The sequence below is a fragment of the Amycolatopsis albispora genome (assembly GCF_003312875.1).
GTDB lineage: Bacteria > Actinomycetota > Actinomycetes > Mycobacteriales > Pseudonocardiaceae > Amycolatopsis > Amycolatopsis albispora.
The window spans coordinates 6,430,517-6,545,859 of sequence record NZ_CP015163.1 but is presented as its reverse complement, the minus strand read 5'-3'; the positions used below and the strand labels follow the sequence as shown (position 1 = coordinate 6,545,859).

98 protein-coding genes, 2 tRNA genes and 4 pseudogenes (2 of these 104 running past the window's edge) are annotated in these 115,343 nt (G+C 68.7%); 75 read left to right on the top strand and 29 right to left on the bottom strand.

Going from position 1 to position 115,343, the window contains the following annotated elements; translation table 11 throughout:
• Together A4R43_RS44255 and A4R43_RS30955 are read left to right on the top strand one after the other, a co-directional pair.
• Window positions 1–2,446, top strand: partial view of an ADP-ribosylglycohydrolase family protein gene (locus A4R43_RS44255; protein ID WP_236808384.1) — the 3' portion only. The gene continues 1,112 nt to the left of window position 1, outside the view; the window shows 2,446 of its 3,558 coding nt (coding positions 1,113–3,558); its start codon lies beyond the left edge, outside the window; the stop codon is at window positions 2,444–2,446.
• An 84-nt stretch (window positions 2,447–2,530) separates the two neighbouring features.
• Window positions 2,531–4,447, top strand: coding sequence for a TNT domain-containing protein (locus tag A4R43_RS30955; protein ID WP_113695319.1), 1,917 nt, complete (start codon window positions 2,531–2,533; stop codon window positions 4,445–4,447).
• Between the two features lie 3 nt (window positions 4,448–4,450).
• On the opposite strand, the gene A4R43_RS30950 is transcribed toward A4R43_RS30955, so the two are convergent.
• The 3 genes from A4R43_RS30950 to A4R43_RS30940 all read right to left on the bottom strand — a co-directional run bounded on the left by A4R43_RS30950 (window position 4,451) and on the right by A4R43_RS30940 (window position 8,124).
• Window positions 4,451–5,314 (bottom strand): class I SAM-dependent methyltransferase, encoded by an 864-nt coding sequence (locus tag A4R43_RS30950; protein WP_236808382.1) that lies wholly within the window; start codon window positions 5,312–5,314, stop codon window positions 4,451–4,453.
• Window positions 5,308–6,615 carry a sensor histidine kinase gene (locus A4R43_RS30945; protein ID WP_113695318.1) on the bottom strand — a complete coding sequence of 436 codons (1,308 nt, stop codon included), beginning with the start codon at window positions 6,613–6,615 and terminating at the stop codon, window positions 5,308–5,310. Before A4R43_RS30945 ends, A4R43_RS30950 begins: the two co-directional genes overlap by 7 nt.
• An 87-nt stretch (window positions 6,616–6,702) precedes the next feature.
• On the bottom strand, window positions 6,703–8,124 hold the full coding sequence (locus A4R43_RS30940; RefSeq protein ID WP_113697986.1) for a CCA tRNA nucleotidyltransferase: 1,422 nt from the start codon (window positions 8,122–8,124) through the stop codon (window positions 6,703–6,705).
• Window positions 8,125–8,267: 143 nt separating this feature from the next.
• On the opposite strand from A4R43_RS30940, the gene A4R43_RS30935 reads away from it, so the two are divergent.
• The 12 genes from A4R43_RS30935 (at window position 8,268) to A4R43_RS30880 (ending at window position 22,353) form a co-directional block, all read left to right on the top strand.
• On the top strand, window positions 8,268–8,798 hold the full coding sequence (locus A4R43_RS30935; protein ID WP_113695317.1) for an NUDIX hydrolase: 531 nt from the start codon (window positions 8,268–8,270) through the stop codon (window positions 8,796–8,798).
• Window positions 8,795–10,957, top strand: a complete 2,163-nt coding sequence (locus A4R43_RS30930) for a DUF6049 family protein (protein ID WP_113695316.1) — start codon at window positions 8,795–8,797, stop codon at window positions 10,955–10,957. Before A4R43_RS30935 ends, A4R43_RS30930 begins: the two co-directional genes overlap by 4 nt.
• Window positions 10,958–11,066: 109 nt before the next feature.
• Window positions 11,067–11,993 (top strand): glutamate ABC transporter substrate-binding protein, encoded by a 927-nt coding sequence (locus A4R43_RS30925; RefSeq protein ID WP_113697985.1) that lies wholly within the window; start codon window positions 11,067–11,069, stop codon window positions 11,991–11,993.
• A 2-nt stretch (window positions 11,994–11,995) separates the two neighbouring features.
• Entirely contained in the window at window positions 11,996–12,640 is a 645-nt protein-coding gene (locus tag A4R43_RS30920) for an amino acid ABC transporter permease (protein ID WP_113695315.1), read from the top strand.
• The gene (locus tag A4R43_RS30915) at window positions 12,637–13,482 is read left to right on the top strand and encodes an amino acid ABC transporter permease (protein ID WP_113695314.1); all 846 of its coding nucleotides are present in this window, start codon (window positions 12,637–12,639) and stop codon (window positions 13,480–13,482) included. The genes A4R43_RS30920 and A4R43_RS30915 overlap by 4 nt, the downstream gene beginning before the upstream one ends.
• Window positions 13,483–14,510: 1,028 nt before the next feature.
• Complete coding sequence (murJ, locus tag A4R43_RS30910; RefSeq protein WP_472240944.1) at window positions 14,511–16,322, top strand: murein biosynthesis integral membrane protein MurJ; 1,812 nt, start codon at window positions 14,511–14,513, stop codon at window positions 16,320–16,322.
• A gap of 111 nt (window positions 16,323–16,433) precedes the next feature.
• Window positions 16,434–17,987, top strand: coding sequence for a protein kinase family protein (locus A4R43_RS30905; RefSeq protein ID WP_205215110.1), 1,554 nt, complete (start codon window positions 16,434–16,436; stop codon window positions 17,985–17,987).
• A gap of 43 nt (window positions 17,988–18,030) precedes the next feature.
• A complete protein-coding gene (gene sigM, locus A4R43_RS30900; RefSeq protein WP_113695311.1) occupies window positions 18,031–18,681 on the top strand; it encodes an RNA polymerase sigma factor SigM in 651 nt (216 codons plus the stop codon).
• Window positions 18,682–18,758: 77 nt separating this feature from the next.
• Entirely contained in the window at window positions 18,759–19,469 is a 711-nt protein-coding gene (locus A4R43_RS30895; protein WP_335645116.1) for a hypothetical protein, read from the top strand.
• Between the two features lie 134 nt (window positions 19,470–19,603).
• Entirely contained in the window at window positions 19,604–20,596 is a 993-nt protein-coding gene (gene trxB / locus A4R43_RS30890; protein WP_113695309.1) for a thioredoxin-disulfide reductase, read from the top strand.
• Window positions 20,597–20,628: 32 nt separating this feature from the next.
• Complete coding sequence (trxA, locus tag A4R43_RS30885; RefSeq protein WP_113695308.1) at window positions 20,629–20,952, top strand: thioredoxin; 324 nt, start codon at window positions 20,629–20,631, stop codon at window positions 20,950–20,952.
• Between the two features lie 252 nt (window positions 20,953–21,204).
• Window positions 21,205–22,353 (top strand): N-acetylmuramoyl-L-alanine amidase, encoded by a 1,149-nt coding sequence (locus A4R43_RS30880; RefSeq protein WP_113695307.1) that lies wholly within the window; start codon window positions 21,205–21,207, stop codon window positions 22,351–22,353.
• A gap of 131 nt (window positions 22,354–22,484) precedes the next feature.
• Here A4R43_RS30880 and A4R43_RS30875 read toward each other — a convergent pair whose 3' ends face one another.
• A complete protein-coding gene (locus A4R43_RS30875; RefSeq protein ID WP_113695306.1) occupies window positions 22,485–23,120 on the bottom strand; it encodes a GNAT family N-acetyltransferase in 636 nt (211 codons plus the stop codon).
• Window positions 23,121–23,317: 197 nt separating this feature from the next.
• Between A4R43_RS30875 and A4R43_RS30870 the strand changes: the two genes are divergently transcribed.
• Window positions 23,318–24,640 (top strand): aminotransferase-like domain-containing protein, encoded by a 1,323-nt coding sequence (locus A4R43_RS30870; protein ID WP_113695305.1) that lies wholly within the window; start codon window positions 23,318–23,320, stop codon window positions 24,638–24,640.
• A gap of 28 nt (window positions 24,641–24,668) precedes the next feature.
• Window positions 24,669–25,613, top strand: a complete 945-nt coding sequence (locus A4R43_RS30865) for a D-alanine--D-alanine ligase family protein (protein ID WP_113695304.1) — start codon at window positions 24,669–24,671, stop codon at window positions 25,611–25,613.
• A 107-nt stretch (window positions 25,614–25,720) separates the two neighbouring features.
• Here the strand turns inward: A4R43_RS30865 and A4R43_RS30860 are convergent, their stop codons facing one another.
• The 8 genes from A4R43_RS30860 to rpmH form a co-directional block, all read right to left on the bottom strand.
• A complete protein-coding gene (locus A4R43_RS30860; RefSeq protein WP_113695303.1) occupies window positions 25,721–26,701 on the bottom strand; it encodes a ParB/RepB/Spo0J family partition protein in 981 nt (326 codons plus the stop codon).
• Window positions 26,698–27,612: a ParA family protein gene (locus tag A4R43_RS30855; protein ID WP_113695302.1), complete on the bottom strand. Its 915-nt coding sequence runs from the start codon at window positions 27,610–27,612 to the stop codon at window positions 26,698–26,700. Before A4R43_RS30855 ends, A4R43_RS30860 begins: the two co-directional genes overlap by 4 nt.
• A gap of 63 nt (window positions 27,613–27,675) precedes the next feature.
• Window positions 27,676–28,362: a 16S rRNA (guanine(527)-N(7))-methyltransferase RsmG gene (gene rsmG, locus A4R43_RS30850; RefSeq protein WP_113695301.1), complete on the bottom strand. Its 687-nt coding sequence runs from the start codon at window positions 28,360–28,362 to the stop codon at window positions 27,676–27,678.
• Between the two features lie 1,692 nt (window positions 28,363–30,054).
• Window positions 30,055–30,603 carry a Jag family protein gene (locus tag A4R43_RS30845; protein WP_113695300.1) on the bottom strand — a complete coding sequence of 183 codons (549 nt, stop codon included), beginning with the start codon at window positions 30,601–30,603 and terminating at the stop codon, window positions 30,055–30,057.
• Window positions 30,604–30,629: 26 nt separating this feature from the next.
• The gene (gene yidC / locus A4R43_RS30840) at window positions 30,630–31,793 is read right to left on the bottom strand and encodes a membrane protein insertase YidC (RefSeq protein ID WP_113695299.1); all 1,164 of its coding nucleotides are present in this window, start codon (window positions 31,791–31,793) and stop codon (window positions 30,630–30,632) included.
• Between the two features lie 4 nt (window positions 31,794–31,797).
• Window positions 31,798–32,118, bottom strand: a complete 321-nt coding sequence (gene yidD, locus A4R43_RS30835) for a membrane protein insertion efficiency factor YidD (RefSeq protein ID WP_113695298.1) — start codon at window positions 32,116–32,118, stop codon at window positions 31,798–31,800.
• Window positions 32,109–32,513, bottom strand: coding sequence for a ribonuclease P protein component (gene rnpA / locus A4R43_RS30830; protein ID WP_113695297.1), 405 nt, complete (start codon window positions 32,511–32,513; stop codon window positions 32,109–32,111). The genes yidD and rnpA overlap by 10 nt, the downstream gene beginning before the upstream one ends.
• 17 nt (window positions 32,514–32,530) lie before the next feature.
• A complete protein-coding gene (rpmH, locus tag A4R43_RS30825; RefSeq protein ID WP_113695296.1) occupies window positions 32,531–32,674 on the bottom strand; it encodes a 50S ribosomal protein L34 in 144 nt (47 codons plus the stop codon).
• Between the two features lie 529 nt (window positions 32,675–33,203).
• Between rpmH and dnaA the strand changes: the two genes are divergently transcribed.
• Window positions 33,204–34,874 carry a chromosomal replication initiator protein DnaA gene (gene dnaA / locus A4R43_RS30820; protein ID WP_113695295.1) on the top strand — a complete coding sequence of 557 codons (1,671 nt, stop codon included), beginning with the start codon at window positions 33,204–33,206 and terminating at the stop codon, window positions 34,872–34,874.
• A 41-nt stretch (window positions 34,875–34,915) separates the two neighbouring features.
• On the opposite strand, the gene A4R43_RS30815 is transcribed toward dnaA, so the two are convergent.
• A complete protein-coding gene (locus A4R43_RS30815; RefSeq protein ID WP_113695294.1) occupies window positions 34,916–35,521 on the bottom strand; it encodes a CGNR zinc finger domain-containing protein in 606 nt (201 codons plus the stop codon).
• An 846-nt stretch (window positions 35,522–36,367) separates the two neighbouring features.
• Between A4R43_RS30815 and dnaN the strand changes: the two genes are divergently transcribed.
• From dnaN to A4R43_RS30770, 9 genes are all read left to right on the top strand, one after another.
• Window positions 36,368–37,501, top strand: coding sequence for a DNA polymerase III subunit beta (dnaN, locus tag A4R43_RS30810; protein ID WP_113695293.1), 1,134 nt, complete (start codon window positions 36,368–36,370; stop codon window positions 37,499–37,501).
• Between the two features lie 34 nt (window positions 37,502–37,535).
• Window positions 37,536–38,426 carry a phosphogluconate dehydrogenase (NAD(+)-dependent, decarboxylating) gene (gene gnd / locus A4R43_RS30805; protein ID WP_113695292.1) on the top strand — a complete coding sequence of 297 codons (891 nt, stop codon included), beginning with the start codon at window positions 37,536–37,538 and terminating at the stop codon, window positions 38,424–38,426.
• Window positions 38,427–38,436: 10 nt separating this feature from the next.
• Complete coding sequence (gene recF / locus A4R43_RS30800; protein WP_113695291.1) at window positions 38,437–39,600, top strand: DNA replication/repair protein RecF; 1,164 nt, start codon at window positions 38,437–38,439, stop codon at window positions 39,598–39,600.
• 221 nt (window positions 39,601–39,821) lie between these two features.
• Window positions 39,822–40,337: a DciA family protein gene (locus tag A4R43_RS30795; RefSeq protein ID WP_113695290.1), complete on the top strand. Its 516-nt coding sequence runs from the start codon at window positions 39,822–39,824 to the stop codon at window positions 40,335–40,337.
• 199 nt (window positions 40,338–40,536) lie between these two features.
• Complete coding sequence (gene gyrB, locus A4R43_RS30790) at window positions 40,537–42,504, top strand: DNA topoisomerase (ATP-hydrolyzing) subunit B (RefSeq protein WP_113695289.1); 1,968 nt, start codon at window positions 40,537–40,539, stop codon at window positions 42,502–42,504.
• Between the two features lie 38 nt (window positions 42,505–42,542).
• Window positions 42,543–45,053 (top strand): DNA gyrase subunit A, encoded by a 2,511-nt coding sequence (gyrA, locus tag A4R43_RS30785; protein WP_113695288.1) that lies wholly within the window; start codon window positions 42,543–42,545, stop codon window positions 45,051–45,053.
• Window positions 45,054–45,084: 31 nt separating this feature from the next.
• Window positions 45,085–45,882, top strand: a complete 798-nt coding sequence (locus A4R43_RS30780; RefSeq protein WP_113695287.1) for a DUF3566 domain-containing protein — start codon at window positions 45,085–45,087, stop codon at window positions 45,880–45,882.
• Window positions 45,883–45,932: 50 nt separating this feature from the next.
• Window positions 45,933–46,006 (top strand) — tRNA-Ile (locus A4R43_RS30775).
• A gap of 109 nt (window positions 46,007–46,115) precedes the next feature.
• On the top strand, window positions 46,116–46,616 hold the full coding sequence (locus A4R43_RS30770; RefSeq protein WP_113695286.1) for a hemerythrin domain-containing protein: 501 nt from the start codon (window positions 46,116–46,118) through the stop codon (window positions 46,614–46,616).
• 54 nt (window positions 46,617–46,670) lie between these two features.
• On the opposite strand, the gene mbp1 is transcribed toward A4R43_RS30770, so the two are convergent.
• Window positions 46,671–46,904 carry a microaggregate-binding protein 1 gene (gene mbp1, locus A4R43_RS30765; RefSeq protein WP_113695285.1) on the bottom strand — a complete coding sequence of 78 codons (234 nt, stop codon included), beginning with the start codon at window positions 46,902–46,904 and terminating at the stop codon, window positions 46,671–46,673.
• Window positions 46,905–47,040: 136 nt separating this feature from the next.
• On the opposite strand from mbp1, the gene A4R43_RS30760 reads away from it, so the two are divergent.
• Both A4R43_RS30760 and A4R43_RS30755 read left to right on the top strand, forming a co-directional pair.
• Window positions 47,041–47,226 (top strand): DLW-39 family protein, encoded by a 186-nt coding sequence (locus A4R43_RS30760; protein ID WP_113695284.1) that lies wholly within the window; start codon window positions 47,041–47,043, stop codon window positions 47,224–47,226.
• 35 nt (window positions 47,227–47,261) lie between these two features.
• Window positions 47,262–47,334 (top strand) — tRNA-Ala (locus A4R43_RS30755).
• An 883-nt stretch (window positions 47,335–48,217) separates the two neighbouring features.
• Here A4R43_RS30755 and A4R43_RS44250 read toward each other — a convergent pair.
• Window positions 48,218–49,009 (bottom strand): annotated as a pseudogene (locus A4R43_RS44250) (recombinase family protein); the annotation flags it as partial.
• Between the two features lie 317 nt (window positions 49,010–49,326).
• Here A4R43_RS44250 and A4R43_RS30745 point away from each other — a divergent pair.
• Window positions 49,327–50,565, top strand: a complete 1,239-nt coding sequence (locus A4R43_RS30745) for an IS110 family RNA-guided transposase (protein ID WP_110341530.1) — start codon at window positions 49,327–49,329, stop codon at window positions 50,563–50,565.
• Window positions 50,566–50,692: 127 nt separating this feature from the next.
• Here the strand turns inward: A4R43_RS30745 and A4R43_RS30740 are convergent, their stop codons facing one another.
• From A4R43_RS30740 to A4R43_RS30730, 3 genes are all read right to left on the bottom strand, one after another.
• On the bottom strand, window positions 50,693–50,986 hold the full coding sequence (locus A4R43_RS30740; RefSeq protein WP_110341528.1) for a recombinase family protein: 294 nt from the start codon (window positions 50,984–50,986) through the stop codon (window positions 50,693–50,695).
• Window positions 50,987–51,057: 71 nt separating this feature from the next.
• Window positions 51,058–51,564 (bottom strand): recombinase family protein, encoded by a 507-nt coding sequence (locus A4R43_RS30735; RefSeq protein WP_110341526.1) that lies wholly within the window; start codon window positions 51,562–51,564, stop codon window positions 51,058–51,060.
• A 79-nt stretch (window positions 51,565–51,643) separates the two neighbouring features.
• A complete protein-coding gene (locus A4R43_RS30730; RefSeq protein ID WP_110341524.1) occupies window positions 51,644–51,823 on the bottom strand; it encodes a hypothetical protein in 180 nt (59 codons plus the stop codon).
• A gap of 786 nt (window positions 51,824–52,609) precedes the next feature.
• On the opposite strand from A4R43_RS30730, the gene A4R43_RS30725 reads away from it, so the two are divergent.
• The 3 genes from A4R43_RS30725 (at window position 52,610) to A4R43_RS30715 (ending at window position 53,925) form a co-directional block, all read left to right on the top strand.
• The gene (locus tag A4R43_RS30725; protein ID WP_110341522.1) at window positions 52,610–52,888 is read left to right on the top strand and encodes a helix-turn-helix domain-containing protein; all 279 of its coding nucleotides are present in this window, start codon (window positions 52,610–52,612) and stop codon (window positions 52,886–52,888) included.
• Window positions 52,889–53,062: 174 nt separating this feature from the next.
• Complete coding sequence (locus A4R43_RS30720) at window positions 53,063–53,464, top strand: hypothetical protein (protein WP_146240091.1); 402 nt, start codon at window positions 53,063–53,065, stop codon at window positions 53,462–53,464.
• A complete protein-coding gene (locus A4R43_RS30715; RefSeq protein ID WP_110341518.1) occupies window positions 53,431–53,925 on the top strand; it encodes a hypothetical protein in 495 nt (164 codons plus the stop codon). The genes A4R43_RS30720 and A4R43_RS30715 overlap by 34 nt, the downstream gene beginning before the upstream one ends.
• A 29-nt stretch (window positions 53,926–53,954) precedes the next feature.
• Here A4R43_RS30715 and A4R43_RS30710 read toward each other — a convergent pair whose 3' ends face one another.
• Genes A4R43_RS30710 through A4R43_RS30700 form a run of 3 tightly spaced genes read right to left on the bottom strand, consistent with a single transcriptional unit; the run spans window position 53,955 to window position 56,672 of the window.
• Window positions 53,955–54,749: a recombinase family protein gene (locus A4R43_RS30710; protein WP_110341516.1), complete on the bottom strand. Its 795-nt coding sequence runs from the start codon at window positions 54,747–54,749 to the stop codon at window positions 53,955–53,957.
• Window positions 54,746–55,687, bottom strand: a complete 942-nt coding sequence (locus A4R43_RS44515; protein WP_110341514.1) for a DNA methyltransferase — start codon at window positions 55,685–55,687, stop codon at window positions 54,746–54,748. Before A4R43_RS44515 ends, A4R43_RS30710 begins: the two co-directional genes overlap by 4 nt.
• The gene (locus tag A4R43_RS30700; protein WP_110341512.1) at window positions 55,680–56,672 is read right to left on the bottom strand and encodes a hypothetical protein; all 993 of its coding nucleotides are present in this window, start codon (window positions 56,670–56,672) and stop codon (window positions 55,680–55,682) included. Before A4R43_RS30700 ends, A4R43_RS44515 begins: the two co-directional genes overlap by 8 nt.
• A 626-nt stretch (window positions 56,673–57,298) precedes the next feature.
• On the opposite strand from A4R43_RS30700, the gene A4R43_RS30695 reads away from it, so the two are divergent.
• The 9 genes and pseudogenes from A4R43_RS30695 (at window position 57,299) to A4R43_RS30655 (ending at window position 68,898) form a co-directional block, all read left to right on the top strand.
• Window positions 57,299–58,189: a hypothetical protein gene (locus A4R43_RS30695; RefSeq protein ID WP_236808379.1), complete on the top strand. Its 891-nt coding sequence runs from the start codon at window positions 57,299–57,301 to the stop codon at window positions 58,187–58,189.
• Window positions 58,190–58,371: 182 nt separating this feature from the next.
• Window positions 58,372–58,689: a pilin gene (locus A4R43_RS30690; RefSeq protein ID WP_110341604.1), complete on the top strand. Its 318-nt coding sequence runs from the start codon at window positions 58,372–58,374 to the stop codon at window positions 58,687–58,689.
• Window positions 58,690–58,788: 99 nt separating this feature from the next.
• Window positions 58,789–60,795: a TrbL/VirB6 family protein gene (locus A4R43_RS30685; protein ID WP_236808377.1), complete on the top strand. Its 2,007-nt coding sequence runs from the start codon at window positions 58,789–58,791 to the stop codon at window positions 60,793–60,795.
• Window positions 60,792–62,039 (top strand): PrgI family protein, encoded by a 1,248-nt coding sequence (locus A4R43_RS30680; protein WP_110341506.1) that lies wholly within the window; start codon window positions 60,792–60,794, stop codon window positions 62,037–62,039. The genes A4R43_RS30685 and A4R43_RS30680 overlap by 4 nt, the downstream gene beginning before the upstream one ends.
• Entirely contained in the window at window positions 62,036–63,946 is a 1,911-nt protein-coding gene (locus A4R43_RS30675) for a VirB4 family type IV secretion system protein (RefSeq protein ID WP_110341504.1), read from the top strand. Before A4R43_RS30680 ends, A4R43_RS30675 begins: the two co-directional genes overlap by 4 nt.
• Window positions 63,947–64,002: 56 nt before the next feature.
• Window positions 64,003–64,440 (top strand): annotated as a pseudogene (locus tag A4R43_RS30670) (GP88 family protein); the annotation flags it as partial.
• Between the two features lie 176 nt (window positions 64,441–64,616).
• Window positions 64,617–65,732: a tyrosine-type recombinase/integrase gene (locus A4R43_RS30665; protein WP_236808367.1), complete on the top strand. Its 1,116-nt coding sequence runs from the start codon at window positions 64,617–64,619 to the stop codon at window positions 65,730–65,732.
• Entirely contained in the window at window positions 65,729–68,317 is a 2,589-nt protein-coding gene (locus A4R43_RS30660) for a tyrosine-type recombinase/integrase (protein WP_113692912.1), read from the top strand. Before A4R43_RS30665 ends, A4R43_RS30660 begins: the two co-directional genes overlap by 4 nt.
• Window positions 68,314–68,898, top strand: a complete 585-nt coding sequence (locus A4R43_RS30655; protein ID WP_113692913.1) for a DUF6262 family protein — start codon at window positions 68,314–68,316, stop codon at window positions 68,896–68,898. Before A4R43_RS30660 ends, A4R43_RS30655 begins: the two co-directional genes overlap by 4 nt.
• Window positions 68,899–68,946: 48 nt before the next feature.
• Here the strand turns inward: A4R43_RS30655 and A4R43_RS30650 are convergent, their stop codons facing one another.
• Complete coding sequence (locus A4R43_RS30650) at window positions 68,947–69,708, bottom strand: hypothetical protein (protein ID WP_113695283.1); 762 nt, start codon at window positions 69,706–69,708, stop codon at window positions 68,947–68,949.
• Window positions 69,709–69,828: 120 nt separating this feature from the next.
• Between A4R43_RS30650 and A4R43_RS30645 the strand changes: the two are divergent.
• The 5 genes and pseudogenes from A4R43_RS30645 to A4R43_RS30625 form a co-directional block, all read left to right on the top strand.
• A pseudogene (locus A4R43_RS30645) lies at window positions 69,829–70,254 on the top strand (GP88 family protein); the annotation flags it as partial.
• 49 nt (window positions 70,255–70,303) lie between these two features.
• Window positions 70,304–72,847 (top strand): DUF8128 domain-containing protein, encoded by a 2,544-nt coding sequence (locus A4R43_RS30640; RefSeq protein WP_110341500.1) that lies wholly within the window; start codon window positions 70,304–70,306, stop codon window positions 72,845–72,847.
• 126 nt (window positions 72,848–72,973) lie between these two features.
• Window positions 72,974–74,017 (top strand): replication-relaxation family protein, encoded by a 1,044-nt coding sequence (locus A4R43_RS30635; RefSeq protein WP_110341498.1) that lies wholly within the window; start codon window positions 72,974–72,976, stop codon window positions 74,015–74,017.
• Window positions 74,018–74,020: 3 nt separating this feature from the next.
• Window positions 74,021–74,977: a C40 family peptidase gene (locus A4R43_RS30630; RefSeq protein WP_110341496.1), complete on the top strand. Its 957-nt coding sequence runs from the start codon at window positions 74,021–74,023 to the stop codon at window positions 74,975–74,977.
• A gap of 39 nt (window positions 74,978–75,016) precedes the next feature.
• On the top strand, window positions 75,017–75,283 hold the full coding sequence (locus A4R43_RS30625; protein ID WP_110341494.1) for a hypothetical protein: 267 nt from the start codon (window positions 75,017–75,019) through the stop codon (window positions 75,281–75,283).
• Here A4R43_RS30625 and A4R43_RS42965 read toward each other — a convergent pair.
• Both A4R43_RS42965 and A4R43_RS30620 read right to left on the bottom strand, forming a co-directional pair.
• On the bottom strand, window positions 75,278–75,622 hold the full coding sequence (locus A4R43_RS42965; RefSeq protein WP_146240090.1) for a hypothetical protein: 345 nt from the start codon (window positions 75,620–75,622) through the stop codon (window positions 75,278–75,280). The two genes, A4R43_RS30625 and A4R43_RS42965, sit on opposite strands and share 6 nt — an antisense overlap.
• 560 nt (window positions 75,623–76,182) lie before the next feature.
• Entirely contained in the window at window positions 76,183–77,427 is a 1,245-nt protein-coding gene (locus tag A4R43_RS30620) for an IS256 family transposase (RefSeq protein ID WP_110341587.1), read from the bottom strand.
• A gap of 497 nt (window positions 77,428–77,924) precedes the next feature.
• On the opposite strand from A4R43_RS30620, the gene A4R43_RS30615 reads away from it, so the two are divergent.
• Window positions 77,925–78,833, top strand: coding sequence for an IS5 family transposase (locus A4R43_RS30615; RefSeq protein WP_110341492.1), 909 nt, complete (start codon window positions 77,925–77,927; stop codon window positions 78,831–78,833).
• 390 nt (window positions 78,834–79,223) lie between these two features.
• On the opposite strand, the gene A4R43_RS30610 is transcribed toward A4R43_RS30615, so the two are convergent.
• Window positions 79,224–79,505 (bottom strand): hypothetical protein, encoded by a 282-nt coding sequence (locus A4R43_RS30610; protein WP_110341490.1) that lies wholly within the window; start codon window positions 79,503–79,505, stop codon window positions 79,224–79,226.
• 74 nt (window positions 79,506–79,579) lie between these two features.
• Between A4R43_RS30610 and A4R43_RS30605 the strand changes: the two genes are divergently transcribed.
• Window positions 79,580–79,954: an oxidoreductase C-terminal domain-containing protein gene (locus A4R43_RS30605; protein ID WP_369973573.1), complete on the top strand. Its 375-nt coding sequence runs from the start codon at window positions 79,580–79,582 to the stop codon at window positions 79,952–79,954.
• Window positions 79,955–80,072: 118 nt separating this feature from the next.
• Entirely contained in the window at window positions 80,073–80,594 is a 522-nt protein-coding gene (locus tag A4R43_RS30600) for a TetR/AcrR family transcriptional regulator (RefSeq protein WP_233520108.1), read from the top strand.
• A gap of 236 nt (window positions 80,595–80,830) precedes the next feature.
• On the opposite strand, the gene A4R43_RS30595 is transcribed toward A4R43_RS30600, so the two are convergent.
• Genes A4R43_RS30595 through A4R43_RS30585 form a run of 3 tightly spaced genes read right to left on the bottom strand, consistent with a single transcriptional unit; the run spans window position 80,831 to window position 83,195 of the window.
• The gene (locus A4R43_RS30595) at window positions 80,831–81,976 is read right to left on the bottom strand and encodes an acyl-CoA dehydrogenase family protein (RefSeq protein ID WP_110341486.1); all 1,146 of its coding nucleotides are present in this window, start codon (window positions 81,974–81,976) and stop codon (window positions 80,831–80,833) included.
• A gap of 54 nt (window positions 81,977–82,030) precedes the next feature.
• Window positions 82,031–82,516 carry a PaaI family thioesterase gene (locus A4R43_RS30590; protein WP_110341484.1) on the bottom strand — a complete coding sequence of 162 codons (486 nt, stop codon included), beginning with the start codon at window positions 82,514–82,516 and terminating at the stop codon, window positions 82,031–82,033.
• Window positions 82,509–83,195, bottom strand: coding sequence for a TetR/AcrR family transcriptional regulator (locus tag A4R43_RS30585; protein WP_110341482.1), 687 nt, complete (start codon window positions 83,193–83,195; stop codon window positions 82,509–82,511). Before A4R43_RS30585 ends, A4R43_RS30590 begins: the two co-directional genes overlap by 8 nt.
• 167 nt (window positions 83,196–83,362) lie before the next feature.
• Between A4R43_RS30585 and A4R43_RS30580 the strand changes: the two genes are divergently transcribed.
• The 19 genes and pseudogenes from A4R43_RS30580 (at window position 83,363) to A4R43_RS30490 (ending at window position 108,317) form a co-directional block, all read left to right on the top strand.
• On the top strand, window positions 83,363–84,409 hold the full coding sequence (locus tag A4R43_RS30580; RefSeq protein WP_162788649.1) for an LLM class flavin-dependent oxidoreductase: 1,047 nt from the start codon (window positions 83,363–83,365) through the stop codon (window positions 84,407–84,409).
• Between the two features lie 12 nt (window positions 84,410–84,421).
• Window positions 84,422–85,862: pseudogene (locus A4R43_RS30575) on the top strand (cytochrome P450); the annotation flags it as partial.
• A 132-nt stretch (window positions 85,863–85,994) separates the two neighbouring features.
• Window positions 85,995–87,050: an IS256 family transposase gene (locus tag A4R43_RS30570; protein ID WP_168214115.1), complete on the top strand. Its 1,056-nt coding sequence runs from the start codon at window positions 85,995–85,997 to the stop codon at window positions 87,048–87,050.
• A 148-nt stretch (window positions 87,051–87,198) separates the two neighbouring features.
• Window positions 87,199–88,470: a PucR family transcriptional regulator gene (locus A4R43_RS30565; protein WP_233520110.1), complete on the top strand. Its 1,272-nt coding sequence runs from the start codon at window positions 87,199–87,201 to the stop codon at window positions 88,468–88,470.
• Window positions 88,471–88,635: 165 nt separating this feature from the next.
• Window positions 88,636–90,102: a class I adenylate-forming enzyme family protein gene (locus A4R43_RS30560; RefSeq protein ID WP_110341476.1), complete on the top strand. Its 1,467-nt coding sequence runs from the start codon at window positions 88,636–88,638 to the stop codon at window positions 90,100–90,102.
• A gap of 17 nt (window positions 90,103–90,119) precedes the next feature.
• Window positions 90,120–91,910 carry a DUF3556 domain-containing protein gene (locus A4R43_RS30555; RefSeq protein WP_110341474.1) on the top strand — a complete coding sequence of 597 codons (1,791 nt, stop codon included), beginning with the start codon at window positions 90,120–90,122 and terminating at the stop codon, window positions 91,908–91,910.
• Entirely contained in the window at window positions 91,907–93,319 is a 1,413-nt protein-coding gene (locus A4R43_RS30550; RefSeq protein WP_110341472.1) for a phytoene desaturase family protein, read from the top strand. Before A4R43_RS30555 ends, A4R43_RS30550 begins: the two co-directional genes overlap by 4 nt.
• A gap of 334 nt (window positions 93,320–93,653) precedes the next feature.
• Complete coding sequence (locus tag A4R43_RS30545) at window positions 93,654–93,989, top strand: hypothetical protein (RefSeq protein ID WP_233520111.1); 336 nt, start codon at window positions 93,654–93,656, stop codon at window positions 93,987–93,989.
• 141 nt (window positions 93,990–94,130) lie between these two features.
• On the top strand, window positions 94,131–94,994 hold the full coding sequence (locus tag A4R43_RS30540; protein ID WP_009156926.1) for an MlaE family ABC transporter permease: 864 nt from the start codon (window positions 94,131–94,133) through the stop codon (window positions 94,992–94,994).
• 16 nt (window positions 94,995–95,010) lie between these two features.
• A complete protein-coding gene (locus tag A4R43_RS30535) occupies window positions 95,011–95,895 on the top strand; it encodes an ABC transporter permease (protein WP_232285490.1) in 885 nt (294 codons plus the stop codon).
• A 36-nt stretch (window positions 95,896–95,931) separates the two neighbouring features.
• Window positions 95,932–96,792 (top strand): ABC transporter ATP-binding protein, encoded by an 861-nt coding sequence (locus A4R43_RS30530; RefSeq protein WP_009156924.1) that lies wholly within the window; start codon window positions 95,932–95,934, stop codon window positions 96,790–96,792.
• Between the two features lie 4 nt (window positions 96,793–96,796).
• Window positions 96,797–98,026: an MlaD family protein gene (locus A4R43_RS30525; protein ID WP_110341470.1), complete on the top strand. Its 1,230-nt coding sequence runs from the start codon at window positions 96,797–96,799 to the stop codon at window positions 98,024–98,026.
• Window positions 98,023–99,453, top strand: coding sequence for an MlaD family protein (locus A4R43_RS30520; RefSeq protein WP_110341468.1), 1,431 nt, complete (start codon window positions 98,023–98,025; stop codon window positions 99,451–99,453). Before A4R43_RS30525 ends, A4R43_RS30520 begins: the two co-directional genes overlap by 4 nt.
• Window positions 99,450–100,733 (top strand): MlaD family protein, encoded by a 1,284-nt coding sequence (locus A4R43_RS30515; RefSeq protein ID WP_236808371.1) that lies wholly within the window; start codon window positions 99,450–99,452, stop codon window positions 100,731–100,733. Before A4R43_RS30520 ends, A4R43_RS30515 begins: the two co-directional genes overlap by 4 nt.
• A gap of 5 nt (window positions 100,734–100,738) precedes the next feature.
• Window positions 100,739–102,058, top strand: coding sequence for an MlaD family protein (locus A4R43_RS30510; protein WP_009156920.1), 1,320 nt, complete (start codon window positions 100,739–100,741; stop codon window positions 102,056–102,058).
• Window positions 102,055–103,320, top strand: coding sequence for an MlaD family protein (locus A4R43_RS30505; RefSeq protein ID WP_110341464.1), 1,266 nt, complete (start codon window positions 102,055–102,057; stop codon window positions 103,318–103,320). The genes A4R43_RS30510 and A4R43_RS30505 overlap by 4 nt, the downstream gene beginning before the upstream one ends.
• Before the next feature lie 13 nt (window positions 103,321–103,333).
• Window positions 103,334–104,629, top strand: coding sequence for an MlaD family protein (locus A4R43_RS30500; RefSeq protein WP_009156918.1), 1,296 nt, complete (start codon window positions 103,334–103,336; stop codon window positions 104,627–104,629).
• Window positions 104,630–104,748: 119 nt separating this feature from the next.
• On the top strand, window positions 104,749–106,965 hold the full coding sequence (locus tag A4R43_RS30495; RefSeq protein ID WP_233520112.1) for an MMPL family transporter: 2,217 nt from the start codon (window positions 104,749–104,751) through the stop codon (window positions 106,963–106,965).
• The gene (locus A4R43_RS30490; RefSeq protein ID WP_110341460.1) at window positions 106,962–108,317 is read left to right on the top strand and encodes a peptidylprolyl isomerase; all 1,356 of its coding nucleotides are present in this window, start codon (window positions 106,962–106,964) and stop codon (window positions 108,315–108,317) included. Before A4R43_RS30495 ends, A4R43_RS30490 begins: the two co-directional genes overlap by 4 nt.
• 221 nt (window positions 108,318–108,538) lie before the next feature.
• On the opposite strand, the gene A4R43_RS30480 is transcribed toward A4R43_RS30490, so the two are convergent.
• Window positions 108,539–109,207 carry a response regulator transcription factor gene (locus A4R43_RS30480; protein ID WP_110341457.1) on the bottom strand — a complete coding sequence of 223 codons (669 nt, stop codon included), beginning with the start codon at window positions 109,205–109,207 and terminating at the stop codon, window positions 108,539–108,541.
• A 38-nt stretch (window positions 109,208–109,245) separates the two neighbouring features.
• Here A4R43_RS30480 and A4R43_RS30475 point away from each other — a divergent pair, with 38 nt between their 5' ends.
• From A4R43_RS30475 to A4R43_RS30445, 7 genes are all read left to right on the top strand, one after another.
• Window positions 109,246–110,646: a sensor histidine kinase gene (locus A4R43_RS30475; protein WP_199542760.1), complete on the top strand. Its 1,401-nt coding sequence runs from the start codon at window positions 109,246–109,248 to the stop codon at window positions 110,644–110,646.
• Between the two features lie 189 nt (window positions 110,647–110,835).
• The gene (locus A4R43_RS30470) at window positions 110,836–111,942 is read left to right on the top strand and encodes an NDMA-dependent alcohol dehydrogenase (protein WP_009156912.1); all 1,107 of its coding nucleotides are present in this window, start codon (window positions 110,836–110,838) and stop codon (window positions 111,940–111,942) included.
• Window positions 111,943–112,023: 81 nt separating this feature from the next.
• The gene (locus A4R43_RS30465; protein WP_110341455.1) at window positions 112,024–113,007 is read left to right on the top strand and encodes a R2-like ligand-binding oxidase; all 984 of its coding nucleotides are present in this window, start codon (window positions 112,024–112,026) and stop codon (window positions 113,005–113,007) included.
• A gap of 109 nt (window positions 113,008–113,116) precedes the next feature.
• Window positions 113,117–114,190 carry an NAD(P)/FAD-dependent oxidoreductase gene (locus tag A4R43_RS30460; RefSeq protein WP_110341453.1) on the top strand — a complete coding sequence of 358 codons (1,074 nt, stop codon included), beginning with the start codon at window positions 113,117–113,119 and terminating at the stop codon, window positions 114,188–114,190.
• On the top strand, window positions 114,178–114,498 hold the full coding sequence (gene fdxA / locus A4R43_RS30455) for a ferredoxin (RefSeq protein ID WP_110341451.1): 321 nt from the start codon (window positions 114,178–114,180) through the stop codon (window positions 114,496–114,498). Before A4R43_RS30460 ends, fdxA begins: the two co-directional genes overlap by 13 nt.
• 123 nt (window positions 114,499–114,621) lie before the next feature.
• A complete protein-coding gene (locus tag A4R43_RS30450) occupies window positions 114,622–115,221 on the top strand; it encodes a sigma-70 family RNA polymerase sigma factor (protein WP_236808370.1) in 600 nt (199 codons plus the stop codon).
• Window positions 115,222–115,232: 11 nt separating this feature from the next.
• A protein-coding gene (locus A4R43_RS30445; RefSeq protein WP_308191222.1) for an aldehyde dehydrogenase family protein crosses the window boundary here: on the top strand, window positions 115,233–115,343 show its start. It continues 1,380 nt past the right edge of the window; 111 of the gene's 1,491 nt are visible here — the first part of the coding sequence; it begins with the start codon at window positions 115,233–115,235; its stop codon lies off the right edge, out of view.

Sequence of the window (115,343 nt, the reverse complement as noted above, 5' to 3'; positions counted from 1 at the left end):
GAACCTGGTCGGCGCCATCCACGGCCCCGAGCTGCTCCGGTCGAACTGGCTGGACCAGCTGGAACTGCGGGACGTCATCGAGCAGATCGCCGACGACGCGCTCGCCGAGTTCGGCCCCGAGCCACCGGACTGGGGGACGCGCTACCCGCCGTCGATCCCGGCGCGGGAGGAACCCGAAACCGGACCGGCCGAACCGCAGGAACGCCGCGCGCGGAGTTCGCTGCTCGCCGCGCTGGAGACCGAGACGGTTCCGCCACCGGCGTTGACCAGGGCCGACCGGTTCCGCGGTGTCGTGCTCGCCGGAGCCGTCGGTGACGCGCTCGGCGCCGCCCGCGAGTTCGACCCGATGGAGCGCATCCGGCAGCTGCACGGACCGGCCGGGATCACCGACCTGGTGCCCGCGTTCGGCGGCCTCGGCAAGATCACCGACGACACGCAGATGACCCTGTTCACGCTCGAAGGCCTCATCCGGGCGCACGCGCACGAGCGCGCGGGTGGTCGCCGCGGCCGCGAGCACTTCCTGCAGGACGCCTACCAGCGCTGGCTGCACACGCAGGGCGTGCCGTGGGACGCCGCACGCGGCCCGGAGAACACCAGTGCCGCGCCGGACGGCTGGCTGATCACGAACCGCGAGCTGTTCGACCGCCGCGCCCCGGGCGCGACCTGCTACACCGCGCTCAAGGAGTTCGGCACCACCGGCCGGATGGGCACGCTGACGCACCGGCTGAACGACTCGAAGGGCTGCGGTGGCGTGATGCGCGCGGCCCCGGCCGCGTTGTGGCCGGACGTGTTCGAGACCGGTGTGTTCAGCGCGATGCTCACGCACAGCCACCCGGCCGGGTACTGCTCGGCGGGCGCGCTGGCGGTGATCGTGGCCCACCTGCTCGACGGCGGTTCGCTGCCCGACGCGGTGGACCAGGCGATCCAGCGGCTCAAGCAGACCGGCGACCGCGAAACCCTGGCCGCGCTGGACGTGGCGATCAAGCTCTCGCACCAGGGGCCGGTGACGCCCGAGAAGATCGCCGCGATCGAAGGCGGCGGCTGGACCGGGGAAAGCGCGCTGGCCATCGCCGTGTACGTGGCGCTGGCCACCGACAACCTCGACGAAGCCCTGCTCGCCGCGGTCAACCACGACGGCGACAGCGACTCGACCGGCGCGGTCTGCGGCAACATCGTCGGCGCGATGTACGGCCCGAACGCACTTCGGCCGGATTGGCTGGAACACCTGGAGCTGCGGGACGCCATCGAAGCCCTGATCTCCGACGCCCTCGCCGAATTCGGGCCCGAGCCGCCGGACTGGGGACAGCGGTACCCGACCGGCCCGCGTCCCGCCGCGGTCCCGGCGGACAGCACGCCGGAGCTGAGCCGCGACGACCGCTTCCTCGGCAGCATCCTGGCCGGTGCCGTCGGCGACGCGCTCGGCGCGGCCGACGAGTTCGAGCCGATCCACATCATCCGCGAGCTGCGCGGGCCCGCCGGGATCACCGACCTGGTGCCCGCGTTCGGCGGCCTCGGCAAGATCACCGACGACACGCAGATGACCCTGTTCACGCTCGAAGGCCTCATCCGCGGGCACGCGCACCTGCGCCGCGGCGGGCAGACCGGGCTGGAGCACTTCGTGCAGAGTGCCTACCAGCGCTGGCTGCACACGCAGGACTACTCGTGGGAGGACTGCCGCGGTCCGCAGAACACCAGCCTGGAACCGGACGGCTGGCTGATCACCCACCGCGAGCTGTTCAGCCGCCGCGCGCCCGGCAAAACCTGCCTGACCGCGTTGATGTCGTACGGCAACAACGGCCAGATGGGCTCGTTCACCCATCGGCTCAACACCTCGAAGGGCTGCGGCGGCGTGATGCGGACGGCACCCGCCGCGCTCTGGCCGGGTGATCCGGGCACGGTGTTCGGCGTCGGCGCGATGGCCGCGGCGTTGTCCCACAGTCACCCATCCGGGTATCTCTCGGCGGGCGCGCTTTCGGTGATCGTGCGTCACCTGATCGACGGCGGCACGCTGCCGGACGCGGTGGACGAGGCGTTCCGGCAGCTGGCCCGCTGGCAGCACCACGAGGAGACGACCGCCGCGCTGCGAGTCGGTGTGCGCCTGGCCGAACAGGGCCCGCCGACGCCGGAGAAGATCGCCACCATCGACGGCGGCGGCTGGATCGGCGAGAGCGCGCTGGCCATCGCCGTGTACGTGGCGCTGGCCACCGACAACCTCGACGAAGCCCTGCTCGCCGCGGTCAACCACAGCGGGGACAGCGACTCGACCGGCGCCATCTGCGGCAACATCGCGGGCGCGATGTACGGCCCCGGCGCGCTCCGGCCGAGCTGGCTGGAGCACCTCGAGCTGCGGAACACGATCGAGGAACTGGCCGCCGACGCCCTCGCGGAGTTCGGCCCGGAGCCGCCGGCGCATTCGCTCTGGGAGCGGAAGTACCCGAACTCGTGATCATGGTTCCACGTGGAACAGCGGCCGGGCGGCCGACTAGATTTGACTCGGATCTCACCGAGGGGACACAAGGGGGACAGAGGCGTGCGCTACCGAATAGACGCCGCTGAGCGGCCGGACTCGCTCTACGCGGTGTGGAACGGTGGGGTGTTCCGCGCGCAGCGCTCGACCGCGGACGGCACGGTGCTGCTCGTCGCGCAGCCGGGGGAGGAAGCGCCGGAGGATTTCGACACCGAGTGGAACGGCCGTCCGGCGAAGGTGGTGCCGGAGGCCGAAGCCGCGACCACGTTCAGCGTCCAGACGCACTGCCTGTTCGCCGACGAGATCTACCGCGTCGCCCCGCAGGACGGCGAGGCGCTGACCCTGCGCTGGACCGGGCAGGACGAGGCCCGCGCCCGCGAACTCGGCCTGACCGAGTTCACCACCACCGCCGCGCCCGAGGAGGTCGAGGCGCTCTGGCAGGAACGCCACGACTTCGTCGCCGCGAACGGGCCCCGGCCGGAACGCGGCACCGGTGACCCGAACGCCCTGCTCCGCGCGATCGGCCGGACCATGCTCAAGGTGCTGCCGGACGGCTGGGAACGGGTCGGCGCGCAGCTGCGCCAGGTCGGCGGGTACGCCGAGCTGGAGGTCCGCGCGATCGCCGGTGACCTGGTCGTCTCGCTCTCGCCGCCCGCCGAGCTGGGGCAGCTGTTCACCCTGCTGCGCTCGGCGATGTACCAGCCGTCGACCGGCACCTGGTTCGAAGGCACCTTCACGCTGGACTCCAGCTCGAACTTCGACTTCGACTTCGACGTGGACGCCGAACCGCACTGGCGCCTGGCACCCGGCGAAGGCGGCCGCCCGACCGCGCGTGCCTACGAGGCCGAGCTGGAGCTGTACCCGCGCGACCGCAAGCACGTGCCGGACTGGCTGGCCGCGAAGGCCGGGCTGCCGCTGGACGTGGTGTTCCGCCAGGCCAAGGTGGTGGACAGCCACATCGAGGGCGAGAAGCCGGTGGTCAACCGGCCGCCGCTGCCCCCGGACGAGGTGCGGCGGGTGCTCGACTACCTGTACCGGTCGCCGGTGGCCTTCGGCCGCCCGGTGCCGCTGCCCGACCTGTTCTCCCCGCACGGCCGCCCCGACGTGCCGGACGCCTTCCACACCGACGGCACCTGGATCTGGCCCGCCGCCGTGCCGCACTACCTGCGCAAGTACGGCGTGCCGCCGGAGCCGGAGCTGGTCGACCACATCCGGGCCAACCTGCACCGGCCGCCGTACGTGCCGGACAAGCTGCGGCACACCGCCGAGGCCGAGGTGCTGGGCAAGCCGTACCCGCCGCAGTCCGAAGAGGACCTGCCCAAGCCGGACGAGCACGCCCGCGGCGAGCGCGACGGCGACGGCCTGCCGAAGCTGCGGGCCGCCGGCGTGCTCGACGTGCTGCACCGGCGGCTCGCCGAGCTGGGCGTGCCCGCGTCGCGGTACCGGATCGGCGAACCGGCCGACGGTGCCTGGTGCCTGCGCCGGGTCGGTGGCCACTGGGAGGTCGCGCGGTTCGAGGGCGGCGAGCCGGTGGACCCGGTGCCCTTCGACCACGTCCAGGACGCCGCCCGGCACCTGGTCGGCACGATGGTGCTGTACCCGGCACTGGCGCGCGAGCCGGAGGAGGCCGAGTCCGGGCACCCGACCGACTGGCCGATCCTGCCGCTCCGGGGTGAGCCGCCGCTGAACTTCTTCCGCGCCAAGCGGATGGTGGTGCTGCCCGCGGGCACGGTGGTCCAGCGCTTCGGCAACGAGGCAGGCAACCTGGTGCACCCGGAGCACGTCCGGTTCCCGGAGACCTCACTCGCCTTCGAACGCGAGCGCGAGCAGCACACCTACGTGGTGCACCGGCCGCTGCGCGTGCTCACCGGCATCACCGTGCCGTGGGGCGCGCTGCCCGGCGGCGCGGTGGCGTACCTGCTGCCGCGGCCGCTCGGCCAGCACGTGGAAACCAAGGCGATGGAAAAGGTCAGCGCGTAAGCATTACCGGGCCCGGATGAGCACGGCGGGCGACCACCAGTAGTCGGCCAGCGGCGTGACCTCGACCTCGGCGAACCCGGCCGCGGTCAGCTGCCCGCGCCAATCGTCGGCGGGCTGCTCCCAGTTGTTGCGGACCCCGCCCGGCGCCACCAGGCCGAGCAGCATGGGCATCAGGAAGCCCTGGGCGACCAGGTCGCCGTCCTGGCCGTACTCGGCGACCCCGCGCTCGTACCGCTCGACGAGCGAGGCCAGGTGCTCCGGGCTGTGCTCGGTGACGTCCGGCACGTCGAACTCGGCGAGCACCAGCTCGCCGGTGCGCTCGCGCAGCGTGTGGAACACCTCCTGCCGGTCGCCGGGTTCGAGCGACTGGAGGGCGAAGGTCGACTGCACCAGGTCCCACGACAGCTCGGTCTCCGCCAGGAACTCCTGCGCGGTGGTCTGCCGGGCGTTCGCGCCGTCCACGCGCTGGGCCGCGACCTCCAGCAACGCGGCCGACGGCTCCACCAGGTCGATCCGCGACGGCCGGTGCGCCGCCTTCTCCAGCGCGGGCACCAGGGCGAGGCCGTCACCGCAGCCGAGGTCGAGCAGGCTCGCCGGGCGGCGTTCGTTGTACAGCCCGGCCAGGCGCCGGGCGAGCTGTGCGTACAGGTTCACGTTCCCGCCGCCGCGGATGAACGCGGTGAACGCGGCGGGCTGGTCGTAGACGTGGCCGTCGGATGCCGAGCCGAGGTGACGGCTCAGTTCCGCGCCGAGCCGCGCGCCGGACTTGGCGGCCTGGTCCGCGAGCACGGCCGCCTTCGGCCGGTCTTCGTCACGCAGTGCGGTCAGGCAGGCGACCAGTAGCTCTTGGGTGGATTCGGTCAGCACGGCACCCACAATGTCACGCGCGTGCCGTTGCCAGGAGTGGATTCCACCGTCGCCCGGCCGCCGACCTCGGCCAGCCGCGCGGTGATCGACTCGCTGATGCCGAAGCCCGGCGGCCGGGACTCGGCGCTGAACCCGGTGCCGTGGTCGCGGATGATCACCGCGATCCCGCCGTCGCGTTCCTCGACCCGGACCAGCACCTTGTCCGTGCCGGAGTGCTTCATCGTGTTGCGCATGGCCTCGCGCACGGCGTCGCGGATGGCGATCTGGCGGACCTCGGAGAGCGTGTCCTCGTCCAGCTCGGCGATCACCACCTGGGCGCGGAGGCCGTCGCGGGCCATTTCGGCGGCGAGCGAGGCGAGCTTCTCCCCGAGCGGGCGGGCGCCCTCGTTCTCGGCGGCTTCGATGTACTTGCGCACCTCGACGGCCTCCGCGCGGGCCAGCCGGCGCACCTCGTCGAGCTGCTCCTCGGCCGTGCCCTCGCCGGGCAGCGCCATCGACTCCAGCGTCTGGAGCACGGTGTCGTGCATCAGCCGGTGCTGGCGCGCGCGTTCGGCCTGGCGGCCGTTGCGGATGCCGTAGGCCAGCGCGAGCCGGGTGCCCAGGCCGATCAGCACCAGCGCGCCGGACGCGGTGAGCAGCACGCCCGCCATCGTGCCCAGCCCGGCGAACGCGCTTTCGACCTGCACCGTGCCGGTGTTCGCCCAGCCCATCAGCAGGTGCAGCGGGATGCTGCCGAGCAGCAGGCCGATACCGTACGGCAGGCCGAGCGCGAGGGTGAACAACGCGACCGTGCCGAGCAGGTGCTTGCCGGGCACGCCGATCGCCTCGGCGTACACCTCGGTGGGCACCAGCGCGGCCACCGCCAGGTTCGCCAGCGCGGTGAACACCGCGTCCACGGTCAGCAGCACCGCGGCCCGGTCGCTGCGGAACGGCGCCGACCGCAGCATCCACCGCATCCCGTACAGGTTCAGCAGCACCGAAACCACCGCCACGGCGACCACCGGCACCGCGCCGGTGCCGCCGTGCACGCCCAGGTAGGCGGCCAGCGCGCCGGGCACCGCGACCAGCCGGTAGACCATCGGCACAAAGGCGACATACCGCCCCGCCCGCAGCAGCAGCCCGTCGCTGGCGCGCTGGTCCACCGGCGCGGCCATCGCCGAGATCCGGCGCAGGGCTCTGACCGGGGTCGGGTCCGCGACACCGTCCGAGAGTTCGCTGGTGGCGGTCGCGATGGCCGGCGCACCCCGCCGGAGCAGGGTGAGCAGGAAGCTGGCCTGCTGGGGCGGTCCCTGGCGGCGCATGTCTCTCCATCTCACCTGGTGGGGAAGTGAGTATCGGTCATCCGACGGGCATTCGGATCAACAGCTGGAGAAGATCGGCCGAATGTTCTAGTCAGTCCGTTCCGGCTCGTCCGGCGGCGTGATGCCCTGCTCCGCGGCCCAGCGGCGCAGTTCGGCCACCGCCTCGTCGTGCGCCAGCGGACCGCGGTCGAGGCGCAGCTCCTTGAGGAACTTCCACGCCTTGCCGACCAGCGGCCCCGGCGGCAGCCCGAGCAGCTTCATGATCTCGTTGCCGTCGAGGTCGGGCCGCACGCGCGCGAGGTCCTCGGCCTCGGCGATCCGGGCGATCCTGGCCTCCAGGTCGTCGTAGGTGCGCTGCAGCGCGGCGGCCTTGCGCTTGTTGCGCGTGGTGCAGTCGGCGCGGACCAGCTTGTGCAGCCGGGGCAGCAGGGGACCGGCGTCGGTGACGTACCGGCGCACCGCCGAATCGGTCCACTCGCCCTTGCCGTAACCGTGGAAGCGCAGGTGCAGGAACACCAGCTGCGAGACCTGCTCGACGATCTCCTTGCTGTACTTCAGCTCACGCAGGCGCTTGCGCGCCATCTTCGCGCCGACCACCTCGTGGTGGTGGAAGCTGACGCCGCCGCCCTCCTCGAACTTCCTGGTGGCGGGCTTGCCGATGTCGTGCAGCAGCGCGGCCAGCCGCAGCACCAGGTCCGGCTCGGCGTCCGGATCGTCCTTGCGCTCCAGCGCGATCGCCTGGTCCAGCACGGTCAGCGAGTGCTGGTAGACGTCCTTGTGCTGGTGGTGCTCGTCGATGGCCAGCCGCATGCCGGGCACCTCGGGCAGCACGTGGTCGGCCAGCCCGGTGTCCACCAGCAGCTCCAGGCCCAGCCGCGGGTGCGCGCCGGTGATCAGCTTGGACAGCTCGGCCTGCACGCGTTCGGCGGTGATCCGGCGGATCTCGCCCGCCATCGAGGTCATCGCCTCGACCACGCGCGGCGCGGGCTCGAAACCGAGCTGGGAGACGAACCGCGCGGCACGCAGCATGCGCAGCGGGTCGTCGGTGAAGGACTCCTGCGGGGTGGCCGGGGTGTCCAGCACCTTCAGCCGTACCGCGTCCAGTCCGCCGTGCGGGTCGACAAAGCTCTTCGACGGCAGCTCGATGGCCATCGCGTTGCAGGTGAAGTCGCGGCGGAGCAGGTCGCCCTCGATGGTGTCGCCGAAGGTGACCTCGGGATTGCGGCTGACCTGGTCGTAGCTGTCCGCCCGGAAGGTGGTGATCTCCAGCTGCGAGCCGCCCTTGGTCACGCCGACCGTGCCGAAGGCGATGCCGACGTCCCACACCGCGTCGGCCCAGCCCGCCACCACGGCCAGCACCTGGTCCGGCCGGGCGTCGGTGGTGAAGTCGAGGTCGGGCGACAGCCTGCCGAGCAGGGCGTCGCGCACGCTGCCACCCACCAGGTACAGGCGGTGGCCCGCGGCGGCGAACCGGTCCGCGAGCTGATCGGCCACCGGAGAGATCCGCATCAGCTCGATCACCGCGTTCCGCTGGACGACGAGTTCGTTCACTGGGATCCCACCACGAAAACGGTGCACTTACTACACGCACAGATCAACACGGACACGAGAAGCCAGCGTACCGGCGCACGGTGTTGCTCTAGCATCGCAGCATGCCTGGATCGGCCGGTCGCTCCGGTGGCGCCAAACCGGGACGCCGGTCCCGGCGCCGCCGCGGCAGAAGGCTGACCACGGTGGACGAGACCTCGGCCGGCGGGCTGGTGGTCGACGCCGAGCGGGAGAACGCGGTGCTGATCGGCAGGCTCGACCGGCGCGGGAAACTGCTCTGGTCGCTCCCGAAAGGGCATATCGAAGACGGTGAGACCACCGAGCAGACGGCGGTGCGCGAGGTGAAGGAGGAGACCGGCATTTCCGCGCACGTGCTCCAGCCATTGGGCACCATCGACTACTGGTTCGTCGCCGAACGCCGGCGCGTGCACAAGACCGTGCACCACTTCCTGCTCGAGGCGGCGGGCGGTGAGCTGTCCGACGAGGACGTCGAGGTGACCGAGGTGGCCTGGGTCCCGGTGGCCGAACTGGAGGCCAAGCTCGCCTACGCCGACGAGCGCACCCTGGTCCGCAAGGCCCGCGAACTGTTCGCGGAACAAGCTTCCCGCTCCTCCGCAGAGGGAGTCCCCGAGTGAAAAGGCTGGCCTCGGCCACGCTGACCGCGTTTCTACTGGTACTGCAGGCGTTCATCGGTGTTCCGGCGGGTGGCGCACCAGCCCAGCCGGGGCCGGACGCGCCGAGCAGGCTGCGGCTGGACATCGACGAGATGAACCCGCGCCTGCTGGTGTCCACCTCGGCCACGCTGACCGTGGCTGGCAAGGTGACCAACACCGGCGACCGGCGGATCACCGACGTGCAGGTGCGCCTGCAGTTCGGTGAGCGTCAGACCACCTCGCGCCAGCTCGGGGAGGCGCTCGCGGAGGCGCCGCCGACCGATGCCTCGATCACCAAGTACGTCGACGTCGCGCGGGTGATCGAACCGGGCCAGACGGTCCCGCTGCTGATCACCGTGCCACTCGGCGGGGACGCGAAACCGCTGGTCAGCCGCCCTGGTGTGTACCCGCTGCTGGTCAACGTGAACGGCACGCCGGAGTTCGGCGGCCAGGCCAGGCTGGCCGCGTTCAGCATGCTGCTGCCGGTGCTCGGCGTGCCGGGGCAGAGCGCGCCGCCGAGGCCGGAGCGGCCCACCGAGCTGTCCGTGCTGTGGCCGATCGCCGACACGCGCCCGCGGGTGGTGGCCGCGCCGTTCGGCGGCACGCTGGTGCTCTCCGACGACCAGCTGGCCACCGATCTGGCGCCGGGCGGCCGCCTCGACGCGCTGGTCACCGCACCCAAGAACATCAAGGGCGAGCCCCGGCTGTTCGACTCGATGTGCTTCGCCATCGACCCCGACCTGCTGGAAACCGTCGAGAAGATGGCGGGCGGGTACCTCGTCCGCACGCCGGACGGCGGGCAGGCGCCCGGCCGCGGCCACGACACCGCCGCCCGCTGGCTGACCTCCCTGCGCCAGCTGCTCCAGGACTCGTGCACCATCCAGCTGCCCTACGCCGACGCCGACCTCCCCGCGCTGGCCAAGGTCACCGACGGCGACCCGAGGCTGGCCAAGACCGCGGTCGACAACACCTCGCTGTTCGAGCGCCTGCTCGGGGTCAAGCCGCTGCCCGGGGTGCTGTGGCCGAACGGCGGGCTCGACTCGGCCACGCTCGCCGCGCTCGGGGACGCGCGGGTGACCACCGTGCTCGCCGAGTCCGACCAGCTGGTCTCGAACCGCCCGCTGACCGCACCCGCCACCATCGAGGGCACGAACCTGCGCGGCGTGGCGCTCGACCCGCTGCTCAGCCGGTCGATGGCGGCGACCCGCCCGGTCGAGGGCGCGGCCGCGAACCTGACCCCGGCCGACGACCCGGACCTGGCCGCGCAGAACGCGCTCGCCGTACTCGCCTTCCAGACCGGTGCGCAGTCCGACACCGCGGGCGCGCCGCTGCTACTGGCCCCGCCGCGCCGCTGGACCGCGCCGGTCGACGAGCTGACCCTGCTGCTGCGGACCATCGGCGACTACTCGGGCCTCGGCATGGTCACCTCGAAGCCGCTGCTGGAGGAGTTGGCGAAGCCGGTCAAGGGCACCGCGAAGATGGAGTACGGCGCCAAGGACGCGCCCGCCGAGCTGCCGCAGCCGGTGATCAGCTCGCTGAGCCAGACCGAGCGCGAGACCGCCGACTTCGGCAGCTCGCTGACCGGCGACGCGACCACCCAGGTGGAGCCCGAGGACCTGATCAAGCCGATCCGGTCCGGGCTGATGCGGGCTTCTTCGACGGCGTGGCGTGCCGACAGCGCGGGCGCGCTCGCCTCGGCCGAGGACGCGCGCGGGCAGCTCGACGCCCTGCGCGGCCAGGTCACCGTCGAGACCCCGAAGCAGCAGATCTCGCTGGCGTCGGACACCTCACCGCTGCCGGTGACGCTGAAGAACTCGCTGCCGGTCGGCGTGACCGTGCGGATCAACCTGACCAACTTCACCGGCCTGCGACCGGAGCAGATCCCGGACCGGCCGCTGCCCGCCCGCGGGTCGGTGCCGCACCTGATCCAGGCGGAGGCGCTGCGGACCGGGCACTTCAGCGTGGACGTCTCGCTGAGCACACCCGGCGGCACCCCGCTCGGCTCACCGGCCCGGATGGAGCTGAACTCCACGCAGTTCGGCCTGATCACGCTGATCGTCACGATCGTCGCGGGCGCGGCGCTGCTGCTGCTGTCGGGCCGCCGCATCTACCGCCGGATCCGCGGCAAGGACCGTGCGTAATTTACCCACGGTAACTCCTTGACGCCGATGGGTGGACTGGACCATTCTTCGGAACCATTCCCGGTGGAGTCGTGAATCGGTTTCATGAATGGTGAGGGGCTACGCGACCATGGCAGCGTTGAAAACCCGCAGGATGCTCGTGCTCACCTGCGCCATCGCCACCCTGAGCACGGCGGCCGCCTGCTCCGGTGAACCCGGCGCGCTGCCGGGCTCGCCCGGCGCCTCCGGTCAGGGAATCATCGACCGCGCGCCGGTCGCGTCAGCGGAAGCCATCGCCGCCAGCCCGACCGCCACCGCGATCAAGCAACGCGGCCAGCTGCTCATCGGCGGCTCGCTCGACGCGCCGCTGCTGTCCCAGCAGAACCCGGCCACCGGGGAGACCGAAGGCTTCGACGCCACCCTCGGCAAGCTGCTGGCCAAGTACATCATCGGCACGCCCGACGCCAAGATCGTCAACTCCAGCTCCGAGACGCGTGAGGCGCTGCTGCAGAACAGCACGGTCGACGTGGTCTTCCAGACCTACACGATCACCCCGCAGCGCGCGGAGAAGGTGGCCTTCGCCGGCCCGTACCTGATGTCCGGCCAGGCGATCGCGACGATGAAGGACAAGTCGGCGATCAGGAAGCCGTCCGACCTGAACGGCAAGAAGGTCATCGCGGGCGCGAACACACCGGGCGTCGAGGCGATCAAGGCGCAGGCCCCGAACGCCGAGGTGATCACCTTCGCCACCGACCCGGAATGCGTGCAGGCGCTGGAGCAGAACCGCGGTGAGGCCTACGTGCAGGACCTGACCCTGCTCGCCGCGTCGGCCCGGCTCAACGACAAGATCCAGATCGTCGGCGAGCCGTTCACCAGCGATCCGTACGGCATCGGCCTCAAGCACGGCGACGACGCGTTCAAGAAGTTCGTCAACGACTGGCTGGTGCGGTTGCAGCAGGCCGGGATCTGGCAGCAGGTGTGGAAGGACTCGCTGGGCACCGTGGTCACCGGTGAAGCACCCGCGCCGCCCGCCATCGGCTCGGTCCCCGGCTCCTGACCTTGGACGTCCTGCTCGACAACTTCGGCACCTTCGCCGAGGGCGTGCTCACCACCATCGAGCTGACCACGCTGTCGTTCGCCGGCGCGCTCGCCATCGCACTGGTCATCGTGACGTTCCGGGTTTCGCCCGTGCGGCCGCTGCGGTTCTTCGGCACGGCCTACGTGGAGCTCTTCCAGAACGTGCCGCTGCTGCTCTGGATCCTGTTCTTCGTCTTCGGCCTGCCGAAGCTCGGGATCCAGTTCGAGCTGTTCACCACCGCGGTGCTGGCCGTGTCGATGTACTCGGCGGCCTACTACGCCGAAGCGCTGCGGACCGGGATCAACACCGTGTCCACCGGGCAGGCCGAGGCGGCGCGGGCGCTCGGCCTCGGTTTCGGCCAGTCGCTGCGGTGGGTGATCCTGCCGCAGGCGCTGCGCTCGGTGGTGCAGCCGCTCGGGAACCTGACGGTGATGCTGCTGATGAACACCGCGCTGGCGGCCGGGGCCGGGCTGGTCGAGCTGAGCACCGCGGCCAACCGGGTCAACCTGGTCGAGGCCGAGCCGATCCTGATCTTCTCCGGCGCCGCGGTGGTCTACGCGCTGCTCGCGCTGGTGATCACCGGGGTGACCCGGCTGCTGGAGCGCAGGCTGGTGATCCACCGGTGAACGCGTTGTTCGACGAGCCGGGCCCGCGTGCCCGGCGCCGCATCCGGATCGCCACGGTGGTCAGCGCGCTGGCGGGCGCGGTGCTGTTCGCGCTGGCCGTGCGGCAGTTCGCGGTCAACGGTGAGCTGGACTGGAAGAAGTGGGCGCCCTACACGCAGTGGCCGAACTGGCGCTACCTGCTGACCGCGCTCGGGCAGACCCTGCTCGCGGCGGCGCTGTCGGCGGGCATCGGGGGACTGGCCGGGCTGCTGCTGGCCGTCGCCCGGGTGTCACGCAACGTAGTCGTCAGCGGGCTCGCACGGGCATACCTGGAGACGGTCCGGGTGATTCCGGCCGTGCTGCTCATCTACATGGTGTTGTTCGTGCTGCCGAGCCTCGGCCTGGACCTGCCGCTGCTGTGGAAGCTGGTGGTGCCGCTCGCGGTGTCGAGCTCGGCGCAGTTCGGGGAGATCTTCCGCGCGGGCATCCTGTCGCTGGACCGGGGGCAGGGCGAGGCCGCGGCCGCGCTGGGCCTGCGCACCGGCCAGTCGATGCGCCTGGTGATCCTGCCGCAGGCGGTCCGGCGGGTGGTGCCGTCGCTGGTCAGCCAGACCGGCGGCGTGCTCAAGGACACGTCGCTGGGGTTCTTCGTCAGCTACGCCGAACTGCTGTTCAGCGGAAAGGTGCTGATCGGCTACTACCAGAACCAGCTGCTCATCCAGACCTATCTGGTGATCGGTGCGATCTACTTCACCGCCAACTACGCTCTGTCGCGGTTCGCCCGATGGCTTGAGCGGCGCCGTGATGTCCCGGTAATTCGAACGGGACACCCCAGGGCCATTACCCTGGGCAGCGTTGAGTAGGCAGCCGATGGATTGGGCACGTGTTGGACAGAGAGCCGGGCTCGCCACCGGAGCGACCCGGGCGACAGCGGTCTGACCGGCCATCCCAGGCCACGCCGCCTCGACCCGAGCGCTCCGAGCGACAGCAGCCACCGCCCGACCGGATCCCGCCGGTCCGGGCGCAACGGCCCGCACCCGGCGACGGCCGCACCCGGCAGGTCCCGGTGCGCAAGACGCCGCCGCCCACGCGCGCGATGCCGGTGCCGCCGCCGGCGGGCCAGCAACCCAGCCGCCCCCGTGACGGCGGCGCGGGCCGCCCGGCCCCGCCCCCGAACGGCAGGCCCGCCGACCAGCGCGTCCGCCCGGACCAGGCCGCCCGCCCCGGCCCCCCGGACCGCCACACCCCCGACCGCGACGCCCGCGTCCCCGACGGCCGCCCGGACCGCCCGGATCGCGCTGACCGTGATGGCCGCCCAGACCGCTCCGGCCCACCCGACCGCGACGCCCGCCCGCCGCGCCACGGCGGCCCCGACCGCGATGGCCGCGTCCCCGAGCGCGACGGCCGCCCACTCCCGCCGGACCGCCACGGCGCCCCCACCGGACGCCCCACCGACCGCGGCGGCGACCCGGACTGGCCCGCGGACCCAGCCGACCGCCCCCGCGACCCCGGCGGCCGCCACACCCCACCGCCCCCAGGCGCACGCCCCGGCCCCCCGGACTCGGCAGGCCGCCCAGACCTGCCCGGCCGCCCCGGCATCCCAGACCCAGCGGCCCGCCCAGGACCGCCGGACCAAGGTGCCCGCCCCGGCGACCTGCCGCTCCAAAGCGGCCGCCCAGGCCCGCCGGACCAAGGCGCCCGCCCCGGCCTGCCCGAGCCAGGCATCCGTCCTGGTTCCCGGGACTCGGGGGCCCGGCCCATCGCGGATCCCGGCCGCGCGGCGCCGACCAGTCACCTCCCGCAACCGGGTCAGTTGACCCCGCCGCCCGGGCGCGGCCCGATGCGGCCTCCGCCGCCGATTCCGCAGCGGCCGCCGCGGCCCGAGCCGCCCGTGCGCCCGTGGAACCGCGAGCGGCAGGACGGCCCGCCGCCGCCCCGCCCGCGGGTCGAGTACACCCAGCTCATCCCGGTCGACCGCGGCCTGCCGCCCGGCGCGCGCTGGCCCACCGCCGACCCGGACATGCACCGGCCGTACGACGAGTACGCCACCCGGTTCATCCCGCGCATCTCCGACGGGGTCGCGCCGACCGAGGCGCAGCCCAGCGGCGGCGCGAGTGGCCCGTCACTGGCCAAGTCCAGCGGCCGGATGGCGATCGCCACGCTGACCAGCCGGATCACCGGCTTCGCCTGGAAGGTGATGCTCGGCTGGGTGGCCGGGCTCGGCATCATCTACGACTCGTTCACGGTGGCCAACACGCTGCCGTTGATCATCAACGAGCTGCTGCTCGGCGGCGTGCTGACCAGCGTGGTGGTGCCCCTGCTGGTCCGCTCGCAGGACGACGAGGACGGCGGCGAGGCCTACACGCAGCGCCTGCTCACCATGGCGACCACGGTGCTGCTGATCGGCACCGTGCTCTCGGTCGCCTTCGCCCCGCAGGTCACCGGCCTGCTGATGTCCGACGGCGAGGACGCGAACCCGGCGCTGGCCACCTGGTTCGCCTACCTGCTGCTGCCCGGCCTGCTGTTCTACGGGCTGTTCGCGGTGCTCTCGGCCATCCTGAACGCCAAGCAGATCTTCGGCCCGGCCCAATGGGCGCCGGTGATCAACAACCTGGTCATCTTCGTGACCATCGGCCTCTACGCGATCCTGCCCGGCGACCCGACGCTGGTGCCGTCGAAGATGTCCGAGCCGAAGGTGCTGGTGCTCGGCCTCGGCGTGCTGACCGCGATGACCGTGCAGGCGCTGTTCCTGCTGCCCGCGCTCAAGCGGTCCGGCTTCAAGTTCAAGTGGCGCTGGGGCTTGGACTCGCGGCTCAAGGAGTTCAGCGGGCTGGCCATGTGGATCTTCGCCTACGTGGCGATCAGCCAGGTCGGCATGATCATCAACACCAACGTGCTGACCAGCGGGCAGGCCGGTGGCGTCTCGATCTACTCGAACGCCTGGCTGCTGTTCCAGCTGCCCTACGGCGTCATCGGCGTCTCGCTGCTGACCGCGATCATGCCGCGGATGAGCCGCGCGGCCGCCGACGGCGAGACGAAGAAGCTGGTCGCCGACCTGTCGTACGCGTCACGCATCTCGACGGTGATGCTGGTGCCGATCTCCGCGGTGATGACCGTGGCGGGCACCTCGATCGGCGTCGCGCTGTTCGCCATGGGCAAGGGCGAGCTGGCCGACGCCGAGCGGCTGGGCCAGGCGCTGGCCGTGTCGGCCTTCGGCCTGCTGCCGTACGCGCTGGTCATGCTGCAGATGCGGGTGTTCTACGCGATGAAGGACTCCCGCACGCCGACGCTGATCATGGTGGTGATGACCGGGGTCAAGATCCCGCTGCTCTACCTGGCGTCGGCCCTGCTCGCGCCGCAGCACATCGTGCTCGGCGTGATGATGGTGAACTCGCTCGTGTTTGTCATCGGCGCCATCATGGGCCAGGTTTGGCTGTGGGTGCGGCTGGGCAACCTGCGCAGCAAACGGGTGCTGGGGGTGATCCTGTTCACCGTCGTGGCCAGCGCCGCCGGAGTGGGCGCCGCGCTGGTCGTCGGCATGATCGTGCCGGACGCGCTCGGCGCCACCCTGCAGGCCTGGGTGAAGCTGGTGTTGCAGGGCGTGGTCGGCATCGGCGTCTCGTTCGGCGTGCTGATGGCGCTGAAGGTCGAGGAGCTGAAGCCGGCAACCTCGAGAATCACCCGGTTGATCAAGCGTGGGTAACGATTGCGGCGTGGATCGGCATAGTGCTCGTGTCACATTCACGTACCCTCGGTTGGAGAAATGCAGGAGAGTGCGGTGGACACGAGCCGGAAAGAAGGGGGTGCGGGGAAGGTGGGAGCCCGTGCCCGGAGCGGACCGCTGGCGCCCGGGGCCGTGGTCGGCGACGGCCGATACCGCCTGCTCGCCCAGTTCGGCATCGACGAACGGGCCGACGCCCATCTCTGGCGCGCCCGTGACGGCCAGCTCCGCCGCGACGTCGCGCTGACCCTGCTCGTCGGGGACCCGGCCGACGCGGACGCCGCCCGGCTGGCCCGCCGCACCCTGGAACGCGCCGCGCACGCGGCGAAGTTCAGCCATGACGGGGTGGCCCGGGTACTCGATGTGCTGAACCTCGGCAACGGCATCACGTCGAGTGAGGGCCTGCTCGGCATCGTGGTCGCCGAATGGACCAAGGGCAGCGACCTGGTGGACCTGGTGGCGGACAAGCCGGTCGAGCCGGGTGCCGCCGCCCGCATGGTCGGCGCGCTGGCGCAGGCCGTGGAGCAGGCGCACCAGTCCGGCCTGGTGCTCGGCCTCGACCACCCGCAGCGGCTGCGCCTGACCCCGGACGGCGCGCTGCGCCTCGCCTTTCCCGGCCCGCTGCCCGACGCCACCCTGCGAGACGACGTCAAGGCCATCGGCGGCGTGCTGTACCTGCTGCTCACCGGCCGCTGGGCACTGCCGGGCGGCCCGCCCGCCATCCCGACCGCTCCGCACGCGCCGAACGGCCGCATCGTGCCGCCGCGCTCGCTGCAGCCGCGCGTGCCGCAAACGCTTTCGTCCCTGGCCGTGCGCACCATCGAAGACGGTGGCCACGGCGGGATCCGCACCAGCTCGGCGATCCTCGCGGTGCTCGACCAGGCCGCCGAGGAAGAGGAGCGCACCCAGCTGATCCAGCAGGTCGGCACCGCACCCGAGGAGGAGGCCGACGCCGACGGCGCGATCTGGACCACCAAGAAGCCGGTCCGCGACTCGGCGCGGCGGCGGAAGCTGGCGCTGGGCGTGACCGTGCTGGTGGTCACCGCGGTCGGCATCCTGGCCTGGCTCGGCATGCTGGCCATCTCGTTCTTCCAGGAGAGCCCCGACTCGGGCGGCCCGACGGTGAACGTGGCCGAGCCGACGCCCACCGCGGCGCCCGATCCCGGCGGCAACCCGGCCCCGCCGCCCGCCGATCAGCCTTCGGGTGGTCCGCCGGTGAAGCCGCAGACGGTCAACGTCTACAACCCGAGCGGTGAGGGCGACGCCCCGGCGCGGGCGAAGAACGTGCTCGACGGCAAGCGCGAGACCTTCTGGCGCACCGACGAGTACCGCCAGCAGTTCCCGGACCTCAAGCCCGGCGTCGGCCTGCTCAACAGCTTCGAGCAGTCGGTGAGGCTGAGCGCGGTGAAGATCGCCGCGGACAGTCCCGGCACCACGGTCGAGATCCGGACGGCGGACAAGAAGAACCCCAAGTTCTCCGAGACGCGACTGGTCGGCTCCGGCGAGCTGACCGGCCCGGACAACGAGATCAAGCTGTCCGAGCCCGCCGAAGGGCGGTACGTGATCGTGTGGATCACCAAGCTCGGCACGGACGGCGACAAGCACGTCACCCAGATCAACGACTTGGAGTTCATCGCCGCCGCATAGTGTCCCTCGTGTGGGGGAAGCGGTAGTCGATAGGCTCTTGCGAGTGACCGCTGCAACTCCCACGGACGCCGCGCTCATCGCGGCGCACGCCGCGGGCGATCCGCATGCCTTCAGTGAGCTGGTCCGCCGACATCGCGACCGGATGTGGGCCGTCGCCCTGCGCACCCTGCGAGATCCCGAGGAGGCGGCCGACGCGCTGCAGGACGCCTTCATCTCGGCGTTCCGCGCGGCCGGCAACTTCCGGGCCGAGTCGCAGGTGACCACCTGGCTGCACCGCATCGTGGTGAACGCCTGCCTCGACCGGGTCCGCCGCCGCCAGGCGCGCCCCACCGTCCCCCTGCCCGAGACCAGCCACAACGAGCCGGCCACGCCGCGTGACTCGATGTCCGAGCGGGAAACCCGCCTGGTCATCAAGGAAGCGCTAGACCAGCTGCCCGAAGACCAGCGCGCCCCGATCGTGCTGGTCGACGTGGAGGGCTACTCGGTGGCCGAAACCGCGGAGATGCTCGGCATCGCACAGGGCACCGTGAAGAGCCGGTGTGCGCGAGGTCGCGCCAAGCTCGCCAAGGTTCTCGGACATCTGCGGAACCCCGACGCGGAACCCGGCGTCCCAACTAACGAAAGCAAACATGACCGCACCGAGCGGCGTGTGTCGCGTCCGCTCGGGACGCAGGGTCAGAGGGAGGGACGATGACGGACGAGAGTCGGGGGGTTGGCGGGGCCGTTGGCCCGCCTTGGTCTGTCGACGTGCTCGCCGACCTGCATGCGGGAGTGCTCGATGAACGGGAGGCGGCCGAGCTGTGGCCGCTGGTCCGCGCCGACGCCGAGGCTTCGGCGATCATCGAGGCGCTGGAATCCACCACGGCCGATCTCGCCGCGCTCGGCGACGCCGACGTGGAGCCGATGCCGGCGGAGTTCGCGGCCCGGCTGGACGCCGCGCTCGCCGAGGAGATGGCACGGTCGGCGGGAAACGCCGGTCCGGCGGAGCCGACGGCACCGCCGGTGGCCCCCGTGGTCGGCATCGACGTCGCCCGCCGCAGGCGCCGGGCCAGGATCGCCGGCTGGAGCGCGGGCGTGGTGGGCATCGCGGCGGCGGCCATCGCGGCCATCGCCATCGCGGTCCCGGGCGGTAGTGGCAACGACGGCGCCGGGCAGCCGCCCGTGGCCCAGCCGCCGCCCGGTGCCGGGTCGAACGAGCCACCGCTGGCGCTGCAGCAGGACAACATCCCGATCGGGGAGATCCTCGGGTCGACCGGGAAGATGGACTACGGGCCACTGGGCACCCGCGACCGGGTCGACCAGTGCCTGGCGCAGAACGGGTTCGACCCGGCGGTGAAGCCGGCCGGCATCCGCGGCGCCACCATCGACGGGCAGCCCGCCACCCTGGTCATCCTCACCCCGGGCACGATCGGGCAGTTCCAGCTGGTCGGGCTGTCGCCGGACTGCGCGAAGGTGATGGACAAGACGGTCGGCGGCAAATAGGCGTCCGAGCAGGGGCGGCACCCGCGTGGTGCCGCCCCTTTCTCACGTCCTGCGGTGTGCGTCACCCCTCGGGAACACCGCGACCTACGATCGTGTTAGGCCAGGTACACGGCTACTACGAGCGGAGGCAAAGGGTGGCTGCAGAGGACGTTCGGAACCTGATCATCGTCGGATCGGGTCCTGCCGGCTACACCGCGGCGGTGTACGCGGCACGCGCGCAGCTCGACCCGCTGGTGTTCGAAGGGTCCCAGTTCGGCGGGGCGCTGATGACCACCACCGAGGTGGAGAACTACCCCGGTTTCCGCGACGGCATCCAGGGCCCGGCCCTGATGGAGGAGATGCGCGAGCAGGCCAAGCACTTCGGTGCCGACCTGCGGGCCGAGGACGTCGAGGAGCTCGACCTGACCGGCGAGATCAAGTACGTCACGGTCAACGGCAAGCGCTACGCCGCGCGCGCCGTCGTGCTGGCGATGGGTGCCGCCGCGCGCTACCTGCACGTTCCGGGGGAGCAGGAACTGCTCGGCCGCGGGGTTTCCTCCTGCGCCACCTGCGACGGCTTCTTCTTCCGCGACCACGACATCGCTGTGGTCGGCGGCGGTGACTCCGCGATGGAAGAGGCCACCTTCCTGACCAAGTTCGCGAAGTCGGTGACGATCGTGCACCGCCGCGAGGAGTTCCGCGCCTCGAAGATCATGCTCGAACGCGCCCGCGCGAACGACAAGATCAAGTGGGCGCTGAACAAGGCGATCACCGGGGTGATCGGGGAGGACAAGGTCTCCGGGCTGAAGCTCGAAGACACCCGGACGGGTGAGACCTCGACACTGGACGTGACCGGCTTCTTCGTCGCGATCGGGCACGACCCGCGCAGCGAGCTGGTCCGCGGTCAGGTGGACCTGGACGACAACGGGTACGTGGTGACCAAGGGGCGCAGCTCGTACACCAATCTCGACGGGGTGTTCGCGGCCGGCGACCTGGTCGACCACACCTACCGGCAGGCGATCACCGCGGCGGGCTCGGGCTGCGCGGCGGCGATCGACGCGGAACGCTGGCTGGCGGAGCACGCGGTGACCGAGCAGGCGGCCGAAGCGCCCGAGCTGGTCGGCGGCGGCTACGGCGCCGGCAACTGAACTTTTCCGGATCCACCGACAAAGGAGAGAAGATGACCGACACCGTCAAGGTCACTGACAGCAGCTTCACCGACGACGTCCTGACCAGCGACAAGCCGGTTCTGGTGGACTTCTGGGCGACCTGGTGCGGGCCCTGCCGCATGGTGGCTCCGGTGCTCGAGGAGATTGCCTCCGAGAACAAGGACAAGCTGACCATCGCCAAGCTCGACATCGACGAGAACCCGAACACCGCGCGTGACTACCAGGTCATGTCGATCCCGACGCTGATCCTGTTCCAGGGCGGCAAGCCGGTGAAGCAGATCGTCGGCGCGAAGCCGAAGGCGGCCCTGCTCTCGGATTTGTCCGACGTGCTCTGAACCAACCCACCCGGGTGACCCGTATCGCATGATGCGGGTCACCCGGGTTTTTCACGTCCGGCGCCGGTTCCGCCGTCACACCAGCCGGGTCGCCGACGATGAACCGGTTACCCGGTCTGATGACCGGGAGCACGCTAGGCAACCCTGCGCGCTCACCGAGAGTTCGCAGGGCACAATAGAGCCCCTGGGCCTTGCTGCCCAGTGAGAATTCGCCCAGCGCCGATCCGGCGCCCAAGGAAGAGCGAGGAGTGCATGCGGGTACTCCGCCGCGGCGACGCCGGTCCCGATGTCGCCGAGATCAGGTCGATGCTGGCCGCGCTGGATCTGCTGCCCCCGGCCAACGGGTCGCCGCAGGAGCACGGGGCGTTCGACATGGCGGTGGAACAAGCCGTGCGCGCGTTCCAGCAGCGCCGTGGCCTGATCACCGACGGCATCGTCGGCCCGGCCACCTACCGGGCCCTGCGGGGGTCCAGCTACCACCTCGGCAGCCGCCCGCTGGCCTATCTGATCTCCGCGCCGGTGCACGGTGACGACGTGTTCGCGCTGCAGGAGCGGCTGACCGAGCTCGGCTTCGACGCCGGCCGCCCGGACGGGGTGTTCGGCCCGCAGACCGAGCAGGCGCTGCGCACCTTCCAGCGCGACTACGGCCTGGTGGTGGACGGCATCTGCGGTGGCGGCACGGTCCGCGCGCTGCGGCAGCTGTCCCCGCGTGCCCGCGGTGGCCGCCCGGTGTTCCTGCGTGAGCAGGAGCAGGTCCGGCGGTCGGGTCCGCGGCTGCGCGGCAAGCGCATCGTGATCGACCCCGGGCACGGCGGCCAGGACGGCGGTGTGGAGGTCGGCGGCCTGCGTGAGGCGGACATCGCCTGGGACCTGGCCCGCCGCCTCGAGGGCCGGATGAAGGCCACCGGCATGGAGGCCCTGATCTCGCGGGGGCCGGACCACAGTCCGGCCGAGGCCGACCGCGCGGCGTTCGCCAACGACGCCGGGGCCGACCTGTTCCTCTCGCTGCACAGCGACCAGAACCAGTCGCCGTACGCGCAGGGCGTGGCGAGCTTCCACTACGGCACCGGCAACGGCACCAGCTCGACGGTCGGTGAGCTGCTGGCCGGGTTCATCCAGCGCGAGCTGGCCGCGCGGACCGGGTTGCTCGACTGCCGCGCGCACCCGAAGACGTGGGAGATCCTGCGCCTGACCAGGTGCCCGGCGGTCCGCGTGGAGATCGGCTACCTGACCAACCCGGACGACCGGCGCCGCCTGTCGGACCCGGCCTTCCGGGACGTGGTCGCCGAAGGCATCCTGATCGCGGTGAAGCGCCTGTACCTGCTGGGCGAGGGTGACCAGCCCACCGGCACCTTCACCTTCGCCGACGTGCTCGCCTACGAACTGGCCAAGGCCGACTGAACCCACGCTTCAGGAAACGGCCCCGACGGTGTTCGTCGGGGCCGTTCTCCGTGGTGGGCAAATTGTGGGTAACTGTGCACAACCCTGTGGACAAGTCGTCACACTGTTCACAAGGTGTGGACAACCAGCGGTCAGGAGCGCGCCACGCTGGGTTCGGCGGTGGTGATGGTGACCTGGCCGAGCAGGCGCTCCAGCGCCGCTTCGACGTCTTCCTTCCAGGAGATCGCCGACCGCAGTTCCAGGCGCAGGCGCGGGAACTTCGGGTGCGGGCGCACGGTCTTGAAGCCGACCGACTGGAGGAACTCGGCGGGCAGCACGCAGGCGTGTTCCCCGTCCGAGGCGGGCTCGGTGGCGCCGAAGGCCTCGATCGCCTTCACACCGCGGCGGGTCAGGTCCTTCGCGACGGACTGCACGAGCATGCGCCCGAGGCCGCCACCGCGGAATTCGGGGGCGACGTGGAAGGCGGTCAGCAGCACGGCGTCCGGGGCGGGCGGCGAGGTGGGGAAGGCGTTCGCCCGCGGCACCGCGTTCGGCGGCGCGTAGAGCACAAAGCCGATCGGCAGCGTGTCGCTGTAGACGATCCGGCCGCAGGAGCCCCACTCCAGCAGCACGCTGGACACCCAGGCTTCCTTCTCAACCTCGGTTTCGCCGAATTCCTCGGCCTGCGCCTTCAGGTGCGGCGCGACCTCCCAGAAGACGCACCGCCGGCAGTGCAGGGGTACCTGGTCCAGGTTGTCCAGCGTGACGCCCACGACGCGTCGCGACACCCGACGACCTCCCCTGGTTACGAAACCCGATGCGGGACGCGGTTCATCGCAAGAGCAAACCCGCCCGAGATCACAGGATAGGCGGATGTGATGAGCACCGGAAGAGCCGAGGTCTCGAAGAGGGGATGGTTACACTCGATGGATCTACGAACGAGTAGCACTGATCATGCCGGCCGACATCGTTTGCGAAGTGCCCGATGAGCGAAAAGCGCCCAGCCAGACAGCCGCACAGCGGCCACCACAACCTCGACCCGCACCTGCCGCGGTACGCCGCGCGCACCGCGGGCATGACGGCCTCCGAGATCCGCGCGCTCTTCGCGGTGGCCAGCCGTCCCGAGGTGGTATCGCTGGCCGGCGGCATGCCGAACCTGGCCGCGCTCCCGCTCGAATCGCTGTCGTCGCAGATGGCCGAGCTGATCGCGAAGGACGGGCTGACCGCGCTGCAGTACGGCTCCGCGCACGGGGTTCCCGCGCTACGTGAGCAGATCTGCGAGGTGATGGCGCTCGAGGAGATCAGCGCGCACCCGGACGACGTGGTGGTCACCGTCGGCTCCCAGATGGGCCTGGACATGGTGACCCGGCTGTTCTGCGATCCCGGTGACGTGGTGATCGCCGAAGGTCCGTCCTACGTGGGCGCGCTCGGCTCGTTCGCCGCGTACCAGGCCGAGGTCGTGCACGTCGCGATGGACGACCAGGGCCTCGTGCCCGAGGGCCTCCGCGAAGCGCTCGCGCAGTGCCGCACCCACGGCAAGCGCGTCAAGTTCCTTTACACCATCCCGAATTTCCACAACCCCGCCGGCGTGACGCTGGCCGTGGAGCGGCGGGCGGAAATCCTGGAGATCTGCCGCGAGCACGACGTGCTGGTGGTCGAGGACAACCCCTACGGCCTGCTCGGTTTCGACGGCCAGACCTATCCGGCGCTGCGCTCGATGGACCCGGACAACGTGGTCTACCTCGGCTCGTTCTCCAAGACCTTCGCCTCCGGCCTGCGCGTCGGCTGGGTGCTCGCGCCGCACGCCGTGCGCGAGAAGCTGGTGCTCGCGGCGGAATCCGCGACGCTGTGCCCGCCGACGCTGAACCAGCTGGTGGTCTCGCGGTACCTGGCCACGCACGACTGGAAGGGCCAGATCAAGACCTTCGGCGAGAACTACCGCGAACGCCGGGACGCCATTCTTTCCGCGCTGGAGCAGCACATGCCGCCCGGTTGCTCCTGGACGCACCCGGACGGCGGGTTCTACGTGTGGGTCACCGTGCCGGAAGGCGTTGACACCAAAGCGATGCTGCCGCGTGCGGTGACCGCGCGGGTCGCCTACGCCTCGGGCACCGGCTTCTACGCCGACGGCTTCGGCAGCAGGCAGATGCGCCTGTCGTACTGCTACCCGACTCCGGAGCGGATCCGGGAGGGCGTGCGACGGCTCGCGGCCGTGCTCGAATCCGAAATGGACCTCATGCGCACCTTCGGTAGCGTGAACCCCCGCGCGGTGTCCGGGCCGGAGAACCCCTCCCCCGACACCGCCTGACGAACCACGGAAGCTGAGGAGTTCCCCGGTGGCCGAACGCACCGTTGCCGTGCTCGCTGGCGGTCTGTCCCACGAACGCGACGTTTCCCTGCGGTCGGGCAGGCGGCTGTCCGCCGCGCTGCGCGCCGAGGGGCTGACCGTGGAGGAGTGGGACACCGACGCTGGCCTGCTCGAGCGGCTGCGCACCCAGCGGCCGGACGCCGCAGTGGTGGCGCTGCACGGCGGCCAGGGGGAGAACGGCTCGGTGCAGACCGTGCTGGAGATGCTGGACGTGCCGTTTGTCGGCACCAGCTCGCAGGGCTGCCGCCGCGCGTGGGACAAGCCGACCGCGAAAGCGTTGCTGGCCAAGGCGGACTTCGCCACGCCGGACTGGGTGGTGTTGCCGCACAGCACTTTCCGCGAGCTGGGCGCGCAGGCGGTGCTCGACGCCATGGTGGACCGCCTCGGCCTGCCGCTGATCCTCAAGCCGGACCAGGGCGGCTCGGCGCTGGGCACCCAGGTGGTGCGCGACGCGGCGGAACTGCCCGCCGCGATGGTCGGCTGCTTCGCTTACGGCGACACGGTTCTCGCGGAGCGATTTGTCGACGGCGTTGAGGTCGCCGTGGCGGTCGTCGAAACCGAAGCCGGTCCGACGGCGCTGCCCGCGGTGGAGATCGTGCCGGAGAGCGGGGTGTACGACTACACCGCTCGCTACACCGCGGGCCTGACCGACTTCTTCGCGCCCGCCCGGCTTTCCGAGCAGTCCGCGAAGGCGGTCGGCGAACTGGCGGTGGCGGCGCACCAGCTGCTCGGTCTGCGTGACATCTCGCGGACCGACGCGGTGGTCGACGCCGACGGCACCGTGCACTTCCTCGAAGTGAACCTTTCGCCGGGGCTCACCGAGACCTCGACCGTGCCGATGGCGATCGAGGCGGGCGGCGGTTCGCTCGGCGCGGTCTTCGCCGAACTCATCGACCGCGCGATCAAGCGCTGACCGGGCGCCGGATCTTCCGATCCGGCGGCGCGATCTTCGATGCCGCTGCGTGCTCGTTGGTCAACCCAGCGAAATCATCACCGTGACGAAACGACCCGGGGTGATCCCTAATCGGATTCCGATGTCCGATTAGTCCCATTCGGGTCCATCAACGCGACAATCCGCTCAAGATCGTCCACCGAGCCGAACTCGACCACGATGCGTCCCTTGCGGCGACCGAGGTCGACCTTCACACGGGTGTCGAAGGTGTCGGAGAGCCGCACGGCGAGGTCCTGCAACCCCGGCGCCTGCATCGGCTTGCGGGGAGCGGGCTTCGCCTTGCGCGGTGTTTCGCTCTTCTTGAGCGTCACCGCTTCCTCGGTAGCGCGCACCGACATGCCTTCGGCGACGATCCGGGCCGCCAGGTCCTCCTGGTCCTCCGGGTTCTCCAGCGAGAGAAGGGCGCGTGCGTGACCGGCGGACAGCACGCCCGCGGCCACCCGGCGCTGCACCGGCAACGGCAGCTTCAGCAGCCGGATGGTGTTCGTGATGACCGGACGGCTGCGCCCGATGCGGCCCGCGAGTTCCTCGTGGGTCACCTCGAACTCGTCGAGCAGCTGCTGGTACGCGGCGGCTTCTTCGAGCGGGTTGAGCTGGACGCGGTGGATGTTCTCGAGCAGCGCGTCACGCAGCATCGCCTCGTCGGCGGTCTGCCGGACGATGGCCGGGATCTTCTCCAGCTCGGCCTGCTGCGACGCACGCAGCCGCCGCTCGCCCATGACGAGCTCGTACTCGTCGCCGGGGAGCTGGCGGACCACGACGGGCTGCATGAGCCCGAACTCGCGGATCGAGTGCTCCAGCTCGGCCAGCGCTTCTTCGTCGAAGACCTGGCGCGGCTGCTTCGGGTTCGGCTTGATCGCGCTGAGCGGCACCTCGCGGTAGACCGCGCCGGCGACCTCACCGCCCGGCGCGGGCGGCGCCGAGCCGTTCTGGCCGTTATCGGTGGACGCCGGTTTCGGCTCGACCGGCTTGCCCTCGGCGTTGACCGGGCCGGTGGGGATCAGCGCGGCGAGGCCGCGACCGAGCCCGCCCCTGCGTTCGGCACTCATTGCTTCTCACCGTTCTTCACACCGCGTTCGGCGATCTCGCGCGCCGCGTCCAGATAGCTCAGCGCCCCGCGGGAACCGGGGTCGTAGGCGAGGATCGTCTGGCCGTAACCGGGGGCCTCGGAGACCTTCACGCTGCGGGGGATGACCGTGCGCAGCACCACCTCGCCGAAGTGGTTGCGCACCTCCTGGGTCACCTGGTCGGCGAGCTTGGTGCGCCCGTCGTACATGGTGAGCAGGATGGTGGAGACGGCGAGTTCGCGGTTCAGGTGCTGCTGGACCAGTTCGATGTTGCTGAGCAGCTGGCCGAGCCCCTCCAGCGCGTAGTACTCGCACTGGATCGGGATGAGCACCTCCTGCGCGGCGACCATCGCGTTCACCGTGAGCAGGCCGAGCGACGGCGGGCAGTCGATGAAGACGTAGTCGACGCCGAGCTGGTCGATCGCGTCACTGGTGAGCGCCTCCTTGAGGCGCGTCTCGCGGTTGGCCATCGAGACGAGTTCGATCTCGGCGCCCGCGAGGTCGATGGTGGCGGGCACGCAGTAGAGGTTGGGGGACTGCTCACTGACCGCCGCGGCGTCCGCCAGGGTCACTTCGCCGAGGAGTACTTCGTAGACCGAGGGCGTGCCCGAGCGGTGTTCCACGTTGAGCGCGGTGCTGGCGTTGCCCTGCGGGTCGAGGTCGACGACGAGCGTCTTGAGCCCGTGCACCGCGAGGGCGGCGGCGAGGTTCACCGCGCTGGTGGTCTTGCCGACCCCGCCCTTCTGGTTGGCGACCGTGAGCACGCGGCGGCGATCCGGCTTGGGGAGTTGGTAGGACTCCGGGTGCAGCACCCGCGCGGCGCGCATGGCTTCTTCCGCGATCGGGGTCCAGCCCACGTCATGTCCGGTGTTTGCTGACGACGGTGGGTTCACCGGCCGAAGCACCTCCTCGATAGGGGCGAGCTGTTCTGGGTTCGTTTCACGTGGAACATCTCCTCAACGACGGCGCTGCGTTCTGGTCTTCGCCTTCCGTTCCGGCGAGACGCGGGGGATCAGCACCACGGTGGTCGGCACCTCGAGCAGACCGCCACCGCATTCCGCCACCGTCGCTTCACCGCCACCGGCCTTGGTCACCGCGAGCCGGTCTCGCGTTATCTCCTCCGCGGCGCTCGATCCCTTCAGCGCGAGCAAGGTGCCGCCGGTGCGCACCAGGGGCAGGCACCAGCCAGCCAGCTTCGCCAGGGGAGCGACCGCTCGCGCGGTCACCACATCACGATCGGCCGCGATGGCCCGAACGGCTTTCTCCTCCGCCCGGCCACGCAACACGGTGACGGACGACAGGTCCAGCTCGTCCACGACTTCGGTGAGCCAGTCGACGCGTCGCGCCATCGGCTCGATGAGCACGATATCGAGGTCCGGTCGAGCGATCGCAAGCGGAACCCCCGGAAGCCCAGCCCCGGAGCCGACGTCGGCGACACGGGCAGCGGTGTTGATCCTCTCGCCGATCACCGCGGAGTTCAAGACGTGGCGGTCCCACAGGCGGTCGACTTCGCGAGGACCGATGAGCCCACGCGCCACCCCGTGCTCGGCCAGCATCGCGGTGAACCGCTCGGCAAGCGGCAGCCGCTCCCCGAAGACCTGCTTGGCCGCCGCCGGTGCACCGAGGCCGTCTTCCACACCCACTCAGAACTCCTCTTCGGTCGCCGTTTCACGTGAAACGACGTACCTCCGATTGTCCCCGATCCCCCCGCCAAACCCGCGCGACGCACCCGCAGATGTGCACGATCCCACCCCAAGTTTCACGTGAAACCCACCGCGCCACCCCCACCGCCGCACCACCTCGCCACCGACCCCGCGCCGCCTGCCCTGACAATCGCTCGCGCCACCAGCTCCCCACCCGCCGACCCAGGCCGCCACATCACCCACCACGCCTCACCACCCTCGCCTGCCGACCCGCACAGTCGCCACACGCGCCCTGAGTCGTCACGCCAGCGCGCACTCACTCCCGAACCACCACACCGCCGAGCGCTCACCCCGAGCCAGCACCACACGGCGGCGCACCCACCCGGCGCCGCGGTCCGCAATACACACGACGGCAAGCCCCCACGTCCAACCGGCAACCAATCCGCCCGCGCCCGGCACAACCACTCATCCCAACCATCACCGCATGGCCACATCCCGAACAGCCCGAGACGCCCGCACACATCCTCCGCGCCGGCCTCAACACCCGCGGACATGCCAGGCAAACCACCGGCAGCAGACCGAGTCCCATACGAGGGGCCGCGCCTTCCGTGCACCCATCCGGCCGCCGACTCGCCCCAGCCCACTCATCCGGTCCCACCCGCAGCACACCCGCCACGAGCGATCAATCCGCCCTAGGCCACCCAGGCCAGCACCGGCAGCCATACCCGCCACCTACCCACAAGATCGAAGCCCGGCCACACACCGAAGTAGTAAGGAACGCGCCGCCAACGGTCCGCCGTCGCCAACCTCCGCGCCTCCATAGTTCGGACGCGTCCCCAGCCCCGTGGCGCGTCGACTTCGACCTCACCGGGCGCAGCCGAAATCACTGTCCTCGACCGCAAGCCGTTGCGCACGTCCGTCGACTCGCGCTCCATATCGGGCTTGTCGTCGGAGCGAACCGTGGGCCTCGGCCAGTCCCATCCCACGGACCCTCGCCTCAGCCACCATCGCCGCTGCGGCCATGCGCCCCCCGCCGCCTTGGAGTCACCCCCGCCACTCCCAAGGGGGGACGTCCCAAGTCCAGTCTATTCGGTGCGCGGGCTTCGGGGGCTGGGGCGGTGAATGCTGTGGATGGGGGAGGGGGTTGTGGACAGGTATGGGCTGCCGGTCGTATGAGGTGTCGGAATGACGGGGCTGTCTGCTACCCGGGATGGCGGGGGCACGGCTACCGATGGGGGCCGCAGCCCGGGCGGAGTGCGGCACGGCCGGCGAGGTGAGCCCCCTGGCGAGGTGGCCCGGCTGGTGAGGTAGCCCGACTGGTGAGGTGTGGCGCGGCCGGTGAGGTGTGGCGCGGCCGGGCGGAGGGCGTCAGGGCGGGCGGGGTGTGGTGGCGGTCGACGGGCGCCCTCAGGGGACGTCCGGAGAGAGGATGTGCCCGGGAGAGGGGAGTTGCTTTGGGGAGGGGTGTGAGGCGCGGGGCGCGTCTGGATGGATCGGTGCGGTTGCCAGCGGCGGTGAGGGCGGCGCGACGAGGCAGTGGCGCGGCGAGGCTGTGGCGGCGGGTGCCGGGGCGTCGGGTGAACCGAGGTGCCCGCAGACCGCGGCGCGGCGGATGGGCGAGTCCCGGTTTCACGTGAAACGCAAAGCGGCCCGCCGGCATCGAAGCCGGCGGGCCGCTCACGAAAAATCAGCTCAGGACGGGAAGACCACCACGCGGCGCTTCGGGTCCTCGCCTTCGCTTTCGCTCCGCACGCCGTCGATGGCGGCGACCGCATCGTGCACGACCTTCCGTTCGAACGGGCTCATCGGCTGCAGCCGAACCTTCTCGCCGGTGGACAGCACGGTCTCCGCGGTGGACCGCCCCAGTTCTCGCAGTTCCTCCCGGCGGTCCGCCCGCCAACCCGCGATGTCCAGCATCAGCCGGCTCCGCGAACCCGTCTCCTGCTGCACCGCCAGCCGCGTCAGCTCCTGGAGGGCCTCGAGCACGTTGCCCCGCGAGCCGACCAGCTTCTCCAGGTCCTCACCGCCGTCGATGCTCACGATCGCCCGGCCGGCTTCGACATCCAGATCGATGTCGCCGTCGTAGTCCAGCAGGTCCAGCAGGCGCTCCAGGTAGTCGCCCGCGATGTCGCCCTCCTTCACCAGGAGGTCGTCGTCCACCCCGTTCTTCGCCGGAGCCGCGGTCTCGGTCGCCTCGGCGACCTCGGTCTCCTGCTCGACCGCTTCGGCCGTTTCCGCCATGCCCTTGTCTCCTCTCCAGCCCGCGCTCAGCGGCGCTTCCGGCCAGACTTCTTCGTTGAGTCGCTGATCAGGCCGGGCACGCCCGTGCCGTTCTCGGACGAGGTCGAGTTCGAATTCGAGTTCGAGTTCGAGTTCGAAGACGCCGGGGAGTCCGCCTTGGGCGCCGGCTTCTTGGCGGCGCCGGAGGACTTCTTCGCGGCGGTGCTGCCGCTGCCCTGGGCGAAGCCGTGCGGCGAGCCCGCCTTCTTCTTGCCCTGCTGCCCCTGGCCCTTGTTCTCGCCGGACTGACCCGCCGGGGTCTTCTTCTGCTGCACCGGCTTCTGCCCCACGCGCGGCTTCTGGCCGACCTTCGGCGCCATGGTGCTGCGCTTCTCGATCGCCTCGGCCTTCTTCTTCTCCTCTTCCTTGTCGATCTTGGTGTAGACCAGGCGCTGCTGCATCAGGGTCCAGCCGTTGTTCGCCAGCCAGTAGATGAGCAGGCCGATCGGGAAGAGCGCGCCGAAGACGAGCACACCGAGCGGGAAGACGTACAGCGTCAGCTTGTTCATCATCGCGGTCTGCTGGGTCGCCGACGCCGGGTTCTGGCGGGCGACCGAGTGCCGCGCGGTCAGGTGCGTCGCGATCGACGCGACGATCATCAGCGGGATCGCCACCGGCGCCACATACCAGTGCCAGCCGCTCGCCGCGGCCTCACCCGCGAGGATCTGCGTGTTGTGGATCGCGTCGCCGAGGTTGACGCCGAACAGCTTCGCGTTGACGTAGGACTCGACGCCGCCCTTGTCGAAGAAGTAGTTCTCGGTCTTCTCCCCGCCGTTCGGGTTGACCGTGAACATCCGCAGCACGTGGTTCAGCCCGATGAACACCGGGATCTGCAGCAGCATCGGCAGGCAGCTGCCGAGCGGGTTGACGCCGTGCTCCTTCTGGAGCTTCTGCATCTCCAGCGCCTGGCGCTGCTTGTCGTTCGCGTACTTCTTCTGGACCTTCTTGATCTCCGGCGCGAAGTCCTGCATCTTCTTCATCGACCGGACCTGGTTCACGAACGGCTTGAACATGATGCCGCGCACGGTGAAGGTCAGGAAGATGATCGCCAGGACCCAGGCCACGGCGCTGGCCTCGCCGAACACCAGCCCGAATACCTTGTGCCAACACCACAGGATGAAGGACACGGGGTAGTAGATGAAGTCGAGCACTGAACTACTCCTCGGTAGATGTACCAGGTCGGTGATGGCGCCAGGTGAAGACCTCGGGTACCGGGTCCCGGCCGGGAGGGGTCCACGGCCCGCAGCGCAGCAGCCGGCGCACCGCGAGATAGCTCCCGCGAGCAGCGCCGTGCCGGGTCAGTGCTTCCTGCGCGTAGGCACTGCAGCTGGGGTAGAACCGGCAGCTGGGCGGCAGGAAGGGGGAGATCGCCTTGCGGTAGAAGCGCACCGGGAGCAGTAGAACCCACGCGACCGGCCCGGGCCGTGGCACCGGGGCCTGGCCGGCCTCATCCGTTCGTGTTTCGCTCACACCGATGGCCCGTCTTCGCGCGAAGGTGGATCCTTGCGTGTCCCGCCCGGGGAACCGGGCAGGAGGTCGAGCCGGCGCAACGCCGAGTCGAGATCCGAACCGAGTTCCGCACTGGTGGCGGTGGCAGCGGCAGGCAGGGCCCGAACGACCAACGAGCTACCGCCCGGAAGCGTTCCAAGCCGCGCGGATACGAGGTGACGCAACCGCCGGGCCACCCGGTGGCGAACCACCGAGTTCCCGACGGCCTTACTCACGACGAAGCCCGCCCTGCTGCCCGTGGCATCAGGCGCGTCGCCCGGGATCGCGTGGACCACGAGGCGTTTGCGTCCGGCCCGGACACCACCGCGCATGACCGAACGGAAGTCCTCGCTCCGCCGCAGTCGAGCGGTGGCCGGCAACATGGCGGGCCCCGCCGGGATCAGGCGGACAGCTCTTGGCGGCCCTTGCGACGACGGGCCGCCAAGATGGCCCGGCCGGCACGGGTCCGCATGCGCAGCCGGAACCCGTGGGTCCGCGCGCGTCGGCGGTTGTTCGGCTGGAAGGTGCGCTTACCCTTTGCCACGGTCGACTTCTCCTGCTCTCTGACTCGCCGACGCCTGCGGGCAGACGTGAAACCGGGCGAGCGCGTACGTGTTTGCTCGTCTCCAGCCGGGCCGCGACCCCACCTCGGTGGCGGGAAGAACACGGGCACGCGAAACGCACCCGCTGCCTGCGGGAGACCTTACGAGGGTACGCACCCGGCCCGGTGACACCGAAACCGGCCCCTGGATAACACACCGCGACCACCGGCGCCGGTCCGGGCACGCGACGCCGGAGAGCCGAATGGCGACACGCCGTACACCGTGAAAAGCTTGCCCGAGGCGACATCTTGTGGCAACGGGGCGGGCTTGTTAGCGTGCCTCTTCTCTTGCCCCACCAGTGCAGGCGCTCGCCGTGCGGGCCGCCGGGTGGGGCGGCTGGGCGTCGCCGTACATTAGTGCACAGTTGTGGACAACTTTGTGGATACCTGCTGCGCGGGTTCGGCTTGGGGATAGGGTAGAGCGCTCCGTGTGGGTGAACCGCGGGTGGACGAGGGGAGGGGAGCAGAGCAGGTGTCCGACCACCAGTTGAACCTGGGTGTGGTCTGGGAGCAGGTCGTCCGCGAACTGTCCGACAGCACGCTTTCCCCCCAGCAACGCGCCTGGATGCGCGTGACCAGGCCGATCGGCCTGCTCGACGGCACCGCGCTCCTCGCCGCGCCGAGCGACTTCGCCAAGGAAGCCATCGAACGGGCCCTGCGCGAGCCGATCACCGACGCGCTCTCGCGCCGCCTCGGCCGGGAGGTTTCGCTCGCGGTCAAGGTCGACACCGCCGACGGCGCCATGGGCGGGCCGTCCGCGCCGCCCCCACCCAGCCGGTATTCACCCCCACCCGGACGGGTGGAAAACGGTTCCGCTGCGCGACCGCCGAACCCCCGTCCCCACCCGCCGCGGCCGATGCCGGGACCGCCCGCGCCGCCCCTCGAGGGCACGGCCATGCCGCCGGGCATGCCCCCCACGCGCAGCCCGCGACCGGACCCCGCCGAGCTGGCGCGGTCACACGAGGCGGCCGAGCCGATCGACGACGGGGAAGAAGAGGTGGACGAAGAGGGGGAGGCGCTGGCCGCCGTGCACGAGATCTGGCCGACCTTCTCCGGGCAGCCGGTCGCCGGCCAGCCCTACACCGCACCCGCGCAGCCGCAGACCTCGAAGACCAGGCTCAACGAGAAGTACACCTTCGACACCTTCGTCATCGGCGCGTCCAACCGGTTCGCGCACGCGGCGTCGGTCGCCGTCGCCGAAGCGCCGTCCCGCGCGTACAACCCGCTGTTCATCTGGGGTGAGTCCGGGCTCGGCAAAACGCACCTGCTGCACGCCGTCGGGCACTACGCCCAGCGGCTGTTCCCCGGCATGCGCGTGCGGTACGTCTCCACCGAAGAGTTCACCAACGACTTCATCAACTCCCTGCGCGACGACCGGAAGGTCGCCTTCCAGCGGCGCTACCGCGACATCGACATCCTGCTCGTCGACGACATCCAGTTCCTGGAGGGCAAGGAAGGCACGCAGGAGGAGTTCTTCCACACCTTCAACACCCTGCACAACGCGAACAAGCAGATCGTGGTCTCCTCCGACCGCCCGCCGAAGCGGCTGGAAACCCTGGAGGACCGGCTGCGCACGCGGTTCGAGTGGGGCCTGATCACCGACATCCAGCCGCCCGAGCTGGAGACCCGCATCGCCATCCTGCGCAAGAAGGCCGCGCAGGACAGGCTCGCGGTGCCCGGTGAGGTGCTGGAGTTCATCGCGGCCAGGGTCGAGGCGAACATCCGCGAGCTCGAAGGCGCGCTCATCCGCGTCACCGCGTTCGCCTCGCTGAACCAGCAGCCGGTCGACGTCGGCCTCGCCGAGATCGTGCTGCGCGACCTGATCCCCGATTCGCAGGCGCCGGAGATCAGCGCGCCGACCATCATGGGCGTCACCGCCGAGTTCTTCGACGTGTCGATGGACGACCTGTGCGGGCCCGGCAAAACGAAGGCGCTCGCCACCGCGCGCCAGATCGCCATGTACCTGTGCCGCGAGCTGACCGACATGTCGCTGCCGCGGATCGGGCAGACCTTCGGCGGCCGCGACCACACCACAGTGATGCACGCGGCGAAGAAGATCCGCAAGGAGATGGCCGAGCGGCGCCGGATCTACGACCAGGTGCAGGAGCTGACCTCCCGCATCAAGCAGCGCGCCCGCCAGTAGTTCAGTAGTTCAGTAGTTCAGTACTTCAGTAACTCAGTACTTCAGTCTTTGGCGTGCCGCGCGCGGTAGGCCTTCACCTTGTGCCGGTTGCCGCAGCGCTGCATCGAGCACCACCGCCGGTTGCCCGGCCGTGAGGTGTCCAGGAAAACCAGCGCGCAGTCCTCGGCCTCGCATTCACGGAGCCGGTCGATCCGGTCACCGCCGATCACGTCGATCGCCTCGCGGGCCGCGGTGCCGAGCACCTGGCTGCCGGTGATCGGCGTAGCCCACTCGCACACGCCGGTGTCGAGCGCGATCCGCGGGCGCATCGACGACTCGGCCGCCGCATTGATGAATTCGAGTTCGTCCTCATTCGGTTCTTCGGCGGCCGCCACCACGTGGGCGACCGTCCAGAGCGTGTCGCGGAACTGTTTTATCGCGCGCAGTTCCGCGGGCCGGATGCGGACGTCGTCGGCGTCGATCGGCGCGGTGAGCGCGAGCCGCGAGTCGACCAGCCAGGCGGCGAGGTCCGAGGGGCCGCGCAACAGCTCCCACCGCTGGTCGCCGTCCGGCCCGCCGGTGAGGAGCAGCTCGAGGAAGAACGCACCCGGGTCGAACGGGAACGCCTGCCCGTCCGGTCCGGCGATCAGTCGCGTGCCGAGATCCATGTAACTACTATAGTAAGTTACGTGAACCGCTTTTACTGGTTACCACCGCGAAGCGACGTACGAGCCGCGTACGCGCGCGAAGCGCTTGCATAGCAAGGAAAGCGGCGAGGGTCCGCGTACGCGTGCTTCGCCGCGTACGTCGCGAAGCACGCGTACGCGACGCGTCGCGAATCCTCTTTGCCCCACAAGGGAAAAACTGTCCCCAGGGGTCCCACCTGCTCTTTTTCCCTTTCTCCACAGGAAAAACACAGGCTGACCGGGAACCATGCACAGGACATGCACAAAACTGTCCACATCACCCCGCAGGGCGATCTCCGGCACGGGTTCGCCGGTGCATGGCCTGGGTACAAATCAGCGCACAGGTGGGGACAGCGGTGTGGACAACTGGGGACACATGTGGACGGACGGGGTGGATGGCCGAAGCTGTCCACCGGTGCCCGAGTCTGTCCACCGATCCGCCACCACCGGTGTCCACAGGCCGCCGCGCCGTGCACGCTGCGGCGACGGACGCTGTCCACACAATCCACACCCCCTATTACTGTCACTGTGAATTCTTTTTCTAGGAGAACAAGCTAAAAACAGGGGCAGCTCGAAGTTGGGGACAAGTCGCGCCGAGTAGTCGCTTGATCGGTTTGTCGACAGGGTGGGCCGGATGACGCCGGGCCGGGTCACGCTCTAACGTGAGTACCCACACCAGGTCCGCCTGGCGGCGCCCGCCGCCGTCACCCGGGCCGCACACCACGCTGGCGAGGTCTCCGCGTGCCGCCACCCGAGCCGGGCGCACGCCAGAGGCGTTTGTCGATCTTCTCGGGCGGAGGGGCCCGGCTACCGCGAAAGGATGAGCGCATGAAGATCCGCGTCGAGCGCGACGGGCTGGCAGACGCCGTCGCCTGGGTGGCGAGAAGCCTGCCGTCGCGGCCTCCCGTCCCGGTACTGGGCGGAGTACTCCTGGAGGCCTCCGACTCGTCCGAAAGCGACGCGCTCACCGTCTCGGGGTTCGACTACGAGGTCTCCGCCACCGTGGGCGTGCCGGCCACGATCGCCGACGGCGGCCGCATGCTGGTCTCCGGCCGCCTCCTCGCCGACATCACCAAGGCGCTGCCCGCGCAGCCGGTGGAGATCTCGGTCGACGGCGCCCGCGCGTCCATCACCTGCGGCAACGCCCGGTTCAGCCTGCCGACCATGCCGGTCGAGGACTACCCGCAGCTGCCGGCCCAGCCCGCCTTCGCCGGTGAGCTGGCCGGTGAGGTCTTCGGCCAGGCGGTGGCCCAGGTCGCGGTCGCCTCCGGCAAGGACGACACCCTCCCGATGCTCACCGGCATGCGGCTGGAGATCTCCGGCGACACGGTCACCCTGGTCGCCACCGACCGCTTCCGCCTCGCCATGCGCGAGTTCACCTGGAAGCCCGCCGAGGGCCTGGCCGACGCCGCGGTGCTGGTACCCGCCCGCACGCTGGCCGAGGCCGCGAAGTCGATGGGCTCCAGCGGTGCCACCGTCCAGCTGGCACTGGCCAGTGGCGAAGGGCTGCTCGGCCTGTCCGGCTCCGGCCGCTACGCCACCACCCGCCTGCTCGACGCCGAGTTCCCGCCGTACCGCCAGCTGCTGCCCGCGAGCCACACCTCCCGCGCGGTGATCGGCGTCGGCGCACTGGCCGAAGCGATCAAGCGGGTGTCGCTGGTCGCCGAACGCGGTACCCAGGTGCGGCTGGAGTTCTCCGAAGGACTGCTCCGGCTGTCCGCCGGTGGTGACGACGAAGGCAGCGCCGAGGAAGAACTGCCGGTGGACTACGAGGGTGAGGCGGTGACCATCGCCTTCAACCCGGGGTACCTGGTGGACGGGCTCGGCGCGCTGCACGCGGACCGCGCCGAGCTGACCTTCACCACGCCCAACCGCCCCGCGCTGATCAAGCCGGCGGACGAGGAGGGCAACGTGGTGCCCGGGTACCTCTACCTGCTGATGCCGGTCCGCCTGCCGGGCTGACGTCGGCCACCGAACCGGAGCTAAGGGGAGATTCATGGTGCAGATGGGGCTGGTCGGGCTCGGCAAGATGGGCTTCAACATGCGCGAGCGGCTGCGTGCCGCCGGGCACGAGGTCGTCGGCTACGACCGCAACGCCGAGGTCAGCGACACGACCTCGCTCGAGGACCTGGTCTCGAAGCTGGCCGCACCGCGCATCGTCTGGGTGATGGTGCCCGCCGGTGAGCCGACCCGCGAGACCGTGGTCGCCTTCAGCAACCTGCTCGGCGAGGGCGACATCCTGATCGACGGCGGGAACTCGAAGTTCACCGACGACAAGATCAACGCCGAGCTGCTCGCCGCGAAGGGCGTCGGTTACCTGGACGTCGGCGTGTCCGGCGGGGTGTGGGGCAAGGAGAACGGGTACGGCCTGATGGTCGGCGGCTCGGCCGCCGACGTCGAGCGCGCGATGCCGATCTTCGACGCGCTGCGCCCGGAGGGTCCGCGCGAGGAAGGCTTCTCGCACGCGGGCTCGGTCGGCGCCGGGCACTACGCGAAGATGGTGCACAACGGCATCGAGTACGGCCTGATGCAGGCGTTCGCCGAGGGCTTCGAGCTGCTCGAGGCCTCGAAGGCGGTCGACGACGTGCCCGCGGTGATCAAGGGCTGGCAGCGCGGGACCGTGGTCCGGTCCTGGCTGCTCGACCTGCTGGTCCGCGCCCTCGACGAGGACCCGGAGCTGGACGATCTCGAGGGGTACGTCGAGGACTCCGGCGAGGGCAGGTGGACGCTGGAGGAGGCGATCAACAACGCGGTGCCGGCGCCGGTCATCTCGGCCGCGCTGTTCGCCAGGTTCGCCTCGCGCCAGGAGCACTCGGCCGCCATGCGCGCGGTGGCCGCGCTGCGCCAGCAGTTCGGCGGGCACGCGGTGAAGAAGGCCGGCGGCTGAGCCGGTCCCGGTGTACCTCCGTCATCTGCAGGTCACGGACTTCCGCTCGTGGGAGCACGCCGACCTGCCGCTCGAACCGGGCCCGACCGTGCTGGTCGGGCAGAACGGCCGTGGCAAGACGAACCTGATCGAGGCGATCGGGTACGCCGCCACGCTCGGCTCGCACCGGGTCGCCACCGACGCGCCGCTGGTCCGCCACGGGCAGGAGCGCGCGCTGGTGCGGGTGGCCGTGGTCAACGAGGACCGCGAGCTGACCGTGGAACTGGAGATCACGCCGGGCCGGGCGAACCGCGCGCGGGTGAACCGGGGCACGGTCGGCAAGCCGCGCGACGTGCTCGGCATCCTGCGCACGGTGTTGTTCTGCCCGGAGGACCTGGCGCTGGTCCGCGGTGATCCCGGCGAGCGCCGCAAGTTCCTCGACGAGCTGCTGGTGCAGCGCGCGCCGCGGTACGCCGGGGTGCGCGCGGACTACGAGCGGGTGCTGCGCCAGCGCAACGCCCTGCTCAAGACCACCGGCAAGAAGCGGGGCAGCGCGCGCGAGGACCCGTACGCGCTGAGCACGCTCGAGGTCTGGGACAACCACCTGGCCACGGCGGGCGCGCAACTGCTCGCCGGGCGGCTGGACCTGGTCGCGGACCTGGCGCCGCACACCTCGGAGGCCTATCGCGGGGTGGCGCCGGATTCGCGGCCAGCGGTGATCTCGTACCGGTCGAGCCTGGGCGAAGCCATTCCGGCCGGGTACGGCGTTCCCGCAGGTGAGCGGGCGGATGTCGGCAAGCTGACCGAGATACTGCTGGCCGCGCTCGGCGAGTCGCGCGCCCAGGAACTCGAACGCGGGGTAAGTCTGGTCGGGCCACACCGGGACGAGCTGGACCTCGTGCTCGGTGAGGCACCGGCGAAGGGCTACGCCAGCCACGGCGAGTCCTGGTCGTTCGCGCTGGCCCTGCGGCTCGGCTCGTACGAGCTGCTGCGGGCCGAGGCGGGTGAGCCGGTGCTGCTGCTCGACGACGTCTTCGCCGAGCTGGACCGGCGGCGCCGCGCCCGCCTGGCGGAGGTCGCCGCCTCCGCCGAGCAGGTGCTGGTGACCGCGGCGGTGGCGGAGGACGTGCCCGAGGAACTGGCCGGGCGGCGCTTCTCCGTCACGGAGGGAGAGGTGCGGCTTGCCCAGTCGTGAACCGTGCGTGCGCAACCTGGCGACCTGGGGTGACCGCGACCACAGCGATTGCCAGCCGATCTGGGGACAAACCTGTGGATAGTGTGGATAACACCGTGAATCAGTTATCGCGACGAGTGACCGCAGGGCCGAATGGGCCGTCCACTGGCCCTCACGTGGGCGAGTCCACGGATGGGGCCGGGAGTTCGGCTACGGGCGGTGACAATGCCGCTGCGCCGAACGTGAATGGTAGTGCACAGTCCGGTCGTGACCTCGCGCGGGCCGCTCTCGAAGCCGCGCGCGCGAAGACACAGGCGCGCAAGACCCCGCTCGGCAAGCGCCCGGCCACCGGGACCCGCCAGGACCCGCGCCGCCGCCGGTGGTCCGGACCGGGCGCGGACTCCCGTGATCCCCAGCCGCTCGGGCGGATCGTCTCCCGGATCGCGGTCGAGCGCGGCTGGAACGGGCGGCTGGCCTCCGGCCAGGTGTTCGGCCGCTGGGCCCGCCTGGTCGGGGAAGAGGTGGCCGAGCACGCGCAGCCGGTCGCGCTCAAGGACGGCGAGCTGACCGTGCGCGCCAGCTCCACCGCCTGGGCCACGCAGCTGCGCCTGCTGCAGGGCCAGCTGATCGGCAAGATCGCCGCCGGGGTCGGGAACGGCGTGGTCAAGCGCATGCGCATCCAGGGCCCGACGGCGCCGAGCTGGCGAAAGGGCCCGCTGCACGTGTCCGGTCGCGGACCACGTGACACATACGGGTGAGAAGGACTTGACTCGAGGCTGACTCATTGCCCCGAGGGCGCACGGAGCCAACCTGAACCATTGCCCGAGTCGACCCGCGTCGAGTTCGTGGCTCTGTGACGAAATCAGGGGTGTCCTTGCCGCATGTGAGCGGACGTGGCCAAGTACCATGTTCGTAGCGGGATGACCGCGCTGCTCGAGACGAGGAGAAAACACGCCGGTGACAGCGAAGAAGAACGACTACGACGCATCGTCCATCACCGTGCTCGAGGGTCTTGAGGCAGTCCGCAAGCGCCCCGGCATGTACATCGGCTCGACCGGTGAGCGCGGCCTGCACCACCTGGTCCAGGAGGTCGTGGACAACTCCGTCGACGAGGCGATGGCGGGGCACGCCACCAAGGTCGAGGTCATTCTACTGGCCGACGGCGGCGTCCAGGTGATCGATGACGGTCGCGGCATCCCGGTGGACCTGCACCCCAAGGAGCAGAAGCCGACCCTGGAGGTCGTGCTCACCGTGCTGCACGCGGGCGGCAAGTTCGACAGCGACTCGTACGCGGTCTCCGGCGGCCTGCACGGCGTCGGCGTTTCCGTGGTGAACGCGTTGTCGTCGAAGCTGCTCGCGGAGGTCAAGTACGGCGGCCGCAGCTGGCGCCAGGAGTACACCGACCAGGTGCCCGGCGAGCTGGAGGACCTCGGCCCGGCGGACTCCACCGGCACCAGCATCACCTTCTGGGCCGACCCGGACATCTTCGAGACCACCACCTACAACGCCGAGACCATCGCCAGGCGCCTGCAGGAGATGGCCTTCCTGAACAAGGGCCTCACGCTGAGCCTGCGCGACGAGCGCGTCGCCGAGGAGGACACCGAGGCCGACGCCTCCGGCCAGCAGGCCAGGGTCAAGGAGCGCGTCTACTGCTACCCGGGCGGGCTCGAGGACTTCGTCAAGCACATCAACGGCAGCAAGGACCCGATCCACAGCAGCGTGATCTCCTTCGACGCCAAGGGCGAAGGCCTCGAGGTCGAGGTGGCGATGCAGTGGAACACCGGCTTCACGCCGTCGGTCTACACCTTCGCCAACACGATCAACACGCACGAGGGCGGCACCCACGAAGAGGGCTTCCGCGCCGCGCTGACGCGCATCGTCAACGCGTACGCGCGCGACAAGAAGCTGCTCAAGGAGAAGGACAGCAACCTCACCGGTGACGACGTGCGCGAGGGCCTCGCCGCGATCGTCTCGGTCAAGCTCGCCGAACCGCAGTTCGAGGGCCAGACCAAAACGAAGCTGGGCAACAGCGAGGCCAAGTCGTTCGTGCAGAGCAAAACGAACGAGTGGCTGGCCGACTGGTTCGAGCGCAACCCGGCCGAGGCGAAGACGATCATCAACAAGTCCATCTCCAGCGCGCAGGCGCGGATGGCCGCCCGCAAGGCACGCGACCTGGTGCGCCGCAAGGGCGCGCTGGAGATCGGCGGCCTGCCCGGCAAGCTGAAGGACTGCCGCTCCACCAATCCGGAGGAGTGCGAGCTCTACATCGTCGAGGGTGACTCGGCAGGCGGCTCGGCCAAGGAGGGCCGGGACTCGATGTACCAGGCGATCCTGCCGATCCGCGGCAAGATCATCAACGTGGAGAAGGCCCGTATCGACCGGGTGCTGAAGAACACCGAGGTCCAGTCGCTGATCACCGCGCTGGGCACCGGCATCCACGACGAGTTCGACCTGGCCAAGCTGCGCTACCACAAGATCGTGCTGATGGCCGACGCCGACGTCGACGGCCAGCACATCACCACGCTGCTGCTCACCCTGCTGTTCCGCTTCATGCGCCCGCTGATCGAGCACGGCCACGTCTTCCTGTCGCGGCCGCCGCTGTACAAGATCAAGTGGCCGCGCCAGGAGCCGGAGTACGCCTACTCCGACCGCGAGCGCGACGGCCTGATCGCCGAGGGCGTCGCGGCCGGCAAGAAGCTGCCGAAGGACGACGCGATCCAGCGCTACAAGGGTCTCGGCGAGATGAACGCCGAAGAGCTGTGGGAGACCACGATGGACCCGGCCAACCGCCTGCTGGGCCAGGTCACCCTGGACGACGCCGCCACCGCGGACGAGCTGTTCTCCGTCCTGATGGGCGAGGACGTGGAGGCCCGCCGCTCGTTCATCACCCGCAACGCCAAGGACGTCCGCTTCCTCGACGTGTAGTCCCGCCACGGACTTTTCCTGAACCATAGAAGGACCAGATGACGGAAACCTTGCCGCCGGAGAACGACCGCGTCGAACCGGTCGACATCCAGCAGGAGATGCAGCGCTCCTACATCGACTACGCGATGAGCGTGATCGTGTCGCGGGCGCTGCCGGACGTGCGTGACGGGCTCAAGCCGGTGCACCGGCGCGTGCTGTACTCGATGTACGACTCCGGGTTCCGGCCCGAGCGCGGGTACAACAAGTGCTCGCGCGTGGTCGGCGACGTGATGGGCAACTACCACCCGCACGGCGACTCGGCGATCTACGACGCGCTGGTCCGGCTCGCCCAGCCGTGGTCGATGCGGTACCCGCTGATCGACGGCCAGGGCAACTTCGGGTCGTCGGGCAACGACCCGGCGGCCGCCATGCGGTACACCGAGTCCCGGCTCGCGCCGCTGGCCATGGAGATGCTCCGTGACATCGACGAGGACACCGTCGACTTCTCGGACAACTACGACGGCCGCACCCAGGAACCCGACGTGCTGCCGTCGCGGTTCCCGAACCTGCTGGTCAACGGCGGTTCCGGGATCGCGGTCGGGATGGCGACGAACATCCCGCCGCACAACCTGCGCGAGGTCGCCGACGGCGTGATCTGGGCGCTGGAGCACCCGGACGCCTCCGAGGACGAGCTGCTCGCCGCGCTGCTGCAGCGGATCAAGGGCCCGGACTTCCCGACCAAGGGCCTGATCCTCGGGCACGCCGGCATCGAGGACGCCTACCGCACCGGCCGCGGCTCGGTGCGCATGCGCGCGGTGGTCGAGGTCGAGGAGGACGCCAAGGGGCGCACCATCCTGGTGGTCACCGAGCTGCCGTACCAGGTCAACCCGGACAACCTGGTGGAGAACATCGCCAACCTGGTCCGCGACGGCAAGCTCACCGGCATCGCGGACATCGCCGACGAGTCGAACAGCCGCCGCGGCATGCGCATCGTGGTCACGCTCAAGCGCGACGCGGTGGCCAAGGTGGTGCTGAACAACCTCTACAAGCACACCCAGCTGCAGTACAACTTCGGCGTCAACATGCTGGCGCTGGTCGACGGCGTGCCGCGCACGCTGCGGCTCGACCAGATCATCCGGCACTACGTCAAGCACCAGGTCGAGGTCATCGTCCGCCGGACGAAGTTCCGGCTGCGCAAGGCCGAGGAACGCGCGCACATCCTGCGTGGCCTGGTCAAGGCGCTGGACATGCTCGACGAGGTGATCGCGCTGATCCGCCGGTCGCCGTCGGCCGACGAGGCGCGGGCCGGGCTGATCGAGCTGCTCGACGTGGACGAGGTGCAGGCGGTCGCCATCCTCGACATGCAGCTGCGCCGGCTGGCCGCGCTGGAACGCCAGAAGATCGTCGACGAGCTGGCCAGGATCGAGGCCGAGATCGCCGACCTGAAGGACATCCTGGAGAAGCCGGAGCGCCAGCGGCAGATCATCGCCGACGAGCTGACCGAGGTGGTCGGCAAGTACGGCGACGACCGGCGCACCCAGATCATCCCGTTCGACGGCGACGTCTCCATCGAAGACCTGATCGCGGTCGAGGACGTGGTGGTCACCATCACCCGTACCGGGTACGCCAAGCGGACGAAAACCGATCTGTACCGCTCGCAGAAGCGCGGCGGCAAGGGCGTGCAGGGCGCCACGCTCAAGCAGGACGACATCGTCCAGCACTTCTTCGTCTGCTCCACGCACGACTGGATCCTGTTCTTCACGAACAAGGGCCGGGTCTACCGCGCGAAGGCCTACGACCTGCCGGAGGCCAACCGCAACGCGCGCGGTCAGCACGTGGCGAACCTGCTGGCCTTCCAGCCGGACGAGCAGATCGCCAGCGTCATCCAGATCAAGGACTACCAGGTCGCGCCGTACCTGGTGCTGGCGACGAGGAAGGGCCTGGTCAAGAAGACCAAGCTGGCCGACTTCGACTCGAACCGCTCGGGCGGGCTGATCGGCGTCAACCTCCGCGAGGGCGACGAGCTGGTCGGCGCGGTGCTGGTCTCCGCCGAGGACGACCTGCTGCTGGTCTCCTCGGACGGCCAGTCCATCCGCTTCCACGCCACCGACGAGGCGCTGCGGCCGATGGGCCGCGCCACCTCGGGGGTGCTGGGCATGCGGTTCAACGACGGCGACGAGCTGCTCGGCATCAACGTGGTCGCCCCGGACAAGTTCCTGCTGGTGGCCACGGACGGCGGCTATGCCAAGCGCACCCCGATCGAGGACTACCCGATCCAGGGCCGCGGCGGCAAGGGCGTTCTGACCATCCAGCACGACCAGCGCCGTGGCAGGCTGGTGGCAGCACTCATCGTCGATGTCGACGACGAGCTGTACGCCATCACGTCGAGCGGCGGCGTCATCCGCACCCCGGCGGAGCAGGTGCGCAAGGCCGGCCGGCAGACCAAGGGCGTGCGACTGATGAACCTCGGGGAGGGCACCACCCTTCTCGCCGTCGCGCGCAACGCGGACGAGCCGTCAGACGTCAACGGTGCAGCCGGAGGAGACGACACGCAGGAACCGCAGGAGTAGCGGTTCCGGACTCGGTAAGGACTGACGCTTCGTGACACCATCGGACAAGCCCGACAACCACGGCTCGAACGGCACGGCGGCAGGGCCGGCGACGCCGCCGTGGCAGCGCGTGGCGAAGGACGAGGGCAACGGCTCGGCACCGGCCACTCCGGCAGGCGGCACGCCCGCGGCGTCCCCGGGCACTCCGGCGGCTCCGGGGCATTCGGAGTCGGGCAGCGAGGCGACGGTCTCGGAGAAGTGGCCGGTGGCCACCGAAACCACGCAGGCCCAGCCGGCTGCCGCGCCCCCGCCGGTGCAGTACGACCACAACCCGCCCAGCGGGGAGCAGCCGCTGGCCACCGGCTCGGCGACCTCCCGGCTGTTCGGCGGGGACAGCGGTGACGGCGGGGCGCCGTCGGCGGCGGCCAGGCCGGGCGGCGCCAAGCGGCCCGCGCCGACCGCGCTGCGGCGGCCGGGCCGGGGCCCGCGGCGGGCGAGCCTGCAGATCAAGCGGTTCGACCCGTGGTCGGTGCTGAAGCTGTCGCTGGTGCTCGGCGTGGCGATGTTCTTCGTCTGGCTGGTCGCGGTCGGGGTGCTGTACACCGTGCTCGACGGCATGGGGGTGTGGGAGAAGCTGAACGGCACCTACACCTCGCTGGTCCAGGGCGAGGGCACCACCACCGCGGCCGAGCCGCTGATCAGCGCCGGTCGCGTGTTCGGCATCGCGGCCATCATCGGCGCGATCAACATCGTGCTGCTCTCGGCGCTGGCCACGGTCAGCGCGTTCATCTACAACGTCTCCGCCGACCTGGCCGGTGGCCTGGAGGTGACGCTCTCCGAGCGGGAGTGACCCCGTGTACGGGGCGGGAAGGGCATCGGGTAGGCTTCTTCTCGTTCCCAGGGCCCATAGCTCAGGCGGTTAGAGCGCTTCGCTGATAACGAAGAGGTCCCAGGTTCAAGTCCTGGTGGGCCCACCCTGAGAACGAACCCCCGTCACCGTGTGGCGGGGGTTGTTTCTTTTCGGTGCACCCGGGGCACTAACTGGCGTAGCTGACCACCACCGGCTCGCCTTGGAGGCACTCGATGTCCGATGACGTCGTCGAACTGATCCTGAACGACCACCGCAGGTTCGAAGAGCTCATGCGCGGACTGCGGGACAAGACCTCCGATCGGGCCAAACTGCGCGACGACCTGTCGCAGCTGCTCGTGGCGCACGGCGAAGCCGAGGAACGCGAGGTCTACCCGCAGCTGGCGAAGAAGGCCTCCGAAGACGACGAGGTGGAGCACGGCGAGGAGGAGCACGCCGAGATCAACAAGGCGCTCCTGGAGTTCCTCGAGGTCGAAGACCTCGATAGCGACGACTACGACGAGAAGCTGGAAGAACTCGCCGAAGTGCTCAACCACCACGTCAACGAGGAAGAGCAGACGCTGCTCAACGACGCCCGCGAGGAACTGCCGCAGAGCGAGCGGGACAAGCTGGGCGCGGCCTTCCTGGTCGCCAGGGACACGCTGCTGAAGACCAACTGCGGCCGCGTGGAAAACGTGCGCCTGGTGGTGGAGAAGACCAAGGACCGCATCGACTGAGGTTCCACGTGGAACAAGGGCGGGGCAGCCCGCCCCGCCCTTGTCCGGGCCGGTCTACTGCTCGGCCCGCTGCCTGGCTTCGTCGATGCTGGCCTGGTCCTTGGCCCGGCGCAGCTCGTCCTCCTTGTCGGCGACCTCCTGCTGCGATCGGCCCTTGTCCTGCTGGGCCTGGCCTTCGCGTTGCAGGTCGTCGTTGCCGAGGAAGGTGCCGGCGGTCTCCTTCACGCGGCCCTTGACGTCCTCGACGGCCCCCTTGACGCCTTCCTGCTGTTCGTCCCGGTTGGTCATCTCGTCCCTCCTGTCGGCGAACCCGTCTCCGCTTCGGCTACCCCGAGGTGGACCGCGCAAACGGCACCCCGGCGCGGTGCAGTAGCATCGACCGGGCAAGCGGAGCAGGAATCGTGTTCGTGGAGAGGGGCCTCAGGTGAAGAAGCTGTTGGCGCTCGCGGTCGTCGCGGCCGGCGTTCTTTTCGTCGTGAAGCGCAACAAGGACGCGAAGGCCGAGGCCGACCTCTGGCGTGAAGCCACCGCCCCGACCGGCAAGCCGCTCGGTGCCGTTTCCACCAACGGCAGCGCCCCGGCCAAGACCTCGGACGCGGCGAACAACTGAACTTCCCAGGCGAGCGGCCGGTGTCCGCTCGCCCCGGGGCTGTAGCTCAATTGGTAGAGCACCGCCTTTGCAAGGCGGGGGTCAGGGGTTCGATTCCCCTCAGCTCCACCCTAGGGGTCTTACTAGAACAAGTGCCTGAATGAAGGCCACGAAGTAGGACCGTGACGCTTGACGGCGTGCAAGGACCACCCGCGTTGCGGGTGGTCCTTTTGTTTGTGTCCTCCGCGTTGGATGCGGCGGTCCGCTGACCTTGGATGGCGTGGAGTTCGCCGAAGGGTTCACGGAGCTCACCGTCTGTGATCTTGTCGTCCTCGATGTAGAGGGCGTGGAAGATCGCCTGGTTGAGGAGGCGGCGCTGTTGGTCGTTGCAGCGTCGGTACAGCTGGTCGGGCTGTTCGAGGAGGGCAAGGCTGGCGTTGACGAGCTGGGCGCTGTCGGTGAGGTCGGCGTTGGCTGTGTCGAGGCGCTCCTCCAGCCGGCGGCGCTCGCGGGCGATGTCGCGCAGCTTCTCCTTGACCTTGGTCCGAGGCAGCGTGCTGTCGGCGGCGAGGTCGATCAAGTTCTCCTCCTTCGTGTCGAGTTCCTTGAGCTGTGTGGTGATTTGCTTGCGCAGCAGGCGTGCGGACTTTTCCTGCTCGCCGAGCACGGCATCGATCTGGTCGCGCATGTCAGCGATGAACGGCTGGCTGAAGCGAATCGCGGAGTAGTGGCGCTCAACCGCGTCCTCGACGAGTGTGACGTTGACGTGGGGTGCTTGGCACAGCCCCTTTTGCCGGCCGCGGCAGAAAAAGTACAGGTACTCGGCACCCTTCGAGTTGATGGTCCGTTGGATGATCATCCGCCGCTTGATGCCGTCGCGTTGGCAGCGTCCACAGAACAGCGATCCCTTGAGGTAGTGGTGGTGGACGCGACGGCGTTCTTGTGCCGTCATGCGCGATTCGAGGATCTCCTGGACGGTGTCGAAGAGGTCCTCGTCGATGAGGGGCTCGTGTCGCCCCTGGATTTCTTCGCCGTCGTACTCGACGTATCCGAGGTAGTAGCGATCGCGCAGCATTTGCGAAATCTTGTTCTCGGAGACCTTCTTGGCTGGGTGTCGCCGGGTGGCCCTGGTGCGGAGGCCGCGGTCGTAGAGCTCGTCAGCCAGCTCTTCTTGCGTGTAGTCGCCGGTGGCGAAGAGCTCGAAACCCAGCTGGACAAAGGGCGCTCGTTCGGGGTCGACGATGATCGTGCGGATCACGCGGCCGTCGGAGTGGTCGATGTGGTTGAGGTAGCCGAGCTTCGCGCGGCCGAGCGTGCCGCCGTTGCGGGCCTTCTGGCCCATCTTGTAGGCGATGTCGGCACCGGACTGGCGGGATTGGTACTCGTTGAACGTGGCCAGGATGCCGTGCATCAGCTGGCCGACCGGGGTGTCGTCGATGGCCTCGGTGGCCGAGACCAGGGTGACGCCGCGCTTGCGCAGGTCTGCCATGACGATCGCGTCGTCGTAGCGGTTCCGCGCCATGCGCGAGAGCTGGTAGATGATGATGACGTCAACGTCGCCCTGGCTGCGCACCCGCGCGAGCATCTGTTGGAATGCTTCGCGCTTAGTCATCTCCATGGCTGAGCGTCCGGGCTCGACGTACTCGTCGATGACCGTGACGCCCAGGTCCCGCGCCTTGCGCAAGCACGCTTCCCGTTGGGCCGGAATGGAGATGCCTTCCGGGTTGTAGTCGGTCCGGACTTGCCCGGTCGAGGACACGCGCAGGTAGATCACTGCGCGAGTGCCGGGGGCAAGGTCGTCCATCGGCGGCTGGATGGGGATGGTGACGTCCTGCTGCAGTTCATCGATGAAGTCGGCATAGGCGCTGGTCACTAGTGCACCCTCTTCCGTGCGGGCCCCTGGATGGGGCTTGTGGTAGGAACTAGGCGGAAGTCGGGGTGACGGCTTGGGCTGGTCGCCCTTTGTGGGCCTTCATGACACTGCCGCCCCCGGCTTCCCCGGAACCGTGAAGCGATGACAAAGGGACGCGCGATCGAGCGCCGGTTAGTGACCACTCTGCTGTCGGTTCCCTTGCCTCCGTCTGGCTCCTGCCCTGGACTACACGCAGGAAGGCGACCCGGTTGTCGCAGCAGGATGGGCCACTGTTCTTCGTGGGGATCGACTGGGCGGGGGCTGAGCATGCCGTGTGCGTGCTCGACCACACCGGCAAGAAGATCGCCGCGTTCACCATCGATCACACCGCCGCCGGTTTCGGCCGGCTGGCCGCCAGGCTGGGCAGCCTCGGCCCGGCCGAGCAGATCCCGGTGGCGATCGAGCGCCCGGACGGGCGCCTGGTGGACGCGCTGCTGGAGGCCGGTCACCCGGTGCTGCCGGTCAAACCGAACGCGATCAAGACCTGGCGCGAGGCCGAAGTCCTCTCCGGCGCCAAATCCGACCCCGGCGACGCACACGTGATCGCCGACTACCTGCGAGTGCGGATCCACCGGCTGCGCCCCGCCGCACCGTTGTCCAGTCACACCAAGGCACTGCGCACCGTTGTGCGTACCCGTAGTGATCTTGTCGAGGCCCGTATAGCGGCGACCAACCAGCTCGCCGCATTGCTGGACGCGCACTGGCCAGGCGCCAAGGCCATCTTCGCCAACATCGAGTCCGCGATCGCCCTGGCGTTCCTGACCCGCTATCCCACCGCCGTCTCGGCGGCCTCGTTGACCGAGAAGCAGCTGGCCGCGTTCTGCGCCAAACAAGGCTATTCGGGCAGGAAACCCGCCGCCGTCCTGCTGGCCCGGCTGCGCTCTGCCCCGGCCGGCACGCTCGATCCCGTGGTGTCCACAGGAGTCCAGGACGCCGTGCTCGCCCAGGTCGGCATGCTTACCGCGCTCAATACCGCGATCAAGGCCCTGGACCGCTCCATTGCCGAGAAGATGGACACCCACCCCGACGGCAAGGTCTTCCGATCCTTTCCCCGTGCGGGCACCATCAACGCCGCCCAGATCCTGGCCGAATGGGGCGATTCCCGCGCCGCGTTCGACCACCCCGACGCCATCGCCGCACTGGCCGGGATCACGCCCGTCACCAAAGTCTCCGGCAAACAACGCGGCGTGTCCTTCCGCTGGGCCTGCAACAAACGCCTGCGCCTGGCCATCACCACCTTCGCCGACAACAGCCGCCACTCCAGCCCCTGGGCCGCCGACATCTACAACCGAGCACGCGCCTCCGGCAAGGACCACCCCCACGCCACCCGCATCCTGGCCCGAGCCTGGATCCGTGTCCTCTGGCGCTGCTGGCAAAACCACACGCCCTACGACCCGGCCCTGCACGGCGGCGCCCAACACCGGATGAAACAGCCGACCGCAGCCTGACTTTGATCTTGAGGTTGACACAAGGGGTGTCATGACACCTCCTTCTGAGGGCGGCCTGGACGGAGGACCGTGCAACCGGCGAGTGGGTCCTGGCGGCTGGATCGCGCGCTCCCGGCGAGCGGCGAATTCATGGCCGGGTTGCTGTTTCTCGACGGCTGCGGAACCGCGCGAGCATGCGTCGGAACAGCTGGCGTTTCGGCCGTCGCCAGAGTCGAGCGTTTGGGTCGACGTACTCGTCGATGAGCCAGACGCCCAGTTCCCTGGCCTTGCGCAGACATGCCGCACGCTGGGCCGTGACGCTGTGGTCGGTCTCGGCCCGTCCGAGCGAGGCCACGCGCGTGTAGATCACCGCGCGGGTGGTGGGCGCAGGGGCATCCGACGGCTGGAGTTCGTTGTCCGAGTTGGCGTAGTCGGTGGTCATGACACCTCGTTACGAGTCGGTCTGGATGGGGATGTGCTGGTCGGCGCAGTGGGCCCCGGCGGGATTTGCAGTTACCCGGCGAGCGGTGACTCGTCGGCGGATTGCTGGTCGTGGCGACGACGGTCGCGACGATCTGCGAGTGCGCCGGTCTGCTCGATCTCCGCGACGGCACTCACCACGCGTACGAGGAAGAGGCCGTGCGCGGTCTCCGTGTCGAGGGCGGGATCAGCGGCCGAGACGACCCGCACGCCTCGGGACGTCAGCTCGTTGAGCACGAAGGCGAGGTGCTGCGTCTTGCGGGAAAGGCTGTACAGGTGGTTGACGACGAGCACGTCGATGACTCCGGATCGGGCTGCCGCCAATACCCGTTGCAGCCCAGGACGCTTCAGCGTGCCGCCTGATGCGTAGTCGCTGCTGCGGAGAGCGATGTGCCAACCGGGTTGGGCCGCGACGTAGGTCTGCAGGTGATCGCTTTCGCGGAGCGTGGGCCACCGCGGGTAGAGGCCGACGCGTACCAGCCGTCGAGTCCGTGGGTGTGCGGCCCGACGGCTGCGGGGATCGCAAGTGGCAGGCGGCATTGTGGTGAACCTTCCTTTCGAGTCATTGGCGAGTGGCTTCGATCCGCTGGGTTCGTTGCGCGAACGCGAACGCGCGACGTCATGCCGCGTCGCGGCGGTGATCGGGGTGGCTGGCGTCTGAGGTGCCTGGCTCGGCGGGCAGTGTTTGCTCGCTGGCTTCGGCCTGCGCCAGGTCTGCCGCGAGGCTGGCGACCACCCGCGCGAGCTTGCGCATGTCGGGGGGATCGCGGCGGACACCGCGCACCACCACGTTGCGCACAGCTCTGCTCGCGCCAACGCGCCGTCGGGGTTGCCTGCTCGGCGCGTTGACGGGGCTTCCCTGCTGCTCCTGGTCGGCCGGAGCAGGAACGTCGGCGCAGTTGTTGTCGGCCTGATCGGGGTTGCGAGGTTGAGCGCACATGAGCGCCCCCTTCGTGCCCGTGAAGCCCGCGGCTGGCGGAGGTTCACAGGGCTGCTGGTCGGCGACAGGAACCGTCGACACAGCGGGCACTCCCAGCTGCCGACACCTGCGGTCGCCGATCCGCGCGAAGCGGGTTTCGCGGCGATGCGGGCACGCACCATGACGTGCGTTGAATGAGCTGGGACCGCCAAAGCTGTCACGACCAACGGGCCTCTACTCCCCGCATGCGTCTGTGTGGGGCCGGCGCTCGTGGCCGTGTTGGACTCTTGCCGTTCGGTAGGACTGTGTGCCTTGCCGAACTGGTGCTGGGTCACCTCGTCAGCACGAGGTGGGCGGTCGACGCGAGTCCAGAAGATCGCTACCGGCGCTGACCGCGAACGGCGGCGCGTCGGCATGGCGATGAACGTGATGGGTGCCGAAGCACCTCCTCTCTGTTGAACCGGGGACAGGTGCGCCATTCAACTAAGGTAACACCTGAATAGATCTAGTGCAGCCTGTGTATCTCAAGTGTCATCTGTGCATGGGTGTGTGTCTGCTGAACACGCCGAACGTGCGGCGGCCGGCTTCGGTCGCCATCGGGGACACTGAGCGTCGGTTGGCGACGGCGCGAAGCGCCTCGGAGCGACGGGGACGGGACGGCAGCGGGTGCAGATCGAGTGGCGGCTGCGGAAAGTCATGGCCTCCCGCGACGTCTGGACGGCGACCCAGCTGCGCGAACTCCTCATCCAACGCGCCGGGTTCGAACTGTCCCTCCAGTCGGTTGACGTGCTGATCAAGAAGCAGCCGGTCCAGGTGAAAGTGGCGACCTTGCAGGCGCTGTGCACGACGCTGCGGTGCACGCCCAACGAGCTGTTCGGAATCGACACGCCACGCGATGTCTCGCTCGTCGAACCGGACACCACGGAGTCCCGCGGCGAGCAGTGAGCCCGCGGCGGCGAATGCGGCGACGGCCATCACGCGGCCCTCCCCAATACCTGCGGGGGACACGCTGTCCGCAAACAGTCCTGCCGAACCAACGTGGTTCGAATCAGCCGATACCAGCTGAGCGCGAAGCGCAGACAGTCCGCCGGGGACTCCGAAGATGAGGAAGTGGTGTGCGTGCGCGGCTGGCTGGATGCCAGCATGGTGGCCATGACGAAGCGTGCGATGTCCAAGGAGGGCGAGGAAGAAGCTCGACGGCTGGTGGAGTCGGTGCGCGGCGTGCCGGTAACCCCTTGGGACGAAGGTGGTGGTCGCGGCTCCAGGTACGACTTCAACATCGGCAAGGACGGCGCGCTGGAGGTAACCAGCCTGGCTGATGAAGGCGCGGAGGTCGTGTTGAGGCGTGCCAGCCGCGCAACGACATCGAGGCCCTCGTCTCGGTTGACCAGGACCTGGCTGGTGATGGTCGACATGCCGAACAACTTCGGACTGACGAGCGGAACACCGAGTTCCGCGGGCTGGCTGACCGGATCGAAGACCAACTCGTGGAGATGGAGCGCCGGGGCGAGTCGGAGATGAGTCGTTGGTCTTCTCGTGTCCAGGGCCTCTGTGATGATCCGTCGTGCCCGTTTCACGGCCTGGCGCGGTTGAGGGTGGTCTCGGCAACCGCGTTCGACGTGAAGGGCCTGCGTCCGCCGGAGATCTTCATGTCTCTGGCTCACGGGCAGGTGTGCCATGGCCCCAACGATCTGCCGGAAGCGATCGAGCAATGCCTGGCGGACAAGCCGGACAACTGGCGAAAGCTCCAAGTACCCGGCAAGGCTGATCGGCAGGTCTTCTTCTGGGCCCGGCAGAGTCGGTGGAGTGCGCTGCGCGCGTTGCGGATGGACGAGTTGCCCAGCCGTGCCCCGGACGTGGAGAAGTACGGGATCACCGGTGTGTGGGCGGGCATCCTCGGGCGGTGGGACAAGGCACTGTTTTGGTCGGTGACCACCGACTGGGTTCGCGTGCAGATAGATGAGAACGCTGAGTCGGCGTAAGGCGACGGCGAGGGTCCACCGACGGGAGGTCATGCCGCGCTCGGCGGGGAGTCGGCCGAGTCCGCCGCGCCGGACGGACCTTCAGCAGCGCCGGGCTGGGCGCGGTGGAAGGTGCGCTCGTCGACGAGTGGCTCGTGCACCTTCGGCGCCGAGGTGACCCATTGCTCGATGGGCGCCGGGCGGCCGGCGACGGTGCGAGCCCAGACCTGGCGCCCGGTGTACTTGACGTTGGTGACAACCCGCCGGACCCCCTTGGCGGTCCAGCGCCCGTTGGGCACAGGGGCGGGGTACTGGTGGGGGTCGCTGTTGAGTCGTGCGGCGATGACGGCGAACGTCATGCCGTGGTCGGCGCGCCAGGTGAAGATCTGTTTGACGACGGCGGCGGTCTGCCAGTCCGGGACGAGGACCGCGCGTAGTTTGCTGTGTCCGCTGGGGTCGGTGACCCGGATGCGCAGGGCTCGGTAGCCGTAGGGCGGCGGCCCGATTTGGTAGCCGGCGCGGACGAGTTCGACCATCGCCTGACGGGCGCGGCGGGTGGTCTCGGCGTGGTGCGCGGCGAGTGGGGCCCACTGGATTCGGTTGCCGCGGGCATCGACCAATACGTCGTCATCGGACTGGTCATCCGCTCGTGCTTCGGGGTCGACGGCGGTTGCACCCGACTGACTTGTCCACAGGTTTGTCCACAGGTGGGCCCACCATGGTGGACGGGTCTCGGCCACCGGTGTGCCGGTGCAATGGTGGTATGCGGCGGCGCGAAGCGCGGTGCGCTTGCGGCGGAACTCGGGGTGCCAGCCGCACTCGCGGCAGTACAGGCGGGTGGTCATGCCGCTCGCCTCCAGCCGGGGTACTCGGCGCCGTTGACGGCGGGCCGGATGACCTCGTCCTCGGTCGGCCACGGGGTGCCGGCTGCCGCGGCGGCGGCGAGTTCGGCGTCGTGGGCGAGTTGGAAGACGAGCACCTCGTGGTGCGCGGTGAGCGCGGCCAGCGTACCGGCGGCGCGGGTTCGGGCGGCGGCGCGGCGCTCGGCCAGTGAGGCGCGGGTGACCAGTCGGTTGCCGCGCAGTCCGGCGGTTAGTGCGATGCACCGCTCGACCGGGGACAGCCCGGCCGAGGTCGCGGCGGCGATGAGCGGGGTGGTCAGGTCGACCAGCGCGCCGTCCGGGTTCCGCAGGGGTCGCGTCACGATGGCGACGTGTCCGCCGGAGCGCAGCAGCGGCTCGCAGTAGAGCAGTGTCGTGGCGAGGTCGGCGAGGGCGGACTCGACCGGGTCGCGGTCCGGACCGTTCGCGCGGTCCGGCGCGGTGCGCAGGGTGGTCAGGACGAGTCCGACTCGCCCGATCAACCCGGCGGCCCGGACGGTCGCGAGCACCTTCGGTCGGGCGTCGAGGACCGAGCCGTCGCGCCACGCGCCCGCGGTCTTAGCGGCGGTGACGTTGGCGCGAGCGAGCGTCCACCACCGGGTGCGGGAGGTGAGTCCGAGCGCGTGACGGCCGGCGCGCAGTGCCTCAACGAGGACGGTGCCGGCGCCGCAGTCCGGGTCGAGAACGAGGTCGCCGGGACGGGTGTAGGTGGCGATCGCGTGGGCGGCGACGGCGGGCGGAATCCGGTCGATGTCGGTCTCGGTGCCGGACACACAGCCGGCGTCGCGCAGCTGCGCGAGCGGGTCGCGCTGGCCGGTGGGCCAGACCGACAGCGGCGGCATCGGCGGCTCCTCCCCCGGCGGCAGGGGGAGCGGCCAAGGCGACGTGGGGCGGTCAGTCATCGGAGGTCTCCTCCCCGTCGGCGGCGTCGGTCAGGGCCGGCTGGCGGGTGAACACCAAGAGGTCGTCATGCACCTGGGTGTGCCGAGCGGGCGTCGCGAGCGGGCGCGCTGGCCCCTGCGGTCGGGGGTGCGGGGCCGGGGTCGCGACCGCGAGGGCGCCGTCGCGGACGGGGACGCGCAGCAGGGCGATGCGATCGAGGTAGTGCAGTCCGGCGTGCTGCGCGGCGCGCACCAACGAGCCGGCGGGGTCGGTGAGCCGATCACGGGACCGGTCACTGTGAGTGATGACGGCGAGGGTGCCGGTCGGGGTGAGCAGACCGGCCCAGTCGGCCGGACGGAACCAGTCGAGGGTGCGCGGGTCGGCCGCGGTGATGACGAGGTCGTAGCGGTCCGGACCCGCGCCGGTCGCGGTCGAGTCCGGTCCGGGACGGCGGTGTGTCGACGGCCCGGCGGGCTGGTCGGTGGTCGGACTGTCGGTGCGCGGTCGGGGTCCGGACTCGGACTCGACCGACGCGTCAGCGGAGTGTTCGTCTACCGGGTCGGGGTGCGCGACTGCGGTCTGGGTTTGGACGCCGCGGCCGAGTCGGACCACCGTCCAGCCCGCTTCGTGTAGTCCGGCGTACGGGCCGGGCCGGGACTGGTTGCGGCCCCCGGTTGGCGACCACGACGAGGGTGGGGCGAGGTAGGGCGCGGGGTCGAGCAGGAGCACCCGCTGGCCGGGCTGGGTGTAGGTGGTGACGAGCTTGATGACCGCGGTCAGCAGCCAGTTGGCGAGCAGTCCGGTGCCCTCGCGGAGGTCGTCTTGCGCGCACGGCCAGACGGTGCTCGGCCGAGCGGGACGCCGGTGGCGCAGGTTGAGGCGCAGGGTGCGCAGGCGCGGTGTTCGCCGCCTGTGCGGTAGCGGGATCGGGACGGTCGGGGGGTCGGTCGGGCTGTGCTCCTGGGAGCCGTCTCCCGGTGAGTCGTGGCCGTGTGTCGGGGTCATCGCGGGTCTCCTCCGACGGATGGGTGCCGTGCGTTCTGACGCCCCTTAACTCCGTATTTCGACCCCGTTTTGGACACGTCCCGCCAAATTTCTTTGCACCGCCCACTCGGGCTAAGCGCGACTCGACGCGATTCGGACAGTTCTGCCAAAGCCGTGACTGAGGAACCGCTTGTCCGGTCATCCCGCGCCGCCGCGAACCGCTTCCTGGACCAGTCGCGGCCAGATTTTTCAAGATCTTTCCGGCGGTGCGATGTGGATCTCGCCGCTGGTCCGCATCGGAGCCCTTCGTGACTACTAGCGCCGTACTAGCGAGCGACTATAACCCCAGCTCAACGGCTACTAGAGTTGATCAACGATCGTAGTTGACCAAGCCCATTTTTGATCTTGGATCGACGCGTTCGCGAGGCGAAATAGTAGTTCGCTAGTAGCCCCGGAACGGTTTGCTAGTTGGCGCCTAGTAATGGCGTGGTATTTCCGTGGTATCGGTCGTGGCTTCCTGACGGCGTTGTTGTTCGCATCGACGCCGTGGGAGTCACGACATGGCAGCACAATCCGTTTTTCGTCGCCGTGGCGACGAGGCTGTCCCGAACTCGTTGGATATCGCGCGGGACACGTTTACCTGGCTGGTGACCGGGCCGCACCCGGTGTCGCTGAACGGCCGGCTCTTCCCCGGCCTGCCCGACCGGCACATCCCGCTGGACGAGGTCCGCGACCGGCTGCTGGCGCGCCGGTGCCCGCAGGCGACGCGGGACGCGGTGTGGGCGCATCTGGTGCTGCGCTCCCGTACTGAAGGAGCGACCTGGACGGTCGCCGCGGTCGGGGTCGCACTGCCCGCGCTGACCTCGGTCGCGGCCACCCTGTCCGATCGGTTCGCCGGCGATCCGGCCGATGTTCACGCCGAGGTGTTGCGCGGCTTCCTGACCGCGTTGTCGACCATCGATCTGCGTCCGCCGCGGATCATGCTGCGACTGCGGTGGGCCGCCTACCGGTCCGGCTACGACGCGCTCGCCGAGGCGCTGGCGGGTCCGACTCCAGTCGCGCCGGGCTTCCGATCCACCCCGCCACACACGCCGTGGGGACACCCGGATCTAGTCCTCGCTCGCGCGGTCGCGGACGGAGTCCTGACCCAGACCGAGGCCGCACTCATCGGGGCGACCCGGTTGGAAGAGGTGTCCGTCGCGGACTGGGCTGCGGCGCACCAGACCGGCGAGTGGGCGGTCTACAAGACGCGCAAACGCGCCGAGCTCCGGCTCGCCGCGTACCTGCGCGACGGTGCCGCCGAGACCGATCCGACCGACCCGCTGACCGACCAGGTAGCCACCGCGTTGGCCCTCGCGCGCCCGGTCTCGCCGGTCCGCGACTTGCCGCTGTCGTCACTGTCCGTGTCCGTCGCTGACGCGGAATCGGGGCAGAAAGTTCAGGGTCGCGTGTCCAAAACGGACGCGAAATCCGGAGTTCAGGGCTGCGGGACACACCCGCGCTCAGCCCGACCTTCGGAGGTGCCCCAATGCGCCTGATCGATCGATTCTTCCCCGCCGCGAGCGGACCGCGCAGCGCCCGCCTCGACGGCAATCCGCAGCCGCCAGCCGAGGCCCCAGCGTCGAGCACGCCGGACCATGTCACCGGCAGCGAGTCGACCAGTGCTCCGATCATTACGCCGGAGGACTGGACCCCGGTCCGCCCCCGCCGCTGGTCGCACGTGGTGCTGATCGTCGAGCTGGCGATCCTCGCGCTGTTGGCGTCGGCGTCGGCGGCGCACGCCGACACGATGGTCGTCGCCCTCGCGGACTCGGTGACCACGGTCCTGAACAACGTCCGCAACTGGATCATGGGCATCTTGGCCGGTCTGGCCACGGTGTTCCTGTCCATCGGCGGCGTCCGCTACGTGATGGGCGGCGGCGACCCCGGCGAGGTCGAGAAGGCCAAGACCGCGTTCAAGTCCGCCGGGTGGGGCTACGGCCTTGCGGCGCTCGCGCCGCTGGTCGTGGAGATCCTCAAAGGGATCGTGGGGGCCTGACCGATGGCCGTCAGCACCCCGCCCACGGTTCGCCCGTACCGCCGGTCCGGCGGCCCGGTCGCGACCGCTGCCGCCGGACGAATCGACGGGGACCGAGCGATGCTCTCCCCGGTCTCCGACGCCAGCGCCGACCGGCCGCCGGCTGGTCGGCCGCGGCGCTGGCGCGCGGGCTGGATGCTGGCGCTGAGCATCGTCGTGCTCCTGGTCGGCGTCCTCGCGGTCAGCGCGTGGGCCTCGCCCACTGCGCCGCAGCAGCCCCCGCCGCAACCACCGTTGCCGATCCCGACGGTGGATCCGTGCACGCCGGGTTCGCCGCTGCCGGTCTGCCAACTGCCCGCGCCGACCACTACCAAGCCGCTGCCCACCGCGCCGCTGCCACTCCCGACCGGGGTGCCCGCGCCGACGACATGCAGCTTCCCCGGCCAGGTCGGCTGCACCTCGTCCACGCCGACCACGACGCCGAGCCAGCCGTGCACGGGTGAGGACTGCATCCCGCAGCCGACCACGCCACCACCGAGCACTGGTCCGCAGCAGCCGGGCACGGGCAGCGGCGAGGGCGACTCGGACTGTGGGATCACGGACATCGGGGCCTGCATCACCGAGGCCATCAACGGCGCGTTCCGCAGCATCGTCGACGCCGCGCTCTCGCCGATCCTGGAGCTGATCGGGCACACCGCGCTGTCCACGCCGACGATCAGCGACCTGCCCGGCATCGGCGAGTTGTGGAACAACTCCTGGGAGCTCGTGGTCGCCGCCTACGGCCTGCTCATCCTCCTCGGCGGCATCCTCGTGATGGGCCACGAGAGCGTCCAGGCGCGCTACTCGATCAAGGAGATCGGGCCGAGGATCCCGATCGCGTTCATCGCCTCGGCGCTGTCGCTGTTCTTCACCGACAAGCTCATCCGACTGGCCAACGGCCTGACCCTGGGCATCCTCGGCGACGGAGTCAACGCGCCCTCACTGGGCAACACCCTCAAGGACGCCGTCGCCGGCATCCAGACCGGCGGACTGTTCATCATCCTGGTCGGCCTGGTGCTCGTCGTGGTCGGCCTGGGCCTGCTGGTCGTCTACGTGGTCCGGATCGTCATCACCCTCGTCTTGATCATCTCTGGCCCCCTGTTCCTGATGTTCCACGCGCTGCCACACACCGACCCGCTGGCTCGCTGGTGGTGGAAGGCGATCACCGCGACGCTGGCGATCCAGGTCGCTCAGGCCCTGGTGCTGATCACCGCGGTACGTACGTTCCTGTCCGGCGGCGTGAATCTGTTCGGCTCGACGCTGTCCGCGCTCGGCACGCTGGTCGCCGCGATCGCCCTGTTCTTCATCCTGTTCAAGATCCCGTTCTGGCTGTTGAAGGCGGTCAAGGTCAGCAACGGCCGCTCGTTCCTCGGCGGTCTGGCCCGCGCCTACATCGCGGCGAAGACCTTCGGCATGGTCGCCGGGAAGACCGGCGCGCTCGGCAAGGTCGGCGGCGCCGTCGGTGCGAAGAGCGGCGGGGGCGGTGGCGGCGGTGGGGGCCGCGGTGGCGGTGGGTCGGCGGACCCGCCGTGGCCCGCGCAGCCACGCCTCGCGCCCACCCCGGAGATGGTCAACAAGCGGCTCAAGGCGGCCCATGACGCCGAGCGCGCCCGCGCGGCCCGCCGGTCGCGGCTGCCGTCGCAGGCGCCGCAGTTCCTGCAGCCCTCACCTCAAGACACCACTCACGACCCCGCCGTCACCCCGGCGAACCAGGGACCAGCCATGCCTCCTGAGTTCAGTTCCGCACCCACGCCCGCCACGCCGATCTCACCGCCGCGGCGGGGACCTCGGCCCGGATCGGCGCCGCAGTTCCAAGCCGCTGGAGGGCCACGTCGACGCGGCGCCACCCCACCGCCGGCCCGCCCGATCCGCACCGCGTCGGTGCCCCCGCAGTTGCAGTTCCGGCCCGCCACGCCACCCGCGCCGGAGCCGTCGTCGCCACCCAGGTCGGCGTCCGCTCCTGCCGCGCCGGTGTTCCGGCAAGCCCAGCCCAAGCCGCGCATCGGGGACGCCTACCGGCGTACCCAATCGGTTCCGCCGCCGGTGTTCCGCGCACCGAAACCCGCCCCAGGAGGTGAAGGGAAATGAGTCAGCCGGTAAGGATTCCCGCCGACGTCGATCGCGAGGACCGCGTCATCGGTCCGCTGACCGCGCGGCAGCTGCTCATCCTCGCCGTCACCGGGATCGTGCTGTACGGGGCGTACACGCTCACCCGCGAGTTCGTGCCGCTGGTGGCGTTCCTCATCGTCGCCATCCCGATCGGGGTGACCGCCGCGTTCCTCGCGCTCGGGCAGCGCGACGGCATTCCCCTCGACCGGTTGGTGCTGGCCGCGCTGCGGCAGCGGTTGAGCCCGCAGCACCGGGTGGCCGCGCCGGAAGGCATCCGGCCCGTCCCCGAGTGGCTGGGCAGCCAGGTCGCGAACACCAGCAGCACGGGCCGCGCCAAGCGGAAGGACAGCGCGGGCGGCGCGGATGCCGCGGCATCGACGGTCTCGCCGGCCGCGCTGCGGCTACCCGCCGAAGCGGTCACCGACACCGGTGTCATCGACCTCGGCAAGGACGGCGTCGCCGTGGTCGCGGTCTGCTCCACGATCAACTTCGGGCTGCGCACTCCGGCCGAGCAGGAGTCCCTCGTCGCCTCCTTCGGGCGCTACCTGCACAGCTTGACGGCACCGGTGCAGGTGCTGGTGCGGGCGGAACGGCTGGACCTATCCGGGCAGATCGCCGAGCTCCGCGACCAGGCCGGCGGTCTGCCGCACCCGGCGCTGGAACGGGCGGCGCGCGAGCACGCCGAGTACCTCGACCAGCTCGGCCGCGCCACCGATCTGTTGCGCCGTCAGGTGCTGCTGATCCTGCGTGAGCCGCTGCTGACCACGGGGCCAGCCGACGGGCTCGGCGGCGCCTCACCGCTGGCCGCGTTGACGGCGAAACGCCGGGCCGCCAAGCAGGCCGCCTTGGTCGACGACGCCACCCGGCGCGCGGCCGAAGCCCGGCTGGTCCGCCGGCTCGGCGAGGCGGTCGAGCTGCTCTCCCCGTCGGGGATCGTGGTCACCCCGCTGGACGCCGGACAGGCCACCGCGGTGCTCGCCGCAGCCTGCAACCCCGACAGCGTGATCCCGCCGAACTCCGGTCTCGCCGGCTCGGACGAAGTCATCACCACCGCCCCAGACGAGGGCTGGGACGCAGGTGCGTTCGGCCGCGCAGCGTTCCCTGCCGACGGCGAGTTCGGCGAGGCCGAGGACGCCTGGGACGACGGCCCTGACGACGGCTTCGACGACACCGCCGAGGACCCCGACGACTACGCCAACTCCGCGGGGAGGTACCGCCGATGAAGACCACAGCCAAGCGCCACGGCCGGAAGGCCCAGGCCATGCAGCCGCCGCTCGGGCGGGCCAGCGCGTTCACCCCGGACGCCATCTCCGTGCGCCCCCGCGCGCTGGAAGTCGGCGGCGAATGGGTCGCCAGCTTCGCCGTCGTCGGCTACCCGCGCGAGGTCCACCCCGGTTGGTTGCAGCCGCTGCTGACCTACCCCGGACGGGTCGACGTCTCGCTGCACATCGAGCCGATCGACCCGGTCACCGCCGCGAACAGGCTCAAGAAGCAGCTGTCGAAACTGGAGTCCGGCAGGCGGCACACGAGCGAGAAAGGACGGTTGATCGACCCGCACGTCGAAGCCGCCACCGAGGACGCCTACGACCTGTCCGCCCGAGTCGCTCGCGGCGAAGGCAAGCTCTACCGGCTCGGGCTGTACCTGACCGTGCACGCCCCCACCGAGGAAGCCCTCGGCGATGAGGTCGCGGCGATCCGGTCGCTGGCGGCGTCGCTGCTGCTGGACTGCAAACCGACCACGTACCGCAGCCTGCAGGGCTGGATCACCAGCCTGCCCATGGGCCTCGATCTGGTCGGCATGCGCAGGACGTTCGACACCAGTGCGCTGTCCGCGGCGTTCCCGTTCACCTCGCCCGACCTGCCGCCTCCGGACCCGACCTCGGTCGGTGCACCCAGCGGTGTGCTCTACGGCTTCAACGTCGGCAGCCAGGGCCTCGTGCATCACGACCGGTTCGCTCTGGACAACCACAACAGCGTGATCCTCGGCCGCTCCGGCGCGGGCAAGAGCTACCTGGTGAAGCTGGAGTTGCTGCGGTCGCTGTACCGCGGGATCGAGATCCACGTCATCGACCCCGAGGACGAATACGCCCGGCTGGCCGCCGCGGTCGGCGGGACGTACGTGCACCTCGGCGCCGAGCAGGTCCGGCTCAACCCGATGGACCTGCCGATCCACACCCGCCCGGACGGCCGGCGCACCGCGCCGCGCGACGCGCTCATCCGACGCAGTCTGTTCCTGCACACCGTGATCGCGGTACTGCTCGGCGCTGAGCTCGAAGCGACCGAACGGGCGGCGCTGGACCGGGCGATCACCGCGACCTATCAGCGCGCCGGGATCACCTCGGATCCGCGGACCTGGACCCGCCCGGCTCCGCTGCTGGCCGACCTCGCCGAGGTCCTTGCCGACGCCGGAGATCCCGCCGGGGTGGAGCTCGCGGCGCGGCTGCACCCGTACGTCACCGGCGCGTTCTCCGGCCTGTTCTCCGGCCCGACCTCGACACGCCCCGAAGGGCACCTGGTGGTGTTCTCGCTCCGCGATCTCGCCGACGAACTCAAGCCCATCGGCACGCTGCTCACCCTGGATGCGGTGTGGCGGCAGGTCTCCAACCCGGCCATCCGCAAGCCCAGGCTGGTCGTGGTCGATGAGGCGTGGTTGCTGATGAAGGAGCCCGCCGGTGCCGAGTTCTTGTTCCGGATGGCCAAGGCGAGCCGCAAGCAGTGGGCCGGCCTCACGGTCGCCACCCAGGACACCGCGGACGTGCTGGGTTCGGACCTCGGCAAAGCCGTCGTCGCGAACGCAGCCACGCAGATCCTGCTGCGGCAAGCCTCCCAGGCGATCGACGAGATCACCCGCACCTTCGACCTCTCGCTCGGCGAGCGCCAGTTCCTGCTCTCCGCCGACCGCGGCCAAGGTCTGCTCAGCACCGGGACGCAGCGGGTGGCGTTCCAGTCCATCGCCTCGCCGGTCGAGCACGAGTTGGTCACGTCCAACCCCGCGGAAATCGCCGGGTATTCCGACGCCTCGTCGGGAATCGAGAACTCCTTCGTCGAACTCGGCGCGGACGATACCGCAGGAATTGCGGACTCGTTCGACGACGGCGACGCGTCGCAGATCGAACTCGACGCCGCCTGACCGCCTCGCTCGCAAGCGCTAATCCGTTCACATCGAATCGCACCTAGGGGATACCCATGTCTACGTCATTGCCCATTTCCGCCACTGTTCGCCGGCCCGCTCGGCTGCTGACGCAAAACAGCGAGATGCGTCAGATCGGCGTGTGGAACTGGTCGCTGCCGGCCTGGGCCGGGCGACTGCCCGATGGTCGTACCTATAACACCTGTCTCAGCGCTGGAATCTGCGCTCAGGCGTGCTACGCGCGGCACGGCACCTACACCTGGCCGGTCGTCCGCGCCAAGCACCAGGCGAACCTGATGTACGTCCTCGACGATCTGGCCGGCTGGCAGGCCGCGATGGTCGCCGAACTCGGCGCGGCCAAGTTCTGCGGCGCGTGGATCAGAATTCACGACAGCGGTGATTTCTTTTCCGACTCCTATCTTCAGGCATGGCTGGATATTTGCCGGGTTCGACCTGACACGAATTTCTACGCCTACACCAAATTTACCGACCGTACGTAGACCCGTACGTGCCGTCCGTCCTGCGCCACTTCGCGAACGTGCCGTGCTTGGTTACCGACCATGTCCGGATCGTTCGGAGTGTCAGGCGTCGGTATGGAGGGTTTGTGGTTCGCAAGTGCGTGGTCGGGCAGCTACGAGTACAGGAGCTGCTTCGACGTGACGGAAGTCGTATGTGGACGATCGTGTGGCCGGAGGGGACGGTGCGTGAGGATGCTGATCAGTTCCTGCGTGTGCATGACGGATCTGGAACCCAGCGCACCTACGCCTACTACCTCGTGGACCACTTGCGGTGGCTCGAACGTGAGGGTCTCACCGTGGATCGCGTAGTACTTCGAGATCTGGAGCGCTACATGGGAATCCTTGGCGCCGACGTGCGCATGCCTCTGGGTGAACCGTGGCGGGTCGGGAAGCGACCGTACGGCAAGGACGCGCTGTCCACGACCGCTGCGTGTCTGAAGGGTTTCTATCGACACCAGGGAATGCTGGGAGTCAACCCCGAGCTCGGGTCGCGCCTGAACCAGTCCCGGTTGCCGTCACGAGAGGACCGACGCCGGGCCTTCCTCGGGCACGTGGCGCGCAGCGCGCCGGCGAACCCGCTGGCTCCCCGGCGCGGACGCCGTCGCCATCCAAAGATGCTCCCAGAAGGCGCGACCCCACAATTGCTGGATGTGCTGCAGTCGGCCCGCGACGAACTTGTCGTCACCTGGCTGACCGATGGCGGGTTCCGCATCGGGGAGCTATGCGGCCTGCATCTGGTGGACCTTCACCTGCGCGACAACGCGGCTTGCGGCCAGTGCCGATCCCCGCACGTGCACGTCTGCCACCGGCCCGGCAATCCGAACCGCGCGGCAGCCAAGACGAAGCACGAGTGGTCGATCGAGCGTGGGACCGTACGCGGCGGGCTGATCAAGCGCGTCAGTCCGGCGATGATTCACAGCTACTTCCGTTACATGACCGAGGAATACCCTAGTCAGCTGACTGACCACGGCATGCTTCTGGTGCAACTGCATGGACCGCACCATGGCCAGCCGTGGGCGCCAGTCGCAGCGCGGGGAATGTTGCGGCGTGCATCGATCCGGGCGGGGCTCGGGAAGATCAAGCCGCACGAGTTCCGGCACAGGTTCGCGACCGCCGTTCTGGATGCTTCAGGCGGCAATCTGGTTGTCGCGCGCGACGCCGGTGGCTGGGCGTCCACCGTGGTTGTCGATGAGATCTACGCCCATGTGGATATCCACGATCCCGTTTTCGACGCTGCGCTACGGCAGGTCTGGAGCGTGCAGGCATGAAGCACCTCCCACTGCTCACAGCGCACCAGACTCCGCCCAGCCGAGCGGAAACCGATCGGCTGGACCTGCTGACAGCACTGATCAACGGACCCAGTTTCACCCCGCTGTTCCGCACCGAGTTGATCGACGTCCCGCGCGGCCACCCTGTCTACGCATGGGAGTGCGTCGTTCCCGGCTGCGAACACTTCCGCGGCAACAGCGGTGACCTCTGTTCCACGCACCAACGACAGTGGAAACAGGCCCGCGATACGGGCACCGGCAAAGCTGCCTTCCTGCTCAACGCGGACCAACTGGCGCCGGCGGATGCCGCAGGCCAGCGGGTCTGCCGGATCTGCCTGGTCCGGCCCGCCACCGACATCGCTCGTCGGTTGTGCAATCGCCACAAGCACAGTTGGTTCTACCGCATCAAAACGCACGGCGCGGCGACAGACTACGACGACTGGCTTTCAGAGCAACATTCGCATCCGGGATTCGGACGATGCTGCGTTGTGGTGTGCAGCGACCTCGCGCAGTCCTCGTTGGGTTTGTGTGCTGGACACGAGTCTCGCTACCGGTCTGCGGGTCGTCCCGGCGGCGCTCATTTGCTGGGGCGAACGGGAAACCAGTTCACCGAAGTCGACGACAACCGGGTGGTCGTGTACGCCGACGAGCTGACATTCCGGCGGTGGTGCGCGGAGGTTGATCCGATCCCGCGAGCCAATCAGTTCAACCTGCGAGGGTTGCGGCCTCTTTTGCGTGCTGAGTTCCAGTGGGGATTGTTCGCCCATACCCAGGGCCAGCATTCCCAGTGGGGTCCGGGCTGGCTGCAGACCTTGGTGAACTTCTGCCGACGCCGCGACCTGAACTCGTTGACGGAGCTGGACTTGGGCTCATGCACCCACTTCAGTCGGCTCATCGCGCGGGAGATCCTCAACGGGCTGCGGCTGGTCTACTTCGGACCCGAGGACACTCGCGACGCGGGTTTCATCGAGACCGACCACTTCGGCGTCCGCTTCCCGAACTGCGGTAGCTACATCGACCTCACCGTGGTGTCGCAACGCTGGCTGCGGAACATGCTATGGGATCACCTCGCGGCAGCGATGCGGTCTCCGCACTGCCCTCGCTCCTCCGGGGTGTTCGCCAACCTCCGCCGCGCCAGCGCCGAACTGAGCGCCTTCCTCCAAGCCGAGGCTCCCGGCCACGGCGACGACCCCACCCGACTCGGCGAGGAGCACATGCTGCGCTTCGTCACCGACCAACGTCACCGGGCTACCCACGGCTTGCCGTCGTTGAGCATGAAGAAGGCCGACGGCACGGCATTCGCGACCACCCAAGCTTCCCGACGACTGATCTTCAACCACGTTCGGCGACTGCTGCGCACCGCGATGGACTCCGGCGAGACAGACCGGATCGGCTTGGACCGCGGTTTCGTTATCGCGGCACCGTCCGGCGGGAAGGCCGTGCACCGGACCCGGACCCCGTTCTCTGACGAGGTCGCCCATGCACTCGCCGACGAAGCCAACCTGCAGCAACTCGCCCACTCCTATGACCCGCAGGACCAAGGCCTCCGCGATATTTGGGAGACCATCATCGTCACCGGCCGGCGCGCGAACGAGGCCATTGGGCTGCGGTGGGATTGTCTCGGCCGCCACGGCGATCTGCCCATGCTCTGGCACGATCAGACCAAGGTCGGCAACTACGACCAGGCGATCCGGATCCCCGAAGGCCTCTACCAACGACTCCGGCAGCGGCAGCGCAAGACACTCGACCGATTCGTTGCCCGACACGGCCGACCGCCCACGGATGCTGAACGCCGAGCCTTGGCTCTGTTCCCAACGCGAAGCCGAAACCTCGCCGGTCAGAAATCCCTGTCCTACAGCTGGTTCAGCACGGGCTTCAAGCAGTGGATCGCTGAGCTGAACCTCGGAACGTGCGTTCCGCACCAGGCCCGGCACACGCTGGCCACGACGCTGCTGCGCCACGGTGCCAGCCTGACCCACATCCGCCGCTACCTCGGCCAAGTCTCCGATCGCATGGCAGAGCACTACACCCACGTCGCCGTGTCCGAGATCGAGGACGTCCTCCAGCACGTGTGGGTCGCAGGCCCCGCAGCACCTCACCCCGGCGAATTGCTTTCCGGTGACACCAAGACAATGAGCCGCGAGCAAGCGCACGCCCTCGCGATCGACTTATCGCGCCGCAGCACCCCGGCCGAAGGCGGATTCTGCACCTTCCAACCTGTCGTCAACGGCGACGCCTGTCCCTGGAAGCTGGACTGCCACAACTGCGACAAGTTCGTCCTCTCCGGCGCCGACCTCCTCTACTGGCGCCGCAAACGCGAGCAATGGCGTTCCATCGCCGAACGCGCACCGGATGACGCCACCGCCGACTACCTCCACCAGGTCTTCGAACCCACCGGCCGCGCGATCGACGGGCTGGAGAAAGCATTGGCGGGTATGGGCCTGCTCGACGAAGCGCTCGCTCTCGACCTGCGCCGTCCCCAGGACTACTTCCACCGCATCTGGAGCCTGTCCTTCCGCGCGACCGAACTCGCAGACGCCTCCTTCCCCATCAACAACGGCGATTCTTCGGAGCCTCAACCGTGAACAGCCCTCACCGCTCGTCTCGCACGGCCGCGGCAACGGCGGCCCGACAAGAACGGACTGCTGCGGCAATCGAGCGCGTCCACGACGCCGTCGCGCGCATGCTCCGAGAAAAGACACCGATCACCGCCGCTGGCGTCGCACGACGAGCCGGCGTCTCCCGAACCTTCCTCTACGAGAACCCCGACGCGCGAACTGCGGTCAGTACGACCAGAACGGCCGCAGCAACCGACCGCGCAGCCACGGATCCTTTGCACGAAGCCGAAATCGAGGACTCGTGGCGAGAACGAGCGCTCAACGCAGAGGCCATGCTGAAGACGGCACACGAGGAGATTGTCAAGCAGCGCAAGCACATTGGCGACTTGATGGGCCAGATTCGCGACATGGAGACCGAATGCGTCGAAGATTCGATCCTCCGTATCACGACCGAGAACACCACGCTCAAACAACAGGTTCGGCAGCTCACCGACGACAACCAGAAACTTGATGACCGGCTGAAGGCTGCACGCTCGAACGTCCGATTCCAGGACCGGCGAATCGCCGAACTCGAAGTACAGCTACTCGATTCCAGCGATCGGAGTTGACATGCACGCCGTCCACACAGGTCCGACACAGTTCGTCGGCCGACCGGCTCAACCGTCAGAAGCCGTCAGCGCCTCAACCACGGGATCATCGGCGCGCCAAGTCACCCACGCGTCTTCAGCCAGCTGTCGCTGATCGGCGCGAACTCGTTGATATCGAACGTGGTGCTTCACCAGCAGGCTGTCGATAGCTTTCCAGATCCGTCGGAGGTGAAGGCCCAAGTCGATCGACAGCTCAGCTGCCGAGACAGGCCACGACTGACGCATCGGGTCCAGCTTTTCCAGAAGCCTCGCACCCTTGGGCGCGGGATGACCGCCGGTATCGCAGTGGCCCCAGTACTCCTCGTTCGAGAACTTACCTGTGAGTGTCCGCATCTGCTTCGGGCTGAACGAGCTTCGGATCTCGGCCGGAGTGCTCTCGCCCCACCGTCGCGCGTGGTCGAGATCCTCGTCGAACAGCACAAGCAGATACTCGCACTCGATGAGCTGGCGGATCACCGCGCCGACAGCGTAGTAGCGACGCTTCGCCACCATCGCCACGGCCGCGTCAGCCAGTTCGGTACTCATGCTTGCAACCGTTGTTACCGCGCGAAACGCCATGACACTGGCAAGGTCCGGCTTCTCGCCACGATCAGGATGCTCGGCCTTGCCGCCCCCGAGCCACGAATCAATCGCGAGCCAGTCCTCAATGTTGACCAACACACCCAAGATCGTCGAGAGGAACTGGATTCGCGCATCACCGTGACTCTCGTCGAGCAACGCCCGCCGAAACTCATCGTGGGCTTCGTCATCCAGCTCGTCACTCGTCGTCATGGCAGCAACATAGTCACCCCGACACGTCGGCACACACATCCGTCGCAGCATCGTGGCGAACATGTAAGCTTCGGATCAGCGCAGGTCACCGGCGTCAAACGGGCTGTCGTGGTTGGTAAAACCAAGGAGGTGTCCCGGTTCCGGACGCTGGTCGAGCCTGACCCGCCGCCGAATTTCCTGTGGGTCTACTCGTATGGCGGGACACAGGATGTCGCGCTGAATCCTGCCGTCGATCGGGTCGCGGATGTGTTTCCCGACGAGTCCGCGATCGCCGAGGCGGGCTGGGCCTCGCAGGAAGCCAGCGACCTGCTCGCGGTCCTGGGCCCGCGGCTGGTCGGTGTGCCGGCCAACCGCATTCCCACCTATCTCAAGCGGCTGGCCGGGCGCCGGTTCTCCGAGTGGCAAGCCGAGGTCGACGCCGACCGCGCCGCCCGCCGAGGCCGCCGGCACCTGCGGCTCGTCGTCGACAACACCCGTCCCGACCAGAGCCAGCAGCCCACGGCCGAGGCCAGCACGACGCAGGCCGACCAGCCACGCGCTGCGTGACCGCAGCTCGCGCCCGTCCCGTCGACCGCTTTGCGTGGGGAGGTTCCCGATGTCCTGGCCAACCACTGCCACACCCCTGTCCGCCCTCGTCCCTCCGCGGGTCGAGCAGGCCGCGGACGGGCTCGCGTCACCGGTCGGCGACTACCTGCGTGACCCGCTCGGCGCCTTCGAGAACGTGCTGGCGCACCTGCGCGACCTTGCCCTCACGTGGGGCCCGATCGTCGGGCCGGTGCTCGCGGTCGTCGTCACCGCCGCGGTCGTCGCGCGGCGCCGGTGGCGCCGCCGCTACCACCAGCGCCTGGCCACCGATGCCCGCCTGGTCACCGTGCTCGCGCCACCGACGGTCGACCCCACGGGCGCGATCACCGTGTGGTCCAACCTCGTCGGCTTGCTGCGTCCCGGTTGGCTGCGCCGCTTCGGCGGGCAGCCGCACCTGGCCTTCGAGCTGACGTTCACCGACGACGGTGTGCAGATCCGCCTGTGGGTGCCCGGCCTGGTGCCGCCCGGCATGGTCGAGCGCGCGATCGAGGCCGCCTGGCCCGGCGCGCACACCCGCACCACCCTCGCCAAGCCGCCGATCCCGACCACGGCGGCAGCGGGCCGGCGCGTCGAAGCGGCCGGCGGTGAACTGCGGTTGGCCCGCTCGGAGGCGCTGCCGATCCGCACCGAGCACCCGGCCGACCCGATCCGGGCGATGCTCGGCGCGCCGGTCGGGCTCGGCCCGCACGAGCGGGCTTGCGTGCAGATCCTCGCCCGCCCCGTCGCCGGCCACCGGGTGACCAAAGCCCGGCGCGCGGCGCGGCGGGTGCACGCGGGCGGGTCGGTCCACCTGGTCGGCCGGCTGCTCGACGCCATCACGCCGGGCAAGACCCCGAAGCGGTCGACCAGCACGCGGACACCGGGCCTGGATCGGCAGACCAGCCTGGAGTACGCCGCCCAGGACCGCGCGGTCGTGGAGAAGCTGCGGGCGAACCAGTTCGAGACCCGCATCCGCTACGCCGTGGCCACCACCGTGCCCGAGGACGTCACCTCGGGCGAGGTCCAGGCGGTGCGGGAGGTGCTGCGGGGCCGCGGGCACGCGATCGCCTCGGCGTTCGCCGCCTACTCCGAGCACAACTACTACCGCCGGGTTCGGATCCGCCGCGACCCGGTTGCCGTGTTGGCCGAACGCCGCCTGGGCAAGGGCGACCTGCTGTCGATCCCGGAGCTGGCCGCGATCGCGCACCTGCCGATCGACGAGTCCACACCCGGCCTGCAGCGGGCCGGCGCGAAAGCTGTGCCGCCCCCGCCGGGCATCGCCACGATCGGCGAGCAGATCAAGCCCCTGGGGCTGTCGGACTCCGGGCACTCTCGCCCGGTCGGCCTGCACGTCGCCGACGCCCGCCACCACCTGCACATCCTCGGCGCCACCGGCTCAGGCAAGTCCGAGCTGATGGCCCGGATGATCCTGGCCGACGCCGAGGCCGGCCGCGGTGTCGTCGTGGTCGACCCGAAGGGCGACCTGGTCAGCGACATCCTCATGCGCCTGCCCGAGGAACTGGGCGAGAAAGTCGTGCTGTTCGACGCCGACTCCCGAGCCCGCCCGCCGGTGCTCAACCCGTTGGAGGGAGCTGACAAGGCCCGCGCGGTCGACAACCTCGTCAGCATCTTCTCCCGGATCTACGCCTCCTCGTGGGGGCCGCGCACTGACGACATCCTCCGCGCCGGGCTGCTCACGCTGACCGCGATGCCCGGCACGCCGACCCTGGTCGACCTGCCCAAGCTGCTCACCGTGCCGGCGTTCCGGCAACGAGCCTGCGACCAGATCGACGACGAGGTCCTCAAGGGCTTCTGGTCCTGGTACGACGACCTGTCCGAAGCCAGCCGCGCACAAGTGATCGCGCCGCTGATGAACAAAATCCGCGGCTTCCTGCTGCGCCCGTTCGTCCGCGCCGCCATCGCCGGTGGAACGTCCACTATGGACATGGACGAGGTGCTCAACACCGGCGGGATCTGCCTGGTGCGCATCGCTCGCGACGCGCTGGGGATGGAAACCGCGCGATTGGTCGGCTCCATCGTCGTGGCCCGCACTTGGCAAGCGGCCACCCGCCGGGCCCGCGTCCCGCAGCGTCAACGCCGCGACTGTGGGCTGTACGTGGACGAGTGCCACAACTTCTTGAACTTGGCCTATCCGTTGGAGGACATGCTCGCCGAAGCCCGTGGTTACCGGCTCTCCATGGCGTTGGCGCACCAGTACCTCGGGCAGCTACCGAAGGAGCTCGAAGAGGGCATCAGCACCAACGCCCGCAGCAAGATCTTCTTCAACGCCAGCCCCGAGGACGCGAAACGACTCTCGCGGCACACCATGCCGCGGCTTTCTGATCACGACCTGTCCAACCTCGGCGTTTACCACGTCGCCGCCCGGCTCGTCCTGGGTGGCGAGGAAGCACCGCCGTTCACCGCGGTGACCGAGAAGCTTCCGCCCGCGATTCCCGGACGCGCCAAGGCGATCCGCAAAGCTGCCAGGGTCAACACGCGCCCGCCCGTCACCGACGCCGACGCCGCAACGCGCCACGCGGATCAGCCCACTGTGGACCCGCGCCGCGCGGCCTGACTCGCCGAATCCCGTTTTCCCGCAACGCATGCGGGCTCACTGACTGCGCACGTCCGCTCCGGTGATGCCCGCATGCGTTGCCCTTCGCCTTCCCCATTCCGGCCAACGCCTGGGAGGTGCCTACCCATGATCTCGAATCCCACGCCTCAGAGGGCATTGCGCGGGCACATGCCCCAGCGCCCCACACCACGGGCGGCCACCACCGGGGAGCACCATGCCCAGCTCGCCGGGCGGCTCACCCTCCGGGACCGGTGGCTGGCCCGGATGCTGAACGAACACAAGGTCTTCACCACCCAGCAGATCGTCGAGCTCTGCTACCCGACCATGCGCGCGGCCAACCACCGCCTGCTCGACCTGTTCAAGTGGCGCGTCGTCGACCGCTTCCAGCCGTTCGTCAGCTCCGGCACCGCCCCGATGCACTACGTGCTCGACATCGCCGGCTCCGTGGCGCTCGCCTACGAGGACGGTCTCGACCCCAAACAACTCGGCTATCGCCACGAAGACGCCATCGGCATCGCCCACTCCCTGCGACTCGCGCACACCGTGGGCGTCAACGGCTTCTTCACGAGCCTCGTCGCACTGAGCCGGGAGCCCGGTGCCCGCGGACGCCTGACCGCGTGGTGGTCCGAACTGCGCTGCGGCCGGCTCTTCGGCGACATGGTCCGCCCCGACGCCTACGGCCGCTGGCGCGAAGACGGCCACCAAATCGAGTTCTTCCTCGAATTCGACTTCGGCACCGAGGACCTCGGCAAGCTCGGCCGCAAGCTGCACGGCTACGAAAAGCTCGCCACCGCAACAGGAATCACCACACCCGTCCTGGTGTGGCTGCCCACCAACCGCCGCGAAACCACCGCGCGCAGGGCGCTCGCCGACGCACTGTCCCAGTTGGACCGGCCCGCGCTCGTGCCTGTAGCCACCAGCGCTGCAGATGTCGCGGGTGTGGCCAGCGAGAACGACCCCGCCGTCGCCCGGTGGCTGCCGATTACCGGCCCGGCGTCACGACGGCCGGGCCGGCTGCGGCTCGCCGAACTCGCCCAGCTCTGGCCCCACACAGACCCGCCCACCACGGCGCCGTCCTCGACCGCGGCCAAGGCCCAGCAGGCGTCCACGGAACTGGCCGCACCGGACCCACTTCCACCACCGCTCCCCACCAGCCGCTTCCGGAGGTGACCCATGAAGATCGCCGTTGCCGCTGTCGCGGCCATCATCGCCATCCCCATCCTCATCGGAGGTGTCGGCAAAGCCATCGTCAGTGCCCTGTTCGGCACCGGTGGCACCGAGCCGAGCCAGGCCGCGATCGCCGAGATCCCCAACGACTACCTGTCGCTCTACCGAGCCGCAGCCACCGTGTGCCCAGGGCTGGACTGGACAATCCTCGCCGCCATCGGCGACGCCGAATCCAAACACGGCCGCGGCTCCGGCGACGGCATCAAGGAAGGCGAGAACCACATGGGAGCCGGCGGCCCCATGCAGTTCCTGAAACCGACCTTCGACGGCGTCATCACACGCCACACGATCCCGCCCGGAGGCGCCAACCCACCGTCACGCTACAACCCACACGACGCCATCTACGCCGCCGCGTTCTACCTGTGCGATTCCGGAGCACAGAAAGACATCCGCAAGGCACTGTTCGCCTACAACCACTCCGAGGAGTACGTCAACGGCGTTCTGGCACAAGCAAAACGCTACGGCACCGCCACCGTCGGAACCGGCGACTGCAACAAGATCCAGGCACCCAACCCGGCCGCGATCATGGCGATCAACTTCGCCTGCGGCCAACTCGGCCTGCCCTACGTCTGGGGTGGCAACGGACCAGCCGGCGGACACGCCGGCTTCGACTGCTCCGGCCTCACCAAAGCCGCCTACAACGCCGCCGGCATCAACCTGCCCCGCACCGCGCAAACCCAGTACAACGCCGGTCCACTGGTGCCCGCCGGCCAACCGCTGCTCCCCGGCGACCTGGTCTTCTACGGAACACCCGGCAACGTCCACCACGTCGGCTTGTACATCGGCGCCGACAAGATGGTGCACGCCCCGACCTTCGGCCAGCCGGTCCAGGTCAGCAACTACCGCTGGAACGGGGACGACTATCTCGCGGCGAGCCGTCCTGCGGTCGATCCTTGGCTCTAGTGCGCCGGTACGGTGAGTTCGAGCGGAGCCGAGGGAGCCATGGAGCAGGAAACCGACCTGTCGTCAGAGGAGCTGGAAGCGCTAGGCGACTGGCGCGCCTTGCTGGAAGAAGTGGTCCGGCTTGACCACGAGTACCACCTCAGCGCAAACCTTCACCCAGACGACACACGGTCAGAGCGGGAAGCAGCACTGTTGGAACTGCTGCAGGCTCGTTTTCGTGGCTACCCGATCATCCAGCGCGCAACCGTCCAGAACTTGGATGGTACGTCGCACAAACAGCACGACATTGTGTTCGCAGATTCATAGGTGCCGCCGCATCGCGTCCTGCGAAACGGCAGAGCACTGATCGTCCCACGCAGCGTGCACGCAGCCATCGAGGTCAAGAGCACCTTGGATTCGAAGAGCCTGGTTGCCTCCCTGGATCACCTCGCCCAGCTCAAACGCGCTGCGCGGTGTGATGTCGAAGGCACGTTCCAGGTGATCATCGGGGATCGTGAGTTTCCGTATGTGCCGATCAGTGGTGGCGTTTTCGCCTACCACAGTGATCTGCGCTTGAGTCTCATTGCTGAGCGGATTCGTGACTGGGCCGGGCGAAACCCTCACGAACTGTGGCCCAACTTCGTCACGATCTTGAACCGAGGTCACCTTGGGTGGGTAGACCCTTCGAGTGGTGAGGTCCGCACAACGCCGCACCGGGACGACGTGCCGATGTGGTACGAGCCGACTGATCCCTGCGGTCCGCTCGTCGGACTCGTGTACACACTTGAAGGACTCAGCCGTTGGTGGCGCGCACCCGGTACGCCGTGGCTGCCTCTTCCAAGGCCGATCCCACGACGCACTGTGGGAATGAAGATTGGCCGCCCCGTCCGACCCGTCGGTGTGCCTGAACCCGAAGATTGCGACTGCCTGTGCGTTAACTGCCACCCTTACGGCCGCATGAGCTTCGAGCAGCAACGGCAGACTTGATCCGATCAGAGCGGCAGGGTGCTGTCGTATCAACTATTGCTGAAGACCAGACGAGGTTATTGGGCCTCGACGCTCTCTGCGGTCTGCAGAGATTGGTTTCTCGTTCTTTGAACTTGAAGTACATCGAGAAGCTGATTGCGGCAGCAACGAAACCGCTAAGTGCGGCAGCGCACCAAAGTAGCGGCGAGGAACCCGCCTGAGGGTCTGTCAAGAAGCTGGTGTAACTGATCTTGTCGGTTCTACTTCTTGTTCGTGGTCAGGCGTCCGGGGAAGGTGAGCTCGAAAGCGTTCAACGGCGCCTTCCAACGGGCGACCCAGCGTTTGCGCCCAGTGCCGGTGGGATCGAGGCTCATCAACGCTAGGTAGACGCACTTGAGCGCGGCGGCCTCGGTCGGGAAGTGGCCACGGGCCTTGACCGCCCGTCGGATCCGCGCGTTGATCGACTCGATGGCGTTCGTGGTACACACCACGGTGCGGATCTCGGCGTCGAACTGCAAAAACGGCACGAACTCCGCCCAGCTGTTCTCCCATAGCTTGATGATCGCCGGGTAGCGGGCCTCCCACTTGTCACCGAAGGCAGCCAGCGCGTCCAGTGCCGCCGACTCGCTGGGCGCGGTGTAGAGGGGCTTGAGGTCCTTCGCGATCGCCGCCCAGTCCCGCTTGGAGGCGTAGCGGAAGCTGTTGCGCAGGAGGTGGACGACGCAGGTCTGGGTGATCGCTTGCGGCCACACGGTTTCGATGGCCTCGGGCAGGCCCTTGAGTCCGTCGCACACGACGATACACACGTCGGCTGTGCCGCGGTTCTTGATCTCCGAGAGGACCCGCAGCCAGTACTTGGCTCCCTCGCCGTCGCCGTGTTCGCCAGCCCACAGCCCGAGGATGTCGCGGGTGCCCTCCACGGTGACGCCGAGCGCCAGATAGATCGGCCGGTTCGCGACGTTGCCCTCACGGATCTTGACATTCACACAGTCAATGAACACCACCGGATACACCGCATCCAGCGGCCGGTTCTGCCACTCGGCCATGCCGTCCATCACGCGGTCGGTGATGGTGGTGATGGTCTGCTTGGACACCTCGGCGTCGTACACCTCGGCCAGGTGCGCGGCGATCTCACCATGCGTGAGCCCCTTGGCGGACAACGAGATCACCAGATCATCCAGCCCGGTCAGCCGGCGCTGGCCCTTGCCCACCAGTTGCGGCTCGAAACTGCCGTCGCGATCCCGCGGGGTAGCGATCTCCACCGGGCCGGCCTCGGTCAGCACCTTCTTGCCGCGCCGGCCGTTGCGAGAGTTCCCGCCGTTGCGGCCGGCCGGGTCATGCTTGGAATAGCCGAGATGGTCGTCCATCTCGCCTTCCAACGCCGACTCCACCACCTTCTTGGTCAGCATCGCCAGCAGGCCGCCCTCACCGGTCAACTGCAGACCCTCGGCCCGCGCCCGATCCGCCAGCTGCTGCACCAGCTGATCGTCCACTCCATCCGCCATCGCCGGAGCCTTCGCCTCGCCGCCGTTGCCCGTCCCATCAGTCACAGATGTCTCCTTCACCTCAGGAGTTACACCAACGAAATTACAGTCCCCCGCCTAGTGCCGATGAGGCTGAGTCTGACGATGGAACTGGCGAGTGTGCTTAGCTGAATAGCAGTGTGGATCCGACGGTTCCGCCTGGCCGCGGATCTAAGGGTGTGGCTTTCGCCGGCCAAGCGGCGCACGTAGTCAGGCGTGGTATCGCCAAGTACACGGTCGAGTACGAGTCTCAGTTGTGCTGCCGCAACTTGCTCTTCCGCTGTACCGGGTGGCATGTCAGGTTCGGTTTCGCCTAGCACGCGCGCCGGAAAGGCGTCGAGGACCAAGTGCTCATCCCGCTGCGAGAGTTCAGAGAGGGCTAGGAGCTGTTTAAGAAGGGGCCCTGGTGTGTGGGTGTAGCGAGGTCTCCGGTAGATGGATCAACGACGAAGAAGATCAGCATCTATCCGGAGACCTCGGTGGGAAGCGTATCGGTGGGCGCGCGTAAAGACTTGACGGACCGGCAGTGGCAGGCGTTGCAGCGTGTGTTGCCGCCTCGACCCGTGGCAGGTCGTCGGCCGAAGTGGACGTGGCGTCAGTTGCTGGACGGGATCCGGTGGCGGGTACGAGTCGGTGCTCCCTGGCGGGACGTGCCGGAACGGTACGGGCACTGGCAGTCGATCTATCAGTTGTTCCGTCGCTGGCAACGGGAGGGCGTGTGGCCCTGGATTCTCACGATGCTGTGGGCATGGGCCGACCGGGCAGGGCTGATCGACTGGCAGGTGTCGGTGGATTCCACGATCAATCGGGCCCACCAGCACGCGTCCGGGGCCCGCCGCCGACCCGATGAGCAGGTCGAACCGCCCGGCGACGAGCCGGGCGACCACGCGCTCGGTCGGTCCCGGGGCGGGTTCACCACGAAGATCCACCTGGCCTGCGAACAAGGACGCAAACCGTTGTCACTGGTGATCACCGCCGGTCAACGCGGTGACAGCCCTCAGATGACCAGCGTGCTGGACGCGATCCGGGTGCCCCGGCCCGGACCTGGACGAGCGCGCACACGCCCACGGCGCGTGCTGGCCGACAAGGCCTACTCCTCCCGCTCGAACCGGGCCTACCTGCGCACACGCGGGATCGCGGCCACGATCCCGACCCCCAAAGATCAAACTGCCCACCGCCGCGCCCGCGGATCAGCCGGTGGCCGCCCACCCGCCTTCAACCCCCACCACTACCGGCAACGCCACGCCGTCGAATGCGGCATCAACCAGCTCAAACACCACCGCGCCATCGCCAGCCGCTACGACAAACTCGCCGTCCGCTACGAAGCCACCCTCCACGTCGCCACCATCGACATCTGGCTACGCAACCTCACCAAGACCAATTCCTAAACAGCTCCTAGCTGAGTGAGCACTCGGAGTCCAGCTGCGCGCTTGACCGCCGCCTCGTCGAGGGTCAACTCGGCCGCCCATGTGAAGCGACGCCACCACTCCTCGCGACGTGCGGGCGATCTCCCGCTGGATCGTCGCACGGTCGTTGCCTCGAACCGACAGCTTCACGCCGACGAACGCACCGATCGCCGCGACCAACGCTGTTGCGGTTTGCAGCCACAGATTCAAGGATGGCCTCCTTATCGGTCGCTGAACTTCGCCAGCTGTCGCAAGCCTCCTCGCGCTCAACGACGCCAGTCGACCGAGCAAGTGGCATGGCTACGCATGAAGGCGGGTGCCTCGATCCTGACCTGCGCGAGCCAGCATTGCGCAGACGATTATGCGACGCGGTCACGCGTCGGCGTTGTCGTCCTTGCCTTCAAGCAGCTTGTAGAGGTTGGTGCGGTCCATGCCGAGTTCGCGGGCGACCTGCGCCTTCGGGACGTTGTCTTCGATCGCCGCAGTCATGCGTTCGAACCGCGCGTCACGGGCCTTCTTGAGCTCTTCGAGCGTTGTGACTCGCTGGGCTTGTAGCGCCGCCTCTTGATCACGAATGCTCTGGAGCCGATCCTGGAGCTCCTTGACCTTGGCCGCACTCTCCCGGAGCAGCTCGAAGTGCTGTTCCTTGTCCACTTCCTTGCCTCTTTTCCGGGTCGTGTTGCCAAGCTGACCTAGCGACATGTTGTATCACACTGTAGACGGCAACAGTGATCTGTGACGCCACTTTGGCGACCGGCCTGCCCGGTGTGTATGCGGCGGGCGATGTGGCGCAAGGCGCGGCCGCCGCCCGCCACGCCCTCGACCCAGCGGCCGCACGCCCGCTGGTACCGGTGCCGTACTTCTGGTCCGACTGGTACGGCCACCGCATCCAGTTCGTCGGCACCCCACGCGCTGAGGAGGTCGTGGTCGCCGTGCCCGCTGAGGCGGGGTTCACCGCGCTGTACCGGCGCGGTGACCGGATCGTCGGCGCGTTCACCGTGGACCGGCCACGCGAGATCATGAAGTACCGGCGACGCGTCGCGGCCCGGGGCTCGTGGGCGGAAGCGGTCGCGTTCGCGGCCACCACGACCACAGCCGCCTAACATGGCGGCCATGGGCAGAACCCTCTCCACCTAACCGACGGTCGGCGGCCAGTACCGCCAGCCGATCATCGCTGCGGCGATCGAGCTGACGGCTCGCAGCGGCTGGTCAGCGGTTACCATGGCGCGGCTGGCCGACCACGTCGGTGTCAGCCGCCAGACCGTCTACAACGAGATCGGCTCCAAGGCCGCGCTGGCCGACGCCATGGTGGACCACCACCTCGACCAGTTCCTCGCCGTTGTCCGGGACGCCTTCGACCGCCACCCCACCGACCTCGTCGAAGCGATCCACGACGCAGTGCGCGACGTGCTGGACCTCGCCGCCGGCAACCTCCTGCTCCGTGCGATCGCCTCCGCCACCTACGGCGCGGACACCGAACTGCTCCCGCTGCTCACCACCCAGGCGAACACCTTGATCACCCGGACCACAGCGATGCTCACGCAGCGTGTGACGACCTACCAGCCCGACCTCACACACGAGCAGGTCAGCGTGGTGATCGATGTGATCGTCCGGACAGTCCTCAGCCACGTCATGCAACCCGCACAGTCCCCGGCCCATACTGCCGACCGCCTCGCCTGGCTGGCCGCCCGAGTGCTCGGCGGCCAACCCTCCCGGACCCGCACACCCCTACGCTACCGCTGACGACGGACCAGAGCCGGGGGCCAGACGCCGCGGTTAACCCGGCCAGTCGCGTTGTGTGCCATCGCACCAGCCGGTCACGGAGCATTCGGAGCTCGGGTGCGCTGTCGCGCTGAGCCGAAACGGGTTGGCGAGCGTGCGGGCGGGTCGTCGCTCACGTGTCCGCAGGACGCCGACCACTGGCCGCCGAAGCCCTGGCGGCTGCGGCTTCAGCGCACCTGGTCCCGGGGAACGTCGAGTTACAGCGTGCGGGCGATGATCTCCTTCATGATCTCGTTGGTGCCGCCGTAGATCTTCTGGACTCGCTGGTCGGTCCAGGCGCGGGCGATGCGGTACTCGCTCATGTACCCGTAGCCGCCGTGGAGTTGGAGACAGTTGTCGATCACCCGCATCGCTCGGTCGCTGCACCACCACTTGAGCATGGCTGCGGTGGCCACGTCCAGGCCGCCGTCGAGGTGCCGGCTGATGCAGTCGTCGAGGAACACCCGGCACACTCGGGCCTCGGTTGCGGCCTCGGCAAGGGTGAACTTGGTGTTCTGGAAGGAGAAGATCTGCCGGCCGAAGGCCTGCCGGGTTTTGGTGTAAGACAGTGTGTCTTCCAGCGCGGCTTCCAGGGCGGCGACCGAGGTGATGCCGATGAGCAGCCGTTCCTGCGGGAGTTGCTGCATCAGCTGGAGGAAGCCCTGACCCTCGGTGGTGCCGAGGAGGTTGGTGGCCGGGACGCGGACGTCGTCGAAGAACAACTCCGCGGTGTCCTGGCCGTGCAGGCCGACCTTGTCCAGTACCCGTCCGCGCCGGAATCCCGCGCGGTCGGTTTCCACCACGACCAGCGAAATGCCCTCCGCACCCAGGGTTGGATCGGTCTTGGCGACCACGATCACCACGTCGGCCTGGCCGCCGTTGGTGATGAAGGTCTTGGCGCCGTTGACCACATAGCCATCGCCGTCACGGATCGCTTTCGTCGCCACGTTTTGCAGGTCGGAGCCGGTTCCCGGTTCGGTCATGGCGATGGCGCCCACCCATTCGCCGGTGGCGAGTTTAGGCAGCCACGCCCGCTTCTGGTCCTCGGTGCCGTAGGCGAGCAGGTAGTGCGCCACGATCGCGTTGTGCAGCCCCACACCCCAGCAACTGTCGCCGCTGGCGGCCTGCTCTTCCAGCAGCACGGCCTCGTGCGCGAACGAACCACCACCTCCGCCGTACTCCTCCGGGATGGACAGGCACAGCAGCCCAATCTCTCCAGCCTTGGTCCACAGCTCCCGGTCGACGCTTTTCTGCTCGGCCCAGCGCTGCTGGTTCGGGGCCAGTTCTTTCCGGCAGAACTGACGGGCCAGATCACGGAACTCGTCAAGATCAGCGGTCGTCCACCGGCTGCGGTACTCGCTCATGGCATGCTCCTTCGCTGTTGCTCATTCCCCAACGGGTGCGGGCACGTGTGCTTGTCAGCGGTGTTCGGGCGGTCGGTTGAACATGGCCAGAACATCGGCGTCGGCGCCGTGTGGCGTGAAGTGTTCGCGGTCGACGACGAGAAACAGGGCTTCGGCGGTGAACCGGGTCACGTCGTCGTGGCCGGTACCGGTGGCTTCCAGGTGGAGCCGTCGGCCCTGGCGGCGCTGCAGGCGTGCGGTGATGCGGTGTGGCTGACCTAGCGGCACCGGTGCCAGATAGTTGACCGTCAACGTGCGGGTGACGGCGATCTCCTGCACAAGATAGAGCACGAAGCCGAACAGGTCGTCGCAGGCCGCGGAGATCGCGCCACCGTGTGCCAGGCCAGGGGCACCCCGGTGCCGGGCGTCGAAGGCCACGTCGGTGGCCACGGTGTCCCCGTCACGGTAGACCTTCAGATGCAGGCCGGCCGGGTTGTCCGGACCGCATCCCAGGCACTGGGAGTGGTGCGGCGGCAGCGAGATGAGGGAGGGGTCAGCCATCGCGTGTCGGTCCTTCGGAACTAGAGGCCAGCAAGGCAGTCGTGTGAGGGGTTGAGGTTGGGTTTCGCCGGGTGGCGGCGGCGAACTGGGTGGCGGCGACCTCGATGATGTCCTGGCGACTGACCGGCAACTCCCCGGCCAGCCAGGCCATGAGCAGTTCGGCGAGGCCACCGGTGAGCAAGAGGCCGGCGATCTGGTCATGGGGTGCCGAGAGCGCGTCGGCGCCGTGCAGGGCGTGGGCCTGCCTGGCGATCAGCTGGGCGAACTCCCGCAGCAGTTCGTGCCGCCGGGTGCGCAACGGGTCGGCGGCGGCGGATTCCAGCATGGCCACGCGGCCGATACGCGGATCACTTGTGAGCAGGTCGACGAACGCGCTGATCGCCGCTGTGGCTTTTCTGTGGGGATCACCATCGGTGGTAGCCAAAGCGTGCAGCGCGACGTCACGGATCTGAGACGCGATCCGATCCAGTACCGCCAGCAACAGCGCGTCACGGTCGGAGAAGCTCTCGTAGAAGTAGCGCTCGGTCAGACCCGCCCGCGAACAGACGGCCGTCATCGTGGTCTGCCGCCACCCCTGGGTGCCCAGCAGATCCAACCCGGCCTCCAACAACTGCTGGCGTCGATCGTCACGGCGCTGCTGGGCGCTGATCCCTCGATAGCTTCGCTTCGGCACCGACATAGCTGTCATCTTGACATAGCCTCCAGTCAGAATCATTCTGACTGTGACCTATGTCAGAAGTTCGAGCGGCGGCGGAGGCGATGCCGGTGCGACAGTCGAAGGATGGCCAGCTGGCCGCGGATGGCTCTGGTCACGTCGTGCGGTCCATGGCAGCTGACCGCTCGTCCGTGGCTGGGCCTGCGGACATCCCGGGGTTCGGCAAGGGACTATCCCTGGTGTGCACCGGCCGAGATGTGCACGAAGTGGCGGCGATGGCCGCGGACGCCGAACGAGCGGGGTTCGAGTCGGCGTGGGCGGCGGAGTTCTACGACCGCTCGGCCGTGGTCGCGGTGGCGGCGATGGCCGCGGTGACCGAGTCGATCACCCTGGGTACCGGGATCGCCTACGCGTTCGGGCGCAGCCCGCTGGTGCTGGCCACCGAGGCGCGGGATCTGGACGCGCTCTGCGGCGGCCGGCTGATCCTCGGACTGGGCACGGGCACGCGTCGCATGCAGCAGGACTGGCACAGCTTGTCCGGGGAACATTCCGCACCCCGGATTGAGGAGCTGGTGCCGTTGCTGCGCAGGTTGTCGCGGCTGGACGAGGGCCCGGTGCGGCACGAGGGCCGGTTCTACCGCTCACACGTGATCCCCACCGCGCCCGTGGCAACCCCCACGCGGCCGACGATGCCGGTGTATGTGGCCGGGGTGAACACGCGCATGGTGCGCGCCGCCGGGGCAGTGGCCGACGGACTGGTGGGCCATCCGCTGTTCACCCCGGAATACCTGCGCTACATCGTGCGGCCCGCGCTGCAGGCGGGCGTCGATCGCGCCGGACGCGCCGGGCCAGTGCCTGTGGCCGGGTATGTGATCTGCGCGGTGCATCCCGACGAACACCACGCCCGGCGGATGGCCGCCGCGCAGATCGCGTTCTACGCCTCGGTGAAAACCTACGACCCCATCCTCACCCTGCACGGCTTCACCGACGAGGCGCGCGCCATCCGGGCGGCGCGTCGCGCCGGTGACCTGGAGGCGATGGTGGACGCGGTGTCGGACGGGATGATCGACACGATCGCCGTGTCCGGCACACCTGAGCAGGTCCGCAGCCAATTCACCGCGCGATGGGCGGGACTGTACGAACGGACGCTGCTGTATCCGCCTTCCTTCGCCGGCCCGTCGGCCACCACCGCCGTGCTCGACGCCTTCGCCCCACTCGCCAGCACACCTACCAGATAAGGGAGAGCCGTCATGGTCCCCGTCATTGAACGTACCACCCAGGCGGCGCGGCAGCGCCTGTCCTCGGTACTGCTGGCACCCGCACCCCAGCCGTCGACCAGGCGTGGCGTCGGTTCAGCCGCCGCTGGCCCACCACTGACCTGGCCACCCCGCCCGCGGGCAGCGGACTGCGGCCGGTCCGCGGTGACTACGGCACCCCGGTGGTCGGGCATCTGCTCGACTACATCCGCTTCGGCACCGAGTTCGGCCGTGAACGCTACGACCGCTACGGCCCGGTCACCTGGATGGGCGCGTTCGGCACCCGCATCGCCGTGATCGCCGGTCCCGAGGCCACCCAGCGCGTGTTCACCAACGCCGACAAGGCCTTCTCCCAAGCCGGCTGGCGATTCCTCATCGACCGGTTCTTCCACCGCGGGCTGATGCTGCTCGACATCGACGAGCACAAGATGCACCGCCGCATCATGCAGCACGCCTTTACTCGCGACCGCCTCGCCGGCTGACACTCACCAGGTCAGCCCCTGCGTGCGCGCCACCATCCCCACCTGGCCGACCCAACGGCCGGTGCGGCTGTACTGGCTGCTCAAGCGCCTCACGCTGGACATCGCAACCCAGGTGTTCATGGGCGGCCGCGGCGGCACCACCGACACCGAACGGATCAACCAGGCGTTCGTCGCCACGGTCCGCGCCGCCAGCGCGCTGGTGCGCGCCCCGCTGCCCGGCACCCGCTGGCGCGCCGGCGTACGCGGCCGCAGGGTTCTCGAAGCCTACTTCGCCCAGCAGCTGCCCGCCGCCCGTGCCAGCAGCGGGGAGGACCTCCTCGCCGCGCTGTGCCAGGCCACCACCCCCGAAGGAGAGCACTTCAGCGATGACGACGTCATCAACCACATGATCTTTCTGATGATGGCGGCCCACGACACCGCCACCATCACCACCACCGCCTACTACCTCGCCACCCACCCCGACTGACAAGACCGAGCCCGGCAGGAATCCCTCGCCCTCGGCGACGCCCCCCTCGACATCGACGCCCTGGACACCCTCGACACCCTCGACCGGATCATCAACGAATCCCTCCGCTACTGGCTCCCGTGCCCCTCGTGATGCGCAAAACGGTCACCGACACCGACATCCTCGGCCACTACCTGCCCGCCGACACCCTCGTCGCCCTCGCCCCCGCCTCAACCACTTCGTGCCGGAATGCTGGACCGACCCGGACACCTTCGACCCCGATCGCTTCGCCCCCCACCGCCGCGAAAACCACAGTCATCGCTTCGCCTGGGTCCCCTTCGGCGGCGGCGTGCACAAATGCATCGGCATGCACTTCGGCACCCTCGTAGTCAAAACCATCCTGCACGAGATGCTCCGCACCACCCGCTGGACCATCTCCCACGGCTACCAGGCCCGCTGGGATAACACCTCACTTCCCGTACCCGCCGACGGGCTCCCCGTCCGCCTGCACCCCGTTGACCTGCCCGGGAAACACCAAGCCGACCCGGCCAAAGGCCTCGCCGCGGGCGTGTCCTACCGGCTGTGTAAGTGACGTGGCTCGACTCTGAACTGCGGAAGCGGTTCGGGAAGGGACCACGTGATGACGAATTCCGATTCAGCGCCGGCGGGCAGGGCTGCTCGACCGGCTGCGGAAGAGTCGTTGATCGACGGTGCGCTGGCTGATCAGCTGCTGGCGAAGGCCGAAGCCGAAGGGGTCGAATTGCTCGGCCCGGACGGCCTGCTGTCCCAGGTGACCAAGGCCGTGCTGGAGCGGGCCCTGGGCGAGGAGCTCACCGAGCACCTGGGCTACGAGAAGCACGACCCGGCCGGTCGCGGGTCTGGCAACTCCCGCAACGGCGCCACGGGGAAGAGGCTGCTGACCGAGGCCGGCGCGGTCGACCTGCAGGTGCCGCGAGACTGGCGGGGCAGCTTCGAACCGAAGATCGTGCGCAAGGGCCAGACCCGCCTGGACGGGTTCAACGACCTGGCCATCGGGATCGACTGCGAGGGCGCCAAGCAGGTGCTGGGCATGTGGGTGGGTGCCTCCACCGGTGAGTCGGCGAAGTTCTGGATGTCGGTGCTCGCGGAGTTGCGTAACCGCGGGGTGCGGGACGTGTGCATCCTGTGCTGCGACGGGCTATCCGGGCTGCCGGAAGCGGCGACCACCGTGTGGCCCCAGGTGACCGTGCAGTTGTGCGTGGTGCACCTGATCCGCGCCTCGCTGCGCTACGCGTCTCGCAAGTACTGGCCGGCGTTGGCCAAGGACCTCAAGGCGATCTACACCGCCAGCGACGAGGCCGCGGCCGCCGCCGCGCTGGAGGCCTTCGCCGAGCAGTGGGAGGCCCGCTACCCGGCGATCGTGCGGCTCTGGCGAACCCACTGGCAGGAGTTCACGCCATTCCTGGCGTTCCCGCCCGAGGTCAGGCGGGCGATCTATACGACGAATCTGATCGAGTCGCTCAATGCCCGACTGCGGAAGGTCACCCGCAACCGTGGCCAGTTCCCGTCCGAGCAGGCCGCGCTGAAGGTGCTCTACCTCGCCGTCCGCAACCTCGAGGACTACCGCACGCCGAACATCGGCATCCGAACATCGGGCTGGAAACAAGTACTGCAAGCGTTCACCATCTATTTCGAAGGGCGGATCCCCGCCCCATGACCGCCACGATCACTTACACAGGCGGCCGGACGCTCCCCGCCGAACCCAGGGCTCGAGGGTGTCGCGTGTACTTCCACCCACCGCAGCACTCCCGAGCCCTGTGGGGATGAGGTTTACGCTCGGCGGGTGAATTACATTACTTAAGGAGGTGGACATCACGACCGGCGACGCGAATCTGGTCACGGAGCGGGTCGCCGCGGTGGGTGCGGCACTCAACCGCCGGCTGAGCTCGCTTACGCTCGAGATCCGCAGCAGGCTGGCCAGCGACATCGAACCGCTGCGCGGAGACGAGCGTCTCGTGCAGCTACTCGGCGCCAGTGTCGAGGGCAACGTCGACAGTGCCCTGCACGTGCTGCAGCACGGCATCGACCTCGATCTGGTCGAGGCGCCGCCTGCGGCGACGGAGTATGCTCGGCGGCTTGCCCAGCACGGAGTAGCGGTGAACGCCTTGGCGCGTGCCTACCGTCTAGGTCACGACACATTCCTCCGGCATGGCCTGCAGGAACTCGACCGGCAGGGCGGCGAAGCGTCGCTACTCAGCGCGGCCGCGCGGCATCTTGTGGCGCTCACGTTCGGGTATATCGACCGGGTGACCGAGCAGGTGCTCGCGGTCTATGAGGACGAGCGCGAGCGCTGGCTGCAGGATCGCAACACTGTGCGGGCGGCGCGCATCCGGGAGCTGCTCGACGGGGAGCGCGTGGACATCGCCGCCGCCGAGGCGGCGCTCGGCTACCGGCTGGTGGGCTCGCGCCACCTCGCCGTCGTCGTGTGGGCGACCGGGTCGGTGCCGCCTGACGGCGCCATGTCGACTTTCGAGCGGTTCGCCCGGGAGCTGGCCGAGTGCCTCGGTTGCCGGGCGCTGCCGTTGTTCCTGCCGCACGATCAAGTCACCGCATGGGCGTGGCTGCAACTCGGTCGGGAGGCTCCGGACGTGGATACCATCCGCTCGACCATGTGCCCGAGCCATCCGGGGATCTCGGTCGCCGTTGGCGAACCCGGCACCGACGTGTGGGGCTTCCGCCGCACACACCTGCAGGCGCGCCAGGCACAGGCGGTTGCCGTGGCGGCGGGGGAGAGTGCACCGGTCGTCACGGCCTTCCGCGAGGTCGGCCCGATCGCGCTGATGTGCGCGGACCTACGCGCGACAAGGCACTGGGTCCAGGACACGCTCGGCAGGCTGGCCTTCGACGACGACCAGCACGCGCGGCTGCGCGAGACCCTGCGCGTCTTCCTCGCCACTGGGGGCAGTTACCAGTCTGCGGCAGCCATGCTGGCCCTGCATCGGAACTCGGTGTACTACCGGGTGCGCAAGGCCGAGGAGGAGCTCGGCAGGCCGATCGACGCCGACCAGCTGGACATCGAGATCGCCCTGAAGGCCTGCCACTGGCTCGGCACGAGCGTGCTCACCGAACAGGCTTGACAAGCCGCCACTCGTCCGGTGGCCGCCGGGCGGCCCGCCTCGTCGCGTTCGTGCGGTCCGCACGAACGTCCTGGGAAGATTCGTATGCCGTGCCCATGTGCGGCCAGGGGAAACGCTTCTACGGTTGCCCTCTACAGGATCACAACGTTGTGACTGAGGAGCGAAATGCATCTTGCGGTGCTGCCCGACTCGCGCGCAGCGCGGTCGCCCGAGGCCCTGTGTGTGTCCGACGATGACCTCTCGCTGAACAATTCGCAGTTCCTGGCGCACGTGCGGGCAGCCGCCGCGCTCCTGCGCGGGCGTGGCGTCGCTGCCGGTGACGTCGTTGCCGCCATGCTCCCGAACCGGGTCGAGTTCGTCATCGCATTGTTTTCCGCATGGCGGCTCGGAGCCACCGTGACGCCGATCAATCCGAACCTGACGCTCACCGAGGCGGAGTACCAGCTCGCTGACTCTGGAGCGAAGTTGCTGATCAGTGACATCCCAGGGATGCGAGTCGACACGATCGGCGCACGCGAGCTGTGTGCCGCCGCGGAACCCCGGGACGAGCCACCCGTGAGGCAGGAGAGCGAGGCGCTCGCGCTGCTGATCTACACGAGCGGAACTACCGGTAAGCCGAAAGGTGTCATGCTCGACCACGCCAATCTACAGGCGATGTGCGACATGGCGATCAAGGCCGTCGAGCTTTCGGAGGACGACCACAGCCTACTGATCCTACCGCTGTTCCACGTTAACGGGATCGTCGTGAGCATTCTGTCCCCGTTGCTGGTAGACGGCCGGTCGACCATCGCGGGGCGGTTCGACCCGGAGACCTTCTTCAGCCGGGTGGAACGGGTCCGGCCGACGTACTTCTCTGCGGTCCCGGCGATCTACGCGATGCTGTTGGCACGGCCGGAGGAGGAGCGACCAGACCTGTCTTCGATGCGGCTGGCGGTGTGCGGTGCCGCGCCGATGCCCGCGGCGCTCATCGAGCGGTTCGAGAACCGATTCGGCATCCCAGTCGTCGAGGGTTACGGCCTGTCCGAGGGCACATGTGCATCGACCATCAACCCGGTCGGCGGTATCCGCAAGCCTGGAACCGTTGGACTTCCTATTGAGGGCCAGGATGTCGCGATCATGGACCGCTCCGGGAACGTCCTCCCCAAGGGGGAGACGGGCGAGGTCGTGGTTCGCGGACCCAACGTCATGCGTGGCTACGTCAACCGACCGGATGACACCTCGAAGGCTATTGTGGACGGCTGGCTGCACACCGGGGACGTGGGCCGCTTCGACGAGGACGGGTACCTCGTGCTCGTCGACCGCATCAAGGACATGATCATCCGCGGTGGCGAGAACATCTACCCCAAAGAGATCGAGTCCGTCCTCTACGGGCACACCCAGGTCCTGGAGGCCGCCGTCGTGGGAACTCCACACCCGGTGCTCGGCGAGGTGCCGACAGCTTTCGTCGCTACCCGTCCGAACGCGACGGTCGACGTAGCCGAGCTGCACGAACACTGCCGTGCCGGGCTGTCCAAGTACAAGCTGCCCACCGAGATTCATCTGATCGACGCCTTGCCCAAGAACCCGGTCGGCAAGATCGACAAACCGCAACTGCGCGAGCGGCTCGCTGCCATGGCCAGCCGGCCCGCCTGACCGCGAGGAGGACCGACATGGGATTCATCAATCCAGTCCTGCCTGACGTCGACTACGGCGAGTGGCGCACGAAGACCCGCGCCGAGCGGATTAAGCCGATGGTGCAGCATTGGGGGGTCGCGGGGTTCGGTGCACCAGACGGCGTGTATCTGCTGTATATCGCGAAGATAATCGGCTACATCGCGGGCGGGTTGTTCTTCGCCTCGCTCACTCCGGGCATTGGGGCCTTTTGGGACTTCCCGGACTGGTGGGACGAGCCCGTGGTGTTCCAGAAGGTCGTCGTGTGGACACTCCTGTTCGAAGTGCTCGGCTTCGGCTGCGGGTTCGGGCCGCTGACCTTGCGATTCCTGCCACCGCTCGGCGCGTTTCTGCACTGGTTGCGACCGGGCACGATCCGGATGCCGCCGTGGCCGGGCAAGGTCCCGTTCACCAGCGGGTCCCGGCGTTCGGTTGTCGACGTGTTGCTCTATGCCGTAGTGCTGGCCGCCACGCTCTGGATCCTGTTGGCCCCGGCGAATCGCTCCGCGGGCGGGCTCGATGCGCAGGTCGGAATGATCGAGCCGAGCCGGTTTGTGCCGCTGCTGGTGCTGCTGCCGCTGCTCGGGTTGCGGGACAAGATGATCTTCCTCGCGGCGCGGTCCGAGGTTTACTTGTCCGCCGTCGTCGTGTTCCTGCTGCCTGGGATCGACATGATCGTGGCCGCGAAGCTCGTGCTGGTCGCGATCTGGTGGGGTGCGGCGACGTCCAAGCTCAACCGGCACTTCCCAAACGTCGTCGCTGTGATGCTGAGCAACACGCCGTTGGTGCGCAGTAAGGCGATCAAGCGCAGGCTGCACCGGGGATACCCGGAAGACCTCCGACCCGGTGCCGTCAGCCGATTCCTCGCGCACTTCGGTACCGCAGTCGAGTACCTGGTGCCGCTCGTCCTGTTCGTCTCCGACGGCGGTACGGTCACGCTGGTTGCAGCCGCGATCATGGTCGCGTTCCACCTGCTTATCCTCACCAGCATTCCGATGGGTGTGCCACTCGAGTGGAACGTATACATGATGTTCGGAATCGCGTTCCTGTTCGTGGACAAGGCGCAATACGGGCTCGCCGACATCAGCAACCCACTTCCGGTGGCGCTGGTGATATGCGCGCTGGCGGCCGGGGTCGTCCTCGGTAACCTTTTTCCGAACAAGATCTCCTTCCTGATCGGAATGCGCTACTACGCGGGCAACTGGGACACCTCGATGTGGTTGCTCAAGCCGAGCGCGGTGGCGAAGCTGGACACGCACGTCAAGAAGGCCGCGACGCTCCCGCGGAGGCAACTCGTAAAGCTCTACGGCGAGCGAGTGGCCGACCTGCTCGCACACAAGGGCTATACGTTCCGTGCCATGCACACGCACGGCAGGGCTCTGTTTGGGTTGATCCCGCGGGCGGCAGGACCTGAGCACGAGACGGGCTACGTTGTGATCGACGGGGAGTTCATCGCGGGGCCGATCCTGGGCTGGAACTTCGGCGATGGGCATCTGCACAACGAGCAGCTGGTCGCCGCGCTGCAGGAGCGATGCCACTTCGAGGAGGGCGAGGTGCGCGTCGTTGTCCTGGACGCGCAGCCGATCCAGCGGCAGCGGCAGCGCTACCGACTTGTCGACGCGGCTATCGGTGAGTTCGAGCGCGGCTATGTCGCCGTCTCCGATATGCTGGCCCGCCAGCCCTGGGACTGTGACATCCCAGCGCACATCACATGGTCGCGCGCGGCCGCGAATGCGGGATCGAACCCGCCCGCAAGCCAGGCGGCACGCCAAGATCCGAGGGCGGTATGACCGAGGCGATCGTGGTGGGGGCCGGCCCGAACGGTCTGGCCGCCGCGCTCGCCCTGGCTGGTGAGGGCATCGACGTGACCGTGCTGGAGGCCGCGGACCGGATTGGCGGCGGCACTCGCACGAGCGAGCTGACGGTGCCCGGCGTGCTGCACGACCACTGCTCCGCATTCCATCCCATGGGGCTGGGGTCGCCGTTTCTGCGCGGACTCAGCCTCGACCGGTACGGCGTCGCTTGGAGGTGGCCGGAGATCGAGGTAGCGCACCCACTGGATGGTGGCCGTGCCGGAGTGTTGCTGCGGTCGTTGGACGACACGGCGGCGCGCCTCGGCACCGACGGCGGGGCGTGGCGGCGGCTGTTCGGCCCGCTGGCCGAAGGGTTCGACGAGCTGGTCGAGGACGTCATGCGCCCGGTTGTCCATGTGCCCCGGCACCCGATTCGGCTCGCCCGGTTCGGGACGCGCGCACTGCTGCCCGCGGCTTGGACCGCTGGCCGCTGGGACGGTGCCGAGGCCAGGGCGCTGTTCGGCGGGGTCGCGGCACACGGTTTCCACCCGCTCGGCAGGCCGACTACGTCGGCGATCGGGTTGATGCTGATCGCGGCAGGGCACCGGTTCGGCTGGCCGGTCGCCGAGGGCGGCTCACGAGTGATTACCGATGCCATGGCGATGCTGCTAACGGACCTCGGTGGCAAGATCGAGACTGGGGTGCGCGTGGCCTCCCTGGCCGAGTTGCCGCGAGCGGATGCCGTTCTCCTCGACCTGGCGCCGAGGGGCGTCGTCGAGGTCGCGGGCGACCAGCTGCCCGCACGAGTGCGGCGGGCCTACGAGCGGTACCGCCACGGGCCCGGGGCGTTCAAGATCGATCTTGCGGTCGAGGGGGGGATCCCATGGGCGAACCCGGACTGCCGCCGGGCTGGGACCGTCCACGTCGGAGGGTCTTTCGAGGAGATGGCCGACGCCGAGAGCGACGTCGGCCGCGGGCGGATGCCGGTCCGCCCGTTCGTGCTCGTGGGGCAGCAATACCTCGCCGATCCAACCAGATCGGCCGGGGACGTGCATCCGGTCTGGGCGTACGCGCACGTACCGCACGGCTATTCGGGCGACGCGACCGAGTCGATCCTCGCTCAGATCGAACGGTTCGCACCAGGCCTGGGCGACCGGATCGTCGGCCGGTCGGTGACGGCCACGACCGCGTGGCCGACCTACAACGCCAACTACGTCGGTGGCGACATCATCACCGGTGAGAACACACCGCTGCAGGTCGCCTTTCGTCCCACAGTGGCGCTCGATCCTTACTACACCGGGATACCCGGCGTGTACATCTGCTCGGCGGCGACCCCGCCGGGTGGCGGCGTGCACGGGATGTGCGGCTATAACGCCGCACGCTCGGCGCTGCGGCGACTCAGTTGAGGCGGTTCGCGATACGTGCGAGCAACAAGATTTTGGAACAGTCCCCAGGCCAGTGACGGGGCCTTTGGTCTGGCACCCCAGGCGGGCTCTCCGTTTCGTTCGTTGGCCCGTTCGGACCAGTGTTGGCCCACACGTGCCGTGTGATCCACGGCATACTCTCACCGCGTTCGGGTCGTGCCTGCGGCGTCGAACGGGAACTGCGCAGCGCCGCGCGACAGAGAGGTTTGATCACATGGGTGTGACGTCGGTTCGCCGCCAGCATGCGGAGCGGACCCGCCGAAGCGGCTCCGGTCAAGGAGGAGCCGGGCAGCGAGCGCCTGGGGACGTCATCGACATGCCGCTCGCGGTACGTGGCGCGTCTACGGGATTCACCGTCCTGCTGCTGGGAAGTCTTGCGCATCCGCTCGTCGCCGCTTGGACTCCAGCATTGTCTCAGCTGTGGCTTCCACTCGTGGCATTGGTTGCTTTCGTGGTGGCGGCGCGCCGCGTCGGCAGGGCGCGCATTCCCATCGTGCACGGCGCGGTGGCCGCGATGAGCAGCTATTTACTGATGTTGCCGCTGGTGTTGCTCGGCCCCGCCGGCGGTGATCCGGCGCAGATCGCTCTGACGGTGGCGGCCTCGCTGATCACCGGAGCTGCCGTCGGCTTTCTGCAGGGCAGCCGAAGGTAGTCGGCTACCTCATGTGAGCCTCGCGTTCGTCGATCCTGTACGGGTTGACGGCCTGGCAAGCCCCCCGCCGCCGGGCAGCTCCGGCCATGTCTGCTGCCCAAGTCGTCAGCATCGGCACACGTCTGAATCATAGGAGCGGCTTTGACTTCCACCGACATCTCGGTGTCATCGCGGCGGCCGTCGCGCGAGCCCGAAGCCAAAACGCGCACACTTGGTGGTCTGGGTTCGTCGGTAGCGAAGCCGTTCGAGCAGGCCGGCGAGATGGTGCGGCTACTCGGTGTCGTTCTGTACTCGGCGATTCGCCACCCGATGGGCTACTGGGGCGAGGTCCGGGACCAGATGTTCCTCACGCTGAGGTTGTGCTCAATTCCGATGATCATTTCCACGATCGCATTCGGACTTGGCGCACCTGGCCTCCAAGGTGGCAACATCTTCTATCTGTTCGGCATTCCCGAGCGTCTGGGTTCGTTCTTCATCATGGCGAGCGTGCGCGAGTTCGCGCCGTGGATCAACGCGATGATCATCGCCGGAGTCATGGGCACCGCCATCACCGCCGACCTCGGTGCGCGCCGTATTCGGGAAGAGATCGACGCCATGGAAGTGCTCGGCGTCGATCCGATCCGGACGCTTGTGGTGCCTCGAGTTGTCGCGCTGACGCTCATCACGGGATTGATGGACATCGTGGCGTTGGTATTCGGCGTCGTCGGTGGATACATCGCGGCCGTCCCTATTCTCGAGGCGAATCCGAGCGCCTTCGTGGCGAGCTTTTTCGACAATGCGACAACGACCGATATCTGGGCGAGCGTGGTCAAGACGTCGCTGTTCGGCATGATCATAGGCGTCGTCTGCTGCTACAAGGGGATGAACCCGGGGAGCGGCCCCATCGGTGTCGGCAAGGCGGTGAACCAGGCGGTCGTCATCGCATTCGCGACCATCTGGATCGTCAATGCCGTGTTCACCGCGATCATCCTCGGTGTGAACCCGGACATGATTGTCTTCAAGTGATGAGGCGGTGGACCCTGTGAGTAGCGGAATGCCACGACCGACAGAGACCGGCACGCAGGCTGGCCGTTCACGAGCCCGTCCTCCGAAGCCGGCCGATGTCATCGTCTCCCCGGGCAGTATCGTCAAGTCCATCAAGGAGGCGGTGACGACCGGTGGTGACATCGCGCGGTTCTCCTGGCAGGTGGTTCGCGCGTTACCTGACTTGCGTCATTACCCGACCGAGGTGTTCCACCAATGTGGCGTGCTCATCCTGTCAAGCGGATTGATCATCTGGATGATGCAGTTCGTCATGGGATACGAGTGCGGCTTGGAGGGCAACTACACGCTGAAACAAATCGGCGCGCCGTTATACTCTGGTATTTTCAACGCCTGGTGTGGCATCCGCGAGATGGCGCCCTACATGTGGGGATACATCATCTCCGCGAAGGTCGGATGCGGCCTTGTAGCCGAAATCGGGTCCATGCGTATCTCGGACGAGATCGATGCGATGGAAGTCATGGGCGTGAAATCGCGCAGTTACCTGGTCGGAGCCAGGGTGGTCGCGGCGTGGCTCGCGCTTCCGTTTCTCTACATCGTCGGACTCGGCATCATGTACATCGGTGAGTATCTCACGACGGTGAAGATGCTGGGCGGGGTGTCCGAAGGCGGATACAGCTTCATTTTCTGGCTCTATCAAAATCCCGCCGATCTGCTGTATTCCCTTGTCAAAGTGATGGCGATGGGAACAGCCGTCGTGTTCGTGGGATGCTACTACGGCTACACGGCCAGTGGCGGGTCCGTCGGTGTGGGCCGAAGTACGGCGAAGTCCATGATGCTGAACATGGTGCTGGTGCATGTGATCGGAGTGCTGGGCACCCAACTGTTCTGGGGCCTCAGTCCCAACGCGCCGATCGCGAACTGATCTTGAGCCAGGTCCCTCTACGGCAAGGAGTTGACGATGTCCTTTGTGTCACCCTCGACGGCGACAGAGCCGACGACGCAACTTCCCCATGCGGGGAACCTGCCTGCCGGCGATCAGGTGCGTCGAGACGGCAACGGACAGCTGCGGCACTCGATGGAAGTGCGGAATGTCGTCAAGTCGTTCGGCAGCTTCCGGGTGATGAACGGAATGAGCATCGACTTCGTCGATGACGCGATCACGACCGTCCTGGGACCTTCAGGGACCGGCAAAAGCGTACTTTTGAAGCACCTCGTAGGACTGCTGGAGCCGGATGACGGAGAGATCGTCGTGTTCGGCAAGAACATCTGGCAAATCAGCGAGAAGGAACGCTACGACCTGCGCAAGAAGTTTGGCGTCCTGTTTCAGGACGGTGCACTTTTCGGATCGATGAATATTTATGACAACACCGCCTTCCCGCTGCGTAAGCACACCGATCTCGACGAGTCGGATATCGAGGAAATTGTGGTGAGTCGGCTCCAGGAGGTCGGGCTGGAGAAGGCAATGGCGAAACTACCCAGTGAGGTTTCGGGTGGGATGCGCAAGCGGGCCGGATTCGCGAGGGCGCTCGTGCTGGATCCCGAGGTCGTGCTGTTCGACGAACCGGATTCCGGTCTCGATCCGGTGCGTACCAGCCTGCTCAACGACCTCATCCTCAAAATGCACAACGAGCACAAGGGGACCTACCTTCTCGTCACGCATGACATTAGGACCGCGCGGAAGGTCAGTGACTATGTTGGCCTGATCTGGCAGGGACAGGTGGTGCATTACGGCGAGGCCGAGGAGGCATTCGCGTCCGAGGACCCGTTTGTCCGGCAGTTTCTCTCCGGAGATTCCGCTGGACCGTTGGGAATGGACTGACTCGATGCGACGCATCTTGGCTTTCGGCGTCGTCGCCGTCGTCGTTCTCGGAGTTGCTGGCTTCGTGCTGGGGAGGGACGACGGTTATCGAGTCGACGTCGTGCTCGCATCAGCCACCAACGTCGTCGAAGGCGGCTCAGTTCACGTCAAGGGTTTCGAGGCGGGCAGGGTAGAGAACATCGCGGTGCAGGACGGCAAGGCCCGGGTCACGTTGGCGATGAACAACGACCACGCTCCGCTGCACGACGGTGCGGTCGTGACCATCGAGTGGAAGGCGGCGCTGGGTGAACGTATCGTCGCCGTCGCGGACGGGCCCGCCGGGAACGCCGTCATCCCGGACGGAGGAATGATTCGAGGGGAAATGCCTACGCCGATGGAGGTCGACCAGGTCCTCGCGGCACTGGATGAGCCCACGCGAGAGCACCTGTCCTCCCTGATCCGGCGGCTTGACAAGTCCGTGGACGGCAACGAAGAGGACCTCCGTGACACGTTGCGGTCGGCGGGGCCGGCGCTGGAGGCCCTGGGTGAGGTTCTGCGGGCGGTCGGCAGTGACGGTCCGGCGATCAAGCAACTGATCACCCAACTGGATGGCATCGTGTCCACGCTCGTCAACCGCGAGCAGGCCATCCGCAATATCATCGAGCAGGTTTCGACCACGACCCGTCTCACCGCACAGCAAAAGCACGCGGTGGCGGAGGCGTTGGACAAACTTCCGGGCACGTTGGACACGGCGAAGACGACACTGGACCGGGTCCCTTCCGTCGCGGACAAGGCGGTTCCGCTGCTCGAGGATCTGAAACCCGCTACCGACAAGTTGCCGTCGGTGGCCCGGAACCTGAGGCCGGTGCTGGCTGACCTGCGCCCGCTCGTCGCGGAACTGCGGCCAACACTGGCGGTGGCGCGGGATCTGCTTCGCTACACCCCGGGGTTGCTGGACAGCGCTCATGGGGTACTGCCGGGCGCCAACTCACTAGTCGGGGACCTCACTCCCGCGTTGAGTTTTCTCCGGCCCTACACCCCGGAGATCGCCGGATGGGCCGCGAACTGGGGCTCCGCGAACGCCAACTATGACACCAACGGCCATTACGCCCGGATCTACGTTCAGGCCGGGCTCGGCAGCGTCAACGTCAATCCGGGCATCGTCCCCCCCGGCTACAAGAAGGACCTGACACCGGCGCCCGGTTCGCTGGTCGACCAGCCCTGGGTGGATGCCGCCGGAGGTGGAGTGCGATGAGCAAGCAGCCCAACCAGGTGCCTCGTCGGCTACCGCGTGGCCGGATTCTCGCCGTCGTCGCGGTGGCCGTGCTCGGGGTGACAGCGGGAACAGTCGGCATTGACCAGGAGAGCGAGCCGGGCCAGACCACGATCGTCGCGCGCTTCGCCGATGCGAGTCCTCTGCTGGTCGGCAACGAGGTGAAGGTCAGTGGCGTGAAGGTCGGCCAGGTGGCGGCGATGGATGTGCGGGGCGGCAAGGCCTCCGTGGTGCTGAGCCTGGAGAGCGAGGCCCTTCCCGTGCACACGGACGCCAGGGCCACCATCCGTCCAGTGAGCCTGCTCGGCGAGCGCTACGTCGAGCTGGATCGGGGAAGCCCCGACGCGCCGGTACTCGGCGATGGCGATGTCCTCCCGATGCGGCAAACCGGCGCGCAGGCCGACCTCGATGAGGTGCTCAACACGGTCGACGACCCCACCGGACGGTCGCTGGCCGCGCTGGTGACCATGCTCGGGGAAGGTATCCGTGGCAACGGCGGAAATGTCGACGCCACCATCCGGGCCCTCGAGTCGTCGATGAACGACACCACGGCCCTGTCCGGTGTCCTGCGGGACCAGAACCAGCTGCTCGGCAGCCTGGTGGACAAGCTGCAGCCTGTCGCGAGCGCTCTCGCCGCCGACCAGGGAGCCAACCTCGACCGGCTGGTCGCCTCGGCGCGAAAGCTCACCGCGGCCACCGCCACGAAACGGCGGGAACTGACCGAGACGTTGCGGCGTCTGCCAGAGACCCTCGCGACGGCCCGCGCGACGCTCGCCCAGCTCACCGGCACCGCCGCCGAGACCACGCCGACCCTCGCGGCGATCCGGCCCACCACCGACGACCTCGCCGCGATCAGCGCCGAAATCCAGCGCTTCGCCGACGCCGCCGATCCCGCCCTGGCGCACGCCAACCCCGTCCTCGAGCACGCTCAGCGCCTGCTGGACGAGGCCAGGCCGGTGGTGGACCAGCTTCGGCAGGCCGGTCCGGACCTGCGGTCGGCGGTGGGCGACCTGCGTCCGGTCGTCGGTGAACTGACCGCCAACCTCGGCAACGTGCTCGGCTTCATCCGTAACTGGGCACTGACCACCAACGGCCGGGATGGCATCTCACACTACTTCCGCGCGATGCTGGTCGTCAGTCCGGATCTGCTCGGCGCGGCCGTGCCCACGCCCAACGGCGCGCCACCCGCGCAGCAGCAAGGTCCGCCCTCCGAACGACCGCCGGAAACACCACCCCAGCCTGACCGTGCGCCGTTGCCCCTGCCGCAGGTACCCGGCCTTACCGGGGACGGCGGCATCCTCGGTGGGCTGCTCTCCACCGAACAGGACCCCAAGGCAGGTGTGACCGGGCTCGACCCACAGCAGGAGCAGGGACTCGTCCAGTTCCTCATCGGGGGAGGAAGTCGATGATGGCAAGCAACAGCAAGCGCCGCCGGCGTTCGGTGCTCACCGGAATCGTGGTGCTCGTGGTGTTCGTGGCCTCCGTTGGCGTCGCGATCACTGCGAACAAGGGCATACCCGGTCTGCCGCGCACCGTGGTGCGCGCCGAGTTCGTTGAGGTCGGAGGCTTGCGCAGCGGGGATGACGTGCGGATCAACGACGTGCGCGTCGGGCAGGTCGGCGAGATCACCCTGGTGGACGGCAAGCCAGTCGTCGAGCTGAGGTTCGATGGCCACCGGTCCATCTACCGCAACGCGACGGCCGTCACCGCATCGGTGGGGGCGCGCTCCGCGCTCGGCCAGAAGTACGTCGCCTTCAACCCCGGTTCACCACAAGCCGGCGCGGTCGACCCCGGGGAGGTCATCCCGGCCTCGGAAACGACCGGAGCCCAGGAACTGTCGGACCTGCTCGCCGTGCTGGACGAGCCCACCCGCAAGGCGCTGGGCTCGACGCTCCGGGAAACAGGCGGCGGTGTCGCAGGCCATACGCAGGACCTGCGAGACACGCTGGCCGCTCTGCCGACCGAGCTGCCCGACCTGGCGACCGTGTCGCGCGCGCTGACCACGGAGGGGGGTGCCGACCTTGTCCAGACACTGCAGGCCGTGGATCGCTTCAGCGGCCGCTTCCAGGGCCGGGAGCAGCAACTCAGCAACCTTGTGCGCCAGCTCGACACCACCCTACGCTCGGTCGCCGTCGACAACGCCAGGCCGGTGTCCGACGCGCTGACCAAGGCGCCGGACACGCTGACCAAGGTCCGCGGCAGCCTCGAGGCCCTGCGGCGGCCGCTGGCCGACACCGAGGCCGCCGCGGCGGCATTGCGGCCCGGAGCACAGGCGCTCGGCCAGGCAACCCCCGATGTGCGCGGCGTGCTGCGAGAAGGGATTCCGCCGTTGAACAAGGTGCCCGGTGTCGCGGGGCAGGCGATGCCCGCGGTGGACGGCCTGACCCGGACGTTCACCGATGCGCGCCCGGTGGCGCCGCGTATCCGGGAGGCGGTCGGCTCGGCGCAGCAACCCCTGGCCGTTCTGGCGCCCTACGCCCCGGAGATCTCGCTGTGGTTCACCCACGCCACCGACGCCCTGCATCAGGGTGACGCGGCTGGCCACTGGCTGCGCTTCTCACCGCCGGTCGGGACGAGCACCGCGACCGGCATCGTGCGGGGCCTGCGTGACCCGCTGACTGCGCGCAACCCGTACCCGGCACCCGGCGAGGCCGCACGAGACAAGAGCACACTGCTGGGACCGAGGTGACACAGATGGAATCGAATCCGCGGAAGAGGCTCGCACGGGCCCGGCGCTCCCCGTTCCGACTCGGCCTGGTCTTCATCGTCGTAGCGTTGGTGGTCGGCGTCGGCCTGTTCAACAAGGACCCCATTCTCACCACGTTGAAGCCGGGCACGACATTCGCGATCCACTTCGCCCGGGACTACCATCTTCGTCCCTACGTCACGGAGGTCAAGGTCGCCGGGGTCCCGGTCGGCAAGGTCACCGCCGTCGAACCGGGGTCCGACGGCTCCGCGCGAGTCGAGGTCAAGGTCGACGGCGACATTCCGGGCAAGCTCCGCTCCGCGCCGTCCGCGGTGATCCGCCCCGCCACACTCCTGGGTGGCAAGTACTACCTCGATCTCGTACCCGGAGGGCAGCCCGGGGACTTCGGCGGCACCATCCCGGTCGCGCGAACGGAGGTCCCAGTGGAGCTCGACAAGGTCACCCGGGCGTTGCCACCCGACACGCTGGAGTCCGCGACGTCGGCCGTTGATTCGCTGGATCGCACGTTGGACGAACGTGGCCGCGCCGCGCTGGACCGGCTCCTCGCCGATGCCCCAGGCACGTTGGACCCGGCGGCCACCGTACTCGACGCCGCCCGGGGCACGCGCCCGGCAACGGACCTCACTCACGTCGTGGGGGGCTTGGAGTCGACGGCGCGGACGCTGACCGAGCAGCCAGGGCAACTGGACGCCATCGTGCGTGACCTGGACACCCTGGGCACCGTGCTGGGGCGGCGCTCGGCCGACCTGGCGGACGCGCTCGCGACGTTGCCCCGGACCCTGGACTCGACGAACGCTGGGCTGCGCCGCCTGGACGGCACGCTGATCCGGCTGCGGGACACCGCTGACCCGGCGCGCCCCGTCGCGGCGGAACTCGACACCGCGCTGGCGCATGCCGATCCCGTACTGGCGAAGGCCCGCCCGTTGGTGACCGACCTGAAGAACCTGCTGGTCGATGCCAGGCCCGTCGTGGAGCGGCTGGTGCCCACCGCCCGCGACGCCACGCCCGTGCTCGACGACGTGCGTGGCCCGGTGCTGGACCGCCTCAACGGTCCGGTCAAAGCCACGGTCCTTTCGCCCTACCACGGCACCGGGCCCTACTCGGACACCGGCGGAGACAGGCCGCTGTACCAGGAGCTGGCGTACATGTTCGCCAATGTCGACCGGGCCTCCTCCATGACCGACGCCAACGGCGCCTCGATCGCGTTCCATCCTGGAGTCGCCCCAGGCACGCTCGCCGGCCTGCCGATCAGCCTGGAACAGCTGTTCCGCAACCTCACCGGCATCGGGAAGGGAGAGCCACGATGAGCGGCACACGGCACCGCCTGCGCAAGACGTGGCAGCGGGTGCGCAACGAGCCGCGCCTGGGACGCAACGTGCTCACGCTGGCCGTTCTGGTGGCCCTCGGCCTCGGCGCCGGCGGATACATCCTGAGTCAGCAGGGATCGGGGACCACGACCTGGCCGTGGCAGGATCAGTTCGTCTTCACAGCCGAGTTCGACAACGCGCCCGCCGTGAGCCCCGGCAACGGACAGGAGGTCCGCATCGCCGGTGTGCAGGTCGGGCAGATCGAGTCCGCTTCGGTCTCCGACGACGGCAAGGCGGAGCTGACACTCTCGATCGAACCCGGTCACACCGTCTACGACAACGCCCGGACGGTGCTGCGGCCCAAGAGCCCGATGAACGAGATGTACGTGGAGATCGATCCCGGTGGCCCGCCCGGCAAGCCGCTCGCCGAAGGGGACATGATCCCGGCAACGCAGTCGCAGCGGCCCATCCAAGCGGACGAGGTCCTCGCGCACCTCGACACGAATACCCGCAGCGCCCTGACCGCGCTGCTCACCGAGTCCGACACGGCACTGGCCCACGCGCCGGAGGCACTGCCGGGCGGGCTGTCCGCCACCGACCGCGTCGTGCGTGACCTCAAACCCGTCGTCGTCGAGCTGCAGACCCGCAAGGACAAGCTCGCGCAACTGGTCACCGCACTCGCTCAGGTGTCCAGCGCCGTCGGTGAGAACGACCAGCGCCTGGCCGAGCTCGCGAGGAACCTGCAGCACACGCTGGCCGCGGCCGGAGAGCAGAGTGACGCCATCGACGAGGCGCTCGCCCAGCTGCCCGACGTGACCGACGAGCTAGGCCGCGCCACCGGCAGCGTGCAGGCCCTGAGCGACCAGCTCGATCCGGTCCTGGACAGCCTGCGGCAGGCCTCCGGCACGCTCCCGGATTCCTTGCGCAGGCTGACCGCCACCGTCGATCGCGTCGGCGAGACCGTGGACGTGGCCAACCCGGTGGTGACCAAGGCCAGGCCCGTCGTCAACGACCTGCGGCCCCTGGTGACTGACGTCAACGCCCTCCTGCCCGACCTGCGGCACACCACCAGCCGGCTGGAGCCGATCACCGCCTCCCTGCTCCCCTATCTCAACGACCTGGGAGCCTTCGTGTACCAGACCAACTCGGTGACCAGCCTCCACGACGCCAATGGCGGCATCCTGCGTGGCCTGCTCCAGGTGACGCCCAGCACGTTGCCGCTCCCGGGCGCCGAGATCCTGTCCAGCCCGACACCACGCTAGGCGGTCGACCACCATGAGAATCTCGCATTCCGTGCTGCCGGCCATCCGGCTCACCGTCCTGATCGTCTTCGTCGCCGTGTGCGCCGTGATCTTCGGCTATCTCTGGGACAACTCGGGCGGGCGGCTTCCCTTCCAACGCTCGGCCTACCAGTTGTCGGCGAGCTTTCCCCGGGTGGCGAACCTGGTGCCCGGCGCGGACGTGATGGTCGCCGGCGTCCGGGTCGGCGAAGTCGCCGAGGTTCGCCCTGCCGGGGAGCGGGCACGCGTGACGATGGAACTGGACAACCAGTATCCGGTGCACGAAGGTGCCACGGTGCGGGTCCGGAACAAGACCCTGGTCGAGGAGACCTTCCTGGAGATCAGCGACGGTGACGGCGCGCCGGTGCCCAGCGGCGCCACCCTGCCGGACTCAGCCGGCCAGCCGCCGGTGCAGCTCAACGATGTTCTGGCCAGCCTCGACCAGCCCACCCGTGAGGCGCTGGCAAGCGCGGTGCGTTCCCTCGGCGGGGCGACGGAAGGCAGCCGCGAGAACATCTCCCGTGCGCTCACCGGCCTCGGCTACCTCGGCCGGGAGGGACAGGGCGCCCTGGCCGCGCTGTCCGCCCAGAGCGACGATCTGTCGAAACTCACGGGGAAGACGGCGACCCTGCTGGCCGCGCTCGACACCAGCCAAGGACAGATTGCCCGGCTGGTCGCCGACGCCGACACCCTGACTCGTACCACCGCCGACGGCGCCGGCCAGATCGAGGCGGTGCTCCGTCGACTACCACCGGTCCTGGACAGCGCGAGCGCCGCCACCGACGACCTGGACCGGCTCTCCACCAGCCTGGCACCCATCGCCCAGAACCTGCGTACGGCCGCCCCCGACCTCAGTGCCGCACTGCGGGAACTGCCGCGGACCTCCGCCGACCTGCGCGGCCTGCTGCCCTCCCTGGACGGCGTGCTGAACACCGCGCCGGACACCCTCACGAGGGTCCCCGCGGTGGCGGCCGACGCGCAGCGCCTGCTGCCGACCCTCGACGTGGCGCTCGCCGACGTCAACCCCATGCTGGCCTACTTGCGGCCCTACGGCCCCGATGTCGCCAGCATGTTCGCCAACATGGCACAGTCGATGGCACGGGGGGACACCAACGGCCGCTGGCTGCGGACGTTCCCGCCGGTCAACGAGCAGAGCGTCCGGGGCAACCCGCTCAACCTCAACCAGATCCCCCTGCTGGACAAGTACAACCCGTACCCCGCACCGGGGGAGGCGGCCAACCCGGGCCCGTTCGACGGCGAGTACCCCCGCGTGCAGCGTGATAACAAATGAGAAGGCCGCGTCCTCCACGCCTCCGGCTCCGACTGCCCATGCCTTGGGGTCGGCACTCCCATGCGCCAGCGGAGAAGCGGCGCCCCCGGTGGTCGCGGTACCGGACCAAACGCGGCGCCGTGACCATCCTGGGCGCCCTGCTCGTGGTCGCCTTCCTGATCGGCGGGCTGGCACAGGTGCGCCTGGAGACCAGTGTCGAGTCCTTCCTGCCACACGACGACCCCGCGCTGCAGGAGCTGCAGGCGGCGGCGTCCGACTTCGGCGGGGACCCCGTCGTGGTCCTGCTCGAGTCACGCCAGCCGGGTGAGCTGCTCGACCAGCAACATTTGCTGCCGCTGCTGCAGCTGGAGGGCCAGCTGTCACGCCTACCCGACGTCGCCGCCACCTACGGCCCCGCGACCACGCTCAACCAGATCGCCGGCCGGGTGCAGGACCTGCTCGCCGAGCTCGCGGGACGACGCGACGCCCTCCGCGCCCGAGGCGGAGACGCGACGGCGGCCGAGTTCGACGCCCGGTACGGGGCACTCCTGGTGCAAGGGCTTCCGGCTGGGCTGCCCACGTTGCGCAACCCCGGCTTCGTTGAGACGGTCCTCCACACACCGGACGGGCAACCCAAACCACAGTGGCGGTTCATGGTCCCGTCCGACCGGGCCGTCGCCGTGCTGATCCGGCCACGCGAGGGGCTGGACCAGGACGGCACCGACCGGCTCGTGCAGAGCGTCCGGAATGCCGTCTCGGCGGCCCGCGACACCGTGGGTGCCGAGCGTGCCATCGTTTCCGGCGTTCCCACGGTGACCTCGGATCTGGCCAGTCAGGTGCGCTGGGAAATCCCTGTGATCGGGGGGATCGCGGTGGTGGCGGTCGCCGCGTGCTTTCTGCTCATCCCCTGGACCCGGGGTGTGCGACGACGGCTCCTGCCCGTGGTGACGACCACCGTGGCGGTGGCGCTCACGGTCGCCACGTTCGGGTGGCTAGACCGGCCCCTGTCCCTGGGCGTGGTCGCCTTCCTTCCCGTGCTCTTGGGCATCGGCAGCTACTATCCAACCTACTTCGCGCAGCACGCCCGGCGTCGCGTCGTGCTGGTGGTCGCCAGCGCGACCGCGGCGGCATTCGCCACCCTGGCGCTGTCCCCGTTACCCCTCGTCCGGGACCTCGGCCTGACGCTGGCCTTCGGCGTTCTGCTCGCCGCCGCGCTGGGTATGGTGCTGGTGCGCGCGGTGTCACGGGCTGACGCTGAGCCTCGCGGCGACCGTCGGCCCGCTACCCGCACCGCTGCGTCCTGGCCGATCCGGGCTGCTGCCGCGCTGCTCGCCGTCGCGGTCGCGGCGACGGGCTGGGTCATGCTGCCGCAGTTGAGACTCGACAGCGACTTCCGCAACTTCGCCGCAGGGCTGGAAACCCTCGAGGACGCGCGTAAGGTGGAATCGGTCATCGGCTCCTCCGGTGAGGTGGCGGTGGTGTTGCGCGGCCCCGACGTGCTCGCACCCCAGGCCGTCAGCTGGTCCCACAGCGCTCAGAGCATGATCGTCGAACGGCACGGAGACCAGCTCCGGCCGGTCATCTCGCCCGCCACCCTGCTTCCCTTCCTCGGGTCGTCGCCGTCCGCCGCGCAGATCGAGGCCGCGACCCGGCTGCTGCCGCCGTACCTCACCGGCTCGGTGTTCCGCGACGACCGGCGGGCAGCTGTGCTCAGCTTCGGTGTGCGCATGGACGACCTCGACCAGCTGCGGACGCTGCGCGACGACGTCGCCAGGAACCTGCCACCGCCCCCGACGGGGTACCGGGTGGAGTTGACCGGCTTGCCGATGGCTGCGGTCCGCGGGCATGAACTTGTCTCCTCCGACCGTGTCATCACCAATGTGGCGGGGATCCTCGCCGCTGGGGGCGTGCTCCTGATCGGCCTGCGCCGCAGGAGCGACGCCGCGCGCGCCGTCGCCGCCGCCACCCTCGCAACCGGGGTCGGCCTCGCCGCCCTGTGGGTGGCACGGGTTCCGCTGACCCCGATCACCGCCGCGCTGGGTTCCCTGACAGCGGCCGTCGGGTGCGAGTTCACCGTGCTGCTCGCCGAAGCGGTGCGACGGGGCAACGCCGCGCTGCGCACCTCCGTGTTGCTGGCCACGGCGACATCGGCCGTCGGGTACGCGGTGCTCGCCGTGTCCCAGCTCGAGGCGGTCCGGGAGTTCGGTCTGCTGCTCGCCGCATCGGTGCTGCTCGCCCTCGGAGCCGCGGCGTGCGTCGTCTGGCTTACCGTGAAGCCCCTCCGGCGGAGCGATCGTCGCCCAGCGACCGCGACCACTCCGCCCGTATCCGTCACCACGCCAGGAGGTGGATCATGAAGCAGCGGCAGACATCCGACGTGACGGATGCCAAGGAACAGGATGCTGATACGCGTGAGAACGACGCAGAGCGTTCGGGCACGGACCGGGACACCCACGTCGCCGAGGATTGCTCGCCGGACCAGCGGCGAGAGCAAGGAACCCAGGGCACGGGTGGCCAAGACCGCGACATCGCCAACAACGACGACAGCGGTGCGGACGGCGTAGATGCCGAGCGGAACGCCGACGGTGAGCCGGGCGGCCTGCGCGGCCTCCTCAGGCGAATCAGGCTCCCGCGGACCCGGAAGGCGCGGACAGTCGCGGCCGTGACGCTGCTGCTCGCGGGCGGTGGCGCGGGCGGCTACCTCTGGTGGGTTGGTGAGCAACTGCCGGACGATGCCGCCTTCCGGATCGACGATCGTGTCGTCACCGTTGACGACCTAGGCGAAGTCACCGACACATGGCGTGCACTCTACGGTATCGAGCCACCGCAGGAGCCCGGCAGGCTGGACCGTTTCCGGCGCGACGCCGCCAAGGCCTATGCGGTGAGCCTGCTCCTCGACAGGGCGGCGCGGGACCACGGCATCGTGGTGGCGGACAAGGCGGCCCGGGACACGTTGAGCCGGTTCGTCACCCAGCAGTTCGGCGAAGGCACCCAAGGTCGCGACCAGTTCGTCCAGGCGCTGGGCAACGCGGGCACGTCGGAACGAGCCGTCCTGGACGAGGTGAAGAAGCAGTTGGCCATGGACCAGCTGTTCAACACGGTCACCAAGGACACACCGGAGGTCGGCGACCAGGAAATCCGTGAGGCATTCAGCAAACGAAAAGATCAGCTGGGGACTCCTGAGCGCCGGGAACTGGCCAACATCGTCGTTCGGACCAAAGACGAGGCAGACCGGATCGTTGCCGAACTCCGCAGCGGGGCATCGTTCGACACGCTTGCCCGACAGCGTAGTCTTGACAGCGCGACCCGAAGCGACGGTGGAAACCTTGGCACCGTGACCCGGGACCAGCTTCAGCCCGGCTACGCCAAGGCAGCCTTCGCCGCTGGGCGGGGTGAGCACTTCGGCCCTGTGCAGAACAAGTTCGGCTGGAACGTCGGTATGGTCACCGGAATCACCCCGGCCGAGCCCGCGAGGTTCGACCAGGTGCGCGACCCGCTGAAGCAGCAACTCGAACTGGAACGAAAGCTCCAAACCTGGCGCGACTGGCTGGCCGAGCGAATCCGCGACGCGGACATCCAGTACGCCGATGCCTACCTGCCCGCATCCCCGGACGCTCCGCCGAGCGTGCAGCCGGGTGAGCTCGGGGTTCCCCAAGGGCAGGAGCCAGCCGAACCCGGTCAGCCGCCCCGGCAAGGGGGTCCCCGGTGAGCACGGCGGGTCCCCTGCTCGTGCTGGCGGTACTACTCGTGTTGCTCGGCCGGTGGGGCTTGCGGAATGCCGACACGGCGGTACCTGCGGCGCTCGGTGCCCGGGAACGCGCCCGCCGCGCGCGGGTGCTGCGCCGGGGTGCGGTCGCCGCACAGGTGGTGGCGGCTGCCTTCGTCGTCCTGTCCGTTCTGGCCTTGTGGGGACCTTGATGCCGGCATGTCTCAGACGCCCGTATCCTTGGGCCGGTCGATCAGCCCATAGTATCCAGCCAGTCCCGCGGCTTCCGCGCGGCTCCCGACGTCGAGCTTGTGTAACAGGGCCGCGATCATGCGTTTGGCCGTACGCTCGGAGACCAGCATCCGTTCGGCGATTTCGATGGTCTCGGCGCCCCGCGCGAGCAAGCCCCACAGGCGCATCTCCTCGGTATCCAATCTCTGGAGAATCGTTTCCGGCGGGCGGCGGATGCCATCCAGCAGCGCGGTGAACAGATCTGGTTCGACGACTCGGAAACCGGCCGCGACGCTTAGTAATGGGGCGACGAGCGTGTCGGGGTCCGCGGACTTCGACAGGTAACCGTCGGCGCCCGCCAACAATGCCTCCTCCGCCAAACCCCGATCGGTGGTGCCCGACAGCGCCAAGATCCTGGTGTCCGGATGGCGCGACTTGATGTGCCGGACTGCCGCCACGCCGCCGATCGGCGGCATGGCGAGATCGACGATCGCCAGACCGGCGCCAGTCGAACCGACCAGCGCGGCCGCTTCCTCCGGCCGGCTGGTCGACCCTGCGACCGAGATACGATCGCCGACCCGGCTCTCCAGCAACAGAGCCAAGCCCTGTGTGAACAGATCGTGGTCGTCGACGATGACCACCACCAGCTTATCACCATCCATGGCCTAACCTTAATACGACTGTAACCAGTGGGGTTCAGATGCCAGACGACCACGTGGGCGCGACGCAGGTGCCCGCTACCGCGATGAGCTGGTGGCGAGCGCCTCGGTCACGCCGGTACCTGGCGGGGCAGCCGGATCCTGGCGACACGCTGCGTCCGGTCGGTTTGATCACCGTCTGGGTCCGGGTCGGCGTCGTGCTCTCAGCGGCGGTGCTCCTGCTGGTGGGGTCCAGCCCGTTCGTCCAGCACACGGCGGCGGCATGGTATCTCGTCGGCATCGCGACGGTCTACTCGACCGTCATGTTGGGACATCCCACCTGGGAGGTCGAGGGTCGAGTGCCGGCTGCGATCATCACCGTCCTGGACGCGGGGCTGGCGTCGGGGATCGTGGCGTCATCCGGCGGCGCGCAAAGCCCAGCGGTGTCTATCCTGTTTCTGGTCATCGTCGCCGCGGCTGCCCGACTGTCCTTTATCAGCACGCTGGGAGTGGCCCTGCTGCTCGGCGGCTGCTTCGTCACAATCGCGCTGACGGTGAACCCCACGAGCGGCCCAACCCACGATCGCCTCCTAGCCGGGGTGTGGTGGGCGCTGTACCTGCTCTTCACCGGTGCGCTCGCCTCGGGGCTCGTCTTGCTGAACGAGCACGCCGAACGCGCCCGCGGCCTAGCTCAGGCGGAGACCGCCGCCGCGCGCATCGTGGCCGACGAAGAGCGCGATCTCCGGACTCGCCTGACGGCCTCCTACGACGCGCAGCAGACTGGGCTGCGCGTGATCCTCCACGAGTTCCGCACACCTGTAACATCCTTGGATGCGCTGGTCCGTGATCTGTCGCGGGAGACCGGTGGCACGGCGCAGTCCGCCGACCCCCGCCTCGCTTTGTTGACCGCGCACGTCGAGCACCTGTCGGCCATGCTCAACGCGCTGGCCGACGTCGCAGCCAGCCGGCGACCAGCCTTCAGCACAGGGCACCTTCGGGTGGTGAACGTGCACGAATTCATACTCATGGCTGCTGACGCTGCTGGCCTGCCGCGTGAACGACTTCGATTGATCGTCTCGCCATCGAACGCCCACGCCCAACTTGATGCCCAGCTCGTCCGCAGGGTCGTCACAAACCTGCTGGAGAACGCATCCCGCCACGGCCGTGACCAGCCGGTCAGTGTCATCGCGAACCTTGACCAAGGCTCGCTGTCACTGGAGATCGCCGACCGAGGGCCGGGAATGCCCCTTGACCGCGCCGTCGAGCTCACCGCCAAGTTCGCGCAGGCCGGGCAGGAACGAGGCACCGCAGGTCTCGGCCTGTGGATCGTCGACCAGATCATCCAGGCGCTGAACGGCACGATCGACTTTCAGGAGGCCGCCGGAGGCGGGTTGGCCGTGCGCGTGACATTGCCCGTGCGGACGCTGGCTGGTCGCCCACCCACCCAGTCGCCTCACCCATAGGTCCGCACCACGAGCGCCAGGGGGTGGCGATGGTGCGCCCAGACCAACTGGGCCTCGACCGATCTTGCGCGGCCCACACTGTCCGTGGCCTTCATGGGCCACTCGCGGCACGGATGGCCCGTATTGCCGGGTGCGCATTCCCCATACGCTGGGGGAAGAAGCCCTTCAGAGTCGAAGGAGACGATGTCGATGAAGACCAAGGCCGCCGTCTTGTGGGGCCTCAACGAGAAGTGGCAGGTCGAAGAGATCGACCTCGACCCGCCGAACGAGGGTGAGGTCCAGGTCAAACTGGCCGCCAGCGGATTGTGTCATTCCGACGAGCACCTCGTCACCGGCGACATCCCGATCCCGTTCCCGGTCGTGGGTGGACATGAAGGCGCCGGCATCGTTGAGGCGGTGGGCGCGAACGTGACCGAGGTGGCCGAAGGCGATCCTGTTGTCTTGAGCTTTCTCCCGGCATGCGGCAAGTGCTCCTACTGCGCCCGTGGCATGACGAACCTCTGCGATCTGGGTGGCGCGGTGATCCTCGGGCCGCAGCTGGACGGCACCTACCGGTTCCATACTCGCGGCGAGGACGCGGGCCAGATGTGCCTGCTGGGTACCTTTTCCGAGCGCACGGTGGTGCCCGCCGCCTCGGTGGTGAAGATCGACGAAGGGTTTCCGCTGGAGAAGGCCGCCCTTGTCGGGTGTGGGGTCACGACCGGATTCGGTAGCGCCACCCGGGCCGGCGAAGTGCGTGCCGGCGACGTGGTCGTCGTGGTCGGGGCCGGTGGCATCGGTGTCAATGCCATCCAAGGAGCACGGGCCGCCGGCGCGCGTGCCATCGTCGCCGTTGATCCGGTCGAGTACAAACGTGCCAAGGCGGGCGAGTTCGGGGCCACGCACACGGCCGAGTCGATGGACGAAGCGTGGAACGTGGTCAGCGAGTTGACCCGCGGGCAGCTCGCTGACGTATGCGTGCTCACCACCGACGTCGCCGAGGGCTCCTACATCGAGCCCGCTTTGAGTCTGGTGGGCAAGCGTGGGCGTGTGATCGTCACCGCGATCGGCCATCCGGACGAGCACACGATGAGCGGCAACCTCTTCGAACTCACGCTCTACGAGAAGCAGATCCGGGGCGCGCTGTTCGGATCCTCGAATCCGCAGCATGACATTCCGCGACTGCTTGAGTTGTACAACCTCGGCCAACTCAAGCTCGACGAACTGGTGACCGCTGAGTATCAGCTGGAGGACATCAACCAGGGATACCAGGACATGCGTGACGGAAAGAACATCCGCGGAATGATCCGCTTCTGAAACTCCTAAGTCGACAGAAACAGTTATCGTCGCCAAGTTATTCCCGCCCTATCCGGCGTGTATTCGAATCGAGGATGTGACATGGCAATCGACCGCGTCATCCAGCACGGTAAGCGGAATGGGTATGGCAGCCTCTGTGAGGGCGGCCTACGCATGGAATCCTTCCCTATGCGGCTGTTCCGGAAGGGAAACAAGAAATTCTGGGACCCGGAAACGATCGACTTTTCGCAGGACGCCGCGGACTTCGCCGCGATGTCGCCGGACGAGAAGAAGTTGACCTGCATCCTTGCCTCACAGTTCATGGCCGGGGAGGAGTCGGTCGCTCAGGACCTCCAGCCGTTCATGGCGGCCATGGCGGCAGAGGGACGGCTGGCCGACGAGGCCTACCTCACCCAGTTCACCTTCGAAGAGGCCAAGCACATGCAGTCTTTCCGACTGTGGTTCGACGCCGTCGGGCTCGGCACGGACCTGCATGAGTACGTGGAGTACAGCCAGCCATACCAGACAATCTTCGCCGAGGAACTGCCCAAGTCCCTGTACGCCTTGGAGAAGGACCCGTCGCCCGCGGCGCAGGTGCGTGCCTCGATTACCTACAACCACGTCGTCGAGGGTTGTCTCGCCCTCACCGGCTACTTCGGATGGGCGAAGGTATGCGCGAGCAGGAACATCCTGCCGGGCATGCAGCAGCTCATCAAGTACATCGGCGACGACGAGCGCAGGCACATGGCGTGGGGTACCTTCACGTGCCGCCGTCACGTCGCCGCGGACGAGCGGACCTGGGAGGTCGTTGAGGAGCGGATGCAGGAACTAATCGAGCCAGCGATGAGTTTGATCGTGAAGCTGTTCGACCAGTTCGAAGCTGCGCGGGCCCCGTTCGGTATCGATCTCGACGAGATGACCGACTATGGCATGGACAAGATCAACCGTCGGCTGGAGTCGATCGAGGGGGCACGGGGCCGCCCCGTCGAGGAGATCGACGAGGACTACTCGCCTATGCAGCTTGAGGACACCTTCGCCGAGGAGGACGAGAAGGCCGTGGCGAAGTCGCTTGCGGCCGTGTCCTGAGCCGACGCGCTCCGAGCACTGTTCCGTGGAACTGTTCGTCCGGGGGCGGAGACCCGACCCGGGCGAACAGTTCGCGTCGGCAAGGTCACCAGAATCGAGGCAGCAAGAGATGGGCACAACAACCGCGCCAGCTGGCGAGGTCACCGTTGACGTGTTGTTCGTCGGCGCCGGGCCCGTGGGCTTGTTCGGTGCCTACTACGCGGGTTTTCGTGGGCTTACCACGGCGTTGGTGGATCCGCTACCGGAGGCCGGTGGTCAGGTACAGGCGATCTACCCCGAGAAGAACATCTACGACATCGCAGGCCTGCCCGCTGTTCAGGGGCAGCAGCTGATCCGCAACCTCCTCGAGCAGGCGAAACCGTTCGGCCCCCGATTCCTGTTGTCTCAGCAGGCGAGCGACATCCGGGAAGTTGCCGATGGCTGGCGGGTGACGACCTCCTCGGGTGTCGTCGTCAACACGAGAGCCGTGATCGTCACCTCCGGAGTGGGTTCGGTGACCCCGCGTCCGCTACCAGCAGGTGAGGAGCTTCTCGGGCGCGGGCTCTGCTACTTCGTCCCGCAGCTGGAGGTGTTCGACGGCAAGGATGTCGTCGTGGTGGGCGGTGGCGACTCGGCGCTGGACTGGGCACTGGCCGCGGTTCCGCGTGCCCGGTCGGTCACCCTCGTGCACCGTCGCAAGCAGTTCCGGGCGCACGAACATTCGGTCGCGCAGGTGAAGGACAGTCCGTGCCACCTGGTGCTCGACGCCACCGTTACCGCGGTTCGTGGTAACGACAGCGTGGAGAGCGTGGACGTCACTGTGCGCGGGGAGGACGGCGCGCGGGAGCTGAAGGCTCAGGTCGTGGTCGCCGCACTGGGTTTTCTGATGGACCTCGGCCCGATCGCCGGGTGGGGCCTTGAGATGGAGGGGCGGGCCATCCGCGTCGACACCCGGATGCGTACGAATCTGCCGCGCGTCTATGCCGCTGGGGACGCGGCGACCTTTCCGGGCAAGGTGAAATTGATCGCCGTCGGTTTCGGCGAGGTGGCGCTCGCCGTGAACAACGCTGCCGTCGAGTTGAATCCGGACGCGACTCTTGCTCCCGGGCATTCGAGTGATCTCGTGCCCGCGTCGGAACCGTTGGCGCCCGAGGGAAATTCTGCACAGCCGCGAAGCAAGGAGGTCGCAGGATGGCGTTCGTGATCGGCGAGCCGTGTGTCGACGTCAAGGACATGACGTGCATCGAGGAATGCCCGGTCGATTGCATCTACGAGGGCGAACGGATGCTGTACATCCACCCGACGGAATGCATCGACTGCGCGGCCTGCGAGCCGGTATGCCCAGTAGAGGCCATCCGTCCCGCACAACACGTTGACGAGGAATGGAAACCATTCCAGGAGTCGGCGCAGCAGGCGTTTACGGGGATCGGGTCACCGGGAGGATCGACCAAAGTGGATACCCCGATACCCGACACCGAGTTCGTGAAAACGCTCCCTCCCAAGGAGGACTAGTCAAGGTCGAAGGTGCGTCGCGATCGCGATGCCGCATCACGAGGAGTGAGTGTGGGCTCAACCGCTGTGGCTCAACGAGGAGCACGCAGCGCCGCCGATGACGGACAGGCCGGCGGTGATGTCGTGGACCTGTCCGCTGACAACTGGGTGCTTGTTCGTGCGGCTCAACGAGGAGACGCGTCGGCGTATGCCGTGCTGTACGACAGATTCGCGACCAGCGTTCACCGCTTTGCCCTATCCCGTGTCCGCGATCGGCACCTAGCCGAGGACGTCACCAGCGAGACGTTCGCGCGGGCGCTGCGGGCAATCAACTCGCTGGAGTACCGGGGACGAGATGCGGGCGCGTGGTTCCTCACCATCGCCCGCAATATCATCTTCGACCACACGAAGTCCGGGTCCGTGCGGCATGAGGTCACGGTCGACGAGCTTCCGGACGCCTCCGGTCACGAGACGCCGGAGGAGCTCGTCATTCTCGGGATCGCGCGAGCGGAACTGATCCGGTGCCTGGGATTACTCGCCGATGACCAGCGGACGTGTCTTGTGCTGCGGTTCTTCTGCGATCTTTCGGTCAACGAGACCGCGAGAATACTGGACCGCGAACCCGGTGCGGCGCGTGCTCTGCAGTATCGGGCGATTCGTCGTCTTGGCGAGTTGATTGGCGGATCTGCGGATGGGCGGCGTCGCGTGCAGCCGGCACCGTCCGGAGGAGAGAAAGGCAGTTGACGATGACAACAATGACCGTTGACGTTCCGGAATCCGTCCAGCGATTTCTCGGCAGGGCTTCGGACAGCATCGTGGTCGGTGCGGAGCAGCGAAGTGCGACCGGGAACGGCCAGATCACGACT

Bases quoted from the DNA above. Each gene is read 5' to 3' on its own strand.
- A4R43_RS30465 (WP_110341455.1), top strand. From the start codon at position 112,024: ATGGCAATCGACCGCGTCATCCAGCACGGTAAGCGGAATGGGTATGGC.
- A4R43_RS30500 (WP_009156918.1), top strand. From the start codon at position 103,334: ATGAGAATCTCGCATTCCGTGCTGCCGGCCATCCGGCTCACCGTCCTG.
- A4R43_RS30845 (WP_113695300.1), bottom strand. From the start codon at position 30,603: ATGGCGGAAACGGCCGAAGCGGTCGAGCAGGAGACCGAGGTCGCCGAG.
- A4R43_RS30880 (WP_113695307.1), top strand. From the start codon at position 21,205: ATGCGGGTACTCCGCCGCGGCGACGCCGGTCCCGATGTCGCCGAGATC.
- A4R43_RS30735 (WP_110341526.1), bottom strand. From the start codon at position 51,564: ATGCCGCCTGCCACTTGCGATCCCCGCAGCCGTCGGGCCGCACACCCA.
- A4R43_RS30545 (WP_233520111.1), top strand. From the start codon at position 93,654: ATGCCGCTCGCGGTACGTGGCGCGTCTACGGGATTCACCGTCCTGCTG.
- A4R43_RS30555 (WP_110341474.1), top strand. From the start codon at position 90,120: ATGGGATTCATCAATCCAGTCCTGCCTGACGTCGACTACGGCGAGTGG.
- A4R43_RS30560 (WP_110341476.1), top strand. From the start codon at position 88,636: ATGCATCTTGCGGTGCTGCCCGACTCGCGCGCAGCGCGGTCGCCCGAG.
- gnd (WP_113695292.1), top strand. From the start codon at position 37,536: ATGGTGCAGATGGGGCTGGTCGGGCTCGGCAAGATGGGCTTCAACATG.
- A4R43_RS30660 (WP_113692912.1), top strand. From the start codon at position 65,729: ATGAAGCACCTCCCACTGCTCACAGCGCACCAGACTCCGCCCAGCCGA.
- A4R43_RS30625 (WP_110341494.1), top strand. From the start codon at position 75,017: ATGGAGCAGGAAACCGACCTGTCGTCAGAGGAGCTGGAAGCGCTAGGC.
- A4R43_RS30685 (WP_236808377.1), top strand. From the start codon at position 58,789: ATGCTCTCCCCGGTCTCCGACGCCAGCGCCGACCGGCCGCCGGCTGGT.
- A4R43_RS30740 (WP_110341528.1), bottom strand. From the start codon at position 50,986: ATGACCACCGACTACGCCAACTCGGACAACGAACTCCAGCCGTCGGAT.
- A4R43_RS30570 (WP_168214115.1), top strand. From the start codon at position 85,995: ATGACGAATTCCGATTCAGCGCCGGCGGGCAGGGCTGCTCGACCGGCT.
- A4R43_RS30515 (WP_236808371.1), top strand. From the start codon at position 99,450: ATGATGGCAAGCAACAGCAAGCGCCGCCGGCGTTCGGTGCTCACCGGA.
- A4R43_RS30700 (WP_110341512.1), bottom strand. From the start codon at position 56,672: ATGACCCCGACACACGGCCACGACTCACCGGGAGACGGCTCCCAGGAG.
- A4R43_RS44515 (WP_110341514.1), bottom strand. From the start codon at position 55,687: ATGACTGACCGCCCCACGTCGCCTTGGCCGCTCCCCCTGCCGCCGGGG.
- trxA (WP_113695308.1), top strand. From the start codon at position 20,629: ATGACCGACACCGTCAAGGTCACTGACAGCAGCTTCACCGACGACGTC.
- A4R43_RS30710 (WP_110341516.1), bottom strand. From the start codon at position 54,749: ATGACCACCCGCCTGTACTGCCGCGAGTGCGGCTGGCACCCCGAGTTC.
- A4R43_RS30600 (WP_233520108.1), top strand. From the start codon at position 80,073: ATGGCGCGGCTGGCCGACCACGTCGGTGTCAGCCGCCAGACCGTCTAC.
- fdxA (WP_110341451.1), top strand. From the start codon at position 114,178: ATGGCGTTCGTGATCGGCGAGCCGTGTGTCGACGTCAAGGACATGACG.
- A4R43_RS30665 (WP_236808367.1), top strand. From the start codon at position 64,617: ATGTGGACGATCGTGTGGCCGGAGGGGACGGTGCGTGAGGATGCTGAT.
- A4R43_RS30490 (WP_110341460.1), top strand. From the start codon at position 106,962: ATGAAGCAGCGGCAGACATCCGACGTGACGGATGCCAAGGAACAGGAT.
- A4R43_RS30650 (WP_113695283.1), bottom strand. From the start codon at position 69,708: ATGACGACGAGTGACGAGCTGGATGACGAAGCCCACGATGAGTTTCGG.
- A4R43_RS30940 (WP_113697986.1), bottom strand. From the start codon at position 8,124: ATGCGGATCTCTCCGGTGGCCGATCAGCTCGCGGACCGGTTCGCCGCC.
- A4R43_RS30590 (WP_110341484.1), bottom strand. From the start codon at position 82,516: ATGGCTGACCCCTCCCTCATCTCGCTGCCGCCGCACCACTCCCAGTGC.
- A4R43_RS30640 (WP_110341500.1), top strand. From the start codon at position 70,304: ATGTCCTGGCCAACCACTGCCACACCCCTGTCCGCCCTCGTCCCTCCG.
- dnaN (WP_113695293.1), top strand. From the start codon at position 36,368: ATGAAGATCCGCGTCGAGCGCGACGGGCTGGCAGACGCCGTCGCCTGG.
- A4R43_RS30635 (WP_110341498.1), top strand. From the start codon at position 72,974: ATGATCTCGAATCCCACGCCTCAGAGGGCATTGCGCGGGCACATGCCC.
- A4R43_RS30935 (WP_113695317.1), top strand. From the start codon at position 8,268: ATGCCTGGATCGGCCGGTCGCTCCGGTGGCGCCAAACCGGGACGCCGG.
- A4R43_RS30585 (WP_110341482.1), bottom strand. From the start codon at position 83,195: ATGTCGGTGCCGAAGCGAAGCTATCGAGGGATCAGCGCCCAGCAGCGC.
- A4R43_RS30595 (WP_110341486.1), bottom strand. From the start codon at position 81,976: ATGAGCGAGTACCGCAGCCGGTGGACGACCGCTGATCTTGACGAGTTC.
- A4R43_RS30510 (WP_009156920.1), top strand. From the start codon at position 100,739: ATGGAATCGAATCCGCGGAAGAGGCTCGCACGGGCCCGGCGCTCCCCG.
- A4R43_RS30680 (WP_110341506.1), top strand. From the start codon at position 60,792: ATGAGTCAGCCGGTAAGGATTCCCGCCGACGTCGATCGCGAGGACCGC.
- gyrA (WP_113695288.1), top strand. From the start codon at position 42,543: ATGACGGAAACCTTGCCGCCGGAGAACGACCGCGTCGAACCGGTCGAC.
- A4R43_RS30480 (WP_110341457.1), bottom strand. From the start codon at position 109,207: ATGGATGGTGATAAGCTGGTGGTGGTCATCGTCGACGACCACGATCTG.
- A4R43_RS30870 (WP_113695305.1), top strand. From the start codon at position 23,318: ATGAGCGAAAAGCGCCCAGCCAGACAGCCGCACAGCGGCCACCACAAC.
- rnpA (WP_113695297.1), bottom strand. From the start codon at position 32,513: ATGTTGCCGGCCACCGCTCGACTGCGGCGGAGCGAGGACTTCCGTTCG.
- A4R43_RS30475 (WP_199542760.1), top strand. From the start codon at position 109,246: ATGCCAGACGACCACGTGGGCGCGACGCAGGTGCCCGCTACCGCGATG.
- A4R43_RS30925 (WP_113697985.1), top strand. From the start codon at position 11,067: ATGGCAGCGTTGAAAACCCGCAGGATGCTCGTGCTCACCTGCGCCATC.
- A4R43_RS30520 (WP_110341468.1), top strand. From the start codon at position 98,023: ATGAGCAAGCAGCCCAACCAGGTGCCTCGTCGGCTACCGCGTGGCCGG.
- A4R43_RS30550 (WP_110341472.1), top strand. From the start codon at position 91,907: ATGACCGAGGCGATCGTGGTGGGGGCCGGCCCGAACGGTCTGGCCGCC.
- A4R43_RS30460 (WP_110341453.1), top strand. From the start codon at position 113,117: ATGGGCACAACAACCGCGCCAGCTGGCGAGGTCACCGTTGACGTGTTG.
- mbp1 (WP_113695285.1), bottom strand. From the start codon at position 46,904: ATGACCAACCGGGACGAACAGCAGGAAGGCGTCAAGGGGGCCGTCGAG.
- A4R43_RS30530 (WP_009156924.1), top strand. From the start codon at position 95,932: ATGTCCTTTGTGTCACCCTCGACGGCGACAGAGCCGACGACGCAACTT.
- A4R43_RS30860 (WP_113695303.1), bottom strand. From the start codon at position 26,701: ATGAGTGCCGAACGCAGGGGCGGGCTCGGTCGCGGCCTCGCCGCGCTG.
- A4R43_RS30470 (WP_009156912.1), top strand. From the start codon at position 110,836: ATGAAGACCAAGGCCGCCGTCTTGTGGGGCCTCAACGAGAAGTGGCAG.
- A4R43_RS30620 (WP_110341587.1), bottom strand. From the start codon at position 77,427: ATGGCGGATGGAGTGGACGATCAGCTGGTGCAGCAGCTGGCGGATCGG.
- A4R43_RS30505 (WP_110341464.1), top strand. From the start codon at position 102,055: ATGAGCGGCACACGGCACCGCCTGCGCAAGACGTGGCAGCGGGTGCGC.
- A4R43_RS30945 (WP_113695318.1), bottom strand. From the start codon at position 6,615: ATGCGCCGCCAGGGACCGCCCCAGCAGGCCAGCTTCCTGCTCACCCTG.
- A4R43_RS30630 (WP_110341496.1), top strand. From the start codon at position 74,021: ATGAAGATCGCCGTTGCCGCTGTCGCGGCCATCATCGCCATCCCCATC.
- A4R43_RS30770 (WP_113695286.1), top strand. From the start codon at position 46,116: ATGTCCGATGACGTCGTCGAACTGATCCTGAACGACCACCGCAGGTTC.
- A4R43_RS30675 (WP_110341504.1), top strand. From the start codon at position 62,036: ATGAAGACCACAGCCAAGCGCCACGGCCGGAAGGCCCAGGCCATGCAG.
- A4R43_RS30815 (WP_113695294.1), bottom strand. From the start codon at position 35,521: ATGGATCTCGGCACGCGACTGATCGCCGGACCGGACGGGCAGGCGTTC.
- A4R43_RS30525 (WP_110341470.1), top strand. From the start codon at position 96,797: ATGCGACGCATCTTGGCTTTCGGCGTCGTCGCCGTCGTCGTTCTCGGA.